The sequence below is a fragment of the Bacillus sp. FJAT-29814 genome, assembly GCF_001510715.1.
Lineage (GTDB): Bacteria > Bacillota > Bacilli > Bacillales > Cytobacillaceae > Neobacillus.
Map to the genome: position 1 here is coordinate 685049 of NZ_LMTJ01000002.1, position 84272 is coordinate 769320.

Genomic DNA, 84272 nt, shown 5'->3' on the forward strand with positions numbered 1-84272 from the left:
GTCAAGAGTACTGTCCACCACCACCATGTCCCGAGTACTGTCCGCCTCAATGCTTCCCAACTGAATATGATCCACCACTAGTTTCACCGGGGAGAGAGTACGTTAAAACAAATTTATTTAATAGGGTCGTTACACATCTACACCCTTCTCACACCACTACCGTCAATAAGCTTCACGTTAACCATCAGCACTATTTCCCACATACCGAATCATGTGTGAATGAATGCTGCGAAACACATACTATGTGCGGAGTACCAGTTAATCCGTGTTGTCCAACTGGGCCTTTTGGATTCTAACTTTTTTAACCCCCATTTTCGGGGGTTATTTTTTCAATTACTGGACATTTGTCATTGCTTCTATCGTTCCAAAACATGAAATTATGTACAAATTTGGTCTCAATGAACTCGTATTTAAGGCAATACAAATAAGAAAAAATCCGTCTTCATGATCGTTCATCATGAAAACGGACCTGCTTTCAATCAAGCTTTTTGAATCATGCACTTAATTTATTATTTTTGCATCCACAATATCCTCTCTTTTTGTAGGTGTCATATTTTCATCACCCGGCATTAATCTCAATCCCTTATTGACGACAATCCGTAACCAAGTTCCTGGTATCCAAGAAGTCACTAAAGCTAACATGACAAGTACGGCAAAAAACTCTTGATTAATGATGCCGCTTGCATAAGCAACCGAAGACAAAACAATTCCCGGACCTCCCCGGTCATTGATGGCGATGCCAAGATTAAAACTAGTTAGTCGATCGAGTTTAATCATGCGAGATGTAACATATACCGCAATGGTTTGAGTAAGGGTTGCGAATAACAGAAACCCCAAGAAAAATAATGGATTAAAGTGTTTAACCAGGTCTAATTGCAGGCCTACCGTTGCAAAGTAGATAGGAATGAACCATGAAAAAGAAATATTACTAACACCTTGTTCTACCCTTTGAGACACAGCCTGTGGCAACGCCAATTTTGCTACAATTCCTGCCAATAGTGCACCAAAGATGGTTTCTACATGCAAGTTCCCGGCTAGAGATGCAAGCATAAACATGATAAACAAAAAGTACCCTAAATTTGACGACCGAAATAGCAAATTTTGTTTTATGATGGTAAATTTTTTAAACAGGAGATAGCCTAGCAGGAGTGTCCCTACGATAAATGCTAAACTGATGCCCACGCTTTGAGCAGCAGACCCTACTGTTATCACCCCTGTTTGACTTGCAATAGCAGTGGCTAAACCTAAGGCAACCCATAGAAAAATGTCATGAATCCCAGCACAGGCAATGACAATTTTTGCAAAACGCGTGTGCATGATTCCTAGGTCATTAAAAATTTTTGATATGACGGGAATCGATGTGATGGCTATAGCAATGGCAATGACAATCTTGAAGGCGATCGCACTGTTGGCTGTTCCTAAATAGGGGGTAATGTTAAACATTCCTGCTGCAAGCCAGCCAACTATAAAAGCTGGTATTGTTGCACCAATGACCAGGAAAGAAGTGATTTTGGCATCTTCCTTACTGAAATGAGTCTGGAATTTTAATCCACTACTAAACATTAGCAGCAACAAACCAAGTTGGTACAGAAGTGCAAAAAGTTTGGGTTCTGCTTCAAATCCTAAAAATAGCCACTTGAACGCTTCGGGAAAAAAATGTCCCAGTAATGTTGGACCCAACACCAATCCTGCTGCAACTTCCCCAATGACACGAGGGATAAAGATTTTCTCTGCTAAAAATCCTAATAGATGGGCACATGCTAATAAGCAGCCCATAGCAAAAAGAAAATGACTAATCTCTTGCCCGGTTAAACTAAACATGCTGTTCCTCCTTGTTAAATGTATACATTCTCTTCAAACTATGAGTAAAAAGAGGTGCTTGTATAGGCCGTTGCCTGTACATTTAAACAAAAAAGCACTCATTCATATGAGTGTTACTTCTGAATCTGCCGGGCTTTTTTATTTTTTAGATAATTGTCCTTCCACTAAATCTGTCATGTTCATTTAAGTTGGAATTGGGAATTTAAGAAAGTCGTTAAATTGCCATTGCCGAATTCAAGCATAAAGAATTCTATTTTTATGTTGTAGATGGAGATTATTATTGTTAAATTCAAAATAGTAAATTAAGGGAAAACCAGTGTTATCTCTTTAGATTGGGCAGGTACCGGGATTTAGTGATCCCAGTCCCGGACCGACTAATCTTTGTCCTTTATTAATAGGAGGTGGTTACGGATCATGCAAAATCATGAGCTATTTAAAAATAGTCAGCTTGCACAAAATTATATGGCTTCCTATGAGAACACATTATCATTATGGCCCGTTCCTTTTGAATCGCTATATGTGGAAACGGAATACGGAAGTACGCATGTTATTGTTTCAGGACCAGAGGACGGCGAACCTGTCATTTTGCTGAATGGATTTGGTTTTAGTGCAACCATGTGGTATCCGAATGTCGAAGTTTTAACGCAAACGTTTCGTGTATATGCAGTAGATGTTATCGGTGAATTTAATCGAAGTATCCCAAAAGCGCACTTTAAAGAGAGAAAAGATTATGTCAATTGGCTTACATCACTGTTGGACAAACTACATATCGATCAAGCCTATTTTATCGGACATTCTAATGGAGGTTGGCATGTACTTAATCTCGCCATAAGCGCACAGCATCGGGTCAAAAAAATGATCTTATTGGCTCCAGCAGCATCCTTTGCTCCTTTCACCAAACAATTTGGAATTCGTTTGTTAGCTGCTAACATCATTCGTACACGTTCGGTAATCATTAACTTTTGTGCAAAATGGTTTATTAATAAAGACAATCTCCATATGGTCAGTCATCATCTCATTGAGCAGTTTTATCATGGGATTGTAGGATTTGGATGGAAATATAAAGTCCTGATTCCATCTGTTTATCGTGATGAAGAGTTAATGAATATTACTGTACCTACATTACTCATCATTGGTGACAAGGAAGTCATTTATAATCCAACACGAGTATTTGCAAGAGCAAAACAACTAATCCCTCACATCTCCACCATATCCATTCCTGGAGTGGGACATGGAACCAATATTGAAAAGCCTGATTATATTAATCAACAAATGGTAGATTTCTTGAATATTAAAGCTTAAAAAGAGTGCCTGTCACTACCCGAATCATGTCGAGAAGAATCGACAAATTACGGGTAGTGACAGGCATTTTCTTTAAATGAAGTTTTGGAGTTTCAGGTACCGATTATGTGGAGCAGCACGGAAACGGAAAAGTCGGCCTTTATGGGGATTGGCTAATAATTGCTGACGATTTTCGATTCCATTCGCTTGCTCCATAAGGACGAGATCCTACATCCAATGCATTCTTTAAATTCAAGTTAATATTTATTAAACTGGATATACTGTTTTATGATCTACAATAATCGTAATTGTGGACTTTTCCTTGTTAAACTCAACATTACCATCCGATGTATAATACCAAGTCTTTTGGTTTTTCTCCACATCAAATAGATTTAATTCCTCTTTAAATTTGATGATATCTTTGGAATCTTCATCGGATACTTTCATAAAAATGACCCACTTATCATGTTCTGGATGAATCTCATATTCATCTGTTTGATAAAAGAGTCGGCTTCCAATCGAATGACGAATCAATAACATATTAGGCACCACCCAAATCTATCAATAAAAAGACGGTTTCTTTTGTTGACTTTAAAGTAAGTTCATTTCGTGCAGTTATACGTGCACTGTCTCTTTTTCCAACAACAACATCTTCTTCTAAAATTAGCTCTCCATCAATCACAAAGACATACATCTTTCTTCCTTGTTCTTGTTGATAGAAGATCTCTTCTCCTGCATCCAATTTGCATAAGTATAATGTAACATCACTATGAATCTCCGCAGCCCCATTGGTTGGGGTTGAAGAAACAATTGGTAACAACTTATTCCTCATTGAATCAACATTAAAAGAAATATCCTCATAGGAAGGAGGTAATTGCTTTTTGGAAGGTATAAACCATAGCTGTAAAAAGCTTGCTTCCTCTTCTAAAGAAGGATTCATTTCAGAATGGAGTAAACCAGTTCCTGCCGTCATACGCTGAACATTTCCAAATCGTAATACCCCACTATTCCCCAGACTATCTTCATGCTTTAATTGACCATGCAATACAATCGATACAATTTCCGCTTCCCTATGTGGATGTATGCCAAATCCTTTTCCTGCTTGTACTGTGTCATCATTAAAAACACGAAGTGGACCAAATTGGATATTTTCCTCATCATAGTACTCACCAAATGAAAAACTAAGATTGCTCTCTAACCAATCATTTTTTACAGAGTAACGAGATGCTGCCGGAAATCTCTGAATCATTTATCTCACTCCTAAATATCTCGAATTAAAGGCAAATATATATGAAAAAGCCCAACCTGTCAATTTTCGCCTACTATAAATTAGGAGGAAAATTTAACGAGTATTATCCTATGACAGTAAAAACTACAATGACGACAAAGAACACTACTGTCTCTCATATTGTTAACAAGTCTTATAGCAAATTGCTTTAATCGTTAAAGCATTTCTTTTGCTAATTTATCTCGAATTCAATATAATTATCTCGAACTCAAGGTAATTATATTGAATTCAAAATAAAATAGAAGGATGGATAAGTAGTATGACAAAAGTTGGTATTATCGTTGGTAGTCTTCGTAAAAATTCTTTTTCAAAACAAGTTGCTAATAACGTAGCCCCTTTATTCCCAGAAGGATATGTAACAGAGTTTGTTGAAATTGGCAACCTACCATTATTTAACCAAGATTTTGAAGGAGACCTAGGAACTCCTGCAGAATATACTGCATTCCGTAATACAATCAAAGAATTAGACGCGGTATTATTTGTAACACCTGAATATAACCGTTCTATCCCTGCTGTATTAAAAAATGCACTTGATGTAGCATCACGCCCTTATGGAGAAAGTGTTTGGAGTGGAAAACCTGCAGCAATCATTAGCCAATCTCCAGGTGCTCTTGCTGGATTCGGTTCAAACCATCACTTACGTCAAGTACTTTCATTTTTAAATATGCCCGTTGTTCAACAACCAGAAGCATATATTGGTTCTGTACATGAATTATTAGATGAAAATGGTAAACTGAATGAAGGAACAGTAGAATTCCTACAAGGTTTCGTTAATGAATTCGTTGAATTAATCAAGAAATATCATTAAGTTATACAAAGTTGGAGTGTTGTGCAAAACATACTGCCAACTCTCCAACTTTATTTTTATAGCAAGTTAACTGGCGGGATAAATATTCATTATACATTTTTCCCTTCAATAGAAAATGGCTTTGCTTCACTGCCATGGGCCGGTTTTCCAGAAGGCCCACAAAAAAAACGAATTCCAAATAGGAATTTGTTTTTTTGTTTTGGAGAGTTCAAGTGTTAACCCAAAGAAATTTATTTCGCCTAAGATTATAAACCTATCGATTGCAGGTCATTTAACCTATAAAATTCAGGATTTCTATTATTTTATATAAGAAGAAATAACTGTTTTTTCCAGTTTACAGTTTATTCAAACTCTATTAACTATCACTCAACATTCCTCCTATATGTTTATAGTCGAAGACATAATTTTATAGGAGATGATGGAAAGATGAAGAAAAGTTTGATTGCCGGCCTTGCCACTCTCTCGCTGTCGGTTTCAGTAGCAGCCCCTTATGCCGTTTTAGCCAAACCGATTGAAATTTCAGCTACTGACAATGGACAATCCACCTTAAAGCCGCTTACCTCCGATGTCGCGGTCATTGCCCATCGTGGTGCCTCTGCCTATGGCCCAGAACACACACTTGTGGCCTACAAACAGGCCATGACCATGGGGGCCGATTATGTCGAATTCGATTTACAAATGACCAAGGATGGCCAATTGATTGCCCTGCATGATGAAACCTTAAACCGGACCACCAATGTCGAAGAGCTATATCCGAACCGGGCACCATGGCGGGTAAAGGATTTTACCCTCGAAGAGATCAAGCGTCTCGATGCGGGCTCTTGGTTCAATCAAGCCCATCCCGATCAGGCAAAAACGGCTTACATAGGACAGCAAGTTCCAACCCTTGAGGAAGCCATCAATTATGTCAAGCAGCACGGAAACGGAAAGTTCGGCCTTTATATGGAAACAAAGGCACCCAATGTTTATCCTGGAATGGAAGAGAAAGTAATTGAAATCTTGAAAAAAACCAATGTCCTGGATCAGGAAAAACTGTTCCTCGAATCGTTCAGTGAGGAAAGCCTTCGCAAATTAAGAACACTTGCCCCTAACGTAAAACTGGTACAGCTTTATACGGGAGGCATGCTGGCAGGCAAAGACGTATTTCAGGAAATGAAACGGGTTTCCGACTATGCTTCTGGCGTGGGCCCCAGCAAAGAACTGGTGGTTCCAAAGTTGATGCAAGCGGCGCATCAAAACCAGCTGCTCGTTCATCCTTGGACTGTCAACTCCCAAGATGACATGATCTCCTTGCTCTCTCTTGGTGTCGACGGCCAGTTCACCAACAATACCGACCTGCTGGTGAACATACTGGACAAGCCGTTTATCTCACACGGGGTGGCAAGCGGTGATGTGACCGATTCTTCCGCCATCCTATGGACCAGGACGAACGCCAAAGCCAACGTGCAATTTGAAATTTCAACAGAAAGCACGTTCAAACATAATACCATTGTTAAAACAAGCGCGGCGGAGATCAAGAACGATTTTACCGTAAAGGTCGAAGTGAACGGATTAAAACCCGACACCAAGTATTATTACCGGGCACATGCGGTTTCCAGCAAGCATACCGTAACTGGTTCCTTTAAAACGGCACCGGCAGAAAACAGCCTAAAGCCATTGACGATGGTTTGGGGCGGTGATACGGGCGGCCATGGCGAGATACCGCCATATAAATCGTTCGAAGCGATGTCAGCCTTAAATCCAGACTTCTTCCTGTACAGCGGTGACACCATTTATGCCGACAGCCCTACCCCGGCTGTACCGAATCCACCTTCACAAAAGGTAGAGGATTTCTGGGCAAAGTATAAAGAAATAAGGACGGATAAAGGGTTCCGCAGCCTCCTGCAAAAAACAGCAACCTTTGCGACCTGGGACGACCATGAAGTCATCAATGACTTTTCAGGACCATCCGAGCCGCTGACGCCAACCGGATTACGCGCGTTTAAAAACTACTGGCCCATCTCCAATCAACGCAGCGACGCAGACAAACTGTATCACAAGTATTCTTGGGGCAATACGATGGATATGATGATGTTAAACAACCGGGGCTATCGCTCTCCAAACACGCAGGCTGATGGACCTGATAAAACCATGCTTGGGGGCGAACAAGTAGAATGGCTGAAGCAGCAGCTGCTTGAATCAGACGCAAAGGTGAAATTGGTTGCGTCCTCTGTTCCGATCTCCATTCCAACCGGTAAAGCCATGTCGCGAGACGGATGGGCCAACGGCGACAATGTCAATCCGAATGATCCAACAGGGTTTGAGCAGGAGTTCAAGGAAATCTCTGATTTTATCATCGAAAATGGAATCAAGAACGTTTTCTTCGTTACAACTGACGTTCACTTTGCAGAAGTCATCAAATATGATGCCAATCATGATGGGAAAACGGATTATAACGAATTGATCAGCGGACCGATTGGCGCTGTGAAGATTAATCCAGGAACATTGGACCCAACCTTCGGGCCTGAACGGTTATATGCCGAAGGAAACTTCTTCAACTTTGGCGTATTCCGTATCGACCCAGCCACCCAGAAAGCAACGGTCGAAATTCAGGATGAAAATGGCCAAGTCCATTTCAGCCATACCTTCCAATTGGAAGATTAATATTATAGGAAAATACACGGGGACGGTTCTCTTGGCTTTTTTGTGCCATATGAACCGTCCCATGGTATTCTCAACGATTGTTAGTTGTCTTTAAATTGGAATTCATTATGATAAAATTCAAAAAAGAATGGAAGGAATTTGTCTACTATCTCAGAGTTATGATCCTTCCTCCACGCAATGGATGCCTCAACCGCAACATTTATGTCTTCCACTTTACGTAGTATGACCCTATCTGCAGGAATCATCGGGGATGGAGTCAATGCTACTCCCATGCCGGCAGCAACCAGCGCCAAAACAGTTTGAAGGTCATTGGCCTGAATCTTTATATTGGGTGCGAATCCCGCCCTTTGGAAAATGCTCATAAACGTATCGTAATACAAAACACCTGCGGATTTAGGTGTCATGATAAAGGTTTCGTCTGCCAAATCACGAATGTAAATGGACTGTTTGTTTGCTAGGGGATGATTCTCCGGTAATGCAGCCTTAAAACGCACTTTTTTTATCGGCCTTACATGAAGTTTACTGCTATTGATTGGAGCGGATACGATACCGATATCAATCCTTTTTTCATTTAATGCTTTGACTATATCGGCTGTACTCAGTTGGTGAAATGCAAACCCTACTTGAGGATGAAGTTCAAGGTATTTTTGAACGAAAGGAATCAGATCCTGGACTGTTCCAGTGAAACCCATTCTTAATTCACCTTCCATCCCGGTGGAGGATAATCGCGTAATAACGCATGCTTGTTCCACTTGATCAAGGATTTGATATGCCTTGTTCAGAAACACCTTTCCAGCGTTTGTCAACTCAACATACCGCTTTGTCCGATAAAACAATTGGGCACCAATTTCCTCCTCCAACTCCTGAATTTGCCTGCTAAGAGGCGGTTGGGCGATGTGTAACCTTTCCGCTGCTCGACCAAAGTTTAATTCCTCCGCAAGTGCCAGAAAATATCGGATATGCCTCAGTTCCATATACGTTCTTCCTTCCTATCATCAATACCTAATAGGTATTAATAGAAGTGATTTTAGGTATTTCTCTTCATTATTTTGATTTTTTAAAATAAAGTCAAGGGAAGAAAACTTCTAGCAAAGGGAGAATTTATATATGTTGAAACAAGAATTGCTATATAGAATAGGTCGCCTTCAAAAGACACTGGAAACACACTCTATAGATTCCTACATCATCACTGCTGAAGAGGATATCTGGTACTTTACCAATATTACCTATAAACCGGAAGAACGACCATTTTTTCTCGTTATATCTCCCGATCAACAGCCCGTATTAGTGGTGCCAAAACTCGAAGAATCCCATGTTTATAAAGGAATTATAGATTGTAAGGTTATCACCTATTGGGATTATCCTTCACCGGTTGGAGAAAACTGGAATGAGGTATTGAATGATTTTATTAAAAGATTTGGAAGAACGGGAATAGAGGACAATGTGAAAGCGGAAGTATTTTTAAAAATCAAAGCAAAGGAACTGGTTCCAAGTCAGCTAATCGTAGAACAACGGAAACTAAAAAGTCCATACGAGCTTGAAAAAATTAGATCGAGTGCAAGGATCTCAGATAGAGCAATGGAAATGATTTTTAAATCCGTTTATAAAGGGGCTACTGTCATTGAACCATTCGCCTTGTCACGAAGCGTCCAAACCGAGCTCATTCGGACAAAGCAATTTGATCCCATCACGACTTCACTCCTGACTGCCGTTTGGCCAGCACCCATTAGTTCCATGCCACATAGTATTCCCAACTTAGGTGATCGGTTGGGTTCAGGACCGAACGTGGCGATGGCTTATTTTAGAATAAACGGATATGCCTCCGAATGTGAACGAACCTTTTTCCTTGAAAATCCGACAGACGAAGAGGAAGAGTTATTCCACCTCATGATGACTGCCCGGCAAAGGGCATTGAAAGTTTTGAAAGCCGGGGCGAGAGCAGCTGATGTCGATTCCGAAGCAAGGAATTATCTTATCAAGAATGGATTAAGTGAAAATCTGCTGCATCGAACGGGGCATGGTGTGGGCCTGGGGAACCATGAGGCACCTTTTATCGCGGAAGGCAGTAATGAAATTTTGGAAGAAAATATGGTGATCACGATAGAACCCGGTATTTATATTGATGGAGTTGGAGGTTACAGGCACTCCGACACGATTCTTGTGACCAGGGAGGGGTATGAATTATTAACAACAGCCCCTACAGAACTATCTGATGTCATCATGAAGAGGCCGAATCCCATAGCTAAACTAAAAGGCAGCCTTATACAAAAATCATTAAAAATTGAATAAAATCTTGTGGAGAACCGTAGGTGGTTCTCTTGTTTTAATTAAGCCAAAAAAAAGAGTGCCAGTCACTACCCGTATATCGATAAAATACGGGTAGTAACTATGGACTTTGTTGCATAATTTATCTTCTCTATTAGTTTTTTATAAAAGAAAATAATAAGGCACTTATTACAATTTATAATAGCTACCTTTGAAATTCTCCACTTCTTTAAAACCGTTTTTCGTATCAAAGATTATATTTGCGTTTGTTGCAATTTTTTTATAATCAAAATCGGTGTGATCTGTTAGTAAGGCAACTACGTCAAATTCCCCAAGTTTATCGTAATTCATCTTTTGAACGGGGATTATTTTCCCCTCCAATGTGAAATTTTCAACATGAGGGTCATAAACCGCAATCTCAGCACCTAACTTTTCTAATGACTCATAGAAACGGAAAACCGGAGATTCCCGAACATCGTCAATATCTTTCTTGTAAGCAGCACCTAAGATGGCAATTTTGCTGCCCTTCACTGTTTTACCTTGCAAGTTTAGAATCTGCATGATTTTTTTAATAGAATAGGAATTCATTCTATCGTTAATATCACCAGCGACTTCAATTATCTGGGTATTGTAATTGTATTTTTTTGAATACCAAGAAAGATAATAGGGGTCAACGGGTATGCAATGTCCTCCTATTCCTACACTTGGATAAAACGCCATGAACCCATATGGTTTTGTATTGGCAGCTTCAATTACTTCCCATGGATCTAACCCCATTTTGTCACAAATAACAGCAAGCTCATTCGCCAAGGCAATATTTACAAACCGGAATGTATTTTCAAACACCTTCGCCATTTCAGCTGCTTTCGTTGAACTGACAGGGAATACATTTCCGCCAATAAACAATTGAGCAAGTTCCGTACATCTTTCTGTATGACCGCCAACAATCCGCGGAGTATTCTCTATCGTATATACTTCGTTTGACGGGTCAATTCTTTCTGGAGAGTAGGCAACAAAGAAATCTTCTCCAATTTTAAATCCTCTGTCTTCAATTGATTTAACAATGATCTCTTCGGTTGTAGAGGGATAGGTTGTACTTTCAAGGATGACTAATGAACCCTCGGTGGCATTCATCACAATTTCGTCTGTTGCGTCTTGAATATAAGACAAATCTGGTTGCTTGTGTTCATCAATCGGCGTAGGAACACAAATAACCATGACATCAACTAATCGAAGTTCAGAAAAGTCATTTGTTGCTCTTACTTTCTTTTTGTTTACTAATTGTTTCAAAACATCATCCTGGACATCGCCAATGTAATTTTTGCCCGCATTTATACGATTGACTTTTGTTTCATCCACATCAAACCCAATAACCGAATAACCTACTCTCGCTTTAGATACCATAGTCGGCAGACCTACATAGCCCATTCCAATCACGCCAATAACCGCACTTTTTGTCTGTAATTTAGCATGTAACTGACTGTAGTTATTCAGGTCTGTTTCGGCCATAAAAAAAATCCCCCCCTTATCTTGTACCCCAAGATGTTTTATTAATGGTTACTAACGCCCAAACTCGAATCGGAACTAATATGATCATATAAATAAGAGCAAATATCGGAGAAAACAGATAAACCAATGGATTTTTAAAAAAGTAATAAACTCCGCTAATAAAGGCAACGAGGACCATATATCCTAAAGAGTATAAAACAAAAATCATAGCATATGTTTCTGTCCATTGAAGGAAAGATGCTGTTAGAGATACGGAAAAAAAGAACCACGTATATCCTTCACCAAGAAGCCACACTAACATAAACGGCTTTTTCCAAGCATGTTTCAAGGAGGCAATACTGAATAAATAGGTTGATTTTCCCCAGCGGACTTGTTGTTTAAAAAGTTGTTTTAATTTGTTCGGTACGTCCGTCAGACACACAGCGGTCGATTGATATTTTGTCTTTCCTCCATATTTCAAGGAGATATCGGTTAACATCCGGTCGTCGCCGACTTCACAAGGAACCCCAGCTACAGTAGGACTTAAAAATTCATCCAAATGGTCCACAACCATTTTGGCCCTATGCATACTTATGGCACCAGAACAAACCAAAACAGCATTGGTAACGGATTGTGCGCCGCGCCCTACTCGAAATGCTTTATCATACACTACGTCTTGCAATCGAGTTAAGAAGTTTTCTTTTGCATTTCTTGCGTTAATATGACCGACGACTGACATGACTTGATCGTCATTAAATGGTTTTAATAATTCCCTTACGGCATCCGGGAATAGATATCCATCAGAATCAACTAGCATGAAAATATCACCAGTAGCATGTGTAAATCCCCAGGCTTGTGCGGCTTTTTTCCCTTTGTTTTTTTCAAATTGATGCGTGATGATTTTAGGCAATGAAGGGTCATTTTTCGAATGAATGACTTGTGCCATTTTACTTACTTCAACAAAAGCGGAATCATCGGTACTTCCATCATCAACAAAGATAATTTCATGAATGGGGTAATCTTGTTGTAGCAAACAAGCTAAACTTTTGTTTACGGATTCGATACTTTCATTGTAATTGGGGATAATAACAGATACCTTATACTCTTTCTTTGGCTCCTGTTTTGCAGGGTTATAAAAATAAGAAACAACCACTTTTAGTAAAAGGTAGCCGAAACTGACAGTAGAAAAAGCGCCAATCACATATTCCCATGTTTTTTCAGCCCTAACATTGACAAACACCATCCCCGTTAACAATAGAGCATATAAAACAACGATAGTTATTCGAACAAACCAATTTTCCACCACTACAGGCGCTTTCGGTTTCTTTTTACTTTGATATGGCTTGCGTTGATCATTTTCTAATTGAGACATTTTTATCTCCTTTCATTTACTATCTTTAAATATTTTTTGTGATATCAAGCACCGCCTCACTTTGTAACTTTTGGCGCCTTTATCATACCCCTCCTTTTTCATCAGTTAGTGCATCCTATGTAAATGCATCATTTTTGAAATGGGCAAGTGTTGAGAAAAGGAGATAACGGTAGGAAAGTAATAAGAACAAATTATACGTGCATAATTTAGTCCTAGATTTAACGGGTTCTTTCGTCGGAGAAAATGTAAGATTTTTGGGGGTAAATAACTAAAAAGGCAACGGGGTGTCGTTGCCTTTTGAGAAGCTAATTCAACAAATATACTGCTTTTTGGGTAAAATACAGTTGTATCTCATTAAGGATAGACAGATAAAATTTTGGAGGGTCTTAGTATGAAGCATTTTACAGAAGAAGATAAGATAAAGATTTTATCTGATATTATTGCGATTAAATCTGTTAATGAAAACGAAATCGAAGTGGCAAATTACTTGAAAGAATTATTTGCAGAATACGGCATTGAATCTAAAATTGTTCCAGTTACAGACACTCGTGTTAACTTAGTGGCTGAAATTGGAAGCGGAAGTCCAGTCATTGGCGTTTCTGGCCATATGGATGTGGTTTCTCCTGGTGATGAGAGCGAGTGGACTTCAGATCCGTTCACATTGACAGAAAGAGACGGAAAATTATATGGGCGTGGAACAAATGACATGAAAGCAGGTTTAGTCAACCTTGCTTTAGTGATGATTGAACTCAAAGAAAATAATGAACTAAAAAATGGTACTGTCCGTTTTATGGCAACGACTGGTGAAGAAGTCGGCGGCGCTGGTTCTAAAAAATTATACGAAGAAGGCTATATGGAAGATGTCAATTATCTATGGGTAGCTGAACCTTCTCATGACACGATTATTTACTCTCACAAAGGTTCACTTAACTTGCGTGTAACGTCTATTGGCGAAGCAGCACACAGTTCTATGCCTGACCAAGGGTATAACGCGATTAATCCATTGATGAAATATCTATTAGAAATAGATGAAAAATTGAATGGCGATGATCGTAAAAATGAAGTTCTAAATAAATTGGTTATGAGTACAACTATTTTTAATGCAGGGAACCAAGTAAATTCAGTTCCAGAAAAAGCAGTAGCTGAAATAAATGTGCGTACGATTCCAGAATTTGATAATGATGAAGTGATTGACATATTCAAGACAACAGCTGACAAATACAATAAAGAAGGCTCCGATATTAGGGTTGAAGTGACCATGTCATTACCAAGTGTTTTCACTTCAGGACAGTCTGAAATGATTGAGCTTGCGAAAGAACTCGGTAAAAAACACTTAGGTTTGGACATTTCTGTTAAAGGTTCACCAGGGGTGACAGATGCATCAAACTTATTACGTGGTAAAGATGACAACTTCCCATTCATGATGTTTGGTCCAGGCGAAACAAAAATGGCACACAAAACAGATGAATATGTCTACAAAGATTACTACTTTGCATTCTTCGATATCTATAAAGAGTTAATTTTAGGATTATCGAAATAAAAAGTGATTTTTTAAACATTACAGAGATGACTTCCATTTTTTGGTAATCACCTCTTTTTGCTTTGGTTTTGCCAGACACCCTATTTGAATTCAATATGGACTGAATGTTGATTTCACTGTGTTTGAAAAATAAACGGAAAAATTCCGGTTAAATTGGGAAATACCCGTATTTCCCTAAAAATAAGAGGAGTTTTTCCGCTTATATGGTCTAAATCTTTGGATTTTGTCTTATTTTGAGCAGTTAATCGGAATTTCTCCGCTTATATCTGCTTCTTTAGCCTCCACTATATACATTAGCCGGAAATTTTCCGCTTATGAATTCTAATACTTACACAATAAAGGGGTTTTCAACTGTCATTAGTTACATGATTTCACAAATTCTATAAACAATTTAAAATGATGATCGTCAAACTGGTAGATGAACTCAGGATGCCATTGAACGGCTAAGATAAACTTTTTGGATGGCATGACAACCGCTTCGATCAATCCGTCTTCAGCCCTTGCTGCAGGCAATAGATGTTTCGATATCTCCTTAATTCCCTGATGATGTAAACTATTTACTTTCAGAGAATCTGTTTGAAAAATAGGATAAAGCGCGGTATCCCTTTCTATGTAAACATAATGAACGGGTTCCGTGTAGGGCGGCCTTTGAATATGTTTGATGGTACTACCACTTAGCTGAGTAGGAATATCCTGATATAATGTACCGCCTAACATGACATTAAATAGCTGCAGACCACGGCAAATCCCTAAAGCGGGTTTATCTAGTTCCACTACATGCTTAAAAAGAGCAGCCTCCATCACATCGCGTTCACTGCAGATTTCCCCGCAAGACTCGTCTTTTTCACCATACCACTCTGGATTGATATCCTGACCACCAGAAAATAAAAAGCCATCAAAAGCAGCCGCTAGTTTTAGAATTGTATCCTGGTCTGTGGTTAACGGTAACATGACCGGGATTCCTCCAGCATCCTCGATCCCTTTCATATACCCAGGCAGCATCCAATAGCTGTCCTTATCTTTATCATACAAGGGTAATACACCAATCATCGGTTTCTCCATCTAGTATTCACTCCCCCATTATGTACCTTCCGAAAAAAACATCTATTATACTACATAATTATTATAATATTGATACGTCACTTAGGGACAAGGAAAAATTCTTGGCAGCGGTAAGTGATTTTGATACTTATTCTCAATTATAATAATTAATTCTCAATTAGATTGACAAGTAACATGGTTTTATCTATAATAAATTTATAATAATTATAATTTAGGGAGTGTACAATGTGAGGAATGATACTGTTAAATATAAAAAAAATATGAAGCTTTTTATTTGGGCTGCTTCCTTAACCCTATTTTTTGCCTTCATTGAAATCCTCTATGGATTCATTTCAGGCTCTCTGATGATGATGGGCGATGGTGTTCACATGGGGTCAGACGCTTTCTCATTGATTCTTTCCCTAATCGCAACCATCATGGCCACAAAAGCAGCCACGAAAAATAAAACTTTTGGATACAAGAGATTTGAACCCATCGCGGCATTTATTAATGGTTTAACGTTAATCATTATCCCTATATTTATCATCACAGAAGCCGTAAGCCGTATGATTCATCCAATCGACATCATCCCTAACCAAATGTTAATCGTCGGTACGATTGGTTTAGTGATAAATGGAATCGTTGGTTTAATTTTGACTAAGGCCAATTCTAATTTAAATGTAAAAAGTGCACTGCTTCACGTTTTAGCGGATTTATTTACGAGTGTGAGTGTTGTCATTGCAGCATTGGGGATTAAATACTTTGGGGCAACATGGTTAGACCCAATTGGAAGTATATTGGCATCACTCATCATTATTGCGGGTGGATTCAAAATTACAAAGGAATCTTTAAATATATTAATGGAAGGCACACCAAAAGGGTATTCCGTGGATGAAATTGAAAAGTTGGTTAAAGATGTGGAAACAAATCTAACCGTTAACGATATTAAAGTTTGGTGTATTAATGAGGCGGAAATATTTGCTGCCATTCATGTGAATACTACATCAGAGAATAATAACAAACTACTAAATACCATCAGAAAAAAAATAGAAACCAATATAAACATCCCAGCAAAAAACATTTACGTAAACATAAATTAATCATGTGATGGGACAGTAAAAACGGGGCCAGTCCCCCAAAATTAGAACAGGAGACTGACCCCAAGAATCATATTCGAATGTTTAAACCACTTATACGCTATTTCTTTTTCTGCCGATATAAATCAACAGATTTATACCCCTGTGACAGGATGTCGACCATTTGTTCCAGGCGTTTTTCCCGTGTTTGCTGCTGTGTGGCAGAGAATAGATAGCGTGCCCAACTCTTTTGGTAGCCTGGTGTTAACTCCTTATATAGTCTCAGTTCATTGGGATGATCCGCTAAAAGCTTTTCAATATCTTTAACATTTTTCTCATAATCGGCAACAGACTGACTTGGAGCGGATGACTTTTTCGTTTTCCTTTTTTCACGCTTCAATCCAACGACAGTGAAGACATCATCCATTCCCACCATCCGCGAGAATTTCAAGTCGCTGTCTTCGACATACCCATCCTCGTTCACCTTCAGCGCAGGAAAGATTTTATCTCTATGAATGAACGTTTCGTACCGCTTGTTCCCTTTTTTCGGATAAGCGAAAAATAAGTACCCTTTTTCAAGCAATAGCTGTTCCTTGATCACCCTTTTTGTATAGTCCACCATTTGCTCGAGCGTTTCGATAAAAATAAAGATCCCATCATGGTTTCCGGATAAATTCTTCTGATTGTCAATAAACAAATCATAGTCATCCGGCTGATTTAGCACTGCCAGATTACCATACTTACCTAGATTTAATTTATCAATAATGGTCATCCTTTTACCCCTTCCTTAAACCGGAAATTTAACAATCTTCAATAGTGGAAAGAACCTTGTCAAGGATCTGTTCTCTATTTTTTACGTCGGTATGTATCTCTTCGAAAGCCTCAGCTATCGCTTCTCGAATCAACTTACTTGGTAATTTCTGATGGTTAGATGAGGGCTTAAAAAATAGGTACATCGGAAACCCACCATTGTTTGTTGGAAATTCATAACCAACATCTTGCTTTTGGGCACCCAATCTTTCATAAAAGTGGATTCTTCTTAACTGGTTATTTTTATTTTCACCTTCAACAGGTATTTCCACCTCGAAAAATAAGCCCAGCCCATCCTGTTTATATTGTGCTAAGTGGTTTAATAAAATGGCCCCATACCCTTTATTCCGAAACTCTTTATTAACTGCCATATAATCGAGCCAAATGGCATTTGCCTGCTCTAATTCATAAATAAACGTATACCCAACCAACTCATTATTGCTCCGTTGATTCGCCACCAATAATTTGTATTTCTTTTTAGAAAGTAAGAATTCAAGCTGGTCGTAGGTTTTTCGTTCTTCGATAGGAAAGTCTTCCTCATAAAGTTGATAAACATTCTTTAGTTCGTTCATCCCACCGTCCACTATGTAAAGCTCAGCCAACTTTTACTCGACCTCCATCCTCATTTTGGTCCTTAACTAAATCAAAACGAACATAATCTTCTGTTGTTTATTTTTAATTTACCACAAATTAGAGACCATGGGGACGGTTCTGCTGAATTTTCAGGCACTGGAAAAGTGCCATAAGAACTGTCCCCGGGGTTCAAAATCCATTTTCCACAAGCCATTTCATAAGGCTTTCTTCTCTTTGCCTCATATCCTCATACTGCGGATCAAACTTATTCATTTTTTTCTGTGCACCAATCGTTCCATCTACCATAAACAATATTCTTTCAGTTTTGGCTGCCACCTTTACATCATGCGTAACGAGCATGACGGTTGTCCCATTTTTATTAATCTCTGAAAGAATCGCCATAATCTCTTCTGTCGATTTGGAATCTAATGCTCCGGTCGGTTCGTCTCCAAATAGGATATCAGGATCATTGATCAATGCTCTGCAGATGCCGACTCTCTGCAGCTGCCCGCCAGAGCCTTGGGTGGTCGTATGATTAGCAAGCTTTTCAATTCCTGTCATTTCCATCAGCTTTCTTGCTTTTTCATACACCACATTTTTATCCGCATCTTTTGCGACAAGAGCAGGAAACATCACATTGTCAATCAATGATAGATTTTTTAATAGATTAATATCCTGAAAAATAAATCCCATGTTTTTCAAACGAAGCTGTGCCAGTTCTTCTTCCTTCATGCTGCCGATTTCACTGCCTTTAAATTTCACACTGCCGGAAGAAATGCGATCCATTCCGCTCACATTGTACAGCAGTGTCGATTTCCCGCTTCCGGATGGCCCCATGACCGATACGAATTCACCTTCTTCTATATCTAGGTTGATGTCCTTCAAGATATGAAGCTCATTCTCATTTCCTAAAGCTACTTTTTTGTTCATATTTTTTGCTTCCACTATATTGCTCATCTATATCCCTCCCATCCCATTCAGTACTGTTAACTTCTTAATACGACGGATAAATCACCTTTTACGGCTACCTTGCAGGACACAATTATTGTCCATCCAACGGCGATCATCAGCGCTAACGGACAGAGCAGCCAGGTCTGCCAAATAATATGGACAAATTCTATTTTTGCCGCTCCCAAAGAGGACATCGCCATACTTACTAGAAACTCCCCTACATAATTCGAAACCAGCGTGCCGAGGATGATTCCTATTACCAAGACCATCATCGTTCCTGCCATATATTGATGACTAATTTGCTTTGACGTTAATCCCACACTTCGCATAATGGCAATCTGAGACATATCTTTTGATAAAAGCATTCGTAGGAATAAAGCAGTGATCAATACGGCTAGGATAACGGCGATTGCAATTCCACCTATCACCACAGCTCTCATCTGTTCAATCAGATTTCCAAGCGTCTGCTCTGTATATTCTTTGATATCATTTACCTGCGCAGCATCGTAAGTATTTTGGTAGTAATCCATTTTTTCACGAATATCCACGCCCGGAGCCAAATCCATGCTCACAATATACCAAAGAACGGCCTCTTCATTTACCCCAAGACTAGTATGCGCCTTTGCTGTTTTTCCTCCATTGGTTATATCCTGATAAATACCCGTAACGGATAAAGTCCGCTCTTTCCTACCAACCCTGACGGTTACTTCATCTCCTACTTTCTTGTTTAATCCGTCTTTTGCGGCATTGGCAAAGGAAAGCGAGATTTCTCCCTTACCCTGCGGTGCTCTTCCTTCCAAATAGTTTAATGGAAAGACGGAAAAATCTCCGGTTTCAATATTCATATAGTCCCAGGAGCCTTCCTCGTTTTTCACCTGGTAGGAACTTGTGATGTACGCTGCATACTTTTCAATATCGGAATCATTCTGCAGTTCCTCCTGCAGTTTTTTAAAATCTTCTGTAATCGTATCGGTTCTTCGAAGATCGATTCTGATGTCGGATTTTCCTATTCCCATGTATGTAGAAAATTCTGGTGAATTCATAGTGTTATAAATATTGACAGGGAGAATGACAATAAACGTACATACGATAAAAATAACAAACAGCAGCCTGTATAATTTGAATCGTTTCCATACATCCCTAAAGCCCATGTAAATATTGGTGCTGAAGAATTTGTTCTTTAGCAGCGGGAAACTGTATTTTCGGCTCTTTCCCCGCTCCATAGAATCTCTACGTAAAGCCTCCACAACAGAAATCTTATCGATTTTTTTCAGTACTTGCTTGCAGTACAGCACAATCATGCAATAGACAAGTAATGGAGCTATAAGCGATAAGACATATTGTAAGCTACCAGATAAATCGGAAGATAGGTAAAGTCTCATCTGACCGTTTATCAGATTTACCGCTGCAAAGGACATCAGATACCCGATTATACCGGCTGCTACAGAGATGACTCTGTATTTGTTAAGATAGACCCTTTTTATATCCTTTTTGGATATCCCCATTGCTTTCATAACACCGATTTCTCTCATATCCTCATCAATCGCCGCCAGAAATGTAAGTCTGATACAAAGCGAAGAAATCACAATAAGCAGCATACTAATAAATAGAATGACAATCGCAACGGCCATATCTGACATGGCATTAAACATTGCAAATATCTTTCCTTCGATGATCGGACCGTTTGCCGGAAGACCCGCTTCGATATAGGCAGCCTGTACAGCAGCAGGATCACCATTTTCAACCAACTTGAATTCGATCAGATATTCCATTTCCCCAGCCTGCGCTTTCAGCATTTCATCATAGTCACTCTGATTGATCACAAACCGTTTCGAAGAAGTGAGGGATGAGTTCATCTCAAAATCTCTTGCATAATCTGAAATGATAAACTCTTTCTCATACCTGCCGCTTATCACCGTAATCCGCTCACCTATTTTTAAGTCATGCTGTTCCATGAAATAAATGGGAACGGCAACGAAACCCTCCTTAACTTCCAGCTTTTCGTTATCAAGATCCAATATGAAATCGAATTTCTTGTTCTGTACAACAAATGAAATATCCTGTATCGTCCCAGCCATCGTTTGATTTTGGCCAAAATGGATATTGCTTCCGTCGATATTCTGAAGAACCATCGTCTCCTGCATCGCGATTTGGTCACGGTATTGTGCTGTAAATTGGTCGATGTCTGCCTGGTCATATTCTCCGGCATGCATCACCGTCAGATCAGCCGGCACAGCACTCTCTTGAAGATCTGACAGCGACTGAAACAGATTGACAATATTATTCGTGGCACTGGCTGTCAAAACAACGGCCATCGTGATAAATACAAATACAGTCATCGTGACAATTTTGTTTCTGAGAAAATCATTCTTGACTATTTTCAAAAACATGATTATTCCTCCTCCCTGCATCGATCATTTTTTTTTCCTTGCAATATATCAATCTTTGTCAGTTCTTCAGAGGAAAATATCCATCACTTTTCGGATTCAGGATGGCTCCTAGCCGAATGAACAAGGAAATACTTTCCTTCGTACTAATGTCATCATACATAATAATCTTTATTCCATTAACCTGCTAAAGCCTAATGACTTTCTACGTCCACAGCCCTATTTTTTAAAAAAATTTATTTTTTTGCATTTGTAGAGCGACCCTTTATGGGGCAGGTTAATAAGATTATTGGAAATATAGTGCAAATTTACTTTGTTTAATGTTAAAGTTTAAGAGAAAGGTAGTGTTATTAATCACTTAGGATTGGCTATGGTAGACATTCTTGCATATATTTGAATTAACTGAGACTAAATAAAAACGGGGTGAAAAAATTGGATTGGTGGTTTTACATCACAATCATTACAGGGCTTAGTCTCCTTTATTATGGTTATGAAAACAAAAAGAAATATGAATTAAAAAGAAGAACAATGGAATTGGAACATGAAGTAAAAATCAAAGAAATGGAATTAGAACAAAAAAGATTGGATGTAGAAATAATAAAATTGGAAAATGGTTTTGAAAAAACACTTTAGATTTTTCCAGTTAAATACAGAATGGAGCTCGTTTCGGGGTAAATAAGGGGAGATTTTCCGATTATGCATTGGAAAATCTCCCCTTTTCGAATTTTTCGAGTCAATAGGCGGAATTTTTCCGTCTATTAACTGTCAAGGAGATTCGACAAATTACTGCTAGCGATTACTGCTAGCGACTGGCACTTTGTTTATTGTTCCTGAACGGATTCTTCATTAAAGATGGATTTTGATAAACTATGGATAATATCCCCTCGGCTGATAATGCCCACGACTCGGCCGGCTCCATTCACGACAGGAATTTTTTTAAAATGATGTCTAGATATTAAACGGATCGCACTTTCAAAATCATCATCAGGTGCTAATGTCTTAATATTTTTCTTCACCATAATTTCCCCAATAGGCGTATTCATTCTTTCTCTTAATACATCTTCTATTTTTTGTGCTTCTTCTATATAAGTCACATAGTAGGCTAAATACAGCTTCTCTTTATGTGGGGAAAGATATCTCACAATATCCCCATCTGAAATGATACCGACTAAATTCCCTTTCTCATCCACGACTGGGACTCCGCCAATGCGATTGGTTTCTAATAGAGAGATTAACTCTTTCACAGTTGTTGACTGCCTAGCAGTAATGACATTTCGAATCATAAAATCGCGTACTTCCATGTAGACCGTCTCCTTACGTTTACTATATAAGCAATTTCCTTTTAGTAAAAATAGTATCTAGTTTAAGGATACACCTTATTTAAAGGTTCATGCCTTTCGAATTTATGAACTTTTTTTGAAGGTTTTATAGTCGAAACATATGAAAATGGGATGATTAGAAGCATGAGGAAGAACCAAAAAAGAAAGCCTGCCCTTTGGTGAAGGACACCAATGGACAGGCTTTCTTTTAAACTCTGGTTTTACCTAAATCATAGAAACGGAGAAAGTAATTAGTAAATTCCCACCGCATCAAACCCGGAATTAGTTGCAGCCACTTCCGCGCTGCCTTCACCATAAAGATCGATGGCAGACTGAACAGCCGCCTTACGTGCGTCGCTAAAGTTGGAATTTGGGGTTAAATATACTGATAGAGCACGATAGAAAATTTTACCTAGTTTTTGCCTGCCGATATCTTGAGCAATCAAGTAGGCAGCATGGTTTGTAATCGAAGAGTTCACATGGACACCGCCGCCATCAACAGAAGTTGGCATATGATAAAATTCATTCATATGTTTCGGATAGACGCCCCCATTTGTGCTATATGCCCTTCTTTGCTCGTTTTGTACAATAACACTGTGTGGATCCCTTAAACTGCGCAATACTCCATTACCCGCAGCTTTAGCGGCCGGTGCCATAATATCCTCGCCCATTTCCCAATCATCATCATCAACGAGTGCACCAAAGATGTCAGCGAATGATTCGTTTAGTGCTCCAGATTGATTTTGGTATACTAAATTAGCTGTATGAGTGATGACGCCATGAGTCATTTCGTGAGCAGCAACGTCAAGTCCAGCTGATAGAGAAATCATAAACTCACCGTCACCATCACCATAGGTCATCCAACGTCCATTCCAGGAGGCATTGTTATAATTGGTGCCATAATGGACTCTGGAGATGATGGCCATCCCGTTGCCGTCAAGGGAGTTGCGGCCATGCTCATTAAGGTAATAGTTATATACCTTTTCAGAATTATAGTGTGCATCTACAAGCGCTCGATCATAGTCTCCGATAAATGCAGCAGAATTTCCTACATGGATCGTATCGTTACTTGAAGTATTATCATTTTTGGCATCATAGGTTATGATTCCTTTAAGGTTTTCATGAGAGTAATCTTCTAACGTAAACTTAGTTCCGGCATTCGGTTCCTTCACTTGGGTAATATGTAGTTGCCTGTGAGCGCCATGTACACCTTTTCCGGCACCATTTTGTGTTTTCTTTTCATCAGCATGCATTAGGCCATTATACTGATCAATCACATCGCCTGTTTTTGCATCCACAAAGACAAACCAGTTTCCGGGATCATCCCCCATGAAGTTTACATTCACTTTATAGGCAGTATGATTTTCCCCTTCAAAAGGATAGACAACTAGCTCAGAGGTTGGCTCGTAGGTCAGCTCTTCAGGAGCGTTGACAGCGGATAGTGCCTTCTTTAGTGCAGCATCACTACTTAAAGAGGCCGTCGTGTCCACTGCAGTATCGGCAACTGTTTGATTCACTCTTCCGTTAACAGCAGTGACCTCATTATTTTCATTAAAATGAACAATAATTTCCGATCCTTCTACCTTTACCCCATTTATGGACTGATCAAAGCGGACGTGAGTCATACCTAGTTCATCTTTTTGTACATTTTTCACCTTTAGATTTTTCTCCGGATCTTTGAACCCGGTTTTATCTTGGTTTTTCTTTAAATAATTTAATGCATTGGATGTGTTGCTGGAGGAGAATTTCTCTGCATGCCGCTCCTTCACAAATACTGGAACGCTCGCTTTCGCATTCCACTTCTCAGAAGCTTGTACACTAGTAACCACTTTTGAATCAACCGGATTCGCAAAAACACTGCTCATTGGGATCGAACCTACCAACATCGCCGACGAAAGAACCATAGGTAAAATAAACTTTTTCCTCAATTTCCCATACCCCCTATTATTTTCCAACATCTTTATTATAGATTAATAAAAGTAGACTCGCATCGATATTTGGAATTATTTGAATTATTAAAATAGTAGTAAAAAATACCTAGTTAGAAAAGTGGAGTTTCTGAAGAGAATTGAGGAAAATGGCGTGGATTGGAAAAAAGGGGGGAGAATTCTCTCCTCCCTTTATAGAAAAGGTTTAATCATCACGTTGTTCTGCTCGGGCATTTCCGCCTTTTTCTCCAATTTCCTGATAAAATTCTTTATCGTGGTTGTTAGAGGTGGCTTCTCCGCCCTTGCGTCCGATTTTCTGATAGAATTCTTTGTCGTGGTTTTCGGAGGTGGCTTCTCCGCCTTTGCGTCCAATTTCCTGATAGAATTCTTTGTCGTGGTTTTCGGAGGTAGCTTCTCCTCCTTTGCGTCCAATTTCCTGATAGAATTCTTTGTCATGGTTTTCGGAGGTAGCTTCTCCGCCTTTGCGTCCAATTTCCTGATAGAATTCTTTGTCATGGCTTTCTGAGGTAGCTTGCCCGCCTTTACGTCCTGCTTCTTCCAACGTCATTTTCCCTTGGTTATCGTTTTTGTTTGCCATAATAAATCCCTCCTAGTGAAATTTGGAATTGCTATTTGACTTACACTTTTTATGTACCCATACTAGTTTTTCTTAAACATTTTTTAGTTTTTAAAAAGATAATTCATTGCAACAATGTGAAATGATACACTTTAATGAACATGTAGCGTTAGATTCGTAGCTATCGGAAGGGAAAATAAAAAGTGGCTCAGTATAGTGAACTAAGCCAGGGAACGATTACAAGAATTCTTAATATGTAGAAATATGTTAAAATGGGTAGAGAAAATAGGTTGAAATGCCAACGAGGATGCCGGTCAAGGCCCCAAAGAAAACTTCTGTTGGCTGGTGCCCCAGTAATTCCTTTAATTTATCTCTCGACTCCGTTTTTTTCAGATTGGGGTGTTTGATGGTATCGATTAACGTGTTGAAATCTGCCAATAACGTGTTTAATACCTCTGCGTGATAGCCTGCATGTCTTCTAACCCCCATGGCGTCATGCATAACAATCATGGATACGATCACACAAATGGCAAATTCATTGGATTGAAATCCTGCAACGAGTCCAATTGCTGTCGTAAGTGATATGATTGTGGCCGTGTGTGAACTTGGCATTCCGCCTGTACTGAACATCAGCTTCCATTTTAATTCTCCAGATGTTAAAAAGTGAATCGGGATTTTTACAAATTGCGCAATAAACATACCTAAGAGTGCAGCCAGTATGGGAAAAGATAAAAACATATGGTTCCCTCCAATGATTGTATGAAGTTAAGTTTTTGGGGTTATTCGATATTTATATGTAAGGGTTCTATATTATTAATTTACTCTAAAAATTAAGGCATTCCAACCATCCAAATGAAAATTCTACAAAACAGATACAGATCATCAATCAGTTGTTGCTTTAAAGGATCGGGGGACATACGCTTGCGGGAAATTGAGATAGGGGGAGGCGATTAACCTCCATTTATCCCTCTCACACCACCGTACGTACGGTTCCGTATACGGCGGTTCCAATTATGTCGAACGCTGTAGGTCATATCTTGCAGAAATACTTTTTAATCCTAGGGAGAGCCAATAGGCTTTCCCTAATGTTTTGTGAAGGATTGGACTTTTGGATACTCTCCAATAAGCCTTTCTAGTATTTCCCCATTCGTATGCTTTTCCTTTCGGAACACCTAGTTCAATAAGTTTCTTGACCTTTGTCCGGGGAAGTTTCCATTCCTTCCATCGAATCATTCTTAACCTTCGGTTAAGCCATCCTTCGAGTTTTGTAATTACTGAACGAGTATCAGCTAAGTGGTAATAATTAATCCATCCCACTAAATATTCGTTAAGGTCATGAATCCTATCTTCCATGGCAATTGACCTGCGTCTGCTTGTAAGCTTCCTTATTTTATCTTTAAACCGTTTAATTGATTGAGGAGATATCCTCACCTTAGGTTTTAGATTACTTGTGAAACTGAACCCAAGAAATTTCCTTTTCCAGGGGCGGTCTACGGCACTTTTATCCCTGTTAACCTTCAGTTTAAGCTTTCCCTCGATAAAATGAGTCATCGCCTTCATAACCCTTTCACCAGCTCTTTTAGACTTCACATAGATATTACAATCATCGGCGTAACGAACAAAACGATGTCCTCTACGCTCCAATTCTTTATCCAGTTCGTCCAAAACAATATTCGAAAGCAGGGGACTTAAAGGTCCACCTTGCGGTGTTCCCTCAAGATTCGGACTGACAAGTCCGCCTTCCATAACACCAGAGGTTAAAAATCGTCTGATTAGTCTTAACCTTGTCAAAGAACTTCTCAAGGTCAATGTCGACTACCCATCTATAGCCTTCTTCTATATAGCTTTGGGCTAATTTTACAGCCTGATGTGCTCGCCTGTTAGGGCGAAAGCCAAAGCTACAATCGGAGAAGCCTGGGTCGTACATCTTGGTAAGCATCTGGGTAATTGCCTGTTGAATGAAACGGTCTGTCACGGTTGGGATTCCCAGTTTCCTCTTCCCTTTGCCGTCTGGTTTCGGGATTTCGACTCGACGGACGGGGGATGGGATATAGGTTCCCTCGAAGAGGGATTTTCGCAGTTCGCTCCAGTTGAGCATAATATGTCCACGAAGAGCAGTGACGGGCATATCGTCCACTCCATGTTTTCCCTTATTCTTTTCCACTCTCTTTATTGCGTTAAGTAGGTTCTCCCGTGACAAGATTCGTTCCATTAACATTGATATAACCTCCACCGTAAATAGGTGTTCTGATTGTGTCCTTTCCAATTCTCCACCCTGCTTATCGCCCCCCGTGGATTCACCATTTCTTACGATAGACAGGAACCTTGTTTTCTGTTTCATTGAATGGAAAGATACGCCTAGTTCCTATTTTCCATAACCAGTTCAGCCCTTCCTTATCCCCTTAAGTGAATAAGTACTATGGCTTCTGCTGACGCCTGTCGTTCAACCTATCCTCACGGATAGGCTTACCGCATGAGTACGGCATACCGACAGGTTCTCCCCGGGTAAGAGTACAGACTTTCCTTCCATGTCTCCGCCTCATTTACTCTGTAACACCTTCGGCAGTAAGGGCTTTATCTTGTATGGCAGATTCACCCAGTGTTACCTAGCCTTATATGAGATTCGTGTCCCTCGGAGCGGAAGTTTGCCGCCGACTTCCTTCAGATATGAGAGTCACCCCTCATACCCTTGTCTTAAGCTACAGCTACTACTGCCTTCACTGTTCGGGACTTGCACCCTAGAGCCTGCACCCATGCCGGGCACACCATATGAAAAAGAGCCGCAAAAGGACGACTCTTTTTCAGTAGGTATTGTTAGAGACTATTTTACGATCGCTTAGCAGAACGCACCCTATTACAAATGGCTAAGAATGCTGCTTGTTTTTCTGAAAAATTTTAAGTGTTATTAGTAGGAATATATGTTCTTATTCGGTATAATAAACATAGATTAAATGAACGGAAAGAAGGCGATAGGGACTATGTCAAATCAAAATAAGAAACCCATTAATCTGCCCACTTCACCTTCATTTATTGTGGAAAGGGAACTTATCATTTCTCCAAGAGATCGGAAATTCATCAACGCTTTGCTGGAGGATGCTAGAAAAATTCAGAATACCGTCCTCTCCATGGCAAAAAAACGCTATGAAAGAATGATTCGTTCACTATCACATCAAACTCTTTATGGCCACCTTATACAAGTAAACAAGGAACTTGAAACCGAACCGAAAAATAAGTCATTACAAGAAAAACGGAAAGAAACCATAACAGCGTTGCGGAATATAAGTAAAGAATATAGTTTAACCAAGAGTCAATTTGAAAAGAATGCCAAAATCGTTCGCTCTTATTTTCATAATCGATTAGATTCCGTAGCCGTCCAAAAAGCAGCGGATCGTGCCTGGATTTCGTTTGACAAATATTTGAATAAGAAATCCAAACACCTTCATTTCTTGAAAAATGGAGAAAACCATTCCATCGAAGGGAAAAGTAATCAGGCTAGTGTTGTAGTTAAATATGAAAATGGCGAACTAAAATTGCGCTACGGGGATTACTATTTTCAATTCATACCGATTAAAAAGAACGATTTGTACATGGAGGAAACAATATCTTCTATTCGATCATTTTTTGAAACCCCATTAGACCAAAATGAGGCCGTTCAAGAAAATACGAAACTACAATTATCCTTTATAAACGAAGAAATAACGAAGGAATATTATCAAAAGCATTTTCAAAGTACCTACCGCATTAAATATAACCGCATTATCAAAAAGGTCATTCGTGGTCGTGAACGATTTTACCTGCAAATGATTGTAGAAGGCAGACCCGTTCCAAAACGAAAAAAAGATGGCAAATTTCGCCATCAATTAGGCAAAGGGACAGTTGGCAATGATTTTGGAACGCAAACGGTAGGTGTAGCAAGTAATGATAAGGTGGCACTCATCAATTTAGCGGAGAACGTAGAAAATATCGATTGTAAATTAAACAAAATTCAACGGAAGATGGATCGTTCCAGACGAAAATCCAATTCAGAAAACTATCATAAGAATGGCACTGTTAAAAAAGGCAAAAAGAAATGGATTGATTCAAAAAGGTATAGAAAGTTAAAAGCCAAAGCAAAAGAATTACACCGAAAAACAGCGATAAAACGAAAGCTCGCTCATCAAACGCTTACGAATCAATTAATTCATTTGGGTGATATCTTTATCGGTGAAGAAATGAATTTTAAAGCACTGCAAAAGCGAAAAAAAGATACGGAGAAAAATGAAAAAGGTCAGTATAAACGAAAGAAACGATTTGGAAAATCACTCGCAAATAAAGCCCCTTCCATGTTTATCTCCATCTATAGAACCAAAGTCAATCAATTAGGTGGCACCTTTTTATTAGTGAATACAAAGAAATTTAAGGCCAGTCAGTACGACCACACCACTCAAACGCCAGTCAAAAAGCAACTCTCTCAGCGTTGGCATATCCTCTCAGACGGAACACAGGTTCAAAGAGACTTGTATAGTAGCTTTTTATTAAAATGTAGTAATGTCACTTTGGACCAGCCTGATTTTGCATTGTGTAGTTTTGAATTCAATGCCTTTATAGTAAAACATGATGAGTTTATTGAACAAACAATAGCTAGTAAAAAGAAGATTATGAACAGCGGAATTAAAGTTGTGTAGAAAAAAAGTCGGGAGATTGACCATCTTCCAACTCAAAAAACAAGCGAAGGCGCGTTATGCAAACATCCTTAGTGAAGGATGATTCTTCGTAAATGTTCTGACACAGTTAAGGAGTAGCTAGTCCCGTGGGAGGAAAATCCCGCGAAACTAGCAGAAGTTAGTTGTTTAAGAACCTCGGCTTTTTAAAGCCGAGAGGTTCAGTTGTAGGTTCATTTCTAATTTACTTAACTTCTCATCGATTTCCTGATCATGTCGTAATTGGGGGCGGAACGTAATCTCTTTTGGAATCGTCTTAAACGGTTCATACGAGATCTTAACTGTTCCATTTTCCTTAAACATGGATAGTGGTTCCAACGCTTTCCCGTCGCTTCCATATAGCTCAAAACTCAGCTCCATCTCCCGCTCAGCTGGCTGCTTTAGCTTATAGACCACTTCCGTTGATGTCGGAGCAAAAGTGACCTTCTCGACGATTAAGGAGATATCACCGCTTTCTTTCTTTTCCATTGGAAGGATTACCTTGTTCTCTGAAGTTATTTCTTCCACTGGAAAATGAATATTCCAATTTCCTTCCGTGTCACCAAGCTTATTGAAATTCACGTCGAGTTCAAATTTATCCGGTAGTTGTGTAGATGAATCTAGGTGCATGACACCAAGAATCGTTTGGTCATCGTATCGTTCACTGTTACCCCCTACACCATAATTCCCAGGTTGCTTTCCATCTATCTTGAAGCCAATCGATGGATTAACGTTGTCATCAAGGTCCTGTTGTGATTGGACTACATATCCAATGGAAACCCGAGTTCCATCAAAGATCACCTCATTAACAGTCACTGTGATTCCTTTATCAGTAGCGCTCTTATTGATCGTTTGCGAAAGCCCTTTTTCAACGGTTGTTTTTAAAGTACTATCTTTGGAATGGGTAAACACCGAACCTACAAACGGAATACTTTGCAGTACCTGGGCCATGGTGTTGTTTGTAAAACCAGCGCCCAAAAGAATAGCCACACTAGCTACAATCCCACTGGCAATCATCGTTGACTTCTTCATTTTCTTCTTTCTCTCCGGTAGGCTAGCGAGGGTATCATCAATCCGTGTGCGTACCTGACTTGGCATTTCGCCCTCCATTTGTTTCAATAACTCTGCTAATTTTTGATCATTAATTTCTACCATTAGATACACTCCTCTCAGTTTTTGGATTAAGATATTCTGATAGTTTCGTACGAGCCCGGCTGAGGCGTGATTTCACTGTTCCATCAGGAATATCCAATGCTTGGGCAATTTCACGAACACTCCAATCCTTTAGGTAATAGAGCGTTACCGGAACGCGTAAATCCTCTTCTAATGATTTAAGAGCTTCTGTCAACTCAAAATCCGAACGATCATCAGGGGTTCCTTGCTCCATCCATTCTTGCATCGGTACTACCTTCTTATTTTTCCGCAAAATATCGTAGCAGCAGTTCATCACAATCCTAACCATCCAGGTTTTGAAAATACGAACGTCCCTTACGTTATGAATGGAACTGTATGCTTTTAATATGGCTTCTTGAAGCGCATCTGCACAGTCGTCATCGTTATGCAGGATTGACTTGGCCACCTTGTAAAGTGTGTCTTCTACATCTTTCACAATCACCACAAAAGCTTTCTTATCCCCTTTTTGGGCTTTTTTTATATCTAGTTCCCTAGCCAAATGTCCCACCTCCTTGTTTTTCTATCTATTAGATGGTCTACAGATTGAAACGGTTCACGCAAATTTATTTTTTTATATTAAATTTACAAAAGCTGGTATCCTAAAGACAAAATTAACGTCTGGAGATCAATTAATTTTAAAAAAAGAAACCTTGCTACCCAATAGCAAGGTTAATCTAGAGAGGATTTATAGTAAAGTTGGTTATTGTCCTTCTAAACCGTCATTTTCCAACCTGATCTAGTCAACCATGCCTCTTGTTCCTTATAATCAGGCATTATTTTTCCAACAAGACGCCAGAAGGAGCGGTCGTGGTTAAGATGTACCATATGACACATTTCGTGAATGACGACATAGTCGATAACCTCTAGTGGTGCCATTGCCAGCCGCCAATTAAATGTCAACTGCTGCTTTGAGTCACAGGTTCCCCATGTAGTTTTGCTATCTGTGATACGAATAGAACGTGGTTTTGGTTTGAAGTTGCCTTGATAGTTAGCTATGCTCTTCTCGACCAAAGCCTTGCACTGCTGGTAATAAAATCGTTTTAATGCTTGTTTGGTTTTTTCATCGTCACGCTGCTTAACAAATATGTGCAACCTTTCTTCTTTAAACACTACATGGTCTTGATTTATATGTTCATCTTCAAGGATTTGGATGGGATAAGCGTTGCCTAAATAAAGAAAACGCTCATTATATTCATAAACTTTTTTCTGTGGCCCTTGTAGCCTATCCTTCATTTCTTTCAATTTTTGCTGAATAAGGTCCCAGTTTCCCTCTAATAGCTGATGAATCCGTTTCTCAGGTGTCCCTTTTGGGGCCTGAACTTCCAGATTCCCATAACTATCGATCGTGATGCCCATCGATGTTCGATTTTTGTACTTGACCTCAAAACGGATGGTCTCTCCCAAGTAAGTATGTATCATGCAATCACCTTCATCATTCTCTCATGAATGATCCCCGATCTAAACTTTCATTTTCAAAATATACTGTTCCCCAATTGGGCCCATTTTTCTTTCCCCGGTATCATAAAACCCAACCTTTCGATATAGTTCTTGGGCTGGAATGTTTTTATGATTCACTGCAAGTACTAGTTCATTATAAGAAGGGAATTCAGATTTTACAAAACCATTTAACAATTGCATCGCTTTTTTAGCGAAACCTTTCCCCTGTTCTAAATGGTTGATTGACAAAGCCGTTAATAACAACGCATGAGGATTAGCTGAGTAATCCTTCACTCGAGTGGAAGTGTGAAGTAAAAAGAAACCAACAGGTTTTTCCCCATTTACAATGACTATAGGATGTCTCCCTTCGGTATCTACTAAAATATCATTCGGTAAAGCAGTAAATTTTTTTTGCTCTTCTGGAAGATGGAAGGACTTTAAAGCTGCAATATGCTTTTTTTCCAAACGTCTCAATGATATATTTTCCATTTTTTCTCCTTCATATTATTTTATTTCTGAGAGCTAAATCAACTACCAAAAGCAAAAATGAGTTCTGTTTCACAAACTAACACTCCATCAACAGTGGCGATCCCCTTTCCCTTTCCAATTGGACCTTTTAATCTGGTTATTTCAACTTCAAGTAAGAGTTGGTCACCCGGTTTTACTTGTTTTTTAAAACGGCAGTTGTCTATACCCGCTAAGAGCCCTAAACGTCCTTTATTCTCCTCTTTCGTTAGCATGACAACTGCACTTACTTGAGCTAATGCTTCAATTATTAATACCCCTGGCATAATTGGATATTCTGAAAAATGTCCGTTAAAATATGGTTCATTTACAGTTACATTTTTAAGACCTACAGCTCTTTTTCCTTCTTCTAGTTCTAAAATCCTGTCCACTAATAGAAATGGAAACCTGTGCCTTATAATTTGCTTAATAGATTGAGTATCTAACATCATTCACCCTCCATATTTTGGTATAATATACCAAATTCAATATCACTTAACAACACTACCTCTGGTTAGTAGGTTAGTCAATTTATTTAGTTATTAATGTAATTTTGTAATGGAATTGTCACCTTTTTCATTTTGCGAGAATTTAATGCATGGTGGTTAAAAAAGATGCTTAACATCCCCACAAAAATAAACCCAACAGTAATGATCATGGTTGATACATAATCTGTAAGTAGAAGGACTAAGGCCACTGTCAGATTTGCTGCTACACTTGTAAAAGAAAAAACGGCTAAATAAGAACTTCTTGAATCACTGGGAATAGAACTTGATAAATAAACTTGTTGTGCGAGCTTAAACAACACCTCACCAAAAGTAGCAACAAACATAAAATCAATAAGAAGTAGTAAATTTGTGGAATAGCTTAATACGGAGAAGCCCCCGAAAAAGCATATGGCACCGAGTTTTATAAATTTATTAATATTGAGATTCCCCATAAATTTTGAAAACAATAGAGATAAAAATACAGCAAAAAATGTATTTTCTGCTCTGAGAATGCCCACTACATTAAATCCATTGATGGGGAAATTTAATGAAAAAAAATGTAGAGTTAAAGGATGAAACTTCTCTTCGAGATAGATACTTATATATCCACCAAGTTGCTCTTCAATAGATACAAGAAGAAAAGTACCAATGGTAAAGAAAATAAATTTTCTATCATAAAGAATGGTTTTGAATGTCATTACACTATCTTTTAACAGTAAGTGCATAGTTATTTTATTTTTAGAAGAACTGTTATAAGAAGTTATTGTTTCATTGATTTTCAAATGGATCACTATACACGAAATCAAAAATATGATCCCTATGGAAAGGAATAAATAAAATTTGTATTTCCAAAAAAGGATTCCGCCAATGAGGCTGCCAAGACCGATAGCAATATTATTCATCCAATAAATACATGAGTAAATCTCTTTTCTATCTTTTTCTTCACTAGAGTCGATAATTAACGCCTGGTATACAGGAATAATAGCCGATTCAAAAAATTTAATTCCCAATATGATACAAAACGAAATGTATATTGAATCCATCCAAGAAGAATTAAAAAGGGCCAGTGAACAATATCCTAAAAAGATCACAAACTCCGAATAAATAATAATCTTCTTCCTACCTAATCTGTCGGATAGAAATCCTCCGATGAGTGCACCTATTATACTTACACTTATGACCATCATTACTAGAAATCCCGTTGCAGTGGTACCCAAATGTTTAGAAAAATAGATGATTAAAAAGGGTTGGACGGTCATAGTGGAAAATATAATAAAAAACTGCAGAACCAATCGGACCTTTATGTTACTTGGAAATTTATTAAAAATCATATCCTTAGTCCATACCCCTTTCAATTGGCCCAAATACTAGAACTGTATTTTTAATCAACTCATTCCAAATAGGGTGATTAGGAGGATCTGTTAGGTTTAGTCTAAGACCCATCAATAAACTAGTGTACGTGACAGCCACTATATCCGGGTTAAGATTTATTAATTTTCCTTTTTCTTGACCCTTCAAGATTAATTTCTTTAACTTTTGTTTGAAATCACTATGAAATTCATCAAGAATTCTAAACTCCTGATCGAACCTATTATGCTGACCGATTACTTGTTGAATGAGTCTTAAATAAATATCCTGAGTCGAATAAAAATGGATGTGTGATTCGACCATCTTTTCTATCTCATTTAAAGGATTATCAGGGTTGTCTGAGAACGCAAGCAACTCTTTTTTAAAGATCTCTAATGGTTCCACTATGATGGAATAAAAAAGGTCATTTTTCGTTTTAAAATAATTAAAAACATTCCCGTATCCCATATTACATTCCTTTGCAATTGTTGCAATGGAAACATTGTCAAATCCATTATTGGCAAAAAGAATAGAAGCGACTTGCATGATATTCTCCCGCTTCCTCAATATTTCAATTTTTTGTTCTTTAGATAAAGGCATAGTTTTCCTCCAATTTTATTAACGACTGACTAATCAGTCGTTGGTAAAATAATAAACTTTATTTCTATATTTTGTCAACAAGAAGCAAATAAAAACCACCAGTTATCTGATGGTTTGACTTACCGCCAATTTTGTTTGACCTACATTTGAGCAAGCATTTCAATCAACTGATCCTGTATTTCAGGTCCTTCTTCTTCATCTAATAAGTTGTTCAGCATAATTGAAAAAATCAACCGCTTCCCTGACTCTGTTTGCATGTAGCCCGAAAGCGTGCTCACCCAGAATTCTAAAAGTAGAAATACAGATTTGCTGTATAATAGGTAACATAGAAATTAAATTTTGGGAGTCTTATTTATGGGGAAAAAGAAAAAATCTAAGCCCATCGCTCAGGAGGATTTCGGAAGTGTTGAGTTTCATTGTTTGAAATGTGACTCTACGTTTGAAGTGAAATGGGAAACAATCTGGGATATTCAAGAATGCAAGCATGGTTATGTAGGGTACGATTTAAATGATACCCTTATTTGGTGCGAAAAATGCGGGGAACTTATTAATGAGCATGAAGAACCAGTACCTGTGATAATGTCCATAAAGCAAATTACAGATGAGAAGAAAATATAAACATAAGTGAATGTATTTACATCTATCAGCTGTTCATTCAGTGATTCGTTAGATTAAGCTATTGCGGCGTGACTGCACATAAAAAAAAGAGAAGTGCTACCAACACTTCTCTTCGACATATTTAGGACAGTGACACCGTGATAAAACTACTTTAACGTAATTGTCGGCTCAAGTTCCGCTTCAAAAATTCGCGGCCATGGCAGTTTCACGTGAACACTTTCCAGGGACGAAATGGTTTTATAAAAGTCTTTATTTCCTCTTGATCCAATATACACCTGTTTACCATCAAAATACTGATACCAGTATTCAGTTTGCTCTGTCAGTTTTTCCTGCACAAAACGGTTTACTTGGTCATAATGAGCCCCAAGATCAAATTCTCCTGCGCCAAGCTGTTGAACATACGCTCTGGCTGCCGGGTGGACCACATTCTTATATCCCTGGTCTTTGGCAAACCGATGAAGTAAAAATTCATAATGGGCCTTCGCCGTTTGTTCGTACAACGGAACTCTAAATCCTGATGTTTGAACTATAAAGGCATACCTTGATGCTGCATGGCCTACCGTAATGCCAAGTGCATTTCCGGCTGTATTCCAGCCGCTATAAGAAAGAAGTTTTGTAAGATCTACGCTCCGCGCAAGCTTCATCACCAATTCTTCTTCGGCCTTATTAACAATTAAAACATCTCCAATGGCCACCTGTTTACCCTTAGCAAGTAGCTCTTTTGTTCGATTAACCAGTCCGTCAATATCTTTTGTTCTGGATGAACTGCTGGACGAAGGGGTATTTAGCAAGAGATGAATATCCGCCTGATCCTCATTCCCAACCAACGTACCACCGGCTGATATAATATGCTTTTGCACATTGTAATCAAACGTAGTGTCTTCAAATGGTGCAATCCAATCATGGCCTTGAATCCCGCCATATTCTACAAAGAACTTCGGTGAAGAATGGAAGAAATGGTTCACGAATCGCGATACTAACACCACATCCACTTCATCAGCGCCAGGAAAAACGGAGACTTTGTCCTGAACTTGAAGCTCATTCACCTTAGCTTTTAATATTTCCCTCTCTGCACGATGAACTCCATAAGGGGCCGCATCGTCCTGAGATAGAATTAAGTAGTCAATATAGCCTTCCTGAACCCAGTCAATCATTAACTGATTCACCGTGTGATTTCTTGCTCTTGCTTTCTTGTAATCTTCTAAAACAGAGACAGGGATAAGCGCCTCAAGTTGTTCCAGTCTCTCTTTACCATCCATACCCAAATTTACGACCTTATCGTACAAAACGGCCCATTCACTAATAAGCGAATAATATTTTAGATATTCATCATTAATGGCAGTAACCGCTAGTCTTTGAATGTTATCGTAAACATATACAGGCTTATTCGGAAATAATTCTTTCAGCTTTTTAATGACTTGAATATCACGAAGAGAATCTTCTAATGATTTAACACCTGTACGCGAAGCCACTAAACCTCCATAAGCCAGCATACTTGTGGAAATAACAAAACCATCTGCCTGATCGGCGTTTTTCAGGATCCAATTGCTAATTTCTTCCCCATTACCTGGTTCAGTGAAACGGCCGATCATTTCTTTTGGCGGGATAATTACCTCCATCCCTGCCGCCTTTCCAACTTGCTGTGGAAAATAAGTATTTGCCGGCCGGTCATCTAATGGAACCATTAAAATCTTCGCCAGCGATTTTTCCTTCCCTGCGGCATCAACCATACCCATAGAGCTAAACAGCAAAAGTACAGCAAGACCTAATGAAAAAACTCTTCTCCAATGTTTCACAGTTTTCCTCCTTGATTACCTAATTTGTGACACAATTAAAGAACTACCCCATTATCAGCTAAATGTTCCCTTAGCTTGGTGATGTTTAGATCTTTGGGTGAAACATGATCAGTAATGGAAAGTGCTGCGGCAGCTCCGGCGGCTTGACCCGTAGCCATTGCACTTGGAGTTAATCTCGTGGTTGCCAATGCCTCGTGAGTGGTTGAAATACACCTCCCCGCTACTAATAAATTATCAATTTTCTTCGGCACAAGGCAGCGGTAGGGGATGCCATAGCTGCCATCTCCTTCGATGTCTTTTGCTTGAACGCCTTTACCACTTGGATCATGTATATCAATTGGGTAGCCGCTGAGAGCAATGGTATCTTCAAATTTCCTGCCATCGACAACATCCTCAATGGCGAGTACATATTGGCCATCAATGCGTCGTGTCTCTCGGATTCCTATTTGAGTTCCAACCGCAGAAATAGATGCCTTTTCAAAGCCGGGAATTTTCTTTTGTAAGAACTCTGCCATCATCAGAACCTGTTTTCTTCCTTCTCTTTCCCCGGCAGATAAGTCAAACACATCTGTGCCGTCCAAGCCTTGCACACGGGTGCAATTGACGAGCACCTCATCTTCCTCAGGTCCTGCAAAAAAGAGAACTTGGTCCCGATTAATAGGGACACCGGATTCACTCCATTCCTTATAAAAGCCCTGAACACCCGTTAATGGGATGAGGTCTAATTCATCAATTGGGGTCTTTTTGTAAAAATTACTTGGATTTGCTTTCATGGCCTCTTTTACTTTTTCAAGGTTTACACCCCGCATACGGAACTTCATCGTCATGGGCTGCGTTTTGTGATCTTCCTCTCTTCCTTTTAAACAAGGGGCACCGGAGAGATAGGCGATATCCGCATCTCCCGTTGCATCTACAAACCTCTTGGCGAAAACACGGATGGGGCCGGACTTTGTTGCCAGTCCTAGTGAAGTGATCTGATTCCCTTCCACTTCCACTTTATCTATAAAACTATGAACGAGTACTTCCACTCCGGCTTCCTCGAGCATTTCCAATGCCAATAGTTTATATTTTTCCGGATGATAAGGGGTTAACGAATACGTAAATCCAACCGTATCTCGCAAATGACCGGGCGACCCGCTTATTTCCATTAAGCGATCCACAATCTCTTGAGCAATTCCTTTTATGACTTGTTTTCCGGAGTTTGTATGAAAAGTCATCCACGGATAAACCAGTGCAACCGTCGACATTCCTCCCAAAAAGCCATACCTTTCAATCAGAAGTGTTTTTGCACCTGCCCTACCTGAAGCGATCGCTGCATTGATGCCGGCTGGACCGCCGCCCGCAACCACAACATCAAAAGTTAGTTCAGTCTTCAAACTAGACACATCCTTTTTTTGTAAACATTATTTTCCACCCGTCATCGTGACACCCTCGATAAATTGCTTTTGTGCAAAGAAAAAGATAATTAACAATGGAACGGTGGCCATTACAGACGCACTCATCAATAACTCCCATCTTGTTCCTACTTCATCCGTAAATAATGCCAAAGCCAATGGCAAAGTCATTAATTCTTTGGAATTGATATAAATGAGCGGCTCGTAAAATTCATTCCAGCTAGTTAAAAAGGTGAAAATCGTAAGTGTCGCAATGGCTGGCTTCGCCAGTGGTAGCATGATATTCCAGTAGATTCGAAAATAAGAACAGCCATCCAGCATTGCCGCCTCTTCTAATTCTTTAGGGACCAATAAGAAAAATTGCCTCATCACGAAAATCCCAAATACTCCCGCCGGTCCTAAAATAGGAATGGCGATTAATGGGACATGGGTATTAATCAATCCTAAATCCCTCATAAAGAGAAAAAGTGGAATCGTAATAACCTCAACAGGGATCATCATGGTGCTTAATAAACATAAAAACAGCAAATTGCTGCCTTTAAACTTCAATTTTGCGAACGCATAGCCAGCCAGCGAGCCGAAGAAAATGGTGCCAATTGTGACTAAGACGGCAATATAGAAACTATTAAAATAAAATAGGTGGAAAGGGGTCGTTTTTAGTACTTGTAAATAGTTTTCCCACCTAAATGGATCAGGAATGAATTGAAAGGAAAATATTTTCGTAGAATCCTTAAAAGATGTGTTTATCATCCATAAAAATGGAACAATCATAATCAAAGAAATGATGGATAATATTCCATAAAAGGCTACTTTCGTAAACACACCATTTTTTCTATTATTGTTCATGGAAAACCCACCTTTTTCTTACACCCCATTGAATTAGTGTAAAGAATAAAATGATGACAAATAACACAATGGCAATCGCAGAGGCGTAGCCAAAATCAAATAATTTGAAGGCATTTTCCCAAATATAATAAACTAAGACCTTCGTGTGATTCCCTGGGCCGCCGCCTGTCATCACATAAATCTGTCCAAACACCTTCATCGAGCCAATCACTGTTAAAATTAACGTTAAAAAAACAGTTGGTGTAATCATCGGAAGGGTAACATGCCAAAATTGTTTTAGTTTGTTTGCACCGTCCAAATAGGATGCTTCGTAAAGGTTTTTATCCACCTGCTGCAGCGCCGCAAGGAATAGTACCATATTCAGACCCACATTTTTCAGAGCACTTACCACAATAACCGCACCCATAGCAAGCTTTGGATTATATAGCCAGGCAGGTCCAGTAATGCCAAAAACATCGAGTATTTGGTTAATAAACCCTTCATCTGTCCCAAACATGTATTTCCATATAATCGACCAAACCACAATAGAGGTCATAACCGGAATAAAAATAGCTGTTCTAAAAAAGCCAATTCCCGGCAAATGACGCTGCAGCAGCAGCGCTAGCAGCAAGGCAATCATAATATTTATCGGAACAAGTCCCCCGGAAAATAGAAGTGTATTTTTCATAACCTCCCAGAAGTCAGGGTCGTTTACTAAACGCTGGTAGTTCTCGCTGCCAATAAAATTCGGATCTCCAAGCAGCTTCCAATCCGTTAAACTCATATAAACGGAATAGATAAAAGGAATAAACATGACTAACACAAAGCCAATTACCATTGGGCTTACAAATAAATAGCCAAAAAAGGCTTCACTTCCAAAAAACTTACTTCGCACTTTTTGAACAGGCAGGCCCTCTGCTGCTTTCACTTTTACTTCCAACTTCGCTGCCTCCTTTACAATGAATCAATGGTTTCTCTAAAAGAAGAAATAGCTCCTTTAATACTTTCTTCCGTGTTTCCAATGACAATCGCTCCAAGCATGATCGCTTTTACTCCAGCCCGATAAAGCAAGGGAATATCAGTCGGCTCAATCTTTCTTTGTGATGGAACCATTACAGGTACATCTACGTTTTGAACAAGCGAATTATAGGAAAGGATATCTTTAAAGGTCAATGGGCTGCCGTATTCCTCCCCGGGAACAATGGAAGCCTCGAGAGCTGACACTCCGAGATGCTTCACCTTGCCCAACTGACTAAAACGATATTCATTTGTAATCGCAAATGTCTTTTCCATCCCGTCCAGCTGTGTTAACCAGCTCGGCTTATGATGGGCATAGATGGAATAGAAATTAAAACCAAGTTGGATTAACTGTTCCATTTCACTTTGTTTTATATCTTCAAATGCGCCGCCCGGAACAATCCCAAGCGGTCCGGAGAATTCCGCTCTAATACTGCGGAAAACTTCTTCATATTCATGAACAGAAGTAAAGCTGTTTCCTGATGCCCGATGATGGACATTTACGTGCAATTTAATCACATCAACACCGGCATGAATAGCTGCCCTTGCAAGATCCAATCGATTTTCCGGCAAACTTGCCATTAAGGTAAGCTTTTTTGTCTCTAATATCTGTGTTAAGGAAGCAGTCAACGTAAACACCCCTGGTAAAAGGGATGCGGTTAATCCTTTTTAGGGTTAACCGCATCTCATTTTATTTCTTCAATAATGGATCAATCTTATCTTCCATACCTTTAAGTATTTCTTCAGGCTTTTTCAGCTGGCCAAATAATTCATCAAAGCCAAATTGAATCGCATTATCAATTTTTTGCCACTCGATATGTCCAGCTTGTAGTCTGGCATTGTCCATTTCATCAATAACAGCTCTTTTAATGCTTTCCACCGGCGGATTATTCGGCTGATTCACAAATTCATCTGAGCTAAGGACCGACTCACGCGGCGGTACGAAGAAAGTGGATGTCGCTTGAATTCCCTCTTGGCTTGTAAAGAACTTCAGCAGTTCTTTTGCCTCCTCTGTGTGTTTAGAGCCTTTAAATAATCCATATCCAGCCTGGCCCAACATTGGGAATCTGCCTTTTGGCCCTTCAGGAAGCGGGGCGATATCCCAAGCAAAATCTTTTATTTCGCGGGCACGGGAAACATAACTGTATACATCAAAGAACATGCCAATTTTCCCTGACTCAAAGCTTACTTGCTCGCCTGCTTTTGGATGGGAGCCATCTTTAAACATCATCCGATCAAGCATCTTTAGTGTTTCTACACCTTGTGGGCTATTCCATGTGAATTTTGTTTGATCCTTATTAAATAAGTCTCCACCATAGCCCCAAGTGTGTGATAATAAGGGAATCCACGTATTCCAGTCACGGAAGAAGTTCGCACCATATGTGCCTTTTTCGGATATCGCTTTTGCGGATTTCTCAAATTGCTCCCAATTCCATGTTCCTGCTTGAACATGTTCGTTCGGAGTTTTTTCCCCGGCCTTCACGAATAAATCTTTGTTATAGAACAAAACCTCTGGTGGTGTTGAAAACGGAATGCCATACAATTTATTGTCTTTTCTAAACAAATCTAAGGTGGACGGGAAGAAGTCGTCCATATTGTATTCCTTATCGTCTTTAAAAGAAGAAACATCATCTAAAATTCCATTTTCCATGAATTGCGGAACCATCCGCTCAGCTACCCAGCCTACATCGGGTAATTCCCTGCCGGCAGCCAAAACGGTAATTTTCTGCTGGTAGTCAGGGAATGGAACACTTTCCATTTTCACCTTAATATTTGGATGTGTTTCATTGAATTTTGCGATTAACTTGTTATAGACCTCTTGGTGGGCTTCATTCCCCCACATCATAAAAGTCAATTCCACCTGTTCATCCTTTGCTTTTGAACCTTTATCTTTCGGGGCAGTTGTATTGGCATCTTTATTACACGCCACTGAAACCGCTACCAAAAGAATCACTAAAAAAATGATCCCAAGCTTTTTTATCATCTCATAACCTCCCTTTGTATCTCATTTTAATAAAGGCGGAATCTAAAAAATATCCTCTCAAAACGAGAAATAGTTCGTTATTCTCATATTTTCGTCATTTTAGGAAAATTCACGGAACTCTTTTGGTGTCATTCCGGTTTCTTGCTTAAACACCGTCATAAAGTGCTTCGGACTTTTATAACCCGAAAGCTGTGCCACCTCATAAACTTTTAAATTCGTATCTTTTAACAATTTCTTGGCCCTTTTTAAACGTTCTTCCGTTATGTATTCCGTAAAGTTCGTGCCTAATTCCGACTTAAATAATTGACCAACATACTGGGGATTTAAATAAACATGCTCCGCAATATGTCCTAATGTAATTTCACGGCTTAAATTTTCGTCGATAAATTTCAGGATGTCTTGAAACTTTCGGGAAACAGGGATCCGGTTTTCTTCCTCGGTTTCCTTAAAGATGTTTGAAATGGCCTGTGACAGTTCAATCCGGTTTATTGGCTTTAAAAGATAATCCGTTATTCCATAACGCATGGCCGTTCTCGCGTACTCAAAGTCGCTATGACCGCTTAATATAATAATCGGAACATCTTTGGATATTTGTCTTACCTTCGAAATAAAGGTAAGGCCATCCATCCCTCCCATACGGATGTCCGTTACAATTAAATGCGGAATTCGCCGGTGAATCATGACCATTCCTTCCTCCCCGCTTTTAGCCTCCAATACTTGAAAACCGCCCATGCCTTGTTCAAGTAAAACTTTCAAACCTTGCCTGATAATGGCCTCGTCTTCAACAACTAATATTTCTTTCATTTTCATAGGCCCCCCTTCGTTGGATCGGTATTTTCAGCAAGATAGAAAATCCATTGTGTTCTTGGCTTGCTATCTCAATTCCGTACTCTTTTCCATAAAGCAGTTGAATTCTTTCATGAACATTTGGCAAAGCAATCCCGGTATGATTTCGGTTTGGCTTGGTTTGTCCTGTCTCCAATGTCTGCTTTAGCGCTTTCAACCTTTCAATGGGAACCCCCTTGCCGTTATCATGAATGACAATCTCGAGGAGTTCATTCTTACTGGCTGCTTTAATCACGATGAGGCCTCCCTGTCCAAATAGCCCATGGATAATGGCGTTCTCAACAAGCGGCTGTAATACCAGTTTAGGAATAAGGACATCATGTAAGACCGGCTCAATCTCTTCTTCATATTGAAGATTCTCCCCCATCCTAACTTTCTGTATGGCTATATACGATTGAATAAAAGACAATTCTTCCTTTAAGGTTACGATTTTAGAAGAATTATCAATGGTGTATCGCAGTAATCTGCCGAGCGAAGACACCATATCGGAAACCTCCAGATTTCCCTTTGTGACGGCAAGCATATTAATGGTCTCTAATGTGTTGTAAAGGAAATGAGGATTCATTTGACTTTGCAGTGCTTTAATCTCCGCTTCCTTCTCCCGCAGCCCTGTCTCGTATACTTCTGAAACCAGACGGTCAATTTCATTGATCATATGATTAAAGCCTTTTCCAAGCTGTCCAATTTCATCATATCCTTGAAAAGAAACCCTTTGAGACAAATTCCCTTTTTCAACATTTTCCATCGCTTTTCTTAATTTATAAATGGACCCTACCATAGGCTTGGAAAGCATAAATCCTAGCAGCATAGAAATGATAATCCCTAGTAAGACAACAACGATCACCACTTTACGGAGATGGTTTACCTCACTTAATACCGTGGCGCTTGGCGTTAACATAATGGTTTTTACACCTGAATAGGATGACTCGTTATATACAACCAAATAGTCAGTATGATTAATTGAAAAGTTCATATGTTGATGTTCTTTGAATCTGTTAATCTCAGTCAAAATGGAGTCTCCGATCATTTCGTCTTTTGCCTTTGGGTAAATGAATTGATTTTCATTGTTTAAAATAAAAATACGACTCGCTAAATTGGTTCTGCTTAAAATATCCTGAATTAACTCTTGCTTTAAATCAATTATTATAATTCCCAGAGGTTTATACGATTCCGGGTCCCTAATCAGCCTGGCAACGGAAAAAACAGTAACATCTTTGCGTAAATAATAATTGGGTTGATGGAGGGGAAGAAGCACCCACTCTCCGTCAGCTTTATTAATTTTCTTCAGCCATTCACTATTACGATCAAATACTTTTAGCATGACGGTATTTGAATCTAAATTACTAAAAATGGTTCCATCATTAGCCATGATATGAATACCTTTAATTTCATTTCTCATATGTATTAAACTAGAAATATACCGCCATAACGTTATTCGTTCATTTGCCGGTGGAAACATGGTTTTATCACTCGGGATTTGATGGTTTTCTAGAATATCCATTACTTCTTGATTATAGAGCGGAGACAATGAAATGATTTGCATTTCCTTCAGATATCGGTCTAAATTTCGATTGATTTGGTCCGCCAATTGGACTTGATATTCCTCCGTACGTTCCCGGCTCGACTTCGCCACTTGATAATATGTAATACTTCCAAGAAGGGTTGCGGTGGTCAAAATAAGAAGGGAGAAAATCAGAACCAGTTTAACCCGATACGGAAGTGATAATAATGCTCTTTTGATTCTTTGCTTAATTGGCAATATGTCCATCAAAATCCCCTTCACTCATTGAATTTCTTACTTTTCTTTCTACAGATCCCTTCCAAACTCCTTCCTACCCCTCGACAACTACCGGTAGTTATCTATTAAAAAAGTGCCTGGCACAACTCAAATAACTTCCCGATGGGGTAGATTCAGAATTCATGACATTCCGCTGCCACAAAAAAATAAAAAACCACCAGTTATCTGATGGTTTGACAATCCGTCATTTTGATTGGACCTACCATTGAGCAAGCAATTCAATCAACTGATCCTGTATTTCAGGTCCTTCTTCTTCGTCTAATAAGTTGTTCAGCATGATTGAAAAAATCAACCGCTTCCCTGACTCTGTTTGCATGTAGCCCGAAAGCGTGCTAACCCCGAAAATCGTTCCAGTTTTAGCGTGAACAGTTAAATCAGCAAGGCGTTCCCTCAATGTGCCTCCAACCATTCGTTCTATTTGACCACCGATGGGCAGACTGTGATAAAAGGATTCAAACCATGCTTTAGACTGTACGTTGAATAATAGATTGGTCAATTGATTCGGTGGAATTAAAGTCACAGACGAAAGTCCTGATCCATCCCGGAGCAGAACCGCAGCTGGATCGACACCGAACTTAGCCACCTCTGTTAACAACACGTCCATTCCCGCCTCCCAGCTGCCTTCCCCTTTTACCTGCTTCCCCATTTCTTTTACTAATATTTCTGCATGGCCATTGTTGCTTAGTTTCATGAATGGGATGAGAAGCTCAGCAAGCGGTATGGATGTATGATGGATCAATCGTCTTGCGTGTTCAGGTACGCAGCCGATTTCCTTCCTGCCGTTTATTCTGATGCCAGCCTGTGTTAGTTTTTCAGCAAATACTTGTAATACGTACTTAGTCGGCTCCCAAACGGCAATCCATTCTTTGATTGGTTCCGTTCCCACTGCCAGCTTTCCGTTAATTACAATTGTATTATCCCCGTGGCGGCGAACGACCTTCAATTCCGTTTCCTCTGCTTCCTCTTCTACTGTAATCGCATGATTTTCAATTTGGACATAAGCAGTATCAGGAAACACAGAGACATGGGTTGCTTCACCGTCTGCTGTTCCCGGCCTCACTTCTATCATAACAGTCCCCGCATCAAAATCGGCATTTGGCGAAAGCGTCAAGGCAGACACCTGCGCACCGTAATAGAAATGTTCATCATCCCACATCATATCCGGTGACAAGCGTACATCATCATACCACACGTCATCCGCAATCACATCGCCAGAAATGGACCGAATACCATAGAGATTGTATATTTGATCTGCAAATTGATCCAAATCTTTTGGGAGAAGCGTCGGGTCGCCCATTCCTTTGATGTACAGATTCCCTTGTAGTTCATGATTGAGGATTTCGCCATCGATCCATATTTCAGTCGTAAACACATAATCCTTCCCCAACGTGTCCAAAGCAGCAGCGGCTGTCAATAATTTCATATTGGAAGCCGGATGCAGCCTTGTACCCGCATTGTGATGATAGAGATTATTGCCGGTTTCATCCTCACAAACATTGACGCCTATTAGTGCACCTAGCAGTTTTGGATGCTCCGATATAAAATGATCCAGTTTATACTTCCAATCTACTTTCTGTACATGGTTTGATATCTCCATACCCTATTTCCCCCTGCGCTTACGTCACGTTTTTTTATTTGGTAGAATTCAGACATTTAAATTATCCCATATTTGTAGTAGGTCAGGTGGTTTAATTTTAAAAATATACTGAAAAATGGGTATATTTATCTTCCTTATTAAAACCGTATATTCACTTCTTTTATTCAAGCTTCAACATGCAAAGACAGGAAGCCGGACGTACATTAAATGGTTAAGCAGCAGAGGGAAAATCATTTCATTGACCCCATAAAAATCTCGATACCTCAATTATACAAAAAAGACTGCCGGCAAACCCGAAGCTTTTCGAATTTGTCGACAGTCTGAAGGCTCAAAAGCTTACCGCTTTCGAGCCTTTTCTTGATAGACAGCCTAATTTCATTTACCTTATTTTTTTATATTTACTTTTGTAACTGAGCTTATATTGCCAGCCTGATCCTCCGCGTAGACAGAAAGTTCATTCTTGGCTTCTTGCTTAGCAATTTCAACTGAGAATCGGCCTTTTTTATCTGCTACGGCGCTGCCGAGTATTTTGTTGCCATCTTTCACCACTACGATCGTACCAGCCTCTGCTTCACCTGTTACCTTTGTCGTATCAGCAGTTATTTTATCCACTTTAGGTTTTTTTGGTGCTGTTTTATCAATCGTAAATTGTATTGTTGTTACATTTCCTGCTTCGTCTGTTACTACTAATGTATAACTTCCTTCTGCAGTGACCTTCGTTCCGCTTGCAAACTTTTTACCATCTAATTTTGCTGTACCTTCATTAAAGGAAATCGTGACATTATAATTATAGAAACGATTGTTTTCTACTCCACTAACAATTGGTGCTGTTGTGTCTGTTTCTATTGGATCAGCCCCTGATGCTTGTGTACCGATTAATTCTCTAGTATCTCTTACACGTATCCGCGTTCCTTGGGCAAATTCACCTGAAAGTCCAACGGCTTCTAATGTATCACCCTTTGCGAGAACGGGTACAGGAACATTACTTTGGTTCACAATGTAGCCATCCGTAAACACTAACACATCTCCAGAACCATCATTAATAACATAAGAATTTTCATCAAACTTCGATACTACCGTTCCTTTTACCTTCACGAGAAGTCCTTGGTTGGCAGCAGATGTTGCTTCACCAGTTGGAACTACTTTTGGTTCAAGAGGTTCACCAGTACCGATTTTAATAACATCTTTAGAGAAACTTGTAAACTCTAATTCTTTGTTATTATCAAATGTCTTAATGTGGCCATAAACACGTACTTTATCTCCTGGTTTTAAAGAACCATCTGGAACTTCTTGGAATGCCATGATACCGCCAGTTTCCTCCTGTAAATTGAAAGCATCAAAGAAAACGCCTGCTCCAGTAGTAACCGTACCTTCTACAACAACATCTGTATCATCCGCTAGTTTTCTAACATCTTCAATCTTAGAAACCTTAGCTTCACGATGTGCTAACCAGTTTACTGCATTTATTGTAAGTTCATCATTTCCTTTAGGTTCAAAGGATTCATCCATTTGTTTGTCATTAAAGATGTTCATACCAGAAACAATAATTCGCCCATTATCAATTTCCTCTGATGCGATTAACGGAATGGCTGATCCGCCCGTCTCATCGGAAACTGCATCATACGTATATCCATCTTTAATATTTCCTTGGTAGGTCGTTTCATTTCCTTTCGCAAGGATTGTAACCGTACCGCTTTCTGTTAGCGGCTGATTATTATCCCCAGACAAGCTCGTTCCGCTATAGTAATCGACAAACGATACGCGGTCCGTAATATAATTGGAAACTAATCCTGGATGGACTCTGACTGCATAAGGGCTTACCTTTGGATCACTCCAGAAGTTTCCGGCTTTACTATCATCAAATACCCCATCGTTGCCTATTCGGATAGCTGAGCCAATATCTGTTAACAATCCATTATTAATAGTAGGGTTTGTACTGTTATTGCTTTTTCCAGCCATTAATAAGGAACCGCCATTTTTCACAAACTTGGCTACTGCAGCATTTTCATCAGCAGTAAGTGCTGTTCTTGCATGTGTTAGTACTAATACTTTTACAGTACTTAATACTTCATCAGTAAGTGCTGCTTTATTTTCCGTTACAGTGTATCCTTCTTTTTGAAGCATAAGTGTAAAAGCTTTTAAGTTATCCTTATACGATCCACTGTCAGCACTTGTATTTTCGTTGCCGTGAGCAGCATCGATTAATACATTAATTCCAAGTGGTTCTTTAATTTTTACCGGTAATGTATATTTCACATCACCGATATCAAGACCATCAGTAGACGTTACAATCACAATTAGCTGATGATCGCCTTTTATCGGGCTAGTCCATGTAGCTGTTGCTGTTGCTGAGCCCTTCGTTAAAATAGATGAAATGTTATTTGTTCCGATAAAATTATCAGATTTCACTTCATCATAGTAGAAGTCTACCTTTAGGTTTTTAATGGCTTCCGTACCGTTATTGGCAACCGTTGCCGTTAATTTAGAAGGATTGCCTCCAATAATAACGCCACCATCAATATTAATATCGTTCACTTTTACATCGACAGATTCTTCTTTTGACCAGATTGGTGAAGAATAAATTCGTTCGCCATCCATTTGTGTAACTTTAACGACAAACCATTGCTGGCCGCCTTCTACCGTGTAGGATGGGTTCCATGTGAAGTCTTTTTCCATAGGAGAAATCGAATCCACTATTTTTCCACCGTTTGAAATCAATTCTACTTTTGCAATTCGATCATCTGATTTGTAAGCAGTCGGAAGATATTTATAGTCGCTATCATTATGTGCTTCGGCTACAAGGTCGCTTCCTTTAATGTCAAATTTTAATGTTTTGCTATCAACTGTGGAACCCATATAGTATCCGTTCGCTAAAACATCCAGCGTGAAGTTTGGATCTTCTTCCATGTACACACGCATATTACGCATTGAATGAAGAAGGGATTCTTGTGAAAGATCGTCTGCAACGATAACAGTACGAGCATTTACTTGGCCCCAGGTTCCTTCATGATTGTCTTCACCATAAGTTGGAGCAACATGCCATCCTAAATCTAATGCCGAGAAGAATTTACCTTCAGCATTTGCATAGCCATAATGGCCAGAACCATTTCCAACCTCTAACATCGTAAATAATTTATCTACGTCTTTATTGTATGGTTTAAAGCTGTTAAAAGCATTTGCAGACATATCTGGGTGGTTAAATTGGCCAACGATATAATCGTAAGTCATTACCCATGCATAATACTGACTTAAATCTTGGTACTGCTTACCATTAATATTTCGGTCGATAAAATTATCTGAACCGAAGATGTTTGAGTGCCCCCATGTAGTAGAGGTCATTTCAAATGCTGGGAATACAACATAATCACTTTTTGTGTATTGTTTGGCAAGGTCTTTTGTTAATTGCCACTGATCACCACCAGTACGCTCCTGCATCCCATCACGAACTACAGTATCAGTACCCAGTTTTTCAGGGTCAATATCATGTGAATGGTCTGAGAATGCAAACCAATCGTAATGGTGGGCTTTACCCGATTTTAAAGCATCCTCAGGTGTACCCGCACCATCATGTGAGATGTTAGTGTGGTTGTGCGTTGTACCACGGTAGTGATTTCCACCTGTAAAACGTGGAACGATTTCAAATGTCCATTCTTTTTCAGTCAGATTATCTCTTCCGTCTTTTGCTGAAACTTTCACAGTGTGCGTTCCAAGTGAAAGATCTGTTTCAGGTGTATATTTTACTTGTGTATTGCTAATTGTTGCAGCGGGTGCTGCTAGCTCAGTTCCATCCAACCACATGTGAACTGAACCTTCTTTAATGCCACTTGGGTCATTAATCAAAGCAGAAATCTCAGGTTGTGGACTTTCTACTTTCGTATCATTTTGCGGTGTTTCACCGCTAATTACTGGACCAACAGTATCATCAATTACTTTTACTGCATATGGCGCTTCACTTGTTCCAGCTGTTTGTACCTGCTCTCCAGATTTTGCCTCAATATAATAGTCGAATCCATTTTGAGGTACATTAGCTACTGGCAATGTTACCGTATAACGTCCTTCACTGCCTTTACCCATTGGCAATGTAGTATATTCAGAAGTACCAGTTGCTCTGTAGTAAACTGTAACTGTTTCTGCACCATCTGCATTTGCTTCAAATTCTACATCTGCGCCTTTGTAAACTTCTGTTAACGCTGAATGTGTAATACCTAGAATCGGAGCAATATCATTAACATCACGAGGGTAAAGCTGGTACCCGTTAGTGGCTGACACATTTGTAGTATATTGTCCTAGTACACCTGTAACAGTATAACTTTTACCTATCACAAGGTCAGTATCAGGCTTAATATCAGTTGCTCCCATAACCCGCAATGTGGTTGCCTTATTATTTTCATCTACAAAAGTAACATTATAGTTTGCACCAGTAACTGCCACAGCCGAAACTTTACCTGTTACAGTTACTAGGCTACCTTCAAGCGGCTCTGCCACTGCATACGTATTTAAGTCATTAATTGTAAGAGTTTTTGCTTCCGGTATCGGGTTACCCTCACTAATTTTCACAATGGAGGTAGGTTCAAATTCTGTTAGACCATTGTAATAAAGTACTTTACCCGTAACACGTAGTTTATCACCTTTGAGAACTTTAAAACCTGCGTCTAATGAACCACTAAAGATATTAATTCCTGCTGTATCATCTTGAATATAATAGTTCTGCTTTTGAGTTCCAAGAATTTGGGTGTCAACTGTGGCAACACCTTCAACCGTGAAGAACTTATTTAGGTTTACAGCCTGACCTTTAGCATCAGATTCCCGTACATCTTTAATTTGTGAAAGCACAGTCGTATCAGCTTTTGTAATAGATACAGCTGCACTTTCTAACATGTTTCCTTTAGCACTGCTTGATAATTGTGTCACATAAACCGTATCAGGAGCATCATTAATCGTAATAGAAAAATCACCTGAAGCAGTAGCTTTCGTCTCTGTTGTAACTAATCTTTCAGCAACGCTAGCTTTATCATTCGGATAAACATTGATAATCGAGTTAGCTACCGTAGCACCTGCGCCACCAATTAAAGTACCAACACCATTATTTATCACATAACTTAATTTTTCTTGCGCGATAGGTGCACTTGCTTTTGCTGAATCTATTTGGATTGCAGCACTTTCATCCATCTCGCCCTGCAAGGCAGAAACAAATACCGATGTTAGTGCTTTATCAGATGAGAAACTTATATCAAAGGAACCATCACTTTGTGCAGTCGCTGTCGCGAGCGCAGTTCCTTTGGATGCACTTTCATATACCTTAACCGTTGAACCTGGTTCAACAGCATCAGCTGTACCATTAACAGTTATTGCAGTTCCTTGTTGCACAAATTGAATATTCATTCCTTTTGGTTGCAAGCTTGTGACTGGAACCATTGGAACTTCCGTTGGGCTTGCAGTGTTTCTTGGTGCAGCAACAGCTCCTACATAGAAGTCTGCTTCGTTATCATCCGTATCCCAAGCGTTCCCTTTTCCAGGAGCTGGGTCAACGTTTGCATATGGTCTACGTTGGGCGCTTGTTGTATTTGATAAAACCTTTGTTGCTGCAGCACCCTCAAAGGAAGTGGCGGAACCATAACCAACAAAATCAATGGCACCATCTGGTGTTGCTCCACTAGCTGCAGTAGTATTGTTTAATAAAGCCACTTTTCCGTTTGTACCAGCCATAGCGATTGAGCCCGAAGCATCTGAAGTTGGGATATCACTACCGTTTGCACCGCCTGCTTCCGAGATCAGATAATAGCCATAAGCCGGAATTGTGCCATCTAACGGAGTCACTGTCCATGATGTTCCAGCAGCGGATGCATACTGTACGGACCAATTTGTAAGGTCAATTGGTTTATCTGTAGGATTGTATAACTCGATAAAATCCTTATTGTAAGGAGCCCCCGAATTGCCTCCTCCCCCAAATACTTGCGAAATTACAACATGGCCAGCCTGCTCTGCATGAGCTTCACCTATTAAACTACTAGGCAAATATGTGCTAATCAATAGAAACGCTGCCGTAGACATACTTGTCCAACGCCTGAACGTTCGATTTTTAATTGTCATCCATTAACCACCCTTTTGTTGTAAATTGTGACATGTATGCAGACAAGAAGATAATTTTGATCACCCTTATCTTCATCCCTTCATTTTGCCACTGCTTTAGTCTACAAAAATTATACTAATATATCATTAATTTATTGTAAATCATTGTAAACAAATGTTAAAAAATTGTAATTTCGCTATATTTCCATATACAAATACCGATAAAATATGTTTATATCTATATGAAAATAGTTCACACACCCATTCCACCTTTACTATAAAACTATCAAAATATAGTATTTTAGGAGGTTTCATATTTTGGCGCATTTCAACAAAGTTCAACAACTCTTGAAAGTCAGATCTCTAACTCTGTTGTTATTCACTTTTTTATTCCTTTTCTTTATTTCCTTCCCTTCAAATACGTCAGCACATGCATATAGTGCTAGTTATACAACTATTAAAATGGATACTAACAATACAGAGATGATATTTTCTATCGACACATTATCCATTTTAGAATTAGTACCAGATATTGATAAAAACAAAAACTGGATTCTTGAATCATCCGAAATTGAAAAGGGAAAACACCATATAGAAGAATTAATTACAGAAGGTCTTACACTTGATAAGGGGAATAAGGAACAAACACCGAACATTAAGAAAATGGAAATCATCGAGAAGGAAAATAAAGAATTTCTTTCTACAACTATGACCTTTCCAGTATTTTTCCCTGGCGACACACTTATTTTTAATGATGGGTTTTATTTCCATGATACAGGAACCAATTACATCAATCTCATTTCAGCATCCTATTTTGGTGAAACAAGTGAAGCCGTATTAGAAGGGAAAAACCGAACTTGGACGATGTTAATCACAGAAGTTCAGCAGGAACAGTCATCCAATGGAGAACAAGCGGCTCAGCAAGTACAACCATCTCCTGGAGAGCAACTCGACCAGACGACTCCTAACCAAAAACAATCTGAACAAGCAAACCCAAGCCATACAGCAACATCATCTTCCTGGCTTTCATTTTTGAAACTTGGAATGAGTCACATTTTAACAGGCTATGATCATTTACTATTTCTACTTTCACTTCTCATTGCCAGACAAACATTTAAGCAGATTGCAACAACTATTACTGCTTTTACGATTGCTCACAGCATTACATTAACCCTGACAGTATTAGGCATCATTGACATCCCTTCAAGTTTCGTAGAACCGGCCATTGCCCTTAGTATTTGTTATGTAGCTTTGGAAAATATTTTTCGTCAAAAAATTAGCTATCGTTGGGTCATAACATTTGTTTTTGGGCTAATTCACGGAATGGGCTTTGCTGATATCCTGAAAGAGATGAATATACCAAAAAGTAGTTTAGCCATTGATTTAACTAGTTTTAATTTTGGAATTGAAATAATCCAACTGGCCATCGTCTTTCTGCTATTGCCGCTATTATATTTTATCTATCGATCAAAGCATTCTAAGAAAATTATTATGATTGTTTCCATTTTTGCTTTCCTTTTAGGTGGAGCATGGTTAATTGAAAGACTATTATTTTAAATGAACATTGCGAAAACATATGAAAGTGCCCGACTTCTTATTAAAATAGGGCACTTTTTTTGATATAGGTTAATATCCCATTTACGAATGAAATAAGAAAAAAGTTCCTATGGCAACGGCTTCTCACTGCAGCTTTATACCGTTTTTAAGAAAAGTAAATACCGAGATATAGAATCTGGTTGAAGATGAAAGGACATTAAAGGTTTGGAGCGGAGGATTTCATTCGAAAAAAACCTAGGCATCGCCTATATTATTCCTTATGATAAAAATAAAAATAGTAAGGGGATACACATGAGGTATTTTGTTAAAGTACTTGCAGGTTTCATTATTCTGGATTTATATTTGAACATTGGGATTGCGAAATCAAGTCAATTTTGGCTACAGGTTTTATTAATAGTTCTGTTTTTTCCATTATTGAAAGCACTTCTATATATAACCAAAGCAAAAGAGTATAAAAATATTGGGATCAGCTTTCACTCAAAGTGGTGGAAGAATTTGATAATTGGTTTTAGTATCGGGTTTTCATTTTGGCTTATAAAGTACATGATGGTTTATCTTTTTGGGGGACTCGAGATAAAGGGCATTAAACCATTTTCGGAATTAATTATTTCACTTTTGATGGTTATGCTCACATTTTTGGTCGGCTCTTTTCTAAACGAAATCATTGTTAGGGGATATATATTTGGGCATTTGAAAGAAAGGATTCCGGTGAAATGGGTGTTTATCATCTCTCTCTTACTTTATGCTCTAGACGACTCTTGGAATGAAGGATTCAGTATCTCCAACACGTTATTTTCATTATTCATAGGACTCTCTTTAACCTACACCATTTACAAAACAGGTTCCCTTTGGGCAGATACCGGTATTCATTGGGGGTTGAACGTCTGTTACGGCATCTTTAACGGAACCCTAGGTAGTACAGATTCAGGAATCATCATGACAAAATTCAAACCGGAGTCCATGCCTATAGAAATCATCAGCTACATTGTCCCTCTGCTGATGTTTTTGTTTGTATATTTGCTGCGAAACAAATTTGTACGGAATAATGTCTAGGTTGACTTAAATATCAATGGATTTAAATAACAGATGACCCCTCTCCTATACAGGGATCAACTTCTTATAATCGCTTAGGCTTAGTAAAATATGGATATTCTCTCTTGTAAACCTTCTAAGACTTCTTTTGGCATTTCTATGACTTTGATGTCACTCCCTAGGAAGAGCAGCCAATTGGTTATTTCCGTCAGTTCTTCAGAATGATGAACATTGATAAAAGTCTTTAGTATGGCGGTGGTTTGAAAAGGGTCTGTATAGGAAATAGATATTTTCAAAGGGTGATATTTCTTAAACTGGGCAATGGCCGTTGGACCAAGTTCAAGGACAAGGTTGATGACTTCTTCCTGCCCACTTAGTTTTTCTTGAATCTTTTTCTTGCTTACTCTTTTTTTTGTCTGGTAGGGGTTGACATCGATGAGATGGTCGACAAGAATGATCTTCATTTTTTCTTCCTTTAAGTCAAAGCCTTCAATCAGCCAAAAGCCTTTTTCACGATAAAGATGCAAGAGATAAATGGGATAATCCTTTTTTTCCTTCGCTTCATGGATGGTAATCATTAAATGTTGATCCACAAGGAGGAGCCCGATGAGTCTTTCTAACATGGGGTGCGGAAGGTCCGAAAGCTCCAGCAGGTCGGGATTATTGGGATTAGTCCCTTCGAAAAGCAAGATTTCATTTAAATGAACCAAGTCATCCTGCTGGTTTTCTGAGATAAGGCCCAGCAGTTTCTCTGCTAGTGACTGACGGCTTTTTAGGTAGGGGAGCTGTTGATTTCTTGTGGCCATAAAGGCAACAAAGAGTGCTTTGACCTCATTATCAGTAAAGCGGACAACCGGAAGGACAGAGTTTTGCATAACAAAATAACCCCCATCCCTTCCAACTTCAGCGACAAGCGGCATTCCCATGGCCTCAATTTCTCTGATATCACGGATAGCCGTCGAACGAGAGACGTTAAATTCGCGCATGATTTCAGAAATGGTAAAGTGGGAGCGGTTATTTATATACCGCATGATTGTATTAATTCGTTCAACTTTTTTCATTGGAACTCCTAAACAGTATCATTTTTTGACATGGTTCAACGCTATTATAAACTCATCAAGTAAAAAAACAAATAACTTGATTAAAATTACGAAAAGGAAGGTTTTGAACATGGCCAATTATATTTTAGAAGAAAAAGACAGCTTTACCGTTTTAGGGATTGGGACTGAGCTTCAGAGTCATTACACGGATTATGCAGGAATTAATAAGGAAAAGGCTGATTTTTGGGAGGCTGTCAAACAAGATGGAAGGCTTGACAGTTTAAAAGCAATCGCCTCAAATGATTACATCTTTGCTGTAAACGAAGCGGTAAATAACAAGATGATGCATTATGCCGGCGTCATGACAGATGCCTCGATACCAGAAGGAGACAGACTGATCCAATTTCCTAAGGGAGAATATCTGGTAGTCAAAGGAGAAGCGCAGAATGCAGATGAACTGCATACTACACTTACTGGCATTGCCTTTGGTCAAGCATTGGCAGAAGTACAGGATTTTGCCTATGTTGGCGGGCCCAATACTTCGGTATTGATGGGGCAGCGGGACGGCTTAGTCTTTGGTGAAATGTGGATTCCGGTTGTGAAGAAATAAAGATACATGGAGTGATGAAAATGATCGTTGATTTTAAAAATGTGTCTACGGTTGGATTAGAATCTTCCCCCGTAGCAGAAGCACTTGCCGGTTTACGCGCTAATGAAGCTCGGTACTTTATGAACAAGTATAAGCATGAATTTACAGTTGTACCAGCTAGCGAGGCCACTGAGACCCTTGAATATGTAAACCGAATTTTGAAAGAAGAACGTGATATTGAGTTTTCGGCCAAACCGTTAGAAGTATCGCGGTTTCAAGTGGAAAATATCGATTGGACTTATGTCTTTTATGAGGATGGTCTTTCCGTCAATGTCTTGTATACGATCGATGACCCAAAGAAGCGTGCCGTTGGGTTTAAGCTTTCTGATGGTATGGAGGTTCCAAAGGAGCTAGAAGGGAAGTTTAAGTTTGCCAGGCAGAAGTCTAAACTTGCCGGAACCATTCGGGGCTCGTATTTTGTTATAAAAGGAAAATATTAAAGTAAGCAAAAAAGTGCCTAGTCACGTCCGAATTATTTCGAAATGAAACAACAAATTACGGGTAGTGACTGGCACTTGTTTTAATTAATCTCCATTAATTATACTCTTCGACTGCATAGCGATCTTCATTTTTCTTCCTGCCCGCGAAAGCGAAGTAGGCAAGCCCTCCTACGACTATGAGGACGATTCCAAAGAGAAAAACACTGCTAAAGCCGAATGATTTTGCTGCTATTCCTAGCACGAATGCACCAATAGCCATTCCTAAATCCATTGAATTAAAAAACAATGAATTGGCAATTCCCACACGATGTTTGTCAACAGAACTAATAATCTGTGTTTGGAGGATTGGTGTAACAGAGCCATACCCAATCCCAATGACCGCGCCTGCCATAATCATAATGACTGCTGTTTGGGGCAGTGAAAGCAAAACCATCCCAATGGCAAATAAAACAATACATGGATAAACAATTTTGTTTGCCCCGTAACGGTCGGCCCAAACACCTGTAAATGGGCGGAAGACAAACATTAAGCCCGCATACAGAATAAAGAACGTACTAGCTGCTTTTACAAGGTTAATTTCCTGTGCATACAAAGCTAAGAAGGAAGCAATACCGGAGTACGCGCAAGCTAAAAGAAATATGACAAGCGCAAATGGCGCTGCTTTTTTGTCAACCAAATCATCGAGAACAAAACTTTTATTTTTCTTTGAAGCTTTTTCTGGCTGCTCTTGCTGTGGAACATGAATGACCATTGATAGGAAGACATTTATGGCTGAAATGACAATACAAAGAATGTAAGATGTGTTGTAGGCGCCTATATTCGCTAAGTTAAGACCTATAACAGGACCAATAACCATCGCTAATCCCATTGCTAACGAAAACCAGCTCAGTCCTTCTCCACGTCTTGAATCTGGGATGATTTCAGCACTGATTGTTCCTTTTACAGTGGTGATGATCCCAAAAGTGATGCCATGAATAATCCTCAGGATAAATAATGACCAAATATTGTTTACAAATGGATAAAATAATGTGGCAATTAAAAATGCTGTTGCAGAATAAATGAGAATTTTCTTTTGAGATCCTATACTTACCCACTTACCAGCAAATGGCCGAATAACAATAGCCGCAATTAAAAATAATGTTAATAATAAACCGGCCTGATCGGCACCTCCGCCAAATTCCTTCGTTAATTGAAGTGGAAGTGCTGTTAACAAGATATAAAATGCTAAAAAGATAAAAAAGCTGATAGTAGTGATATTTATGAAATCCTTCGTCCATATTTTTGGTTTATCCATCTAATGCTTCCCCCTCAAATTTTCTTCTGTCATTTAACTCATCAGTACTTGTGTTTTCTTAAAACAAAGTCACTATTCAAGTATACGCCCCTTTGCCATGCACACATAATTGTCTTTTTCATACCACCTATGCATAATGGTAATATCACAGTGTGACAGAGGGGAATTTCAAATGCATTTTGAACAACTTTTTTACTTTCAAACAGTAGCAAAACATAATAGTTTTACAAAAGCCTCCGAAGAATTAAACCTTTCACAGCCAGCGCTAAGTCGTTCTATTTTGCGGCTTGAAGAAGAAATCGGTGTCCCTTTACTTGAAAGAAAGAGCCGTGGGGTGGTTTTAAACCAATATGGGAAGGTTTTTCTCGAGTATGTAAACCAAGTATTATCAGAAATGAAAGATGCAAAACAAAAAATCCATGATATGGTGGATCCAAACCATGGGACCATTTCACTTGCTTTTATCCAAACACTTGGTTCGAGTTTTGTCCCTGATTTAATCAGTGATTTTCAAAAGGAATTTCCAAACATTCAATTTCAATTATCTCAGAATATTTCAAGCAAAATTTTAAAAGAAATACACGCCGCTAACATAGATATAGGCTTCTGTTCGCCGCTGGAACAGCATGAAGGTCTGTGTTCCGTTCCGGTTTTGTCCGAAGAATTATTCCTCATTGTTCCAGCATCCCACAGGTTGGCGGAAAAAGAGCGGATCAATTTAAGTGAAGTAGCTGATGAGCCATTTATTCTTTTCAAACCTCAAACAGCCTTACATGATTTAATAGAAAATCTCTGCCATGAGGCTGGATTCCACCCAAGAAAGGTTTTTGAAGGATATGAGGAGAGGACAGTTTCTGACTTAGTGGGTGCCAATTTTGGTGTTGCCATTGTCCCGCACATACCTAACCTGGACAAAAGTAAAATCTCCATGATTCAGGTGCAATCACCAAAATGCTTTCGGGTCATCCAAATGGTATGGAGAAGAAATGGATATATGTCTCCTGCCGTAACAAACTTTAAGGAATTTGTGGAGAGGACGGGCTATAGAAATGACCAGTGAATAAATAATAAACGAAAATCTTAGGTTTTTTCCTCTCTACTAGACATGTAAAAAAGCCCAGTCATGATATAACTGGACCATACGTTTATTCTTTAACTGCTTGCATCATCTCTAACTGGGCAGACAGTTTCGCTTTAACCTTGAATGGGGACACTTCTACTGTTCCACCCCATCAAAATTCTTAGACATAAAGTGATCAAGCATTTCGCGCACTTCATCTGTGGACTCTGTGTTCATTAATTGATTTCTTAATTCACTCGCCCCACGAAACCCTTTGACATATATCTTGAAAAATCGATGAAGCGCCTTGAACGGACGCCGCGTTAAGGATGAATATTGATCATGGAGGTCCAGGTGCAACCTTAAGAGATCAAGTAATTCCTTACTGCTATGTTCTTTCGGTTCTGTTTCAAAGGCAAAGGGATTATGGAAAATTCCGCGCCCAATCATCACCCCATCCACATCATATTGATGGGCGAGCTTCAGGCCAGTTTGACGGTCAGGAATATCCCCATTGATCGTCAAGAGTGTATCTGGTGCCACTTGGTCACGAAGTTTCTTAATCTCCGGGATCAGCTCCCAATGAGCAGGTACTTTGCTCATTTCCTCTCTTGTACGAAGATGAATGGAAAGGTTGGCAATGTCTTGTTTCAATATGTGTGTCAGCCAATCATGCCATTCATCTATATCCTTGTAACCAAGCCTTGTCTTTACGCTTACAGGCAATCCTCCAGCTTTTGCCGCTTGTATTAATTCTGCTGCCACTTCAGGCCGGCGGATTAGGCCGCACCCCTTCCCATGCCCTGCCACATTCGGTACCGGACAACCCATATTGATATCGATGCCCCGAAACCCAAGTTCCGCCATACCTATGCTCATTTGCCGAAAGTATTCAGGCTTGTCCCCCCAGATATGTGCGACAATGGGCTGTTCATCTTCGGTATAAGTCAAACGACCACGCACACTCTGAATCCCATTCGGATGACAATAACTCTCACTGTTGGTGAACTCGGTAAAAAACACATCCGGTCTAGCTGCCTCACTCACAACATGACGAAAAACAACATCCGTCACATCTTCCATTGGTGCCAGTATAAAAAAAGGTCGTGGTAACTCACGCCAAAAATTATCTTTCATATGGTAACTCAAATCCTTTCATTATGGGATACATGGTCTACCTATTATCCCAAAACTCAAAACCAGATTATCCTTGGTTCTTTTACACTTATACCATGCCCAAGCACATTTTATCAAACTGATTGCAAAATTCACCTGATAAATCCACCACAGATTTTGATATCCTGTTAATTAAGGTAAAGAGTTGAAATGACTAAGCATTGTGGTATATAGTTTAATCAAATCCTTAATTAAGGGGTTGCTTAATTGACTACAAAAGACACACTCAGCCTTATCTTTGCTGCGCTTGCCGATCCGACGCGCCGAGATATCCTTACCAGGCTGTCACAGAGGGCAGCGACAGTCGGGGAGGTTGCCGAGCTTTTCGAGATAAGCGCACCCGCAATCTCCCAGCATCTCAAAGTGCTGGAGCGGGCAGGGCTGATCGAACGGACAGCGAACGCCCAGTGGCGGACCCTGACATTGCGCACTGAGCCTCTCGATGAGGTATCGGCCTGGGTCGAGAAGCACCGCGGCGAGTGGAACCAGCGCTTCGACGCACTGGAAGAACACCTCAAGACCATGACCGCAAATGAAGAACTGTTTACTAAAAAGGAGGAATAATGAACATGTCAACATCACCACCGGAGTTCACCATCTCCCGCACCCTGAACGCCCGCCGCGAACTCATATGGCGCGCCTGGACCGAGGAAAGGGAACTAGCCCACTGGTTACCTTCGACACCCCTAGAATCCATCTCCTTCGATGTCCGCAAAGGCGGACTCTACCGCTACACAATGGTCAACATCGAGACTGGCGAGGAATTCCCGACAGGAGGCGTGTTCCTCGACGTAGTACCTTTCGAACGGCTTGTCTTCACCTGGGGTTACCCCGATGCGCCCATCGAGGACTCCCCTGTCGTGACCCTAACCCTCACTGAACACGGTGACCGCACCGAGATGAACTTCCATCTGCGCGGATTCGCCGGACATCCTGGTGATCAGTACGTGTACGACGGCTGGTCCGATGCGCTCGACACCCTGACGACACACCTGAGCGACCAGAAGCAGTAGACGGTGAGTAAGAACAGAGAAGGACCCTTTATGGGTCCCTCTCATCGTCGAACAGATTATCTGCAAAGGCTGTGGATTGCAAAATGCTAACGGCGTCAGTGGCCAAGTCCAGCCGGTGCCCGCCACTGAGGATGCAACGTCCATTCCCTCCTCATCAGCTTCGGCATCCGTTGTCCAACCGGGAGGAGGGACGGCCTCCCATCATAATCCAAACCTGCTACATTATTTCCGTTTTAAACGCATGCCTTTTAATAAGGTGATATGATCCGAAATGAGAAATCGCTCGTACGCTTCACTATTAACAGCGTAAATTGCTAGTTTTCCTTCATCGTCATAGTGCATCCCCCACCCATATTTCTTTACCAATGGAGAAGCTCTAAAACACGCTTTAGGCTTTTTGAAAAATTCTTCTCGTATTTCATCTCGTTGATCAGATATAATTTCGTTTTTAATTAAATAGGTTTGAAATTGCACATCTTCCTGAGTATATTTGTAAGCGCTATTACTGATTAAGTCATATTCAATTGAAGCTATAGTCGGCTTGTTATTTCTTGGAAGAGGTATAATAGCTGAATGAACTCCGGAATCCTCCGAAATTGTAATAAAAGTATTCTTATAACTCATACATTACACAACTCCTTTCTAAAACCATTTCCTTTCGTTCCGCAATGTAGGTCTGCCTCTACTAAAGAAGGAAACTTCCTGACAGAAGAAGAACAATTGAAATAAGAATTTATCACCTATCCCAATTCCAAAAACTGACCTCATCCACTCTTAATTCTCCAACCCATGGTTCTTCCCGCAGCTTCAAGATTTCCTTTGTAGGTCCTGTTATAACAACGCCATAATGCTTAATGCCATTCCTTTCAAGGAAATCAATTCGTTTTGAAAGGTCTAGTTTCCCAAGGTAAAGGTTGTTCGCTTTCCGTTCATGATCTTTTAAAAAGGATAAAGTTTTCAGGAATTGTTTGTGGAGAACCTTTTGGTCACCCACATGATATTCAGGAGAAGAATGTCCCTCTGAGATGATCCTGCTGCCGAAAAGCCCTTTCTTAACCTCTCTGGAATCTAGAATCATATCATCGTCATGCCAAATTGGAAAGCTCGGAAAACCAATAGGTTCAAAAATAGATCTCTCATTCTTTCCCTCGAAACCAGTGTCAACAGCTAACCAAATTAAATCCATTTCTTTTCCTTCGAATAGTTGAAAAACTTTCCCGGTTTCGAATAACTCAGTAAAAGATAAATAGGCTGAAACGACAGTTCCTTCGGGAAGCTTCTCCAATCTATTCCAATCCGATATATTCTGATTCTCAACACCAGGATATAAAAAGGCCGGTTGATTCCCCGATACCTTTCCAAAGTATTCCCTTTCCGGATTAGCCATCATTGAAAAAAGAAACTTCGTTTTTAATTCCCCAACCTTTACCGTCTCATCCCCAACTTTTTTGTTTAAATTCCTCACTGCTTCCAAACTAAAATATGGATTTGAATTCGTACTTGTTCCACCCAAATATCCATAAGGGTCCGTTACGGTCAGTGTTTGATTAATTATGTTCCTAAAAACATCTACCCGGTCCGGTGTCCCCCATGAATAGTAAACAGCAGTGAGTATGGATGAAACAAAGGTAAATACAAGAACCACTCCAAGAGCAAAAAAGGCAGTTTGCAGTCTCGCTTTCCATTTACTTCGTTTTAATATTTTTTGTTGTCTTTTTTCATTAATATTAAAATCTTTCATCTGCTCTGTGTTATTTTCCTCAAGAAACTCCTGATATTTTTCTAGTTTTTCCAATTCCTTTTCGAAATCTTCTAATTCGCTATCCGATAGTTCCCCTTTTTCGTATGCTTCCAGTTTTCTTTTAAATTCATTGCTCACTTTTCTCCACCCTTCCCGCGTCTTATCGCCTGTCTGCCACGGAATAATAATACTTTAAAATGAGTTTGCTTCACGTTCATCACATGTGCTGCCTCAGTGTATGATAAGCCGTGAAAATCATGTAAAAGCACCGCAAATTTGTGTTTTTCCGGTAAGTCTTTTAACATGTTGATAATTTCCTGAACTTCTTCTTGTATGACAATCGTATCTGCTGGTGCTTTCCTTTTATCAAAAAAGGATAAGAAAAAGCTTTGTTCCTTTATCACCGTTCTTTTATGCTTGCGATAATGATCAATAAATGCATGATGCGCGACTGTGAATAACCATGTTTTTACCCTTTCCCCGCTGTAATCCTCAATGTAAAGATAGGCACGGAGAAAAGTTTCTTGAACTAGGTCCTCGGCCAAATGGTGGTCATGACAAAGAGAAAGGAGAAAGCGATAAATTTCATGGAAATAGATATTATAAATGTCATCAAGATTCTCTTCCATCTGCTCCTCCCTTCCCTAATAAAACGAATGGACATAAAAAAAGTAACAATATATTTGTAAATTTATCAAATCTTTACAACAGCTACGATTCCAACCTGAAAATTTTTCGGGCAAATCCCATTTCATGTGTCATAACCACCTTCGTCATACAAGGAAATCAAATGCAAGGAATTTATGCCACAATCTAGTTTTTCAATATTTCAAACTTGTTTAGCAAAAAATGTTAAGAACGAATACATGTTTGCTGTTATAGTGGATGTAGGGTAGGTGAACGGGAATGGATTATTTCGTTTGTATACAACGAACGCTTGTTTACATTGAAGAAAACCTGCAAGAACAAATAACTCTAGAGAAACTAGCCGAAATTGCTTGCTTTTCTCCTTTTCATTATCATCGTGTTTTCCAGGCTATAGTCGGAGAATCGGTGATGGATTATGTAAGAAAAAGAAGGCTAACCTATGCAGCAGAACAATTATTCTATACAAATGAAAAGTTGATTAACATTGCGATTGATGCTGGTTTTCAATACCAAGAATCTTTCAACCGAGCGTTCAAAAAGCATTATGGCATTTCACCGAGGCAATATCGCCATGCAAAGAGAATATCCGGACCCTTACGTGGAAAAGCCTATCTGAATACAAATCTCATTTCAGGAGGACATAAAATGGAACCAAAATTAGTCACGAAACCTGCTTTTCACATCATTGGATACGAACTAAAAACAAAGAATGAATACGGTCAGAATAATAAAGACATTCCTGAATTTTGGCAGCAGTACATGAGAAATGGCCTGGGCTGTAACATTCCAAATCCGATTCATCAAAATGTGGAGCTCGGCATTTGTACTGATTTTAACCCTGAAACAGGCGAGTTCGTGTACATCATTGGAATGGAGGTAGAGGAAGGAGCTCAAGCGCCAGAAGGAATGGTGTACAGAAGCTTCCCGGAGCTGGAATATGCGGTGTTCACTACACCAAAGTCAGATGAAGGATCGTTTGTCCCATCCATTCAGTCCACATGGAAATATATTTTTACAGAATGGTTCCCACAATCGGGTTATGAACATCATGGATCCATTGAATTTGAATTGTATGATGAAAGATGCTACGGTTCAGAGAACAAAGTAATGGACATCTACATCCCTGTAAAAAAACAGACCGTAAAGGCATAAAAAAAGTGCCTGGTGTCACTACCCATATATCCATAAATTACGGGTAGTGACAATGGCATTTTCTATTTTTTATATAAGGAATACGCAACTATGGCCCTTTGCTACCGTCGTAGTCCAAACTTGTTATATTAAACCCCGAACTGCTCTTCTATTTCTTTTTCACCATTATAGTTGATGACGTAACTGTGGAGTTTCCTGCGTTGTCAAACGTTTTATATGTGATCGTATAGATTCGGTCCGAACCACTTAATTCATTCCTCAAATAAAACTCGGTATCCGCCGTTCCATATTCCGCTCCTTGAATATCCGGCTCAGGAATTTTGTTGCCCTTCACGACATCGGGTTGGCTGCTTGTGATGGACACAAGCTCAAACGAAGCAATACCTGATAATGCGTCCCTGGCATCCACAGTAGCCTTCACATTTATAAGCTTGCCGTTGCCCCCAATGATGACAGACGGATTGAACGTTACATTCAACAATGGCTTGGTTTTATCGATTTTCACTTGAACTGTCTTTATAGCTTCCGTATTGCCTGCATGATCGACACTACGGTATTCTAGTGTATTGATTCCTTCAGTTTTTACAATAATGCTGCCTGTGTACGTTGCCCATGCACCGCCATTTAGCCTGTATTCGGTCTTTGCTACACCTGAAACGGAATCAGCAGCAGTCAGGCTTACTTCTACATCACTGTTGCGCCAGCCAGTTCCTAGTGTAGGAGTGGTAGTGGTGGGAGCGGTTTTATCGATTACGAACTCCACTCTTTTTACATCTTCAACATTGCCTGCCAGATCAACACTGCGATATTCCACAGTGTTTCTACCTTCCGTTCGTACATACGTTGGAGCCTGATAAGTGACCCAATTTCCTCCATTCACTCTGTACTCTGTCCGCGCTATACCAGACGTTCCATCTTGCGCAAGAAAGGAAAGTGGCACATCTACTTTTACTGGATACGAAGGAATATCCCCGATTGCTGTCTCCGGTTTTTGTGTATCGATTTTGATGGTTCTGGCCAGTACATCCTCTTCATTGCCGGCTTTATCAATACTCTTATATTCAACGACAGTTGTGCCGTCAGCAGACAGACTGAATGGCTCAGCGTATGGCTGCCATTCCCCGCCATTAATCCGGTAAAGTGTTTTTTCGATTCCTGTATCATTGTCGGCAGCAGTGAGTGCAACGGTCACGCTGGAATTATACCAGTCATTCGTTCCAGTTTGGCCCTGGACATTCATCGTTGTCACAGGTTTAGTGGTATCCTGTGTATTCACAAGGATATTGTATTGGGATAGGTCCCTATGTTCAAAAGTTCGGCCTTTGGACTCTTCCTTGCTATTATAGTAGCTATAAAAATTGCCCTTTTTATCCACAACCTCAATAGAATAGAGCGGCCAGGTGCCTGCTGGATCATCGGGGCTTGTCCCAAAATTCCCTTCGTATTTTAAATTCGCGGCATTATAGGTTAACTCTACATCTCGGTAAACATAGCCAACAGGCGCTTTATAAGAAACATAGACATGGTCAACTCCCGAAAGGTCGTCAAAAATGTCTGCCGACAGCTTTACCTGTTCGCCCTGCATGATGGCTGTTTTTGAAACTGAAAACCCGTTTAAGGCCGGCGGGGTAATGTCTCCTACAGTTCCATACACTTCAATATTATAAGCGCTTAAATCCGTTACTTCGTAGTACCCTCCTTGATACGGCGTCTCCCCATTTCGATAGTAATAATGGTTATAAAGCTTATCCCCCATTTGGATCGTGCCAATCGACCATTCTCCTGGTACATCATACGGATCGGCATAAAAGGTGCCTTCATATTTTCCTGTTTCTTGGTTATAGCTCAACTCAAGACCTTTTCCAGCTTCACTATCTCGATTAGGCGGCACAAAACTTACGTGTACATATTCAACTCCGGAACCTTCTTCAATAATATCGGCTGAAAGAGTAATCGATTCTCCTCCAGCAGCCCTTGTTGAGGAGAGGGATAATTCACCGAGCCTCGGTGCTGTATCATCGATTAAAGTACCATACACTTCAATATTGTATTGTGATAGATTCCTATATTCATAGGTTGATCCCTGATATGGTGTCTCTCTGTTATAAATACTATATTTGTTCCCCTGCTTGTCCCTCAAATAAATGGATGATAGTTTCCACACGCCTGCCCCATCATAGGTGGATACATCGAAGGAACCCTCATATTTTGACGTTTCAGGGTTGAAAGTTAGATAAACTGTCTTTGAATAACCGGTTGGACCACTATAATAGGCATAGGCAACATCCACCCCTGATTCCTCTTCAATCAATTCTGCACTAAGCGTTACGGATTCGCCTACCGTAACATTTGTTCCTGATAACGAAAGACTAGAAAGCTTTGGCGGCGTCAAATCACCCGCTGCCATTCCTTTGGACACCGGAGTTAATAATGAAAATAGTAGAATCAGCGTTGCCAACTTTGCGAGCAAATTTCTCCTTTTTCTTAGTAAAATCAATTCTCTCCCACTCCCATTTGAAAATTATGTACGCCTTAATTTTACCTTATTTATCCAGTTTTAGTATATATAAAGATCTTTATATTTTAAAAAATGTTCTCAACTAAGAATAAATCAATTTGCTGCACTACTTTAGTATTAGAACCTTATCTAAGAATCGGAAGGAAAGACTCTACGTGAACAGGTTCACCTTCTTTCTGAACTGGCAGTCACGTAGAACCTCCCTACTTAACCAAATGGTGAATTAAAGTTCGAAGGAAATTACCGATTCGGTGTTTGTCTAACATTTACGGAATGGGATTAAGCAGGAAATATCCTTCAACAAAAAAGTACACCAACAGAAAACGATTTAGCCCTGATAACCCGATTCTCAGAGCGTGCTGCGAAATCGGTTTGATGGTCAAACACCCGAACATGATTAATCATTTCGGGCAGTGACCTTCACTTTCGGTTAGAGTGTATAGGAGGCCTTTTTAAAAAGATTGTCATCAATGATGCATTTTTTCCCTTCAAAATGAACATTCAATTCTCTTCCCTCAATATACGTTTTAGTGACCCGCACTAATAACTGCCTATTTTGTAATTCAACCAAATAGTAAGAAGACAGGTCGTTAAATGAATCGGCGACTTGCAAGACACCCGGCTGAATAATGAAGTCTACAATTTCCTGTGCAAAGTTTAACTTTTTTCTTTTTATTAAAGGATAAATTGCACTTGCGTTTGGATATTTTTCTTTCACCACGGCATCGTACTTCGACCGGCATGTTCCACTTTTCTGATAGTTTTCTAGGTTAATATCTTCCTTGATTATTGTAGTTGTAGTGTTTTCCAAATGATTAACCAAAGAATCAATACTTACATTAAATAATTTGGCAATGCCTTGTAAATTATTTATATCCGGAATTCCTCTGTCATTCTCCCATTTTGTAATAGCCTGCCTAGATACACCAAGTTTATCGGCTAACTGCTCCTGTGATAGTCCTGCTCTTGTTCGAAAATCTTTTATCTTTTCGCCTAATGTCAACTCAATTTCCTCCTTGTGGCATTTTCTATCATAGTTATATCATTTCATTTCATAAAACCCAAGAAACTCCGGTTTCCATCTATGATACTTTGCGTAGCATAGCAAAAAAGAACCATGGGGACGGCTATGTTGCTTTTTTCGGCTTTAGAAAAACGCCAGAAGAACCGTGCCTGTTGTTCTGCTTTACCATTTCACGACATAGGTATAATTTGGTATTTTTTTTTTACATTTAGGACTTTTCGCCACAAAAGGTTTTTCCAAGGAAAGGGGTTGTAGTGGTGAATATTTTAGAAGTTCGGAATTTGAAGAAATCGTTCGGTTCCATTCAAGCTGTAAAAGATATTAGCTTTTCTGTAAGTGAGGGGGAGATTTTTACCATCATCGGACCAAACGGGGCAGGAAAAACAACCACTCTTGAGATGATTGAAGGCTTGGTTCCACCCGATGATGGAGAAATCCAGTTTGGCGAATACAACTGGAACAAGCATGCCATCAAAATCAAAAGGAAAATTGGCGTACAGCCGCAATCTAGTGCGATGTTTGATTTATTGACCCCTGAAGAAAATTTGAATCTGTTTGCGACATTTTACGAAAAGGCCCGGCCAACGGAAGAAATTCTCCAATTGGTCAATCTGACTGAGCATCGAAAAAATCAAGTCAAGAAATTGTCTGGCGGTCAGCGGCAGCGACTTGCGATCGGGTTAGCGATGATTAGTGACCCTGACATTGTCTTTCTGGATGAACCGACAACCGGACTCGATCCTCAGGCACGGCGCAATGTCTGGGATATCATTATTGAACTTAAGAAATTGGGGAAAACGACGATTCTCACCACTCATTACATGGAAGAAGCGGAAAAGCTAAGCGACCGGGTGTGTATCGTGGACCAGGGCTTGGTGGTCACCTTGGATTCCCCCTCCGCCTTAATCGAAAAATTAACAAATGAACGCGAGGTCCGCTTATCCTTCCTTGATGGAGAAACAGCTGCCCAGGAAGCGGAGATTTTTGCAAGGGCCCTTGATTCCGTGACCCGGACAGAACGTGACGGTACCGCCCTTACGCTTTGGACGATTAAACCCGAGGATTTACTGTATGACCTTTTTAAATTCACAAAAGACAAGGACTATCAAGTCGAACAGGTTTCGATTCGAGAAATGAGTCTTGAGGATGTCTTTATCGCTTATACCGGCAAAGAGTGGAGGGATTAAGATGAATAATCTCAAGCAATTTAAGCAAATGTTCCTTGCTCAACTAAAATTAACGTTACGGGAAAAACAAGCGTGGTTTTGGGGCATCTTTTTTCCGGTTATTTTAATGGTCATCTTCATGACGATATTTGGCGGCGGTTCCAATGATGATTTTAGCACGAAAGTGGTCATTGTGAATGAATCGGCAAACGAAACGTCCGCCATGATGGCCAGTCAATTACAACAAATTCCGATAATTAAGGTAAGTGATCCTGTTAGTGAAGATAAAGCCAAAGAATTGGTCAAAGAGAAGGAAGTCGATGCTGCCATCGTTTTGCCGGAATCGGCACAGGCCACATCGATTAAACTGATCGTCAACAAAGAAAATGAACAAAGTGTATCCACCCAAGTCGTTGCCGGTGTCCTAAGTCAATTCATTCAGCAGGCAAACCTGCAGGCGGTTGGCGCAACCCCAACCTTCCAGCAGCAATTTGAAACAGTTTCTTCGGGAAGTTCGGAATTGGAGTATAGGGATTTTCTCTTAACGGGGATGATTGCGTTATCGATTGCCCAAGGCGGCTTATTCGGCATGGTGGACTTGGTTGATATGCGCCGAAAAGGGTTAATCAAAAGGCTACGGATGACTCCGGCAAAAATGGGGATCTTTGGGCTTAGCGATATGGTGATGCGCCTGTTATTTAGCACCATTCAAATCATTCTCTTATCATTAATTGGGGTCTTCGTATTTGGTGCTAATTTGTTTATAAACTTTCCCAGTCTACTGCTGGTCTTTTTAATCGGTGCCCTTGCCTTCAATGGAATTGGCTATTTCATTTCTTCTTTTAGCAATACGAATGAGGCCTACATGGGGGTAGCAAACATTGTCAGTTTCCTCATGATGTTTCTAAGCGGCATATTCTTCCCGGTTGAAACCATGCCCGAATGGCTGCAACCCGTGTCAAACATTCTCCCGCTCACCTATTTTGCAGACGGCCTAAGAGACAGTATGGTCTATCATACTTCTATTCTGGCAACCCCATTTTGGATTGGCTTTGGCAACATGCTTCTTTGGGGCGGCATTGCCTTTATCATAGGTTCTTTGTTGTATAAAAGGCAATCCATTGTGTCGACCAGGTAATACACGGTTAACAAGTCATCTGCTATACATTTTAAGTCACTGCCGGAAATTCAGGGCAGTGACTTTCTTTCATTCCCCCCCATTTTCGGATTAATTTCACAAAATGTACAAATTTTCACCATATTTCGACACTAAGAATGAGATATGATAGCGATATCACATCCATGATTCCCCACTAAGAACCCCCATTTATTTTAAATAAAAATTTGAAAGTGAGTTGATTCGTTTTATGTCAAAGAAAATGAAAATAAGGGATATTCGCAGTAAGAACGGGCCTGAAATAAGTATGCGCGTCCACCATTTTGCGAATCCGGAAGAGCGGCAACAAATACTGATGGATTTAGCCATTAGCTCACAGTTTCAGATGCGTTATCGCGGGCTCTTCGAATACTACGGCAAAGATTTTATTGCTTACAAGCGAGAAAAACCTTCTGACAAAAACCGCAATGAATTCCTCCGTGTCATGTCCATGTATATGGCTAACTATTTGGAAGATGATTCTCCCCCTTCATGGAAACTATGCCAAGCCTCATTTTGGGAAGACTTCATTTATTCCTTTTATCCTGATCACATCAAACACTCACCAGACGAAAAATCCGTAGAAAACTTCCTGTATCAATTGAAAAAATTTGTTCGCTGGCTAGATAAGCGCGTTGGCACCTCATGGTATTCAACTGTCGAGCAATACACTTCTGAAGCATTTCCAGATCTTAAAATCTGCGAAAAAGTCCTGTATCGCCTTGTATTACACCACTTCCCTCGGATTCATCACGCAGATTGGAATTACCAACAAGATGTGGAACGAATCAGTCAAGAACTCAGCCAATGTACAGAAGACATAGAAAGCCAGTTTAAAGTCACTACTATCATTGGGACAACCGTAGTACTGAGCGAACTGAAAACAAATTGTACTTATTACGTCAGAGATTTGCCTAGTGAATTACTTGCACCTGGCTTTACTTTAAGTGGAGTCATTGGCAAAAAAAGCGGTGAGCAAACATGGAATTGGTACATTACTGTTGGGATCCACCCACCTAAAGGACGAAAACTGGATTACGCCGTCTCGATAAAACAAGAGAGTATCGACACTTATGATGGGGTTCATTTTTTCAAAAAATAATTTATTGCCTTACTTAAGAGTATAGTTAATGACAAGGTAAACCAAGGGGACGGTTCGGCTGACTTTTCAAGCACTAAAAAAATGTCATGAAAACAGTCCCTGTAGTATCAAGGCTTCGGATTAATCCCCACCCAGGATATTCCGATCATTAAAAAGGTAAATATTAAGATAAACAAGCTAATCCCAATCCCCCAAAGGGCATCTAAAAACCAAACGGTTAATTGCTGATATAATACGATTTAGTTACAACGAGCAGGTGTTATTAATGTAACTTGACTATACTGGCGGTATTAGGAGGAAAGATGCAATAGGTATGAGAATTCATAGGCGGAGAATTTCCGGCTATTGTATATTGGGGAGGCTTAAGAAGCAGATATAAACGGAGAATTTCCGATTAACTACTCTAAATTAGACAAAATCAAATGATTTGGATGAAATAAGCGGAAAAAGTTCCTTTATTTATAGGGAAATATGGGTATTTCCCAATTTAAACGGAATTTCTCCGTTTATTTTTCACACGAAGGGAAATCAACTACCTAAAATAAAGGTACAGCAATAAAAAAATAAGGTGAGAAAATCAAGACGATTTCGCACCCTATTTTGCACTGCGGTTTACTGTTTTGCACCTTTAAATATATTAATTGCATTTATAATGTACAGCCTCTGCTTAACAAAAGATTGGTCATCAATTCATCAATTAAACTATTAATTCATTTTAAACACGCTTCGCCCTTCAGTAGGAAAGGTTGGTTGAGTCTTTAACCACTAACCGATAAAGAAAAATAGGCAACATACCCCAGCATCATTAAAAGCTGAAGGATGATTCCCACAATACTACAAATTAAACCTGCGGTAGCTAATCCTCTACCATTTTCATTTGTTTTGTTCATTTGATTTACTGCTATTCTTGAAAAGACAATTCCAATAATGCCTAATATTAAACCGATAAATGGAATAAATAATGATAAAATACCGACTGTTAAGGAAATTACTGAACTATTGTTTGTTTGGTTTTTTTCAGACATTCTCCATCCCCCTCTGGACAATTTTACCATTAATATTAGGTGGCGGCATAAAATCTATGACTCAATTAACAAAAATCTATAGTATACTACCTTTACCAACTACTTCGAGGTGTTATTATGTGGAGTATAACAAGTGCTGCAAAGGAAAAGTTTAGAAAATGCCATCTTCTGCCGATCCATGAATCCGATGAAGACTGGGAACGTGCTTTACAAGAGGCCGAGGAAGAGGGGGAAGACCTGATTGGCCGCCTAAAAGTGGAGCTTGAAGAAGTGAAACAGGAATTGGTTCAAGTGGTGCCAAGCTGGTTCATTCCGTATGTAGAAAATGGAACATTAAATCAACCGACGTTGCCAAAAGATGTGCGTGAAGATTATTTACAATGGATGAACGAGTCAAGCAAGGAATTTGAACAAGTGTTAGATGCTGCCTTTGAACATACCCAACAAGCATTACCATTTCTTTCCCCTGCGGTCCAGGATGTCTTTATGGAAAGCTTGCATGATGCAACCATTGAGCGAATGGTTCGAGATGAGGACACGCTTCACCTTTACGTTAATACGGATGGCGGTTTTTCAACAAAATCATTGATTCATTTTTCGTTTGAAGGAGTCACATCTGAAGAAACGGATACCCCCATCGAGATTGGGCAATGGTTGATTTATGACGAGTTGCAAAAAACGGATGATGGATTTGCGTTCCGGGTATTATTTGAATGTCCGGATGCCGAATGGACCATTACTGCGAAACACATCGATGCCGAATATTTTTACCGTCCCAAACTATATACGAGATTAAGAGATGAAGAAAAGCTCGAGGGGACATCATTGGCTGAATATGCGGCGATGTTAAATCCTGAATATCGCTATTGGTTCATTACTCCAGATGTCGAGTGTGTGATTACATCGTTAACGGAAAACATCGCAATCGAAAACGGTTCGATTGAACTGGGACAAACTGAATTTGTGGTGACGTTCGGGAATAACCGTTACTCTTATCCTCTAAGCCAATTCAACCCCATTCAGTTTGTATATACAGATGTATACGAGGATCCGTATGCCCATTTCAATGAACCTGTACCGGAAGACGAACTCGAAGCTGCCGCCTTAGGCGATAATTTGGAATTACAAGCGCGCGCATGGAATACGATGTATGCCAATTCTAGAGAGCTAAAAGACATCATCAATCGAGTTCTAGGTAAAATCGAGATAACTGACGAAAATGAAATGATGATTAGTGTAATGGTAAGTCATTTTTATACTGAAGGGATTTTGACAGAAGCGATGGTCAATAAGTTTCGAACGGTAATTGATTAGCCGTATATAGCTTTGGTATCCTAGCAAATTTTTAATAGAATAGTAAGTAAATAGACTATTGAGAGGAATGTTACCATGAAACCAATTATTGGCGTAACCGCATCACTTCGAGAAGGAAGAGTATCCGTGGACAATGATGTGCTAAAATCCGTGCTTTTGGCTGGAGGCATCCCTTATATCATTCCTTATAGTGATGATTTGTCCGTTATGGATGAGATTGTTCAGCATCTAGACGGGTTGGTATTGAGCGGAGGAGTAGATATTGACCCTACATTTTTTGGCGAAGAACCCATTCCTAATTTGGGGGAAATAATGCCCGAAAGAGATGCACTTGAGATTTCTCTTATTAAAAAGGCGCTCGCGGCAAACCTGCCGATTTTAGCGATATGTCGGGGTGTTCAAATTCTCAATATCGCAGCCGGCGGGAATATGTATCAGGACTTATACAGCCAAAAAATTGGGCTATTGCAGCATTCCCAACGAGCACCTGAGACCCATTTATCCCATTTTGTGCATTTACAGGAAGGGACCCTGCTTCAAACGATTTCCAACTGCACCCAATTTAAGGTAAACAGTTTCCACCATCAGGCGGTCAAGGATCCCGCTCCTGGATTCATTTTTAGTGCCAGTTCAAGTGACGGTGTTGTAGAAGCCATTGAAAGTGGCCATCACTTCTTTGTTCTTGGTGTTCAATGGCACCCAGAGCATCTAACATCATTTGATGAACCTTCAAAGCGTATATTCAATTCTTTTATCCATGCTTCAACATGCAAAGACAGGCAGGCTGAAACGTATTTAAAAATACTTACCAGTCCATAAACCATTTAGGGGGCTTTTAAAAAAGTTCCCCTCTTAAATAAACACTAACCTATTTAACCTTATCGTGTTTTAAATAAAAGTTCGGATATAAAAGTATATAACGAAGGAAACAACTCCTAAAACAATTTTTAATATCCTACCTTTCTTGTCTATCACTGATTCGAAAAATAATACAGCCGCAAATAATACCCATATCTTCTCAATTAAAAACACCCCAACAAGTGTGAGAATTGAAAATCCAAATATGGGAAGCATCAAAATGAATGATACTATAAAAAATCCACCTAAAAAGGTTAGTCTTTTCTTAAGCGAATATCGTTTATAATATGAGAATGCTAAGAAGCAAATGATCATTAATAAGGCTATCCATGGAATAATCATGTACAAAATCCTCCACTTTAATGTTCTAATTTCGATATCTAGAATCAGGTCCCTTCAACCCTTTTATTATTGGAACAAGAAAAGTCTATTTCTTTTTCTGGCGAAATAAATCAACAGACTTATACCCCTGTGATAGGATTTCAACCTTTTTTTCTTGGCGTTTTTCACGTGATGCACCGCCAGATTACGATCATTACCCAGATTTAATTTATCGATAATGGTCATGATTTTCTCTTTTTCTAGAATGAATCGTCCTTTTCATTATTTATCTCTTTTTTTAACATAAAACTAAATGCGGTAAAACCGCTAATTAGGATGTAAACCATGATGACAGGGAGCGCGACCTCAATCCCATAAGCTCCACCCGTCATCCAAATACTATCAGATTGAAAACGAAACAGGGCAAGCGAGGATTGAGCGCTTTCCTCCATATGGGCAAATTGGACCACATTGGAGTTCATGAAAAAGTTCCAAATCATATGGACCATAACGGAATTCCATACATTTCCTGTCTTGTATACGATAAGGGAGAACATGATTCCAACCAAGGTGCCCCCGATCAGGACCATGCTGCCATCGATCAAATGAAGATTATTCATGGTCATTAAATGAAGGGATCCGAACAAAATGGAAGTAACAGAAACCGCCGTTATCCTGTTCCATTTGTCTTCGAATAGTTTCAATAAATAGCCTCGAAACAAAAACTCTTCGATCACTCCTGCTGAGCAGGCAGCCATAAACGAGCCCATGATCATCAAGAAACCGTTTGAAAAAGAGATTTGTCCCTGTTGCTCAAATATGGCTAATTTTGTAAACAAATAAAAGGCCATGACTGTAAGCGGCATCGTTAAACCAATGAAGACCCATAATTTATTCGTCTTGGCCAAGCTTTGAATGCGAAAATATGCAGCCTTTTTCTTAAAAAATTGCCGGGCATAAAGCGCCAGTATCGCTAGTGTAAGTCCCATACGAACGAATTCCTTGATCACAACCCGGATTGAAGGGTGATCAATCCAATCCGTCAGCGGGTTCACCATAATAGCTGCCGCCAAAAACAAAATAACCAACACCAAACCATGCAATACGACTTTTCCCCAATGCATATCCTTTCAGCTCCCACACTTTTTGTGATTTTAAGTCACTTAAAAGGCCTACCATCCGCGAAAATTTCAAGTCGCTGTTTGCGACAAAATGGTTTACTTTAGTCAAATATTGGGTTACTCTTATACATAGATATTCTATATACATAACTATTCTATATAACAAAGGGGATAAATATGAAAATATTAGCTTGGGCTTTGATACCATTTTATTTAGTGGTTACAATCTTTTGGATGGCAAATTCTCCGATTTTATTTTCATCATGGGGTATCTTTATTTGGATCATTTCCATTGTGTTAGGGTTTGTCGCTTATACTCAAATAAAAGAACCAATCATTATTAAAAAACTAATATTGTATTCAAGTTCCTTTATGGTGTTTTTGGTTATTGTAACCATTTTAATCTATTTGGCAGTCAGTTCTATGCCTTAACCTATAGTTTCGTACAATAGTCAGCGTACTACTTCTGTTCCTGCTATCCAGTCATAAACATTTTTCCTTTTTTTATTTATAAGCGGAATGATTAGATATAATAATATGACCAGATTGACAGCATTTAGAATCACATAAACTGTAAGCTCAGAAAAGTCTGTTGGCAGCATTAATCTCCATATACCGAAGTGAGCGACCTCCCACGGAAGAAACTTGATAGCTGTTCGAAAAGCTGAACGACCGATTCCAATGCGCTGACCGATATTGTCAACAACGCGGATCCCCATTTTTCTCTTCCCCCAAGTTCCCTGCCTTGTTGAACATTCACAAATAATAAAATAAAGTGAAACTGGCAACGTCATCATAAAAAATCCTGTTAATTCGGCTGTGACAGGAGAACTTGAAAATAAGGGTTAATATATGAGCTAAATAAGAATGATATCGTACCTACAACTAAAACACCATATAGAACGATAAGGAGATAATCGATTAAGAAAGTGAAAAGGCGGATTTTAAAGGGCGCATTTGTCATAATAATCACCTCCTGCTTCATCATCTTTAAAAAAATAACTCTTCTCAAAACATTACCACAAAAATCCAAATTATTATTTCAATTTTAGATTCACATGAATTTATTCTTCCAGGAATATATCCTCAAGCGTTGGTTCTTCCACTTCAACACGAAGTACATCTGCCCTGCACTGCTGAAACGCCCGAATGATTTCAGCAATCTTCTTCTCATCTTCCACGGTGATGGTTACATAGGGAACCTTCATTTCCAGATCTGTTCCCGCTGATTCCAGCCACTGCTGCAGCTTCATCTGTTCCGATACGGGTATCGGGGAATGCTTGATTTTGACCTTAATGGACGACCGATAGAAGGATCTAAGTTCCTCCATGGTGCCGCTGCTTGCAATCTTTCCTTCTTTCATAATGGCAATTCTTGTACAAAGTTTCTCCACTTCCGCCAGATTGTGAGAGGTCATAAAAATAGTCTTCCCTCTTTTTTGCAGCCAGGTGATCAGCTTATGGATATGAAGCACGGATTCTGCATCCAAACCGGAAGTGGGCTCATCCAGGAAAATAAGTTCAGGATCATGGATAATCGCTAGGGCAATCCCTAGTTTCTTTTTCATCCCAAAAGAGAATTTAGCCGCTTTTTTCCGGGCATGCTCCTCCAAGCCAACTAATGTGAGAACCTCCCTACACCATTCCTTTCCCGCCGGTTTTCCCGACAAAGCCGAAAGAAATTTTAATTGCTCGAAAGCGGTTAAGGAACCATATAACGTAGAGTAATCAGGCATCACGCCTATCCGTTTTTTCACATCATCATTTGGACCATTTACACCTAACAGTGAGTATGTTCCAGAACTTGGTTGAATAATGCCGGTTAACATGTTAATAAAAGTAGATTTTCCCGCTCCGTTCCGACCTAAGAAACCAAAGATTTCCCCTTTTTCGACGATAAGATCAATTCCTTTTACAATCGGCACTGCTCCATACGATTTCTTCAGCTGCTTTGTTTCAATCGCAATCATCAGCATTCCCTCCTTTTAAAAATCAGATTGGCAAGCACGAGCATGATACCTGCTAAAATAAAAATCACCAAAAAAGTAAAATCTTCTCGCTCTAAATAATAAAAGGGGGTCATAAACTTCACCCAACTCACCCAAACATTCGACGTAAACACAACCCAAAATCCTAAAATCGGAAAGATAAGTCCAATCACAATTCCCAAAAACATTGTAATCCCAGGCTTGGAAACCAGGACTGACAGCAGGATGGTCAAGCAGATTTGATAGGTTACTAAACTCAAGACCTGAGAAAAAATGAAAAAATCAATTCTTTGGGAAAATATACTGATCAGGATGAAGGAAATTGCCAAACAACTGAACCAAAACAGCCAAATACCGAAAAATTTCCCTAGTAAAATCGAAGTTCTTGACGTTCTTGTGACTAAAAACCGCATCGTCCGTTCGTGTATTTCCCTGTTCATGGTATCGTGAGATAGTCCCGCTACAAATAATTGCCCCAGGAGTAAAAGAAGCCCCAAAAGACCAACCGTGTGAATATTTTCCGCTTCCTTTGCGGAAAGCTCCATCCCAGTCATTAACAGATTGGCGAACTTGGCTGAATAATAAGAGGTTAGGAGTAAAATCACAATAACGATTAACGATTTAACTCCTTTAAATAAACTTAAAAATTCCCTTTTCCCCATTACATACATACTCTTATTCCCCTTTCTGGTTTATTCTAATAAACTATTTACCATTATTATAGTTTTCCTTTCTTAAGCCACTGAAAATTCCACCTTAATTTTTCCTTAATTCCTAAACTTTTGGCGGCTGAATGATATGATAAAAGTAGATGAACGAGAATGGGAGATTGTTATGAGTGAGCCACAATTATTAATTGTCGACGATGAGAAGGCCATATTACATATGTTAACCACTATTTTATCGAAAGAGGGGTTTACCCATGTTGATACCGCAGGAACAGCTGAGGATGCTCTTTCTCTATGTCAGACGAAACGATATGACCTCATCCTTTTGGATGTGATGCTTCCGAACCGCAGCGGTTTTGAAATTTGCCCGCTTATTAGGGAAACGACCGACGCTCCTATATTCTTTCTTACAGCAAGGGCCACTGATTTGGATAAACTTTCGGGCTTTGCCTTAGGTGCAGACGATTATATTACCAAACCTTTTAATCCTCTGGAGGTCGTCGCTAGAATCAAAGCGCATTTACGCCGTCACACCGGAAAAGCCAAAAATGATTCTAAAACGTTGTACCAATATGGGCCCCTCCATGTAAACACACTCTCAGGGGAAGTAACCGTAAAAGGAAGTTCAGTAGAATTACCGGCACAGGTCTATCAGCTATTGCTGTTCTTTTGTAAACACCCTAATCAACTATTTAGTAAAAGCCAGCTTTATGAAAAAGTATGGGGCGGGGAATTTCTGGGTGAGGATAATACCGTTATGGTTCATATTCGAAAGCTTCGCGAGAAAATCGAGGACGATCCTAGTAAGCCACGTTACATTACTACCATAAGAGGGTTGGGCTATAAATTTGTACCTGATGTGGACCAGCGATGAACATCCATAAACGTTTTGTCGTACAGTTTTTCATTCAACTAATCATTGTTTTTATCCTATTTTTCACTCTATTACTCTTGATTTGGGCAATCATCGGCTTTACCATCATGAATGATGAGGTTACCAAGGATCTTTCCAAGGCAGATGAGTCTTTTTTTTCTAACAGGGTTACAGTCAATGGAAATAAGGTGACGTTTGATGATGAATTAAAGAAGCTGGCGACAAATCAAAATGGCTGGCTCCTTGTCCTAACAAAAACGGGTGAGGTCATTGGTTCATACAATGCCCCTGAACATGAACGCGCCCGTTTTACAAATAGCGAATTGGCTGCTTTACTACTGCAGGATTCCTCTGACTCTACCGAATATACCAATTGGCTGTTAGAAGAAACGAAATCCCAGCCGTACCTGCTGCTATTCGGAAAAAATAAGGCTGAAACCAGGTTGCTAAACGCAATAAAGAAAGATGTCGATTGGAAAAATCAGAGACTCCAGCTTTCCGCTGACATTCTTCAGCAAATGAAGGAAGAAAAAGGCTGGGCTCAATTGATAGATGGGTCCGGGAAAGTAGTAGACAAATATGGCACAGATAAGGAACACGCAACTTACGAGCTCCAGGATCTTCACCAATTATCAATGGAGGAACACGATTCCATTGCGGCTTACTTTGATGCAGAGTCAGAACAGACCATAATGGTGGGCATCCAAGATTTTCGTTCAACCCCAAATCCTGAGGTAAGCTTGGTTAAAACGATGAGCAGAGGTTTCGTCGTCATTTCTGTAGTAATATTTTTGCTATTATTGATGGGTACCTTCTGGTATGCACGTAAATTCGGGGTTCCATTAATTACGATGATGCAATGGATTCAGAATCTTGGCAATGGCTTATTTGAACAGCCGAACGACCTCCTTCAGCAGCCCCTAATGTTAAATAAAAAAGGAAAACTAAAAAGGCCGTATCGTTTGTACAAGGACCTTATTGCAACCCTTTCACAATTAACAGAGACGCTAAAACAAAATGAATACGAAAGGAAGAAAATGGCGCAAACGCGGGAAGAATGGATCAGCGGTCTCTCCCATGACTTAAAAACACCGCTTTCCTCCATTTCCGGTTATGCACAAATGCTTGAAGCAAAGGATTATTCCTGGACAGAATCGGAGACCAGAGAATTCGCTGGGATCATATCAGAAAAATCAACGTACATGATGAATTTACTTGAAGATTTAACCTTAACCTATCGCCTAAAAAATCAGGCTTTGCCAATCGCCAAAGAACGGATCGATCTGAACGAATTCATCCGCCGAATGGTCATCCATTTTATCAATGATCCAACAAACAATGAGCAGGAATTCCTTTTCCAGCCGGAAAATCGGCCGGTTTTCGCGTCAGTTGACCCAAAATGGTTTCAAAGAATTATGGATAACGTTCTGGCTAATGCCGTCAAGTACAATCCTCCCGGTACAACTATTACAGTATCGGTTTCATCGATTGAACAGCATTTAATCGTAATTACGATTGAGGATGATGGCATTGGTATGGACAATGATACGCTCAATAAACTCTTCCATCGCTACTATCGCGGCACCAATACAAGCGACTCCGGGAGCGGAACTGGACTTGGAATGGCCATCACGAAACAACTAGTTCTCCTCCATGGAGGATCGATTAGTGTGAAAAGTGTGCCTCAAAAAGGCACAACGGTCCGAATGATTCTTCCCCTGGGGTGATAACTTTTTCAAATCGCTAAATTCATTAAGAAGAGCGCATTCCCTACTGCCGGAAATGCGCCCGATTGATGAATTTCTTGAAAAGAGCGATAACCTTTGGACCCTGCGGTTACTTCTTAACATGCACCATAAATAACATTCCGCAGCCTTGGCTGATGAATACCTTCAAGGTTCGGAAACATTTGTTGCATGTAGACGGCAGATAAATTTTCCTTCACATCGACCATAAGCCATGTACCCGCCAAACCCATCCAGCCAAATTCACCTAACGAGCTATTGCTTCCTCCAGTGGCTGGATCGATCAATGTGCGAACTCCGAGGCCATATCCATAACCTTTCAGTTCATCCCAGTTATAATACGTTAAAAGTTCTGGTGATAGATGGTTGGTAGACATGAGCTCGATCGTCTTCCGCCCTAAAATGCGCACACCATCCATCTCTCCCCCATTTGCCAGCATATGTCCGAACCGGCTATAATCCTCCAGTGTAGACAGAAGTCCGCCACCGCCGCTTTCAATAAGAGTACCGGGCTGGTAGCGGGCATACATGCTCGTATTTTTCACTAATTAGCCTTCTTCGTTGCGGTCGTATAAGCTGCAAAGCCGGTGTTTCTTTTCTTCAGGAATCTTGAAAAAGGTATCCTCCATTCCCAGTGGGTCAAAGATTTCATCCTTTAAAAATTGACCGAAGCTTTTACCGGACAGTACCTCAATTAATGCTCCAAGAACATCATGGCTAAATCCGTAATGCCAGCGGGTCCCCGGGTCAAATGCCAGTGGAATGGAAGCAAGCGTTTTGGACAATTTCCGTACGTTCCAGTCCGGGCTTTCAGATTTTGCCGCTACCTTTTGGGCCACTTGACGTTCTGTTTCAAAAAAGTACCCTCCATAAGTAAGTCCCGAGGTCATCATGAATAAGTCTTTAACGGTAATAGACCTTGCCGCAGGCACGATTACAGTTTCGCCAGTTTCGCCAGTCTGATAGACTTGAGGATTTTTAAATTCCGGCAAATACGCTTCAAGCGGGTCATTTAACAAAAACAGGCCCCGCTCATATAACATTAATGCAGCCACACAGGTAATGACTTTTGAATTTGAATGAACCTCCCGCGATTGAAATCACGGGTTTCTGGGTTGGTGCTAATGCACATTGACCACATGTGGCTGGGAACACACAGCCGCTATACCGTTGGCAAAAGCCTTCGGCACTACTTTTCTTACAATATTACATGCAGCATTTACATCTGCATGAATCAAAATATGATTTTG

74 protein-coding genes and 3 pseudogenes (1 of these 77 cut by a window edge) are annotated in these 84272 nt (G+C 39.7%); 26 read left to right on the top strand and 51 right to left on the bottom strand.

Annotated elements, in window-relative coordinates:
• Positions 1 to 75 carry the 5' end (the start) of a hypothetical protein gene (locus tag AR334_RS30285; RefSeq protein ID WP_253701215.1) on the bottom strand. The gene continues 144 nt to the left of window position 1, outside the view, so only the first 75 of its 219 coding nucleotides appear in the window; the start codon lies at positions 73 to 75; its stop codon lies off the left edge, out of view.
• A 59-nt stretch (positions 76 to 134) separates the two neighbouring features.
• On the opposite strand from AR334_RS30285, the pseudogene AR334_RS30290 reads away from it, so the two are divergent.
• Positions 135 to 296: pseudogene (locus AR334_RS30290) on the top strand (CotD family spore coat protein); the annotation flags it as partial.
• A gap of 205 nt (positions 297 to 501) precedes the next feature.
• Here AR334_RS30290 and AR334_RS07410 read toward each other — a convergent pair.
• Positions 502 to 1821 carry a cation:proton antiporter gene (locus AR334_RS07410; RefSeq protein WP_066307470.1) on the bottom strand — a complete coding sequence of 440 codons (1320 nt, stop codon included), beginning with the start codon at positions 1819 to 1821 and terminating at the stop codon, positions 502 to 504.
• Between the two features lie 414 nt (positions 1822 to 2235).
• Between AR334_RS07410 and AR334_RS07415 the strand changes: the two genes are divergently transcribed.
• The gene (locus AR334_RS07415) at positions 2236 to 3123 is read left to right on the top strand and encodes an alpha/beta fold hydrolase (protein ID WP_066307471.1); all 888 of its coding nucleotides are present in this window, start codon (positions 2236 to 2238) and stop codon (positions 3121 to 3123) included.
• Positions 3124 to 3369: 246 nt separating this feature from the next.
• On the opposite strand, the gene AR334_RS07420 is transcribed toward AR334_RS07415, so the two are convergent.
• Both AR334_RS07420 and AR334_RS07425 read right to left on the bottom strand, forming a co-directional pair.
• Positions 3370 to 3642 carry a hypothetical protein gene (locus tag AR334_RS07420; protein WP_066307472.1) on the bottom strand — a complete coding sequence of 91 codons (273 nt, stop codon included), beginning with the start codon at positions 3640 to 3642 and terminating at the stop codon, positions 3370 to 3372.
• Position 3643: 1 nt separating this feature from the next.
• Complete coding sequence (locus AR334_RS07425; RefSeq protein ID WP_066307474.1) at positions 3644 to 4351, bottom strand: pirin family protein; 708 nt, start codon at positions 4349 to 4351, stop codon at positions 3644 to 3646.
• Between the two features lie 298 nt (positions 4352 to 4649).
• Here AR334_RS07425 and AR334_RS07430 point away from each other — a divergent pair, with 298 nt between their 5' ends.
• Entirely contained in the window at positions 4650 to 5198 is a 549-nt protein-coding gene (locus tag AR334_RS07430) for an NADPH-dependent FMN reductase (protein WP_066307479.1), read from the top strand.
• Between the two features lie 426 nt (positions 5199 to 5624).
• Positions 5625 to 7841: a glycerophosphodiester phosphodiesterase family protein gene (locus AR334_RS07435; protein WP_066307481.1), complete on the top strand. Its 2217-nt coding sequence runs from the start codon at positions 5625 to 5627 to the stop codon at positions 7839 to 7841.
• 80 nt (positions 7842 to 7921) lie between these two features.
• On the opposite strand, the gene AR334_RS07440 is transcribed toward AR334_RS07435, so the two are convergent.
• Positions 7922 to 8815 (bottom strand): LysR substrate-binding domain-containing protein, encoded by an 894-nt coding sequence (locus AR334_RS07440; RefSeq protein ID WP_066307488.1) that lies wholly within the window; start codon positions 8813 to 8815, stop codon positions 7922 to 7924.
• A 133-nt stretch (positions 8816 to 8948) separates the two neighbouring features.
• On the opposite strand from AR334_RS07440, the gene AR334_RS07445 reads away from it, so the two are divergent.
• Positions 8949 to 10130: a Xaa-Pro peptidase family protein gene (locus tag AR334_RS07445; protein ID WP_066307489.1), complete on the top strand. Its 1182-nt coding sequence runs from the start codon at positions 8949 to 8951 to the stop codon at positions 10128 to 10130.
• 165 nt (positions 10131 to 10295) lie between these two features.
• Here AR334_RS07445 and AR334_RS07450 read toward each other — a convergent pair whose 3' ends face one another.
• Complete coding sequence (locus AR334_RS07450; RefSeq protein ID WP_216638010.1) at positions 10296 to 11615, bottom strand: nucleotide sugar dehydrogenase; 1320 nt, start codon at positions 11613 to 11615, stop codon at positions 10296 to 10298.
• A 16-nt stretch (positions 11616 to 11631) separates the two neighbouring features.
• Positions 11632 to 12966 (bottom strand): glycosyltransferase, encoded by a 1335-nt coding sequence (locus AR334_RS07455; protein WP_066307491.1) that lies wholly within the window; start codon positions 12964 to 12966, stop codon positions 11632 to 11634.
• A gap of 391 nt (positions 12967 to 13357) precedes the next feature.
• Between AR334_RS07455 and AR334_RS07460 the strand changes: the two genes are divergently transcribed.
• Entirely contained in the window at positions 13358 to 14506 is a 1149-nt protein-coding gene (locus tag AR334_RS07460) for an ArgE/DapE family deacylase (protein WP_066307492.1), read from the top strand.
• A gap of 357 nt (positions 14507 to 14863) precedes the next feature.
• Here the strand turns inward: AR334_RS07460 and AR334_RS07465 are convergent, their stop codons facing one another.
• The gene (locus tag AR334_RS07465; protein ID WP_066307495.1) at positions 14864 to 15568 is read right to left on the bottom strand and encodes a gamma-glutamyl-gamma-aminobutyrate hydrolase family protein; all 705 of its coding nucleotides are present in this window, start codon (positions 15566 to 15568) and stop codon (positions 14864 to 14866) included.
• A 227-nt stretch (positions 15569 to 15795) separates the two neighbouring features.
• Here AR334_RS07465 and AR334_RS07470 point away from each other — a divergent pair, with 227 nt between their 5' ends.
• Entirely contained in the window at positions 15796 to 16647 is an 852-nt protein-coding gene (locus tag AR334_RS07470; RefSeq protein ID WP_253701201.1) for a cation diffusion facilitator family transporter, read from the top strand.
• 97 nt (positions 16648 to 16744) lie between these two features.
• Here the strand turns inward: AR334_RS07470 and AR334_RS07475 are convergent, their stop codons facing one another.
• The 4 genes from AR334_RS07475 to AR334_RS07490 form a co-directional block, all read right to left on the bottom strand.
• Positions 16745 to 17395, bottom strand: coding sequence for a YdeI/OmpD-associated family protein (locus AR334_RS07475; RefSeq protein ID WP_066307497.1), 651 nt, complete (start codon positions 17393 to 17395; stop codon positions 16745 to 16747).
• 28 nt (positions 17396 to 17423) lie between these two features.
• A complete protein-coding gene (locus tag AR334_RS07480; RefSeq protein ID WP_066307502.1) occupies positions 17424 to 18035 on the bottom strand; it encodes a GNAT family N-acetyltransferase in 612 nt (203 codons plus the stop codon).
• 160 nt (positions 18036 to 18195) lie between these two features.
• Positions 18196 to 18963 (bottom strand): ABC transporter ATP-binding protein, encoded by a 768-nt coding sequence (locus tag AR334_RS07485; RefSeq protein ID WP_066307503.1) that lies wholly within the window; start codon positions 18961 to 18963, stop codon positions 18196 to 18198.
• A gap of 29 nt (positions 18964 to 18992) precedes the next feature.
• A complete protein-coding gene (locus AR334_RS07490) occupies positions 18993 to 21347 on the bottom strand; it encodes an ABC transporter permease (RefSeq protein ID WP_066307504.1) in 2355 nt (784 codons plus the stop codon).
• Positions 21348 to 21776: 429 nt separating this feature from the next.
• Here AR334_RS07490 and AR334_RS07495 point away from each other — a divergent pair, with 429 nt between their 5' ends.
• Positions 21777 to 21977 carry a hypothetical protein gene (locus tag AR334_RS07495; RefSeq protein WP_066307506.1) on the top strand — a complete coding sequence of 67 codons (201 nt, stop codon included), beginning with the start codon at positions 21777 to 21779 and terminating at the stop codon, positions 21975 to 21977.
• Positions 21978 to 22165: 188 nt separating this feature from the next.
• Here AR334_RS07495 and AR334_RS07500 read toward each other — a convergent pair whose 3' ends face one another.
• The 6 genes and pseudogenes from AR334_RS07500 to AR334_RS30300 all read right to left on the bottom strand — a co-directional run.
• Entirely contained in the window at positions 22166 to 22645 is a 480-nt protein-coding gene (locus AR334_RS07500; protein WP_066307508.1) for a CBS domain-containing protein, read from the bottom strand.
• Between the two features lie 269 nt (positions 22646 to 22914).
• Complete coding sequence (locus AR334_RS07505) at positions 22915 to 24591, bottom strand: M4 family metallopeptidase (RefSeq protein ID WP_066307511.1); 1677 nt, start codon at positions 24589 to 24591, stop codon at positions 22915 to 22917.
• A gap of 205 nt (positions 24592 to 24796) precedes the next feature.
• The gene (gsiB, locus tag AR334_RS07510) at positions 24797 to 25189 is read right to left on the bottom strand and encodes a glucose starvation-inducible protein GsiB (protein ID WP_066307512.1); all 393 of its coding nucleotides are present in this window, start codon (positions 25187 to 25189) and stop codon (positions 24797 to 24799) included.
• Positions 25190 to 25435: 246 nt separating this feature from the next.
• On the bottom strand, positions 25436 to 25906 hold the full coding sequence (locus AR334_RS07515) for a divergent PAP2 family protein (RefSeq protein ID WP_066307514.1): 471 nt from the start codon (positions 25904 to 25906) through the stop codon (positions 25436 to 25438).
• A 273-nt stretch (positions 25907 to 26179) separates the two neighbouring features.
• Complete coding sequence (locus AR334_RS30295) at positions 26180 to 26521, bottom strand: group II intron maturase-specific domain-containing protein (protein ID WP_253701211.1); 342 nt, start codon at positions 26519 to 26521, stop codon at positions 26180 to 26182.
• 162 nt (positions 26522 to 26683) lie between these two features.
• Positions 26684 to 27509: pseudogene (locus tag AR334_RS30300) on the bottom strand (reverse transcriptase domain-containing protein); the annotation flags it as partial.
• A gap of 637 nt (positions 27510 to 28146) precedes the next feature.
• Between AR334_RS30300 and AR334_RS07525 the strand changes: the two are divergent.
• Entirely contained in the window at positions 28147 to 29832 is a 1686-nt protein-coding gene (locus tag AR334_RS07525) for a hypothetical protein (protein WP_066307516.1), read from the top strand.
• Between the two features lie 165 nt (positions 29833 to 29997).
• Here the strand turns inward: AR334_RS07525 and AR334_RS07530 are convergent, their stop codons facing one another.
• The 8 genes from AR334_RS07530 to AR334_RS30585 form a co-directional block, all read right to left on the bottom strand.
• Complete coding sequence (locus tag AR334_RS07530) at positions 29998 to 31002, bottom strand: DUF4179 domain-containing protein (RefSeq protein WP_066307520.1); 1005 nt, start codon at positions 31000 to 31002, stop codon at positions 29998 to 30000.
• Positions 30989 to 31519 carry an RNA polymerase sigma factor gene (locus AR334_RS07535; RefSeq protein WP_082692823.1) on the bottom strand — a complete coding sequence of 177 codons (531 nt, stop codon included), beginning with the start codon at positions 31517 to 31519 and terminating at the stop codon, positions 30989 to 30991. The genes AR334_RS07530 and AR334_RS07535 overlap by 14 nt, the downstream gene beginning before the upstream one ends.
• 212 nt (positions 31520 to 31731) lie before the next feature.
• Positions 31732 to 32439, bottom strand: coding sequence for a M48 family metallopeptidase (locus tag AR334_RS07540; RefSeq protein WP_066307523.1), 708 nt, complete (start codon positions 32437 to 32439; stop codon positions 31732 to 31734).
• 39 nt (positions 32440 to 32478) lie between these two features.
• Positions 32479 to 32946, bottom strand: coding sequence for a GNAT family N-acetyltransferase (locus AR334_RS07545; RefSeq protein ID WP_066307524.1), 468 nt, complete (start codon positions 32944 to 32946; stop codon positions 32479 to 32481).
• 38 nt (positions 32947 to 32984) lie between these two features.
• Positions 32985 to 33410: a 3-hydroxyacyl-ACP dehydratase FabZ gene (fabZ, locus tag AR334_RS07550; RefSeq protein WP_066307526.1), complete on the bottom strand. Its 426-nt coding sequence runs from the start codon at positions 33408 to 33410 to the stop codon at positions 32985 to 32987.
• An 86-nt stretch (positions 33411 to 33496) separates the two neighbouring features.
• Complete coding sequence (locus AR334_RS07555) at positions 33497 to 34780, bottom strand: MFS transporter (RefSeq protein ID WP_066307527.1); 1284 nt, start codon at positions 34778 to 34780, stop codon at positions 33497 to 33499.
• Between the two features lie 4 nt (positions 34781 to 34784).
• Positions 34785 to 35396 (bottom strand): TetR/AcrR family transcriptional regulator, encoded by a 612-nt coding sequence (locus AR334_RS07560; protein WP_066307529.1) that lies wholly within the window; start codon positions 35394 to 35396, stop codon positions 34785 to 34787.
• A 140-nt stretch (positions 35397 to 35536) separates the two neighbouring features.
• Entirely contained in the window at positions 35537 to 35674 is a 138-nt protein-coding gene (locus AR334_RS30585; protein WP_301337152.1) for a D-alanyl-D-alanine carboxypeptidase, read from the bottom strand.
• A gap of 76 nt (positions 35675 to 35750) precedes the next feature.
• On the opposite strand from AR334_RS30585, the gene AR334_RS07565 reads away from it, so the two are divergent.
• Complete coding sequence (locus tag AR334_RS07565) at positions 35751 to 36014, top strand: hypothetical protein (protein ID WP_066307531.1); 264 nt, start codon at positions 35751 to 35753, stop codon at positions 36012 to 36014.
• Between the two features lie 146 nt (positions 36015 to 36160).
• Here the strand turns inward: AR334_RS07565 and AR334_RS07570 are convergent, their stop codons facing one another.
• The 10 genes from AR334_RS07570 to AR334_RS07615 all read right to left on the bottom strand — a co-directional run bounded on the left by AR334_RS07570 (position 36161) and on the right by AR334_RS07615 (position 53361).
• A complete protein-coding gene (locus tag AR334_RS07570; RefSeq protein ID WP_066307533.1) occupies positions 36161 to 37810 on the bottom strand; it encodes a DUF4127 family protein in 1650 nt (549 codons plus the stop codon).
• Between the two features lie 35 nt (positions 37811 to 37845).
• Entirely contained in the window at positions 37846 to 39186 is a 1341-nt protein-coding gene (locus AR334_RS07575) for an FAD-dependent oxidoreductase (RefSeq protein WP_066307535.1), read from the bottom strand.
• 27 nt (positions 39187 to 39213) lie between these two features.
• Complete coding sequence (locus AR334_RS07580; protein ID WP_082692824.1) at positions 39214 to 40050, bottom strand: carbohydrate ABC transporter permease; 837 nt, start codon at positions 40048 to 40050, stop codon at positions 39214 to 39216.
• Positions 40040 to 40867 carry a carbohydrate ABC transporter permease gene (locus AR334_RS07585; protein WP_082692842.1) on the bottom strand — a complete coding sequence of 276 codons (828 nt, stop codon included), beginning with the start codon at positions 40865 to 40867 and terminating at the stop codon, positions 40040 to 40042. The genes AR334_RS07580 and AR334_RS07585 overlap by 11 nt, the downstream gene beginning before the upstream one ends.
• Positions 40868 to 40983: 116 nt before the next feature.
• Entirely contained in the window at positions 40984 to 41676 is a 693-nt protein-coding gene (locus AR334_RS07590; RefSeq protein WP_253701202.1) for a hypothetical protein, read from the bottom strand.
• A 61-nt stretch (positions 41677 to 41737) separates the two neighbouring features.
• Positions 41738 to 43030, bottom strand: coding sequence for a sugar ABC transporter substrate-binding protein (locus tag AR334_RS07595; protein WP_156431201.1), 1293 nt, complete (start codon positions 43028 to 43030; stop codon positions 41738 to 41740).
• 99 nt (positions 43031 to 43129) lie between these two features.
• Complete coding sequence (locus AR334_RS07600) at positions 43130 to 43834, bottom strand: response regulator (protein WP_066307736.1); 705 nt, start codon at positions 43832 to 43834, stop codon at positions 43130 to 43132.
• Complete coding sequence (locus AR334_RS07605) at positions 43812 to 45644, bottom strand: sensor histidine kinase (RefSeq protein ID WP_066307541.1); 1833 nt, start codon at positions 45642 to 45644, stop codon at positions 43812 to 43814. Before AR334_RS07605 ends, AR334_RS07600 begins: the two co-directional genes overlap by 23 nt.
• 229 nt (positions 45645 to 45873) lie before the next feature.
• Positions 45874 to 47271 (bottom strand): D-alanyl-D-alanine carboxypeptidase/D-alanyl-D-alanine-endopeptidase, encoded by a 1398-nt coding sequence (dacB, locus tag AR334_RS07610; RefSeq protein ID WP_066307543.1) that lies wholly within the window; start codon positions 47269 to 47271, stop codon positions 45874 to 45876.
• Between the two features lie 384 nt (positions 47272 to 47655).
• Entirely contained in the window at positions 47656 to 53361 is a 5706-nt protein-coding gene (locus AR334_RS07615) for a DUF4350 domain-containing protein (RefSeq protein WP_082692826.1), read from the bottom strand.
• A gap of 297 nt (positions 53362 to 53658) precedes the next feature.
• Between AR334_RS07615 and AR334_RS07620 the strand changes: the two genes are divergently transcribed.
• Both AR334_RS07620 and AR334_RS07625 read left to right on the top strand, forming a co-directional pair.
• Positions 53659 to 54897: a HupE/UreJ family protein gene (locus AR334_RS07620; protein ID WP_066307545.1), complete on the top strand. Its 1239-nt coding sequence runs from the start codon at positions 53659 to 53661 to the stop codon at positions 54895 to 54897.
• A gap of 291 nt (positions 54898 to 55188) precedes the next feature.
• On the top strand, positions 55189 to 55950 hold the full coding sequence (locus AR334_RS07625) for a CPBP family intramembrane glutamic endopeptidase (RefSeq protein WP_066307547.1): 762 nt from the start codon (positions 55189 to 55191) through the stop codon (positions 55948 to 55950).
• Between the two features lie 80 nt (positions 55951 to 56030).
• On the opposite strand, the gene AR334_RS07630 is transcribed toward AR334_RS07625, so the two are convergent.
• Positions 56031 to 56990, bottom strand: a complete 960-nt coding sequence (locus AR334_RS07630) for a YafY family protein (protein WP_066307549.1) — start codon at positions 56988 to 56990, stop codon at positions 56031 to 56033.
• Between the two features lie 109 nt (positions 56991 to 57099).
• On the opposite strand from AR334_RS07630, the gene AR334_RS07635 reads away from it, so the two are divergent.
• Positions 57100 to 57579: a GyrI-like domain-containing protein gene (locus AR334_RS07635; RefSeq protein ID WP_066307553.1), complete on the top strand. Its 480-nt coding sequence runs from the start codon at positions 57100 to 57102 to the stop codon at positions 57577 to 57579.
• A gap of 14 nt (positions 57580 to 57593) precedes the next feature.
• A complete protein-coding gene (locus AR334_RS07640; RefSeq protein WP_066307556.1) occupies positions 57594 to 58058 on the top strand; it encodes a phage tail protein in 465 nt (154 codons plus the stop codon).
• A gap of 94 nt (positions 58059 to 58152) precedes the next feature.
• On the opposite strand, the gene AR334_RS07645 is transcribed toward AR334_RS07640, so the two are convergent.
• Positions 58153 to 59352 carry an MFS transporter gene (locus AR334_RS07645; protein ID WP_066307560.1) on the bottom strand — a complete coding sequence of 400 codons (1200 nt, stop codon included), beginning with the start codon at positions 59350 to 59352 and terminating at the stop codon, positions 58153 to 58155.
• A gap of 172 nt (positions 59353 to 59524) precedes the next feature.
• On the opposite strand from AR334_RS07645, the gene AR334_RS07650 reads away from it, so the two are divergent.
• Positions 59525 to 60412 (top strand): LysR family transcriptional regulator, encoded by an 888-nt coding sequence (locus AR334_RS07650; protein WP_066307563.1) that lies wholly within the window; start codon positions 59525 to 59527, stop codon positions 60410 to 60412.
• A gap of 156 nt (positions 60413 to 60568) precedes the next feature.
• Here AR334_RS07650 and AR334_RS07655 read toward each other — a convergent pair whose 3' ends face one another.
• Entirely contained in the window at positions 60569 to 61549 is a 981-nt protein-coding gene (locus AR334_RS07655) for a tRNA-dihydrouridine synthase (RefSeq protein WP_066307565.1), read from the bottom strand.
• A 246-nt stretch (positions 61550 to 61795) separates the two neighbouring features.
• Here AR334_RS07655 and AR334_RS07660 point away from each other — a divergent pair, with 246 nt between their 5' ends.
• On the top strand, positions 61796 to 62152 hold the full coding sequence (locus AR334_RS07660) for a helix-turn-helix transcriptional regulator (protein ID WP_066307567.1): 357 nt from the start codon (positions 61796 to 61798) through the stop codon (positions 62150 to 62152).
• Positions 62152 to 62601, top strand: a complete 450-nt coding sequence (locus AR334_RS07665; protein WP_066307569.1) for an SRPBCC domain-containing protein — start codon at positions 62152 to 62154, stop codon at positions 62599 to 62601. The genes AR334_RS07660 and AR334_RS07665 overlap by 1 nt, the downstream gene beginning before the upstream one ends.
• A 222-nt stretch (positions 62602 to 62823) precedes the next feature.
• Here AR334_RS07665 and AR334_RS07670 read toward each other — a convergent pair whose 3' ends face one another.
• The 3 genes from AR334_RS07670 to AR334_RS07680 form a co-directional block, all read right to left on the bottom strand.
• Positions 62824 to 63225, bottom strand: a complete 402-nt coding sequence (locus AR334_RS07670) for a DUF6157 family protein (protein ID WP_066307571.1) — start codon at positions 63223 to 63225, stop codon at positions 62824 to 62826.
• Between the two features lie 112 nt (positions 63226 to 63337).
• Positions 63338 to 64480, bottom strand: coding sequence for an anti-sigma factor (locus tag AR334_RS07675; protein ID WP_066307573.1), 1143 nt, complete (start codon positions 64478 to 64480; stop codon positions 63338 to 63340).
• Entirely contained in the window at positions 64477 to 64971 is a 495-nt protein-coding gene (locus tag AR334_RS07680) for a sigma-70 family RNA polymerase sigma factor (RefSeq protein ID WP_066307577.1), read from the bottom strand. Before AR334_RS07680 ends, AR334_RS07675 begins: the two co-directional genes overlap by 4 nt.
• Positions 64972 to 65248: 277 nt before the next feature.
• Here AR334_RS07680 and AR334_RS07685 point away from each other — a divergent pair, with 277 nt between their 5' ends.
• A complete protein-coding gene (locus AR334_RS07685) occupies positions 65249 to 66142 on the top strand; it encodes an AraC family transcriptional regulator (RefSeq protein WP_066307580.1) in 894 nt (297 codons plus the stop codon).
• Between the two features lie 148 nt (positions 66143 to 66290).
• Here the strand turns inward: AR334_RS07685 and AR334_RS07690 are convergent, their stop codons facing one another.
• On the bottom strand, positions 66291 to 68639 hold the full coding sequence (locus AR334_RS07690) for an Ig-like domain repeat protein (protein ID WP_066307583.1): 2349 nt from the start codon (positions 68637 to 68639) through the stop codon (positions 66291 to 66293).
• 451 nt (positions 68640 to 69090) lie between these two features.
• Complete coding sequence (locus tag AR334_RS07695; protein WP_066307585.1) at positions 69091 to 69663, bottom strand: helix-turn-helix domain-containing protein; 573 nt, start codon at positions 69661 to 69663, stop codon at positions 69091 to 69093.
• Between the two features lie 278 nt (positions 69664 to 69941).
• Here AR334_RS07695 and AR334_RS07700 point away from each other — a divergent pair, with 278 nt between their 5' ends.
• The 3 genes from AR334_RS07700 to AR334_RS07710 all read left to right on the top strand — a co-directional run bounded on the left by AR334_RS07700 (position 69942) and on the right by AR334_RS07710 (position 73108).
• Positions 69942 to 70871 carry an ABC transporter ATP-binding protein gene (locus AR334_RS07700; RefSeq protein ID WP_066307588.1) on the top strand — a complete coding sequence of 310 codons (930 nt, stop codon included), beginning with the start codon at positions 69942 to 69944 and terminating at the stop codon, positions 70869 to 70871.
• Between the two features lies 1 nt (position 70872).
• Entirely contained in the window at positions 70873 to 71988 is a 1116-nt protein-coding gene (locus AR334_RS07705; protein ID WP_066307589.1) for an ABC transporter permease, read from the top strand.
• Positions 71989 to 72217: 229 nt separating this feature from the next.
• The gene (locus tag AR334_RS07710) at positions 72218 to 73108 is read left to right on the top strand and encodes a hypothetical protein (RefSeq protein ID WP_066307592.1); all 891 of its coding nucleotides are present in this window, start codon (positions 72218 to 72220) and stop codon (positions 73106 to 73108) included.
• Positions 73109 to 73866: 758 nt separating this feature from the next.
• Here the strand turns inward: AR334_RS07710 and AR334_RS07715 are convergent.
• Positions 73867 to 74133, bottom strand: coding sequence for a DUF4190 domain-containing protein (locus AR334_RS07715; protein WP_066307593.1), 267 nt, complete (start codon positions 74131 to 74133; stop codon positions 73867 to 73869).
• A 117-nt stretch (positions 74134 to 74250) separates the two neighbouring features.
• On the opposite strand from AR334_RS07715, the gene AR334_RS07720 reads away from it, so the two are divergent.
• Positions 74251 to 75447, top strand: a complete 1197-nt coding sequence (locus AR334_RS07720) for a DUF4085 family protein (RefSeq protein WP_066307596.1) — start codon at positions 74251 to 74253, stop codon at positions 75445 to 75447.
• Positions 75448 to 75522: 75 nt separating this feature from the next.
• Positions 75523 to 76266: a gamma-glutamyl-gamma-aminobutyrate hydrolase family protein gene (locus AR334_RS07725; RefSeq protein WP_066307599.1), complete on the top strand. Its 744-nt coding sequence runs from the start codon at positions 75523 to 75525 to the stop codon at positions 76264 to 76266.
• A 620-nt stretch (positions 76267 to 76886) separates the two neighbouring features.
• Here the strand turns inward: AR334_RS07725 and AR334_RS07735 are convergent.
• Entirely contained in the window at positions 76887 to 77750 is an 864-nt protein-coding gene (locus tag AR334_RS07735) for a CPBP family intramembrane glutamic endopeptidase (RefSeq protein ID WP_066307602.1), read from the bottom strand.
• A 174-nt stretch (positions 77751 to 77924) separates the two neighbouring features.
• On the opposite strand from AR334_RS07735, the gene AR334_RS07740 reads away from it, so the two are divergent.
• The gene (locus AR334_RS07740; protein ID WP_066307603.1) at positions 77925 to 78179 is read left to right on the top strand and encodes a hypothetical protein; all 255 of its coding nucleotides are present in this window, start codon (positions 77925 to 77927) and stop codon (positions 78177 to 78179) included.
• 20 nt (positions 78180 to 78199) lie between these two features.
• On the opposite strand, the gene AR334_RS07745 is transcribed toward AR334_RS07740, so the two are convergent.
• The 4 genes from AR334_RS07745 to AR334_RS07755 form a co-directional block, all read right to left on the bottom strand.
• Positions 78200 to 78544 (bottom strand): RDD family protein, encoded by a 345-nt coding sequence (locus tag AR334_RS07745; RefSeq protein WP_367576354.1) that lies wholly within the window; start codon positions 78542 to 78544, stop codon positions 78200 to 78202.
• 11 nt (positions 78545 to 78555) lie between these two features.
• Positions 78556 to 78711, bottom strand: coding sequence for a hypothetical protein (locus tag AR334_RS30305; RefSeq protein ID WP_253701203.1), 156 nt, complete (start codon positions 78709 to 78711; stop codon positions 78556 to 78558).
• A gap of 100 nt (positions 78712 to 78811) precedes the next feature.
• On the bottom strand, positions 78812 to 79717 hold the full coding sequence (locus AR334_RS07750) for an ABC transporter ATP-binding protein (RefSeq protein ID WP_066307605.1): 906 nt from the start codon (positions 79715 to 79717) through the stop codon (positions 78812 to 78814).
• Entirely contained in the window at positions 79717 to 80406 is a 690-nt protein-coding gene (locus tag AR334_RS07755) for an ABC transporter permease (protein WP_066307607.1), read from the bottom strand. Before AR334_RS07755 ends, AR334_RS07750 begins: the two co-directional genes overlap by 1 nt.
• A gap of 163 nt (positions 80407 to 80569) precedes the next feature.
• On the opposite strand from AR334_RS07755, the gene AR334_RS07760 reads away from it, so the two are divergent.
• Both AR334_RS07760 and AR334_RS07765 read left to right on the top strand, forming a co-directional pair.
• Positions 80570 to 81277, top strand: coding sequence for a response regulator transcription factor (locus AR334_RS07760; protein ID WP_066307739.1), 708 nt, complete (start codon positions 80570 to 80572; stop codon positions 81275 to 81277).
• On the top strand, positions 81274 to 83004 hold the full coding sequence (locus AR334_RS07765; protein ID WP_066307609.1) for a sensor histidine kinase KdpD: 1731 nt from the start codon (positions 81274 to 81276) through the stop codon (positions 83002 to 83004). The genes AR334_RS07760 and AR334_RS07765 overlap by 4 nt, the downstream gene beginning before the upstream one ends.
• A gap of 116 nt (positions 83005 to 83120) precedes the next feature.
• Here AR334_RS07765 and AR334_RS28775 read toward each other — a convergent pair.
• Positions 83121 to 84095, bottom strand: a pseudogene (locus AR334_RS28775) (serine hydrolase domain-containing protein); the annotation flags it as partial.
• Positions 84096 to 84272 lie beyond the last annotated feature (177 nt).

What these genes read in the sequence shown, in the direction of transcription:
- AR334_RS07420 (WP_066307472.1), bottom strand. Translation starts at nt 3,642, where the DNA reads ATGTTATTGATTCGTCATTCGATTGGAAGCCGACTCTTTTATCAAACA.
- AR334_RS07745 (WP_367576354.1), bottom strand. Translation starts at nt 78,544, where the DNA reads ATGATGACGTTGCCAGTTTCACTTTATTTTATTATTTGTGAATGTTCA.
- AR334_RS07555 (WP_066307527.1), bottom strand. Translation starts at nt 34,780, where the DNA reads ATGATTTTTAATAAATTTCCAAGTAACATAAAGGTCCGATTGGTTCTG.
- AR334_RS07415 (WP_066307471.1), top strand. Translation starts at nt 2,236, where the DNA reads ATGCAAAATCATGAGCTATTTAAAAATAGTCAGCTTGCACAAAATTAT.
- fabZ (WP_066307526.1), bottom strand. Translation starts at nt 33,410, where the DNA reads ATGTTAGATACTCAATCTATTAAGCAAATTATAAGGCACAGGTTTCCA.
- AR334_RS07475 (WP_066307497.1), bottom strand. Translation starts at nt 17,395, where the DNA reads ATGACCATTATTGATAAATTAAATCTAGGTAAGTATGGTAATCTGGCA.
- dacB (WP_066307543.1), bottom strand. Translation starts at nt 47,271, where the DNA reads ATGGAGATATCAAACCATGTACAGAAAGTAGATTGGAAGTATAAACTG.
- AR334_RS07705 (WP_066307589.1), top strand. Translation starts at nt 70,873, where the DNA reads ATGAATAATCTCAAGCAATTTAAGCAAATGTTCCTTGCTCAACTAAAA.
- AR334_RS07625 (WP_066307547.1), top strand. Translation starts at nt 55,189, where the DNA reads ATGAGGTATTTTGTTAAAGTACTTGCAGGTTTCATTATTCTGGATTTA.
- AR334_RS07435 (WP_066307481.1), top strand. Translation starts at nt 5,625, where the DNA reads ATGAAGAAAAGTTTGATTGCCGGCCTTGCCACTCTCTCGCTGTCGGTT.
- AR334_RS07615 (WP_082692826.1), bottom strand. Translation starts at nt 53,361, where the DNA reads ATGACAATTAAAAATCGAACGTTCAGGCGTTGGACAAGTATGTCTACG.
- AR334_RS07525 (WP_066307516.1), top strand. Translation starts at nt 28,147, where the DNA reads ATGTCAAATCAAAATAAGAAACCCATTAATCTGCCCACTTCACCTTCA.
- gsiB (WP_066307512.1), bottom strand. Translation starts at nt 25,189, where the DNA reads ATGGCAAACAAAAACGATAACCAAGGGAAAATGACGTTGGAAGAAGCA.
- AR334_RS07645 (WP_066307560.1), bottom strand. Translation starts at nt 59,352, where the DNA reads ATGGATAAACCAAAAATATGGACGAAGGATTTCATAAATATCACTACT.
- AR334_RS30305 (WP_253701203.1), bottom strand. Translation starts at nt 78,711, where the DNA reads ATGACAAATGCGCCCTTTAAAATCCGCCTTTTCACTTTCTTAATCGAT.
- AR334_RS07740 (WP_066307603.1), top strand. Translation starts at nt 77,925, where the DNA reads ATGAAAATATTAGCTTGGGCTTTGATACCATTTTATTTAGTGGTTACA.
- AR334_RS07680 (WP_066307577.1), bottom strand. Translation starts at nt 64,971, where the DNA reads ATGGAAGAGAATCTTGATGACATTTATAATATCTATTTCCATGAAATT.
- AR334_RS07720 (WP_066307596.1), top strand. Translation starts at nt 74,251, where the DNA reads ATGTGGAGTATAACAAGTGCTGCAAAGGAAAAGTTTAGAAAATGCCAT.
- AR334_RS07490 (WP_066307504.1), bottom strand. Translation starts at nt 21,347, where the DNA reads ATGTTTTTGAAAATAGTCAAGAATGATTTTCTCAGAAACAAAATTGTC.
- AR334_RS07665 (WP_066307569.1), top strand. Translation starts at nt 62,152, where the DNA reads ATGAACATGTCAACATCACCACCGGAGTTCACCATCTCCCGCACCCTG.
- AR334_RS07585 (WP_082692842.1), bottom strand. Translation starts at nt 40,867, where the DNA reads ATGGTAATTGGCTTTGTGTTAGTCATGTTTATTCCTTTTATCTATTCC.
- AR334_RS07710 (WP_066307592.1), top strand. Translation starts at nt 72,218, where the DNA reads ATGTCAAAGAAAATGAAAATAAGGGATATTCGCAGTAAGAACGGGCCT.
- AR334_RS07545 (WP_066307524.1), bottom strand. Translation starts at nt 32,946, where the DNA reads ATGGAAAATATATCATTGAGACGTTTGGAAAAAAAGCATATTGCAGCT.
- AR334_RS07460 (WP_066307492.1), top strand. Translation starts at nt 13,358, where the DNA reads ATGAAGCATTTTACAGAAGAAGATAAGATAAAGATTTTATCTGATATT.
- AR334_RS07440 (WP_066307488.1), bottom strand. Translation starts at nt 8,815, where the DNA reads ATGGAACTGAGGCATATCCGATATTTTCTGGCACTTGCGGAGGAATTA.
- AR334_RS30295 (WP_253701211.1), bottom strand. Translation starts at nt 26,521, where the DNA reads ATGGAAGATAGGATTCATGACCTTAACGAATATTTAGTGGGATGGATT.
- AR334_RS07640 (WP_066307556.1), top strand. Translation starts at nt 57,594, where the DNA reads ATGAAAATGATCGTTGATTTTAAAAATGTGTCTACGGTTGGATTAGAA.
- AR334_RS07725 (WP_066307599.1), top strand. Translation starts at nt 75,523, where the DNA reads ATGAAACCAATTATTGGCGTAACCGCATCACTTCGAGAAGGAAGAGTA.
- AR334_RS07650 (WP_066307563.1), top strand. Translation starts at nt 59,525, where the DNA reads ATGCATTTTGAACAACTTTTTTACTTTCAAACAGTAGCAAAACATAAT.
- AR334_RS07655 (WP_066307565.1), bottom strand. Translation starts at nt 61,549, where the DNA reads ATGAAAGATAATTTTTGGCGTGAGTTACCACGACCTTTTTTTATACTG.
- AR334_RS07565 (WP_066307531.1), top strand. Translation starts at nt 35,751, where the DNA reads ATGGGGAAAAAGAAAAAATCTAAGCCCATCGCTCAGGAGGATTTCGGA.
- AR334_RS07765 (WP_066307609.1), top strand. Translation starts at nt 81,274, where the DNA reads ATGAACATCCATAAACGTTTTGTCGTACAGTTTTTCATTCAACTAATC.
- AR334_RS07455 (WP_066307491.1), bottom strand. Translation starts at nt 12,966, where the DNA reads ATGTCTCAATTAGAAAATGATCAACGCAAGCCATATCAAAGTAAAAAG.
- AR334_RS07595 (WP_156431201.1), bottom strand. Translation starts at nt 43,030, where the DNA reads ATGATAAAAAAGCTTGGGATCATTTTTTTAGTGATTCTTTTGGTAGCG.
- AR334_RS07465 (WP_066307495.1), bottom strand. Translation starts at nt 15,568, where the DNA reads ATGGAGAAACCGATGATTGGTGTATTACCCTTGTATGATAAAGATAAG.
- AR334_RS07715 (WP_066307593.1), bottom strand. Translation starts at nt 74,133, where the DNA reads ATGTCTGAAAAAAACCAAACAAACAATAGTTCAGTAATTTCCTTAACA.
- AR334_RS07410 (WP_066307470.1), bottom strand. Translation starts at nt 1,821, where the DNA reads ATGTTTAGTTTAACCGGGCAAGAGATTAGTCATTTTCTTTTTGCTATG.
- AR334_RS07430 (WP_066307479.1), top strand. Translation starts at nt 4,650, where the DNA reads ATGACAAAAGTTGGTATTATCGTTGGTAGTCTTCGTAAAAATTCTTTT.
- AR334_RS07485 (WP_066307503.1), bottom strand. Translation starts at nt 18,963, where the DNA reads ATGAGCAATATAGTGGAAGCAAAAAATATGAACAAAAAAGTAGCTTTA.
- AR334_RS07760 (WP_066307739.1), top strand. Translation starts at nt 80,570, where the DNA reads ATGAGTGAGCCACAATTATTAATTGTCGACGATGAGAAGGCCATATTA.
- AR334_RS07515 (WP_066307514.1), bottom strand. Translation starts at nt 25,906, where the DNA reads ATGTTTTTATCTTTTCCCATACTGGCTGCACTCTTAGGTATGTTTATT.
- AR334_RS07500 (WP_066307508.1), bottom strand. Translation starts at nt 22,645, where the DNA reads ATGGAAGTACGCGATTTTATGATTCGAAATGTCATTACTGCTAGGCAG.
- AR334_RS07750 (WP_066307605.1), bottom strand. Translation starts at nt 79,717, where the DNA reads ATGATTGCGATTGAAACAAAGCAGCTGAAGAAATCGTATGGAGCAGTG.
- AR334_RS07540 (WP_066307523.1), bottom strand. Translation starts at nt 32,439, where the DNA reads ATGATACATACTTACTTGGGAGAGACCATCCGTTTTGAGGTCAAGTAC.
- AR334_RS07735 (WP_066307602.1), bottom strand. Translation starts at nt 77,750, where the DNA reads ATGCATTGGGGAAAAGTCGTATTGCATGGTTTGGTGTTGGTTATTTTG.
- AR334_RS07450 (WP_216638010.1), bottom strand. Translation starts at nt 11,615, where the DNA reads ATGGCCGAAACAGACCTGAATAACTACAGTCAGTTACATGCTAAATTA.
- AR334_RS07605 (WP_066307541.1), bottom strand. Translation starts at nt 45,644, where the DNA reads ATGGACATATTGCCAATTAAGCAAAGAATCAAAAGAGCATTATTATCA.
- AR334_RS07755 (WP_066307607.1), bottom strand. Translation starts at nt 80,406, where the DNA reads ATGTATGTAATGGGGAAAAGGGAATTTTTAAGTTTATTTAAAGGAGTT.
- AR334_RS07560 (WP_066307529.1), bottom strand. Translation starts at nt 35,396, where the DNA reads ATGCCTTTATCTAAAGAACAAAAAATTGAAATATTGAGGAAGCGGGAG.
- AR334_RS07600 (WP_066307736.1), bottom strand. Translation starts at nt 43,834, where the DNA reads ATGAAAGAAATATTAGTTGTTGAAGACGAGGCCATTATCAGGCAAGGT.
- AR334_RS07670 (WP_066307571.1), bottom strand. Translation starts at nt 63,225, where the DNA reads ATGAGTTATAAGAATACTTTTATTACAATTTCGGAGGATTCCGGAGTT.
- AR334_RS07445 (WP_066307489.1), top strand. Translation starts at nt 8,949, where the DNA reads ATGTTGAAACAAGAATTGCTATATAGAATAGGTCGCCTTCAAAAGACA.
- AR334_RS07635 (WP_066307553.1), top strand. Translation starts at nt 57,100, where the DNA reads ATGGCCAATTATATTTTAGAAGAAAAAGACAGCTTTACCGTTTTAGGG.
- AR334_RS07580 (WP_082692824.1), bottom strand. Translation starts at nt 40,050, where the DNA reads ATGAACAATAATAGAAAAAATGGTGTGTTTACGAAAGTAGCCTTTTAT.
- AR334_RS07425 (WP_066307474.1), bottom strand. Translation starts at nt 4,351, where the DNA reads ATGATTCAGAGATTTCCGGCAGCATCTCGTTACTCTGTAAAAAATGAT.
- AR334_RS07530 (WP_066307520.1), bottom strand. Translation starts at nt 31,002, where the DNA reads ATGGTAGAAATTAATGATCAAAAATTAGCAGAGTTATTGAAACAAATG.
- AR334_RS07630 (WP_066307549.1), bottom strand. Translation starts at nt 56,990, where the DNA reads ATGAAAAAAGTTGAACGAATTAATACAATCATGCGGTATATAAATAAC.
- AR334_RS07685 (WP_066307580.1), top strand. Translation starts at nt 65,249, where the DNA reads ATGGATTATTTCGTTTGTATACAACGAACGCTTGTTTACATTGAAGAA.